The sequence below is a fragment of the Roseateles sp. DAIF2 genome, assembly GCF_015624425.1.
Classification (GTDB): Bacteria; Pseudomonadota; Gammaproteobacteria; order Burkholderiales; family Burkholderiaceae_C; genus Kinneretia.
In genome coordinates this window covers 3026062-3137472 of the sequence record NZ_CP049919.1, presented here as the reverse complement: position 1 = coordinate 3137472, position 111411 = coordinate 3026062, and the positions used below count along the sequence as shown (strand labels likewise).

110 protein-coding genes and 2 pseudogenes (2 of these 112 cut by a window edge) are annotated in these 111411 nt (G+C 68.8%); 65 read left to right on the top strand and 47 right to left on the bottom strand.

Translation table 11 applies throughout. The features are described from left to right. Positions 1-616: the start of a pentapeptide repeat-containing protein gene (locus G8A07_RS14370; protein WP_195792732.1), read on the bottom strand. 1541 nt of this gene lie to the left of the window's left edge; only the first 616 of its 2157 coding nucleotides appear in the window; the start codon lies at positions 614-616; its stop codon lies off the left edge, out of view. Between the two features lie 131 nt (positions 617-747). Next, the gene (locus G8A07_RS14365; protein WP_195792731.1) at positions 748-1587 is read right to left on the bottom strand and encodes a hypothetical protein; all 840 of its coding nucleotides are present in this window, start codon (positions 1585-1587) and stop codon (positions 748-750) included. 1095 nt (positions 1588-2682) lie between these two features. Here G8A07_RS14365 and G8A07_RS14360 point away from each other — a divergent pair. The 7 genes from G8A07_RS14360 to fusA all read left to right on the top strand — a co-directional run bounded on the left by G8A07_RS14360 (position 2683) and on the right by fusA (position 13027). After that, complete coding sequence (locus tag G8A07_RS14360) at positions 2683-3402, top strand: hypothetical protein (protein WP_195792730.1); 720 nt, start codon at positions 2683-2685, stop codon at positions 3400-3402. Beyond that, positions 3399-5345, top strand: a complete 1947-nt coding sequence (locus G8A07_RS14355; RefSeq protein ID WP_195792729.1) for a hypothetical protein — start codon at positions 3399-3401, stop codon at positions 5343-5345. Before G8A07_RS14360 ends, G8A07_RS14355 begins: the two co-directional genes overlap by 4 nt. A gap of 14 nt (positions 5346-5359) precedes the next feature. After that, complete coding sequence (locus tag G8A07_RS14350; RefSeq protein WP_195792728.1) at positions 5360-6478, top strand: ATP-binding protein; 1119 nt, start codon at positions 5360-5362, stop codon at positions 6476-6478. Continuing rightward, positions 6478-7905 (top strand): hypothetical protein, encoded by a 1428-nt coding sequence (locus G8A07_RS14345; RefSeq protein ID WP_195792727.1) that lies wholly within the window; start codon positions 6478-6480, stop codon positions 7903-7905. Before G8A07_RS14350 ends, G8A07_RS14345 begins: the two co-directional genes overlap by 1 nt. Beyond that, positions 7883-9187, top strand: a complete 1305-nt coding sequence (locus G8A07_RS14340; protein WP_195792726.1) for a hypothetical protein — start codon at positions 7883-7885, stop codon at positions 9185-9187. Before G8A07_RS14345 ends, G8A07_RS14340 begins: the two co-directional genes overlap by 23 nt. A 52-nt stretch (positions 9188-9239) precedes the next feature. Then, a complete protein-coding gene (locus G8A07_RS14335; protein WP_195792725.1) occupies positions 9240-10028 on the top strand; it encodes a hypothetical protein in 789 nt (262 codons plus the stop codon). 896 nt (positions 10029-10924) lie between these two features. Then, positions 10925-13027 (top strand): elongation factor G, encoded by a 2103-nt coding sequence (fusA, locus tag G8A07_RS14330; RefSeq protein WP_195792724.1) that lies wholly within the window; start codon positions 10925-10927, stop codon positions 13025-13027. Between the two features lie 69 nt (positions 13028-13096). Here fusA and G8A07_RS14325 read toward each other — a convergent pair whose 3' ends face one another. Further along, entirely contained in the window at positions 13097-14080 is a 984-nt protein-coding gene (locus G8A07_RS14325; RefSeq protein ID WP_195792723.1) for a tripartite tricarboxylate transporter substrate binding protein, read from the bottom strand. Between the two features lie 184 nt (positions 14081-14264). On the opposite strand from G8A07_RS14325, the pseudogene G8A07_RS14320 reads away from it, so the two are divergent. From G8A07_RS14320 to G8A07_RS14300, 5 genes and pseudogenes are all read left to right on the top strand, one after another. Next, positions 14265-15568 (top strand): annotated as a pseudogene (locus G8A07_RS14320) (cbb3-type cytochrome c oxidase subunit I). Positions 15569-15572: 4 nt separating this feature from the next. Next, positions 15573-16181 carry a cbb3-type cytochrome c oxidase subunit II gene (locus G8A07_RS14315; RefSeq protein ID WP_195792722.1) on the top strand — a complete coding sequence of 203 codons (609 nt, stop codon included), beginning with the start codon at positions 15573-15575 and terminating at the stop codon, positions 16179-16181. Between the two features lie 10 nt (positions 16182-16191). Beyond that, the gene (locus G8A07_RS14310) at positions 16192-16785 is read left to right on the top strand and encodes a cytochrome c (RefSeq protein ID WP_195792721.1); all 594 of its coding nucleotides are present in this window, start codon (positions 16192-16194) and stop codon (positions 16783-16785) included. Then, positions 16782-17429 carry an SCO family protein gene (locus G8A07_RS14305; RefSeq protein ID WP_195792720.1) on the top strand — a complete coding sequence of 216 codons (648 nt, stop codon included), beginning with the start codon at positions 16782-16784 and terminating at the stop codon, positions 17427-17429. The genes G8A07_RS14310 and G8A07_RS14305 overlap by 4 nt, the downstream gene beginning before the upstream one ends. After that, a complete protein-coding gene (locus tag G8A07_RS14300) occupies positions 17426-18016 on the top strand; it encodes a hypothetical protein (protein ID WP_195792719.1) in 591 nt (196 codons plus the stop codon). The genes G8A07_RS14305 and G8A07_RS14300 overlap by 4 nt, the downstream gene beginning before the upstream one ends. On the opposite strand, the gene G8A07_RS14295 is transcribed toward G8A07_RS14300, so the two are convergent. From G8A07_RS14295 to msuE, 4 genes are all read right to left on the bottom strand, one after another. Beyond that, a complete protein-coding gene (locus tag G8A07_RS14295; RefSeq protein WP_371816372.1) occupies positions 17968-18105 on the bottom strand; it encodes a hypothetical protein in 138 nt (45 codons plus the stop codon). The two genes, G8A07_RS14300 and G8A07_RS14295, sit on opposite strands and share 49 nt — an antisense overlap. Positions 18106-18791: 686 nt before the next feature. After that, complete coding sequence (locus tag G8A07_RS14290) at positions 18792-19817, bottom strand: methionine synthase (RefSeq protein ID WP_195792718.1); 1026 nt, start codon at positions 19815-19817, stop codon at positions 18792-18794. A gap of 47 nt (positions 19818-19864) precedes the next feature. Then, positions 19865-20848 carry a DUF1852 domain-containing protein gene (locus tag G8A07_RS14285; protein WP_195797776.1) on the bottom strand — a complete coding sequence of 328 codons (984 nt, stop codon included), beginning with the start codon at positions 20846-20848 and terminating at the stop codon, positions 19865-19867. Positions 20849-20901: 53 nt separating this feature from the next. After that, a complete protein-coding gene (gene msuE, locus G8A07_RS14280) occupies positions 20902-21483 on the bottom strand; it encodes an FMN reductase (protein ID WP_195797775.1) in 582 nt (193 codons plus the stop codon). Positions 21484-21590: 107 nt separating this feature from the next. On the opposite strand from msuE, the gene G8A07_RS14275 reads away from it, so the two are divergent. Then, the gene (locus tag G8A07_RS14275) at positions 21591-22493 is read left to right on the top strand and encodes a LysR family transcriptional regulator (protein WP_195792717.1); all 903 of its coding nucleotides are present in this window, start codon (positions 21591-21593) and stop codon (positions 22491-22493) included. Positions 22494-22698: 205 nt separating this feature from the next. Here G8A07_RS14275 and G8A07_RS14270 read toward each other — a convergent pair whose 3' ends face one another. Continuing rightward, entirely contained in the window at positions 22699-23952 is a 1254-nt protein-coding gene (locus G8A07_RS14270) for an IS256 family transposase (RefSeq protein WP_195792716.1), read from the bottom strand. A 58-nt stretch (positions 23953-24010) separates the two neighbouring features. Between G8A07_RS14270 and G8A07_RS14265 the strand changes: the two are divergent. Then, positions 24011-24118, top strand: a pseudogene (locus tag G8A07_RS14265) (epoxyqueuosine reductase QueH); the annotation flags it as partial. Here the strand turns inward: G8A07_RS14265 and G8A07_RS14260 are convergent. Both G8A07_RS14260 and G8A07_RS14255 read right to left on the bottom strand, forming a co-directional pair. Continuing rightward, positions 24111-24782 carry a glutathione S-transferase family protein gene (locus G8A07_RS14260; protein ID WP_195792715.1) on the bottom strand — a complete coding sequence of 224 codons (672 nt, stop codon included), beginning with the start codon at positions 24780-24782 and terminating at the stop codon, positions 24111-24113. The pseudogene G8A07_RS14265 and the gene G8A07_RS14260 overlap by 8 nt on opposite strands. Positions 24783-25047: 265 nt before the next feature. After that, entirely contained in the window at positions 25048-25431 is a 384-nt protein-coding gene (locus G8A07_RS14255; protein WP_195792714.1) for a DUF1428 domain-containing protein, read from the bottom strand. Between the two features lie 177 nt (positions 25432-25608). Here G8A07_RS14255 and G8A07_RS14250 point away from each other — a divergent pair, with 177 nt between their 5' ends. After that, the gene (locus tag G8A07_RS14250; RefSeq protein WP_195792713.1) at positions 25609-26130 is read left to right on the top strand and encodes an AAA family ATPase; all 522 of its coding nucleotides are present in this window, start codon (positions 25609-25611) and stop codon (positions 26128-26130) included. 26 nt (positions 26131-26156) lie between these two features. Here the strand turns inward: G8A07_RS14250 and G8A07_RS14245 are convergent, their stop codons facing one another. Then, complete coding sequence (locus G8A07_RS14245) at positions 26157-26339, bottom strand: hypothetical protein (RefSeq protein ID WP_195792712.1); 183 nt, start codon at positions 26337-26339, stop codon at positions 26157-26159. 167 nt (positions 26340-26506) lie between these two features. Between G8A07_RS14245 and G8A07_RS14240 the strand changes: the two genes are divergently transcribed. Further along, the gene (locus G8A07_RS14240) at positions 26507-27226 is read left to right on the top strand and encodes a class I SAM-dependent methyltransferase (protein WP_195792711.1); all 720 of its coding nucleotides are present in this window, start codon (positions 26507-26509) and stop codon (positions 27224-27226) included. Between the two features lie 157 nt (positions 27227-27383). Further along, complete coding sequence (locus tag G8A07_RS14235; protein ID WP_195792710.1) at positions 27384-27797, top strand: hypothetical protein; 414 nt, start codon at positions 27384-27386, stop codon at positions 27795-27797. A gap of 17 nt (positions 27798-27814) precedes the next feature. On the opposite strand, the gene G8A07_RS14230 is transcribed toward G8A07_RS14235, so the two are convergent. From G8A07_RS14230 to mltG, 11 genes are all read right to left on the bottom strand, one after another. After that, complete coding sequence (locus tag G8A07_RS14230) at positions 27815-28018, bottom strand: YbdD/YjiX family protein (RefSeq protein WP_371816371.1); 204 nt, start codon at positions 28016-28018, stop codon at positions 27815-27817. Between the two features lie 13 nt (positions 28019-28031). Continuing rightward, a complete protein-coding gene (locus tag G8A07_RS14225; protein WP_195792709.1) occupies positions 28032-30101 on the bottom strand; it encodes a carbon starvation CstA family protein in 2070 nt (689 codons plus the stop codon). 127 nt (positions 30102-30228) lie between these two features. Next, the gene (locus G8A07_RS14220) at positions 30229-30882 is read right to left on the bottom strand and encodes a response regulator transcription factor (protein WP_195792708.1); all 654 of its coding nucleotides are present in this window, start codon (positions 30880-30882) and stop codon (positions 30229-30231) included. Next, entirely contained in the window at positions 30879-32231 is a 1353-nt protein-coding gene (locus G8A07_RS14215) for a cache domain-containing protein (protein WP_195792707.1), read from the bottom strand. The genes G8A07_RS14220 and G8A07_RS14215 overlap by 4 nt, the downstream gene beginning before the upstream one ends. A 36-nt stretch (positions 32232-32267) precedes the next feature. Beyond that, positions 32268-32492, bottom strand: coding sequence for a hypothetical protein (locus G8A07_RS14210; RefSeq protein WP_195792706.1), 225 nt, complete (start codon positions 32490-32492; stop codon positions 32268-32270). Positions 32493-32585: 93 nt separating this feature from the next. Beyond that, on the bottom strand, positions 32586-33236 hold the full coding sequence (locus G8A07_RS14205; protein ID WP_195792705.1) for an ankyrin repeat domain-containing protein: 651 nt from the start codon (positions 33234-33236) through the stop codon (positions 32586-32588). 1 nt (position 33237) lies between these two features. After that, on the bottom strand, positions 33238-34017 hold the full coding sequence (locus G8A07_RS14200; protein ID WP_195792704.1) for a TatD family hydrolase: 780 nt from the start codon (positions 34015-34017) through the stop codon (positions 33238-33240). A 32-nt stretch (positions 34018-34049) separates the two neighbouring features. Further along, positions 34050-34436 carry a PilZ domain-containing protein gene (locus G8A07_RS14195; protein ID WP_195797773.1) on the bottom strand — a complete coding sequence of 129 codons (387 nt, stop codon included), beginning with the start codon at positions 34434-34436 and terminating at the stop codon, positions 34050-34052. Positions 34437-34501: 65 nt separating this feature from the next. Next, positions 34502-35521 carry a DNA polymerase III subunit delta' gene (gene holB, locus G8A07_RS14190; RefSeq protein ID WP_195792703.1) on the bottom strand — a complete coding sequence of 340 codons (1020 nt, stop codon included), beginning with the start codon at positions 35519-35521 and terminating at the stop codon, positions 34502-34504. Then, a complete protein-coding gene (gene tmk, locus G8A07_RS14185) occupies positions 35515-36129 on the bottom strand; it encodes a dTMP kinase (protein ID WP_195792702.1) in 615 nt (204 codons plus the stop codon). Before tmk ends, holB begins: the two co-directional genes overlap by 7 nt. A 17-nt stretch (positions 36130-36146) precedes the next feature. Further along, positions 36147-37142 carry an endolytic transglycosylase MltG gene (mltG, locus tag G8A07_RS14180; RefSeq protein ID WP_249937360.1) on the bottom strand — a complete coding sequence of 332 codons (996 nt, stop codon included), beginning with the start codon at positions 37140-37142 and terminating at the stop codon, positions 36147-36149. Positions 37143-37233: 91 nt separating this feature from the next. On the opposite strand from mltG, the gene G8A07_RS14175 reads away from it, so the two are divergent. The 5 genes from G8A07_RS14175 to G8A07_RS14155 all read left to right on the top strand — a co-directional run bounded on the left by G8A07_RS14175 (position 37234) and on the right by G8A07_RS14155 (position 40334). Continuing rightward, complete coding sequence (locus G8A07_RS14175; protein WP_195792700.1) at positions 37234-38196, top strand: folate-binding protein YgfZ; 963 nt, start codon at positions 37234-37236, stop codon at positions 38194-38196. Further along, positions 38193-38453, top strand: coding sequence for a DUF4936 family protein (locus G8A07_RS14170; RefSeq protein ID WP_195792699.1), 261 nt, complete (start codon positions 38193-38195; stop codon positions 38451-38453). The genes G8A07_RS14175 and G8A07_RS14170 overlap by 4 nt, the downstream gene beginning before the upstream one ends. Positions 38454-38553: 100 nt before the next feature. Continuing rightward, positions 38554-38781 (top strand): hypothetical protein, encoded by a 228-nt coding sequence (locus G8A07_RS14165; protein ID WP_195792698.1) that lies wholly within the window; start codon positions 38554-38556, stop codon positions 38779-38781. Then, positions 38778-39011: a hypothetical protein gene (locus tag G8A07_RS14160; protein ID WP_195792697.1), complete on the top strand. Its 234-nt coding sequence runs from the start codon at positions 38778-38780 to the stop codon at positions 39009-39011. The genes G8A07_RS14165 and G8A07_RS14160 overlap by 4 nt, the downstream gene beginning before the upstream one ends. A gap of 123 nt (positions 39012-39134) precedes the next feature. Next, positions 39135-40334, top strand: coding sequence for a CaiB/BaiF CoA transferase family protein (locus tag G8A07_RS14155; protein WP_371816370.1), 1200 nt, complete (start codon positions 39135-39137; stop codon positions 40332-40334). Here G8A07_RS14155 and G8A07_RS14150 read toward each other — a convergent pair. Next, positions 40331-41398: an AraC family transcriptional regulator gene (locus tag G8A07_RS14150; RefSeq protein ID WP_195792695.1), complete on the bottom strand. Its 1068-nt coding sequence runs from the start codon at positions 41396-41398 to the stop codon at positions 40331-40333. The genes G8A07_RS14155 and G8A07_RS14150 overlap by 4 nt on opposite strands. Positions 41399-41477: 79 nt before the next feature. Between G8A07_RS14150 and G8A07_RS14145 the strand changes: the two genes are divergently transcribed. From G8A07_RS14145 to G8A07_RS14135, 3 genes are all read left to right on the top strand, one after another. Beyond that, positions 41478-42725, top strand: a complete 1248-nt coding sequence (locus G8A07_RS14145; protein ID WP_195792694.1) for an MFS transporter — start codon at positions 41478-41480, stop codon at positions 42723-42725. Between the two features lie 15 nt (positions 42726-42740). Beyond that, positions 42741-43790: an NADP-dependent oxidoreductase gene (locus G8A07_RS14140; RefSeq protein ID WP_195792693.1), complete on the top strand. Its 1050-nt coding sequence runs from the start codon at positions 42741-42743 to the stop codon at positions 43788-43790. A 252-nt stretch (positions 43791-44042) separates the two neighbouring features. After that, positions 44043-44519, top strand: coding sequence for a GNAT family N-acetyltransferase (locus G8A07_RS14135; protein WP_195792692.1), 477 nt, complete (start codon positions 44043-44045; stop codon positions 44517-44519). Positions 44520-44531: 12 nt separating this feature from the next. Here the strand turns inward: G8A07_RS14135 and G8A07_RS14130 are convergent, their stop codons facing one another. Further along, positions 44532-45416, bottom strand: coding sequence for a YbgC/FadM family acyl-CoA thioesterase (locus G8A07_RS14130; RefSeq protein ID WP_195792691.1), 885 nt, complete (start codon positions 45414-45416; stop codon positions 44532-44534). Further along, positions 45413-46339, bottom strand: coding sequence for an alpha/beta hydrolase (locus G8A07_RS14125; RefSeq protein WP_195797772.1), 927 nt, complete (start codon positions 46337-46339; stop codon positions 45413-45415). The genes G8A07_RS14130 and G8A07_RS14125 overlap by 4 nt, the downstream gene beginning before the upstream one ends. A gap of 215 nt (positions 46340-46554) precedes the next feature. Between G8A07_RS14125 and G8A07_RS14120 the strand changes: the two genes are divergently transcribed. Next, entirely contained in the window at positions 46555-47709 is a 1155-nt protein-coding gene (locus tag G8A07_RS14120) for an iron-containing alcohol dehydrogenase (RefSeq protein WP_195792690.1), read from the top strand. 164 nt (positions 47710-47873) lie between these two features. Beyond that, on the top strand, positions 47874-48437 hold the full coding sequence (locus G8A07_RS14115; RefSeq protein WP_195792689.1) for an NADPH-dependent FMN reductase: 564 nt from the start codon (positions 47874-47876) through the stop codon (positions 48435-48437). A gap of 454 nt (positions 48438-48891) precedes the next feature. Here G8A07_RS14115 and aceA read toward each other — a convergent pair whose 3' ends face one another. Further along, entirely contained in the window at positions 48892-50196 is a 1305-nt protein-coding gene (aceA, locus tag G8A07_RS14110) for an isocitrate lyase (protein ID WP_195792688.1), read from the bottom strand. 305 nt (positions 50197-50501) lie between these two features. Here aceA and G8A07_RS14105 point away from each other — a divergent pair, with 305 nt between their 5' ends. Continuing rightward, entirely contained in the window at positions 50502-51056 is a 555-nt protein-coding gene (locus G8A07_RS14105) for a GNAT family N-acetyltransferase (RefSeq protein ID WP_195792687.1), read from the top strand. Here the strand turns inward: G8A07_RS14105 and G8A07_RS14100 are convergent. Then, complete coding sequence (locus G8A07_RS14100) at positions 51035-51637, bottom strand: MarC family protein (RefSeq protein ID WP_195792686.1); 603 nt, start codon at positions 51635-51637, stop codon at positions 51035-51037. The genes G8A07_RS14105 and G8A07_RS14100 overlap by 22 nt on opposite strands. 160 nt (positions 51638-51797) lie before the next feature. On the opposite strand from G8A07_RS14100, the gene G8A07_RS14095 reads away from it, so the two are divergent. Together G8A07_RS14095 and G8A07_RS14090 are read left to right on the top strand one after the other, a co-directional pair. Then, positions 51798-54020 (top strand): TonB-dependent siderophore receptor, encoded by a 2223-nt coding sequence (locus tag G8A07_RS14095; protein ID WP_195792685.1) that lies wholly within the window; start codon positions 51798-51800, stop codon positions 54018-54020. Positions 54021-54069: 49 nt separating this feature from the next. Continuing rightward, on the top strand, positions 54070-54552 hold the full coding sequence (locus G8A07_RS14090; RefSeq protein ID WP_195792684.1) for an Lrp/AsnC family transcriptional regulator: 483 nt from the start codon (positions 54070-54072) through the stop codon (positions 54550-54552). Between the two features lie 86 nt (positions 54553-54638). Here G8A07_RS14090 and xerD read toward each other — a convergent pair whose 3' ends face one another. The 3 genes from xerD to G8A07_RS14075 form a co-directional block, all read right to left on the bottom strand. Continuing rightward, on the bottom strand, positions 54639-55550 hold the full coding sequence (gene xerD, locus G8A07_RS14085; RefSeq protein ID WP_195792683.1) for a site-specific tyrosine recombinase XerD: 912 nt from the start codon (positions 55548-55550) through the stop codon (positions 54639-54641). 73 nt (positions 55551-55623) lie between these two features. Further along, positions 55624-56604 (bottom strand): tripartite tricarboxylate transporter substrate binding protein BugE, encoded by a 981-nt coding sequence (locus G8A07_RS14080; RefSeq protein ID WP_195792682.1) that lies wholly within the window; start codon positions 56602-56604, stop codon positions 55624-55626. 110 nt (positions 56605-56714) lie between these two features. Next, on the bottom strand, positions 56715-57356 hold the full coding sequence (locus tag G8A07_RS14075; protein WP_249936994.1) for a chalcone isomerase family protein: 642 nt from the start codon (positions 57354-57356) through the stop codon (positions 56715-56717). Between the two features lie 83 nt (positions 57357-57439). On the opposite strand from G8A07_RS14075, the gene G8A07_RS14070 reads away from it, so the two are divergent. Beyond that, entirely contained in the window at positions 57440-58330 is an 891-nt protein-coding gene (locus G8A07_RS14070) for an AEC family transporter (RefSeq protein WP_195792681.1), read from the top strand. On the opposite strand, the gene queG is transcribed toward G8A07_RS14070, so the two are convergent. Beyond that, complete coding sequence (queG, locus tag G8A07_RS14065) at positions 58277-59422, bottom strand: tRNA epoxyqueuosine(34) reductase QueG (RefSeq protein WP_195792680.1); 1146 nt, start codon at positions 59420-59422, stop codon at positions 58277-58279. The genes G8A07_RS14070 and queG overlap by 54 nt on opposite strands. On the opposite strand from queG, the gene tsaE reads away from it, so the two are divergent. Together tsaE and G8A07_RS14055 are read left to right on the top strand one after the other, a co-directional pair. Continuing rightward, on the top strand, positions 59423-59911 hold the full coding sequence (gene tsaE, locus G8A07_RS14060) for a tRNA (adenosine(37)-N6)-threonylcarbamoyltransferase complex ATPase subunit type 1 TsaE (protein ID WP_249936993.1): 489 nt from the start codon (positions 59423-59425) through the stop codon (positions 59909-59911). Beyond that, positions 59908-61278 (top strand): N-acetylmuramoyl-L-alanine amidase, encoded by a 1371-nt coding sequence (locus G8A07_RS14055; protein ID WP_195792679.1) that lies wholly within the window; start codon positions 59908-59910, stop codon positions 61276-61278. Before tsaE ends, G8A07_RS14055 begins: the two co-directional genes overlap by 4 nt. A 7-nt stretch (positions 61279-61285) precedes the next feature. On the opposite strand, the gene G8A07_RS14050 is transcribed toward G8A07_RS14055, so the two are convergent. Next, complete coding sequence (locus G8A07_RS14050) at positions 61286-62182, bottom strand: LysR family transcriptional regulator (RefSeq protein WP_195792678.1); 897 nt, start codon at positions 62180-62182, stop codon at positions 61286-61288. Between the two features lie 96 nt (positions 62183-62278). On the opposite strand from G8A07_RS14050, the gene G8A07_RS14045 reads away from it, so the two are divergent. From G8A07_RS14045 to G8A07_RS14025, 5 genes are all read left to right on the top strand, one after another. Further along, complete coding sequence (locus G8A07_RS14045) at positions 62279-62656, top strand: VOC family protein (protein WP_195792677.1); 378 nt, start codon at positions 62279-62281, stop codon at positions 62654-62656. Then, positions 62643-63455, top strand: coding sequence for an SDR family NAD(P)-dependent oxidoreductase (locus G8A07_RS14040; RefSeq protein ID WP_195792676.1), 813 nt, complete (start codon positions 62643-62645; stop codon positions 63453-63455). The genes G8A07_RS14045 and G8A07_RS14040 overlap by 14 nt, the downstream gene beginning before the upstream one ends. Before the next feature lie 68 nt (positions 63456-63523). Further along, positions 63524-64465 carry a diacylglycerol kinase family protein gene (locus tag G8A07_RS14035; RefSeq protein WP_195792675.1) on the top strand — a complete coding sequence of 314 codons (942 nt, stop codon included), beginning with the start codon at positions 63524-63526 and terminating at the stop codon, positions 64463-64465. After that, positions 64462-65262 carry a metallophosphoesterase gene (locus G8A07_RS14030; protein WP_195792674.1) on the top strand — a complete coding sequence of 267 codons (801 nt, stop codon included), beginning with the start codon at positions 64462-64464 and terminating at the stop codon, positions 65260-65262. The genes G8A07_RS14035 and G8A07_RS14030 overlap by 4 nt, the downstream gene beginning before the upstream one ends. 20 nt (positions 65263-65282) lie before the next feature. Continuing rightward, positions 65283-66131 (top strand): phosphatase PAP2 family protein, encoded by an 849-nt coding sequence (locus G8A07_RS14025; protein WP_195792673.1) that lies wholly within the window; start codon positions 65283-65285, stop codon positions 66129-66131. Here G8A07_RS14025 and G8A07_RS14020 read toward each other — a convergent pair. Continuing rightward, the gene (locus G8A07_RS14020; RefSeq protein ID WP_195792672.1) at positions 66049-66714 is read right to left on the bottom strand and encodes a DedA family protein; all 666 of its coding nucleotides are present in this window, start codon (positions 66712-66714) and stop codon (positions 66049-66051) included. The genes G8A07_RS14025 and G8A07_RS14020 overlap by 83 nt on opposite strands. A 61-nt stretch (positions 66715-66775) precedes the next feature. On the opposite strand from G8A07_RS14020, the gene mutL reads away from it, so the two are divergent. From mutL to G8A07_RS13980, 8 genes are all read left to right on the top strand, one after another. Then, a complete protein-coding gene (mutL, locus tag G8A07_RS14015) occupies positions 66776-68674 on the top strand; it encodes a DNA mismatch repair endonuclease MutL (RefSeq protein ID WP_195792671.1) in 1899 nt (632 codons plus the stop codon). A 19-nt stretch (positions 68675-68693) separates the two neighbouring features. Further along, complete coding sequence (locus G8A07_RS14010) at positions 68694-70007, top strand: pseudouridine synthase (protein ID WP_195792670.1); 1314 nt, start codon at positions 68694-68696, stop codon at positions 70005-70007. Further along, the gene (locus G8A07_RS14005) at positions 70004-71245 is read left to right on the top strand and encodes a multidrug effflux MFS transporter (RefSeq protein WP_195792669.1); all 1242 of its coding nucleotides are present in this window, start codon (positions 70004-70006) and stop codon (positions 71243-71245) included. Before G8A07_RS14010 ends, G8A07_RS14005 begins: the two co-directional genes overlap by 4 nt. Further along, the gene (gene miaA / locus G8A07_RS14000; protein WP_195792668.1) at positions 71242-72186 is read left to right on the top strand and encodes a tRNA (adenosine(37)-N6)-dimethylallyltransferase MiaA; all 945 of its coding nucleotides are present in this window, start codon (positions 71242-71244) and stop codon (positions 72184-72186) included. Before G8A07_RS14005 ends, miaA begins: the two co-directional genes overlap by 4 nt. Then, a complete protein-coding gene (locus G8A07_RS13995; protein WP_195792667.1) occupies positions 72173-72847 on the top strand; it encodes an ABC transporter ATP-binding protein in 675 nt (224 codons plus the stop codon). Before miaA ends, G8A07_RS13995 begins: the two co-directional genes overlap by 14 nt. Further along, on the top strand, positions 72820-75363 hold the full coding sequence (locus G8A07_RS13990; protein ID WP_195792666.1) for an FtsX-like permease family protein: 2544 nt from the start codon (positions 72820-72822) through the stop codon (positions 75361-75363). Before G8A07_RS13995 ends, G8A07_RS13990 begins: the two co-directional genes overlap by 28 nt. Positions 75364-75491: 128 nt before the next feature. Further along, entirely contained in the window at positions 75492-76358 is an 867-nt protein-coding gene (locus G8A07_RS13985) for a CPBP family intramembrane glutamic endopeptidase (RefSeq protein ID WP_195792665.1), read from the top strand. A 2-nt stretch (positions 76359-76360) separates the two neighbouring features. Continuing rightward, a complete protein-coding gene (locus G8A07_RS13980) occupies positions 76361-77461 on the top strand; it encodes a lipocalin-like domain-containing protein (protein ID WP_195792664.1) in 1101 nt (366 codons plus the stop codon). A gap of 10 nt (positions 77462-77471) precedes the next feature. Here G8A07_RS13980 and G8A07_RS13975 read toward each other — a convergent pair whose 3' ends face one another. From G8A07_RS13975 to G8A07_RS13955, 5 genes are all read right to left on the bottom strand, one after another. Then, positions 77472-78287, bottom strand: coding sequence for a GGDEF domain-containing protein (locus tag G8A07_RS13975; RefSeq protein WP_195792663.1), 816 nt, complete (start codon positions 78285-78287; stop codon positions 77472-77474). 100 nt (positions 78288-78387) lie between these two features. Next, positions 78388-80043 carry a DHA2 family efflux MFS transporter permease subunit gene (locus tag G8A07_RS13970; RefSeq protein WP_195792662.1) on the bottom strand — a complete coding sequence of 552 codons (1656 nt, stop codon included), beginning with the start codon at positions 80041-80043 and terminating at the stop codon, positions 78388-78390. Next, on the bottom strand, positions 80040-81272 hold the full coding sequence (locus G8A07_RS13965; RefSeq protein ID WP_195792661.1) for an efflux RND transporter periplasmic adaptor subunit: 1233 nt from the start codon (positions 81270-81272) through the stop codon (positions 80040-80042). The genes G8A07_RS13970 and G8A07_RS13965 overlap by 4 nt, the downstream gene beginning before the upstream one ends. A gap of 49 nt (positions 81273-81321) precedes the next feature. Beyond that, a complete protein-coding gene (locus G8A07_RS13960) occupies positions 81322-82764 on the bottom strand; it encodes an efflux transporter outer membrane subunit (protein WP_195792660.1) in 1443 nt (480 codons plus the stop codon). A gap of 22 nt (positions 82765-82786) precedes the next feature. Further along, positions 82787-83305 carry a MarR family winged helix-turn-helix transcriptional regulator gene (locus G8A07_RS13955; protein ID WP_195792659.1) on the bottom strand — a complete coding sequence of 173 codons (519 nt, stop codon included), beginning with the start codon at positions 83303-83305 and terminating at the stop codon, positions 82787-82789. Between the two features lie 59 nt (positions 83306-83364). Here G8A07_RS13955 and G8A07_RS13950 point away from each other — a divergent pair, with 59 nt between their 5' ends. Beyond that, positions 83365-85191, top strand: a complete 1827-nt coding sequence (locus tag G8A07_RS13950; RefSeq protein ID WP_195792658.1) for an ABC transporter transmembrane domain-containing protein — start codon at positions 83365-83367, stop codon at positions 85189-85191. 79 nt (positions 85192-85270) lie between these two features. Here the strand turns inward: G8A07_RS13950 and G8A07_RS13945 are convergent, their stop codons facing one another. The 3 genes from G8A07_RS13945 to G8A07_RS13935 form a co-directional block, all read right to left on the bottom strand. Beyond that, a complete protein-coding gene (locus G8A07_RS13945; protein WP_195792657.1) occupies positions 85271-85627 on the bottom strand; it encodes an H-NS family nucleoid-associated regulatory protein in 357 nt (118 codons plus the stop codon). Between the two features lie 221 nt (positions 85628-85848). Beyond that, a complete protein-coding gene (locus tag G8A07_RS13940; protein ID WP_195792656.1) occupies positions 85849-86289 on the bottom strand; it encodes a hypothetical protein in 441 nt (146 codons plus the stop codon). Between the two features lie 641 nt (positions 86290-86930). Beyond that, the gene (locus G8A07_RS13935; RefSeq protein ID WP_195792655.1) at positions 86931-87575 is read right to left on the bottom strand and encodes a TetR/AcrR family transcriptional regulator; all 645 of its coding nucleotides are present in this window, start codon (positions 87573-87575) and stop codon (positions 86931-86933) included. A gap of 149 nt (positions 87576-87724) precedes the next feature. On the opposite strand from G8A07_RS13935, the gene G8A07_RS13930 reads away from it, so the two are divergent. The 12 genes from G8A07_RS13930 to G8A07_RS13875 all read left to right on the top strand — a co-directional run bounded on the left by G8A07_RS13930 (position 87725) and on the right by G8A07_RS13875 (position 99363). Continuing rightward, positions 87725-88774, top strand: a complete 1050-nt coding sequence (locus tag G8A07_RS13930; protein WP_195792654.1) for an SDR family oxidoreductase — start codon at positions 87725-87727, stop codon at positions 88772-88774. A gap of 347 nt (positions 88775-89121) precedes the next feature. Next, entirely contained in the window at positions 89122-90150 is a 1029-nt protein-coding gene (truD, locus tag G8A07_RS13925) for a tRNA pseudouridine(13) synthase TruD (protein ID WP_195792653.1), read from the top strand. A gap of 132 nt (positions 90151-90282) precedes the next feature. Then, positions 90283-91104, top strand: coding sequence for a thymidylate synthase (locus G8A07_RS13920; RefSeq protein ID WP_195792652.1), 822 nt, complete (start codon positions 90283-90285; stop codon positions 91102-91104). An 8-nt stretch (positions 91105-91112) separates the two neighbouring features. Continuing rightward, positions 91113-91625 (top strand): dihydrofolate reductase, encoded by a 513-nt coding sequence (locus G8A07_RS13915; protein WP_195797769.1) that lies wholly within the window; start codon positions 91113-91115, stop codon positions 91623-91625. Between the two features lie 151 nt (positions 91626-91776). Beyond that, entirely contained in the window at positions 91777-92547 is a 771-nt protein-coding gene (locus G8A07_RS13910) for a hypothetical protein (protein WP_195792651.1), read from the top strand. Between the two features lie 101 nt (positions 92548-92648). Further along, complete coding sequence (locus G8A07_RS13905; RefSeq protein ID WP_195792650.1) at positions 92649-95558, top strand: monovalent cation/H+ antiporter subunit A; 2910 nt, start codon at positions 92649-92651, stop codon at positions 95556-95558. After that, positions 95558-95920: a Na+/H+ antiporter subunit C gene (locus G8A07_RS13900; RefSeq protein ID WP_195792649.1), complete on the top strand. Its 363-nt coding sequence runs from the start codon at positions 95558-95560 to the stop codon at positions 95918-95920. Before G8A07_RS13905 ends, G8A07_RS13900 begins: the two co-directional genes overlap by 1 nt. Further along, the gene (locus G8A07_RS13895) at positions 95917-97638 is read left to right on the top strand and encodes a monovalent cation/H+ antiporter subunit D (protein ID WP_249936992.1); all 1722 of its coding nucleotides are present in this window, start codon (positions 95917-95919) and stop codon (positions 97636-97638) included. The genes G8A07_RS13900 and G8A07_RS13895 overlap by 4 nt, the downstream gene beginning before the upstream one ends. Further along, positions 97635-98129, top strand: coding sequence for a Na+/H+ antiporter subunit E (locus G8A07_RS13890; protein WP_249936991.1), 495 nt, complete (start codon positions 97635-97637; stop codon positions 98127-98129). Before G8A07_RS13895 ends, G8A07_RS13890 begins: the two co-directional genes overlap by 4 nt. Then, on the top strand, positions 98126-98419 hold the full coding sequence (locus tag G8A07_RS13885) for a K+/H+ antiporter subunit F (protein ID WP_195792648.1): 294 nt from the start codon (positions 98126-98128) through the stop codon (positions 98417-98419). Before G8A07_RS13890 ends, G8A07_RS13885 begins: the two co-directional genes overlap by 4 nt. Continuing rightward, positions 98416-98754 (top strand): monovalent cation/H(+) antiporter subunit G, encoded by a 339-nt coding sequence (mnhG, locus tag G8A07_RS13880; protein ID WP_195792647.1) that lies wholly within the window; start codon positions 98416-98418, stop codon positions 98752-98754. Before G8A07_RS13885 ends, mnhG begins: the two co-directional genes overlap by 4 nt. A 33-nt stretch (positions 98755-98787) precedes the next feature. After that, positions 98788-99363, top strand: a complete 576-nt coding sequence (locus tag G8A07_RS13875) for a DUF4337 domain-containing protein (RefSeq protein ID WP_195792646.1) — start codon at positions 98788-98790, stop codon at positions 99361-99363. Here G8A07_RS13875 and G8A07_RS13870 read toward each other — a convergent pair whose 3' ends face one another. Then, positions 99364-100269 carry a helix-turn-helix transcriptional regulator gene (locus G8A07_RS13870; RefSeq protein ID WP_195792645.1) on the bottom strand — a complete coding sequence of 302 codons (906 nt, stop codon included), beginning with the start codon at positions 100267-100269 and terminating at the stop codon, positions 99364-99366. Between the two features lie 106 nt (positions 100270-100375). On the opposite strand from G8A07_RS13870, the gene G8A07_RS13865 reads away from it, so the two are divergent. Then, positions 100376-101293, top strand: a complete 918-nt coding sequence (locus G8A07_RS13865) for a DMT family transporter (protein WP_195792644.1) — start codon at positions 100376-100378, stop codon at positions 101291-101293. Between the two features lie 81 nt (positions 101294-101374). On the opposite strand, the gene G8A07_RS13860 is transcribed toward G8A07_RS13865, so the two are convergent. Genes G8A07_RS13860 through G8A07_RS13850 form a run of 3 tightly spaced genes read right to left on the bottom strand, consistent with a single transcriptional unit; the run spans position 101375 to position 104073 of the window. Further along, positions 101375-102184, bottom strand: coding sequence for an ABC transporter ATP-binding protein (locus G8A07_RS13860; protein WP_195792643.1), 810 nt, complete (start codon positions 102182-102184; stop codon positions 101375-101377). 7 nt (positions 102185-102191) lie between these two features. Beyond that, positions 102192-103064 (bottom strand): ABC transporter permease, encoded by an 873-nt coding sequence (locus tag G8A07_RS13855; protein WP_195792642.1) that lies wholly within the window; start codon positions 103062-103064, stop codon positions 102192-102194. Next, positions 103036-104073, bottom strand: coding sequence for an ABC transporter substrate-binding protein (locus tag G8A07_RS13850; RefSeq protein WP_195792641.1), 1038 nt, complete (start codon positions 104071-104073; stop codon positions 103036-103038). The genes G8A07_RS13855 and G8A07_RS13850 overlap by 29 nt, the downstream gene beginning before the upstream one ends. 183 nt (positions 104074-104256) lie before the next feature. Here G8A07_RS13850 and G8A07_RS13845 point away from each other — a divergent pair, with 183 nt between their 5' ends. Then, positions 104257-104829 (top strand): hypothetical protein, encoded by a 573-nt coding sequence (locus G8A07_RS13845; protein WP_195792640.1) that lies wholly within the window; start codon positions 104257-104259, stop codon positions 104827-104829. A gap of 303 nt (positions 104830-105132) precedes the next feature. Here G8A07_RS13845 and groL read toward each other — a convergent pair whose 3' ends face one another. Next, complete coding sequence (groL, locus tag G8A07_RS13840; RefSeq protein ID WP_195792639.1) at positions 105133-106773, bottom strand: chaperonin GroEL; 1641 nt, start codon at positions 106771-106773, stop codon at positions 105133-105135. Between the two features lie 37 nt (positions 106774-106810). Continuing rightward, positions 106811-107107: a co-chaperone GroES gene (locus G8A07_RS13835; protein WP_195792638.1), complete on the bottom strand. Its 297-nt coding sequence runs from the start codon at positions 107105-107107 to the stop codon at positions 106811-106813. Between the two features lie 233 nt (positions 107108-107340). Between G8A07_RS13835 and G8A07_RS13830 the strand changes: the two genes are divergently transcribed. The 4 genes in view from G8A07_RS13830 to G8A07_RS13815 are tightly spaced (at most 52 nt apart) and all read left to right on the top strand, a layout consistent with a single transcriptional unit that may run on beyond the window. Beyond that, a complete protein-coding gene (locus G8A07_RS13830) occupies positions 107341-107862 on the top strand; it encodes a rhodanese-like domain-containing protein (RefSeq protein ID WP_195792637.1) in 522 nt (173 codons plus the stop codon). Between the two features lie 5 nt (positions 107863-107867). Continuing rightward, entirely contained in the window at positions 107868-108815 is a 948-nt protein-coding gene (gene epsC / locus G8A07_RS13825) for a serine O-acetyltransferase EpsC (protein WP_195792636.1), read from the top strand. Positions 108816-108867: 52 nt separating this feature from the next. After that, positions 108868-109797 (top strand): family 2A encapsulin nanocompartment shell protein, encoded by a 930-nt coding sequence (locus G8A07_RS13820; protein ID WP_195792635.1) that lies wholly within the window; start codon positions 108868-108870, stop codon positions 109795-109797. Further along, positions 109772-111411, top strand: partial view of a family 2A encapsulin nanocompartment cargo protein cysteine desulfurase gene (locus G8A07_RS13815; RefSeq protein WP_195792634.1) — the 5' portion only. It continues 124 nt past the right edge of the window; 1640 of the gene's 1764 nt are visible here — the first part of the coding sequence; its start codon is at positions 109772-109774; its stop codon lies off the right edge, out of view. The genes G8A07_RS13820 and G8A07_RS13815 overlap by 26 nt, the downstream gene beginning before the upstream one ends.

The following is a 111411-nucleotide window of genomic DNA, read 5'->3' as shown; positions in this document are numbered from 1 at the left end:
CGAAATCTGTCCTCGCGTCCACCTTCACCTTTCTCAGCAGCGCGTTGCCGCCGAACACCGCGTGCCGTAGCGTCAGCTGTCCATTGAACGTGCTCCCGTCAAAGATCACCGGATTTCGAAACCTTACCCTTGAGAGGTCAACATCCCCACAGACCCTTGTGTTGCGCAGTGCAAATGTGGAGAGGAAGACGACGGGCGTGTTGGCTGGCCCGATGTTGATGCGCCCGTAGATCTCACTGTTTTCGATCGCTATCGCGGCGCGCACGAGCAAGACGTTGCGCACGTTGGTAGCCAGTTCGCGCTCAAGCTGGGCCAGCTTCAAGTCGTCCTTTAGTGAAGGCAGGCCGGGCAGTTTCGACTCACCCTTCGGGACAACTGATTCCAAAGGTAGAAGTGATAAGTCCAGGTCTCCCATGATTGACACCCCGTCAAGAGATACCGGTTTCCCACTTCGAATGTCTTTGAGAACATCGGCTGCCTGAACAGGTTTGCGAGTACCAGGTGATGCAGGGCAGGGCCGTGTTTCGCCTTGGAGTGCAGCAGGAGTTGCGGCCCAAAGTGTTGGTGCAGCGAAGAGATTCACCGCAACCAGATACCTTGCGATCAGCCCTTCCATGCAGCCTCCGGATCCACCGCGGAGTACCTTTGCCCGGGCGCCATTCGATCACCTCCAGTCAGTTTTTAGCAGTGGAAGCCGTCTCTACCTGAGGCGACCAAAAAAGCCTCCTTAAACGGGACCATCCAGTGTTACGGCGGCAGCGTGCCGCGCCAGGCCTTGACCTGCTTGCGCCAGCCGGCAGGGTTCGGGTGGATTTCGTTGATCCAGTCGCCGCTATCCGCCGTCGAGGTTGGGTCTGCTGCCGTGAGTAGCCCGGTGGTGGCCACCAGATGCAGGTCGGTGCCGTTGGCCGCCCAGCCGTCAACGGTCTTCTCGATCTCGGCAAACAGCAGGGCCGTTAGGTTGGCCCAGTGCTGGGTTGGGATACCATTCTTGACGTAAGCGGCGTACAGCCATGGCCCCGAGAGGCCGCGGATGGCGGGCGCGTCGCGTGCGGTTGGCGTGTCGTAACAGTTCAAGTAGATCTTCGTTGCCGCATTTCGCGAACTGGTGCGGATAGCGTTGTAGATCGCGGCGAAGTTGATGTTCAGGTATCTGACCAAGGCCGCAAGCGCTGCTGGGCGGATGCAGCTTTTGGCATCTGACGGGGGCGCTATTGACCGGCAGTCAACGAGTAAGCCCTCGCCCGGCCTTGGATCCCTGGCCGCATCGATGAAGTCGTTGCCTCCGGCGCTGAAGAGGATGCCATCGTAGGTCTGCTGCCGGAGCCACCAAACTAGGTCGCTGTTCATCATGTCCACGATCCGGGTCAACGTATGGCCGGCCGTGGCGATCTTGATGATTAGGTTGCTTCTCCCGTCCCGATTGAAGTCTCTGGCTAGGTACTCCGGTAGGGAGCCCTGATCCCAGGCGCTCATGTCCATCCACGAGTCACCTTCTGCCAAGTAGGTGCGCTGAAAAGGACCGTAGCGCTGCACCTCTCGGTCGTTGACGAGTAGGCGAGCTCCCGAAACTGAGATGGATGCCATGGCTGCTCCTGGATCGGAGGGAGTGCCCCACGAAACTCGCAGCATGATGGATCGGACGCTGCGACGGCAGGCGGTCGGTTCCGGTTCATCCTCAAAAGTATGTAGAGCTGGAGGCAGTTGACGAACTCTCTTCGCTGTGACGAGCGTCGTTGTAGGAGGTGCGATATGGGCTTTGGGGGCTTGCTACCTGGTGCGTGTTGCACTGCAGTGCATCTCGCGCTTTGTTCCGACTTGAGACCCGCCCTCACCGGAAGTCCCGGCTTCCCATCCGGAGTTTCCCCAACATTAGTGCGAGGTCCATCAGGAAGCCCGCGATCAGATTCATGACCTCCCCGTCACGCTGCCAGACGCCTTCACGCCTAGCAGTCGCGCGGTGAGCATCACCTGGCGCTGTCGCTCCCATATCGCGCGATGCACGATCACCTGAACATCACCGGTCCCCGACCTTGGGGCCGAGCCTCATCCTCAGCGACGAGCGCATCGCGATCAGCGCCGGCAGCGATCCCCAGAAACGCATAAAGCTGCCAATGCTGCAACTTTATGGTTCGGGGCACAGTTGTTTGCGCAGGTAGACGACCAACAGCTGCCAACTCAGGTAGAAGTCAGATGCAGTCGACGCACTGCATACAGGTGAGCCCGCATCTTGCACCGAGTCCAAGCGGCAGCTCCAAACGCTAGCGTTGAACTGAACGCGAATAGCCTGTGCGCACGCGCCTTCTGCGGCGTCTGTTCGGCCGAAAAACGCTTGATCATTATTTGGCCAACGCCTATCAATGCAGTTCCGTCACTTCGGAAGGCGCACGCGTATGCCAGAAAGACGAAAGGCCTGCTTGTTCGCGCAAGCAGGCCTTTCCTGAACTCAATATTCACCGCCGCACTCTTCAAATTGCATCGGCCCTGACAGGGTAGGCGCCACGCCTACGGCTGTCAAGGGTTGGCTGAACTCGTGCCTTGATCTTTTGCTCTTGTGTTCGCCGCGGCAGTGACTGATGGCCTTTCGTAGGCCGGCCGACCTGGCACCGCGTGGAGCCTCCATCGCTGGAGGTCCCGCATGAACGACATCTGCACCCACTCACCTCGACCGGGACGCCTGCCATGAGTGGGACCAGGAAGCCGCTCAAGAAAGCGACTGGCCGACTGGGGACGCAGCTGCGCGGCAAGCTGCAAGATGACTATGCCGGCCGTGGTAAGAGCAAATACCGCCTCTGGTATGCATACAGCTCCAAGGCACAGGCGGACGTGCTGCTGCACGGCGATCCGCGGTACTTCCACTTCTTGCTGGTCGAGTCCGATCCGGATGTGAAGACGGCGAACTACAACGTGCAGGCACGGGCCATGCAAATCGCCGGAGAGGAGCTCGGGCAGATCGTTGACGCGGAGTTGCACATGGCTGACAACAGCGTGGTGTGGAGGTGCGTACGAGCCGAGGAGACGTCTTCGGTGGCCACGAAGGTAGATCATCTGCATTTGCTCGTCGGCCAGCGCGTGCACAGGGATTTACCGTCGCGGGTGGAGGTACTCACAGCAGCGGAGATCACCAGCAACCCCATGCGCATCCAGAACTGGAACCGCCTGTTGCCCTATCTCGGCCAAGCGCGGGCGTGGCCGCTGAACGAGTTCGGCAACGAGGTGGCCACACTGATCCACACACGTGATGAGGTGGCCCTGTGCGATGTCGTGGCGCTAGCTGAACCCGGTCGGGAGGCTCTGTATGTCGCGGCGTTGCTGCAAGGCGTCCAGGTCGGGCGCTACCTCAGCAATCTCAACGAGAAACCGTGGGGATTGGGCTCACGATTTTGGGGAGCGCGGAGATGACTTTTTACCGGTTCAAGACCGTGCCGCAGGAATGGCGCAACTGCGATAACTGGCCGCGGGCGTCTATAGAACTTATGAACGAGAGTGAACGCAACCGTTTCGACCGGATGGAACTGGCAATACGGACCTACATGGCGAACGGTGCCCTGGGCGCAGCTGCCAAGGTTGGCCAGTGCAGCAAGCAGACAGTTCTCGACAAGCTCAATCGCTGCCTGACGATCGACGACGAAGGCCGCATCGCAGGATGGCGTGGCCTGTTGCCCTATGTGAGACTTTCGGAAGCTAAGTATCAACGCCGCGAGCTACCTTCTGGCGCAAGAGCGGCGGAGCAGGGCGCTTCAGGTGCGTTCGAAGCATTTCTTTGCGCCAATCCATCAATCCGCAGGCGGCTACACGAAGCCATCCGCAACGGCGGTTCGATCAAGCCCAAGGTCAAATCGCGCCATCCAACCGTTCGCAGCGTTTTTTCGGCATTCCGTTCCGCCTGCGATGCCGCAGGGCTGACGGCCAATGACTATCCGCTGAACTCCCGCAGCAAGGGCCGGCGGTCGGTGGAGCGCTACGCACGGGCCTTCATCCCGACAGATGCTACTTCAGTAGAAACCTGGTACGGCATCGACGCGCGCGATCAGATGAAGCTGGGGACAGGCAGGAAGCGCTTTCCCTTGGCGATGGCGCCACTCGACATGTGTGGCGCGGATGCCCACAAGATCCACTGCCACGGCGTAGTCATCGTGTCCGGGCCGGCCGGCCCGCAGCCGGTCGCAATTGAGCGTATATGGATCTTCCCGATCACCGACAACGCGTCCCGCTGCGCGCTGCGTTACTCGGTATCCATTCAGACCGAGATCAGTGCGGAGACCATCGAGGAGGCCCTCGTCGCCTGCGAGGTGCCCTGGAAACCCCGCGAGCTCGTCGTGAAAGGACACAGCTACAAGCCTGGTGCGGGTTTTCCGGTGGGATCCATCGAGGGGCTGATGTTTTGCCGCCCCTGCGTGCTGCAGGTCGACAACGCGGCTCAACACTTTTCGAACAAGCTGATCCAGGTGGCTCGGCGGGCTTTGAGATGCAGCGTGACGTTCGGCCCGGTCGGCGGGTGGTGGAGCAACGGCTTAACGGAGCGGCTCTTCAAGACGCTGGAGATGTACGGTTTTCAGTGCGAGCCCTCGTCGACAGGCTCAAACCCGATGGACGTCCACAAAAGCGATCCCGTGAAGAATGCGATTCGCCATTCGATCACTTGGGAGGAGTTGCTCGACTTGATCGACGTGCTGATCGCCAACTACAACGCGACGGGACACTCCGCCTTGGGCGGCCAAACCCCGCTGGCCGTTATGCGCCGCGGCCTCGACGTGCATAGCGCCACCTACCTGCCACGGGCATCGGTGCCCGCGACGGCACATACGCCGGCACTCGGCGTCGCGGTGGATCGGCGCACGATCCAAGGGCGTGCCCGGCCGGGCGCGATGACGCCCCCCTACGTGTTGGTCGATGAAGCTCGCTACACCTGCGACGCACTGTCCTCTCGCTACGACCTCCTCGGCCATGAAGTCATCCTGCACATCTGCGAGCGCGACATGACGGTGTGTGCTTTTCTGCCGGACGGGCATGCGTTCGGACAACTGAAATGCCTGCATGCCGGTTGGGCAGCCCACTCGCACTCGCGCGCCATGCGCAAGACGATCAACGCGCTGATCCGCAACGGGCGGCTGGCGGGCGATGACCCAATCAACGAGTACCTGGCCTACCTAACACGGCAGACCCTCTCCGAGGTCAAGGCGGCTCCGGGTCGGGTGTCACATGCGGCCACGCAGCTTGCCGAGGCCTCTCGCATCACCGGCCTCGATGTGCCAGTGCTCAATGCCGAACCGGAAGCGCTCGTGCCGCTTCTGATACGTCCCGTGCCCGGACACATCAAACGTCCCACCTGGCGCCAAACCTGATTGATGGAGTAGTCATGCTGAATCAAGCCATTACCAATGTCGAGCAACCTCGCACAGCCCATCCGCGGCGACGCGGAGCGCAATCGTCAGCGCAGGTAAGCTCGACGCAGCAGCAGCCCGCTGACAAGGCCGCTGCACAAGCAGCGACCAACCGTGAGATCCGCCGGGCTGCGCTGGAGCAGGGCGAGGCCCGGGACAAGCTGTACATGGAGCACCCGGTCACCAAGAATGAGGTGGCGGTCGCTACGCCACCGTTGAAGGAGGCCTACAGCATCATCGAGAGCGTCGTGGTTCACCGTGATCCCGGCACTTGCTTGTTAGGCGACTTTCGGTCCGGAAAGACGACCACCATCAAGCGCACGGTGTGCGCGCTGAATGAAACCTTCCGCAATCTGCCCGTCGGAAAAGCACTGGCGAAGGATCACGACAAATTCACCCAGGGCACGTTCTTCTCCGACTTGCTGCAAGACGCAGCCCACTCCGGAGCGCAGCGCGGCACTGCCCAGGAGAAGCGCACCCGCTACCTCAACATGCTGATTGGCCAAGCGCGTGAGCTCGCCAGTGACCGCTATTTGGTGTTGGTCGACGAAGGGCAGAACTGGGGCGAAAGCCAATGGACCTGGCTGCGAGACGTAGCCAACGACCTGAATGAGAAAAGCATCCGGCTGATCACCGTCACCTTCGGGCAGACATCCGAGCTCAAAAAATTGCGGAGCAACCTGCTGTCGCGTGGTCGCACCGACCTGATTGGCCGTTTCCTGCTTACGCCCCGAGAGTTCCGGGGGCTGCGCGATGTCGAGGAACTCAGGGAGACGCTAAAGGCTTATGACGATCCCGAGCAAAGCGCCCACCCGATCGGGACCGACATCAGCTATGCCGAGTTCTTCATGCCCAAATCGTGGAAGAGTGGCTGGCGGCTTGCCGACGAAGCGGACCGCATGTGGAATGAGTTCAAGGCCATTGCCGTCAGCGGCAACAAAGTAGCCGGCAACATCGGCATGAACTGGATCGGTGGCGCGGTGCGCAACTTCCTGTTCGCTCAGATGGAGTTGGACGGCCCTGGTTACGCCGGCACGCCGGGCGCCTGGAAGGCGGCGGTGCAATTCAGCGGCTACGGGGACACGTTGTTCTGATGGGCAGCCTGCCTCGGTTTCAGAGCGTCGACGGCGGCCTGATGGGCTGCCTGCCGTGGATGTCTCCCCTGGAGGGTGCCTACACGCGCACCGCAAAGATCGCTCTTGTGAACGCGCTGGACCCTCGATCGCTCTGTGAACTGCTCTTTGGCAGCAGACTGCTACAAGCCAGTTTTTCACCCGTGCACGGCCGCAGTTTCCTCAGTGGCCTCTGGGCGGCGCCCAAGGCCCAAGGCGCGACAGGTCAATCGGCGCTACCTGGCTTCTTGACCAGCCTGTGCGGCGGTTGGGCCACTGTCATCGCAGGCGATACCCGGCTGCGACTCTGTCGAGCCTGCGCGGACGTCGGCTTCCAGTCCGCGCTGCACCAGATCGATGCACTGTCGACCTGCCCATTGCATGGCGAGCCACTACGAGACACCTGCCCGCACTGCGACGCACCAACACCACGGTACGCGCTGACCCAAGAGGCGTTCCAGTCGCCAATGCAGTGCACCGAGTGTGGCCGAGGCTATGGACGCGCCTGGAACGGAACAGCAAACTTTGAGCAATGGTGCGGGCCAGGCGACACACGCGCTTTGCAGCAGTTGGGGCGACGGTTGCAGGCATGGCAATCGCTCGATGTGGATTGGTCGACTGTGTCCAACTGGGTCGATATCCCATCCTCAGACCCTTCGCCGCGCCGGCGTGCGCACGTGTTTCATGCCCTGTCGACGCTGGCTAGCACCGGTAGCGATCCAGATGCAGGCGTAACGGTCATGGGCACGGCATGCCTGCCATCCAGGAAGCAACCGCCCCGGCGAGAACCGCGCACCGCAATCTACGAGTCGATACGTCGCCACGTCATCGAGCATCTTGACCTGTCCCGTTGCGTAGATCGCTTCGATTTTCACGATGCCTTTTACCTGCATCGGGTCAACGAGGCCATCGTGCCCAAGTACTCAAGCTGCTTGGCCCATCTTCACGCCCTGGTGCTGTGGATCTCGCGCTGCGAAGGCAGTTTCCCTTTCTCGGATGAGATTGGAAAGCCGACCTTCGACTCGGAGGGCGACGCAGAGCGAACTCGGCTGGGTACATCACTGCTGCTGTGGCCCACAGAGGTCCAAGTGAGCGACGAGGCCTGGGGACATTTCGTATGGCGCAGTTTCCTGGAGGATCTTTGGACGGCGCGACAGTGGCAGGCAGCCGTGCGTCCCCTAGGAGACCCATTCGAGAAAGACAGTGACGCCCCCGACGTCAAGGCCAACCGTGCAACCTACTTGGAGCTGCTTGCAATCTGGGCACCAAGGATGAGTCCGCGGCTGGAGGTCGTCTCCAGCGGGCTAAGCCACTTCACGTGGCGGGAAGGCGTCAACCAGCGACAACTGTGCTTGGTCTCAACCCGACGCTTCGAAGGAGCATGGTATGACGAACCGAGAGTCTCTTGACGCTGGTGATGAATGGGACGAGGAAGCAGCGGGAGAGGGCGGTTCGCAGCAGCTACTGCCTCCTGACATTGCGCCGCTGGAACGCTTCGTAGCGCCGGCCGGCCTGGACGGCAGCAATGGCACCCATCGATGCGGCGCGGCGTGCCGCATCGATGCCAATGATGATCGCGCCGCGATCGAATGGTGGATCACCAAAACATCCATTCGTCAGGGATCCGCAGTATGCCGTCGCGCAATGGCGGATAAGCTGCTTAACTGGGCTTGCTTCGTCCGAGGTAAGGCAGTGTCATCGCTGGACGAAGAGGACTTCGTCGCATTCGCAAGGTTCCTGGCAAACCCACAGCCGTTGCACCGCTGGGTTGGCGCGCGCGTGCCGCGCACTTCAGCGAAGTGGCGACCATTTACTCAGTCGCAGATGGGCTCTTCACGCGACGCCACACTGAGGCATCTCGTTGTGCTCACCCACTGGCTGTCCAAGCAACGCTACGCTGAACTGCGGTTCGTCTATGGAAAGAAGGACATGGACATGGGCTTAGCGACCGTCGCCGTTCAAGGTACCACGCGGACTCGCAGACCCATGGACATGCTGACATCCGATGAGTGGCACTGGATCCGCCGCGCGCTGGATCTGAACTTCCCGGCGGAAGATCTAGCACCACACCGATTGATCGTAGAGCTGCTGTACTACGGCAATCTATACACTGAAGAAGTAGCGAGATTGACGATCCAGGATCTTGAACCACCAAATCGAATGGCCTCGGACTGGTCCGCCCACATCGACAAGCGCGTCGTTTGGCGCGGCGGTGAAACATTGATTTGCCCACCGCCCTTGTCGGACACGATCAGCCGCTGGGTCAGGCGACTAGAGTCGCCTCGCACAGAGTATGTCGTGCCCCGAAGCTGCAACTCGCCCGAGACGCTGCTCGCGCTCGATGCCAACAGCGCTTCCCGGTACGGACGCCGAGTGGTACAGATGGCTGCAAGCCTCGCGATGGAGCGCGGCGACACGAAGAGCGCAATGCGTTTGCGTGAACGCTCATTGATGGCCCTCCGCAACGCCTTTGATGCGCATCGATCTGGGCGAGAGATCAATCAAGAGGCGATTGATCTGACTGGCAGAAACATCCAATTTGGTCTTGGCATGAGCTTTCGAATGCCGAAACCTGGCGATTGGCGTAGCGCCGAACACCTGTGGACCGAAGGCGACGTCTCTGGACGGCGCGCAGAAGAAAGGGGTATACCGATATGGCCGCTTGTCGAGCTGTCGACGTCCTGGGTGTGAGGCCGCCCGGACATCGAAGCCCCTTTTCAATTCTTTCCGTACGAACTCCGACATGAATGGTTCAACGGTCCGCGCTGCCGATCAGTGCATCTACTGCGGTGCGAAGGGCTGCTATCTTTCAAAGGAGCACGTGCTTGCCCTCGCTCTGGGCGGGAAGCAGGTACTGCACCGGGCGAGTTGCCCAGAACACGCGCAGATCACGTCAGAACTGGAGCGTCGGGTCGCCCGTGGTACCTACGGATTCCAGCGCGCCATAGATGGTGTGGCAACGCGACGCTCGAAGCAGCGCGCTGACTTTCTCGCAGAGCGCGTCAGGGCTTGCGGTGTGAATCACGCCGGGGAAGAGGTGTCCACCCAGGTGCCAAGGTCGCAGACGCCGCGTATGCCGATTGCTTCTACGTTCCCTGTGCCGGGCTTGCTGGCAGGCCGTTCGCCAGAAGAGGAAGCAACGGTCGGCATGGAAACCAACCTGGACACCGACCAGAGTTCGCGTGTCATGAGGTCGCTTGGTTGGAAGGAGATCTTGTGGCACTCGCCTGGCATGAATGCGCGCGATGTGGCACGCGTGCTCGCCAAGACTGCCCATGCGTTCGCCTGGTACGAGCTGGGTGGTGCTGAGTTCGTGCCTTTGCTGTTACCGCTGATCGTCAGGGACGAGGGAAGTTGCACGTACTGGGTCGGCGGTTTTGAACCCAGGCGTAGCCAGCTGAAGACACCCGTTGCGCTTCGTGAGATCGACGTCTCGGGCACCACTTACCTGATTGCCGACATCTCCATGATGGCCCTCCCACACCTGCCGCTATACCAGGTGGTTGTCGGGCTGCCCGGCAAAGCCACGTGAGACGCTGCCAGCTGGAGCGCCTGCAGGAGCCCAACCCTGGACAGCGCCAGGCCGCTGTAGTGCAACAGCGCTGCATGGCCTGGAGCGAGGATCTCATGGACATCTGCCGCTGCTACTCTACTCATACGGCAGGCGGGTTGCGCCGCAAGACCAATCCGCGCTGTCGGCGCGGCGCTAAAATCATTTGCAGTTCCGTCTTCGGTGCCGTGTCGGCCACGGCAGTGTTCGGAGACTTCCTCACTGGCTGTCTAGTGACGCTTGCCTCCTTGTTCGTGCTTTTCGATATCTCCCTGGAGATATCGAATCACAGGAAGGGGGGGAAGTGAAATTGACTTTCAAGCTGAAAAGCAATCAAAAAAAAGGCGCGAGGTTCCTGGGGGTATGCGCACTGGACGGCTGCAGGGAAGTCACGAGACCTGTCTAGGTTGGCTTAGGTCCAAAGAGGGCCTCAGCCCCCGCCAATTCCGAGAAGCGCCCCGTAGGGCGCTTTTTCTTTTTTTGCAGTGCCGCTGCCGGGTTCGTTTCAAGATCTGGCATCGGCTTTAAGCCGTTCTAGGTTGAACAGTTCCGTCAACGAAGACCACCAACTCTTGTCGTACGACGGAAATCAATAACTTGCCGGATTTCTCGCCGGTTGCACATTTGCGTCGCAGCTTTCCTATGAAATGGCACAGACATTCTTGTCGCCGGACTGCAGGGCTAACGCGGCCATCGCACGCCGAATCAACCTCCCAATTGAAGTTTTACATAATACACATTGTCGATTAAATATTGATTCCTGCCGAGCCCTTGCTTCCGCCACCAATGGCCCCATGTCCGCCTACTGTCTCATTACGGCCTTATGCTGGCCGGTGGCCCGGAGATCTGGGCGTTCAAATTTACGGAGTGACGACATCATGTCTCGCAAGACCCCCATCGAGCGTTATCGCAATATCGGCATCTCGGCGCATATCGACGCCGGCAAGACGACGACGACCGAGCGCATCCTGTTCTACACCGGCGTGAATCACAAGATCGGTGAAGTGCACGACGGTGCCGCGACGATGGACTGGATGGAGCAGGAACAGGAGCGCGGCATCACGATCACCTCGGCCGCCACGACCTGTTTCTGGAAAGGCATGGACCTGTCGCTGCCGGAACATCGCATCAACATCATCGACACGCCTGGGCACGTCGACTTCACGATCGAGGTCGAGCGCTCGATGCGCGTGCTGGACGGCGCCGTGATGGTCTACGACTCGGTCGGCGGCGTGCAGCCCCAATCCGAAACCGTCTGGCGCCAGGCCAACAAGTACAAGGTGCCACGTCTTGCCTTCGTCAACAAGATGGACCGCGTCGGCGCGGACTTCTTCCGCGTGCGCCAGATGATGGTGGACCGCCTGAAGGCCAACCCGGTGCCCATCGTGCTGCCGATCGGCGCCGAGGAACATTTCAAGGGCGTGATCGACCTGCTGAAGATGAAGGCGATCATCTGGGACGAGGCCTCCCAGGGCATGAAGTTCAGCTACGAGGACATCCCGGCCGAGCTGCAGGCCAGCGCGACCGAATGGCGCGAGAAGATGGTCGAGGCGGCGGCCGAGGCCACCGAGGAGCTGATGAACAAGTACCTCGAGACCGGCGACCTGGACGAGGCCGAGATCAAGCGGGCGATCCGCCAGCGCACGATCGCCGGCGAGATCCAGCCGATGCTGTGCGGCACCGCCTTCAAGAACAAGGGCGTGCAGCGCATGCTGGACGCGGTGATCGACTTCATGCCCTCGCCGATCGACATTCCGCCGGTCAGCGGCACCGACGAGGACGAGCAGGAGGTCACGCGCCGCCCGGCCGACGACGAGAAGTTCGCCGCCCTCGCCTTCAAGCTGATGACCGACCCCTATGTCGGCCAACTGACCTTCGTGCGCGTCTACTCGGGCATCCTGAAGTCCGGCGACTCGGTCTACAACCCGATCCGCGGCAAGAAGGAGCGCATCGGCCGCATCCTGCAGATGCATGCCAACCAGCGCGAGGAGATCAAGGAGATCCTGGCCGGCGACATCGCCGCCTGCGTGGGCCTGAAGGACGTCACCACCGGGGAGACCCTGTGCGACCCCGAGGCCATCATCACGCTCGAGAAGATGATCTTCCCCGAGCCGGTGATCTCGCAGGCCGTCGAGCCCAAGACCAAGGCCGACCAGGAAAAGATGGGCATCGCGCTGGGCCGCCTGGCGGCCGAGGATCCCTCGTTCCGCCTGCGCACCGACGAGGAATCCGGCCAGACCATCATCTCCGGCATGGGCGAGCTGCACCTGGAAATCATCGTCGACCGCATGAAGCGCGAGTTCGGCGTGGAAGCCAACGTCGGCAAGCCGCAGGTGGCCTATCGCGAGACGATCCGCAAGACCGCGACCGATGTCGAGGGCAAGTTCGTGCGCCAGTCGGGCGGCAAGGGCCAGTACGGCCATGTGGTGCTGACCGTGGAGCCGCAGGAACCTGGCAAGGGCTTCGAGTTCGTCGACGCGATCAAGGGCGGTGTGGTGCCGCGCGAGTACATCCCGGCAGTGGAAAAGGGCGTGATCGACACCCTGCCGAACGGCGTGCTGGCCGGCTATCCGGTGGTGGACGTCAAGGTCACCCTGACCTTCGGTTCCTACCATGACGTGGACTCGAACGAGAACGCCTTCAAGATGGCCGCCTCGATGGGCTTCAAGGAAGCCTGCCGCCGCGCCGGCCCGGTGATCCTGGAGCCGATGATGGCGGTCGAGGTCGAGACGCCCGAGGACTATGCCGGCACGGTGATGGGTGATCTGTCCAGCCGTCGCGGCATGGTGCAGGGCATGGACGACATGGTCGGTGGTGGCAAGATCATCAAGGCCGAGGTGCCGCTGAGCGAAATGTTCGGCTACTCCACCTCGCTGCGCTCGGCCACCCAAGGCCGTGCCACCTACACGATGGAGTTCAAGCACTACAGCGAGGCCCCGAAGAACGTCGCCGACGCGATCATCACCGCGCGCGCCAAGTAAGACGGAGTAGCAAGACAGGGCGGCGCCGGGAGGCGACCGCCCTTCCCTTTGGCGGCTTGAGCGCCTGGCTCAGTCCAGCTTGATGCCGCGCTTCTTGATCAGGGTCGACCACTTCTCGTTGTCGGCCTTGACGAAGGCGGCGAAGGCCTCGGGCCCGCGCGACTGCACCTCCGAGCCGGCCGCGGCGAACTTGGCGCGGATCTCGGGCTGGGCCAGCACCTTGGCCAGCTCGGTGGACAGGCGGTCCAGCACCGGCTTGGGCAGGCCGACCGGCGCCACCAGGCCCTGGAAGCCGACCGCCTCCATGCCGTTGAAGCCCAGCTCGCGCGCGGTCGGCACCTCGGGCAGGTTCGGGTCGCGGGCGGCGCCGGTGACGGCCAGCGCCTTCAGCCGGCCGCTCTTCACCTGCGGCAGCAGCACCGTGCCGGCATCGATCAGCAGCTGCACCTGGCCGCCCAGCAGGTCCTGCACGGCCGGCGCGCTGCCCTTGTAGGGCACATGCATCATGTCGATGCCGGCCACCTGGTTCAGCAGCTCGCCGTTCATGTGGGTCGACGAGCCATTGCCGCCGGAGGCGTAGTTGGCCTGGCCCGGATTCGCCTTGACCCAGGCGACGAACTGCTTCAGGTCCTTGGCCGAATGGTCGGGTCGCGTCACCGCGATATAGCCGCCCTCGGCGATCTGGCCGATATAGCTGAACTGCTTCAGCGGCTGGTAGGGCATCTTGGGCTGCAGATAGGGCGCGATCGCGAACGGCCCGGTGTTGGCCAGCAGCACCGTGTAGCCGTCCGGCGCCTGGCGCGACAGCTCGGTGGCGGCCAGCACGCCGCCGACGCCGGGCTTGTTCTCGATCACCACCGGCTGGCCCAGCGCCTTCTCCAGCGCGGGCTGGATGGTGCGGGCCGCGAAGTCGATGCCGCCACCGGGCGGGAAGCCGACCAGCAGCTTGATCGGCTTGTTGGGATAGCTGCCCTCCTGGGCCTGCAGGGCGGGCGCCAGCAGCAGCGCGGGGGCGGCCAGCAGCGGCAGGACGAATTGTCGGCGTTGGACCATCGGTCGAATCTCCTCGTTGTTTCTTATGGCTGTCACGATTTTTTGCTGGGCACTCGGGAGTGCCCGCGCATTGTGCGGCAGCGGCCCCGCCCCGCGGGCGAATCTCGGCGCCGCGTTGACAGCAGGCGGCCGCCGTGGTTCCAATCGGACACCCCGCCCGCGCCGGCGGCATGAGGAGGCACCGATGGATCCCGTCACGATCCTGTTGTCCGCGTTCATCCTGTCGGTGGTGGCCCTGGCCTTTTTCATCTGGTCGATGCGCCAGGGGCTGTTCGAGCGCGAGGCCGAGGGCGCCGAGGTGATCTTCGAGCCCGCCGAGCTGGGCCGGGTCGACGACCCGGCGGCCAGCGGCGCGGCGCAACAGGCCCTGCAGGCCAGCGCCGGCGAGGCAGCAGCGATACCACCCGAGCCCGACGAGCTGAGCGCGCGCGGCGCGGCCGACCGTTCCAGCGCCGTCGTCGTGTTCGTGTTCTTGCTCAGCGCGGTCGTGTGGCTGCTGGTGGCCTCGGCCGCCGGCCTGACCGCCTCGATCAAGCTGCACGAGCCGGACTGGCTGACCCAGTACGAATGGCTCAGGTCTGGTACATGGGCGCGGCGCTGTTCTGGTTCCCGGTGCTCTACCTGGTGGCCAAGGTGCCGAACCTGCATTTCGGCGTCGAGCAGGCGACGATGAACTGGTGGTACGGCCACAACGCGCTGGGCCTGTTCTACACCCCGCTGGCGCTGGCGACCATCTACTACTTCATGCCCAAGGTGCTGGGCCGGCCGATCCAGTCCTACAACCTCTCGCTCTTGGGCTTCTGGACCCTGGCCTTCTTCTACGGCCAGGTCGGCGGCCACCACCTGATCGGCGGGCCGGTGCCGCATTGGCTGATCACCCTGTCGATCGTGCAGAGCATGATGATGCTGGTGCCGGTGATCGCCTTCGGCGTCAACGGCGCGCTGACCCTGCAGGGGCGCTACCGGGCGCTGATCCACTCGCCCACCCTGCGCTTCGTGGCCTTCGCCGGCGCGATGTATGTGGCCTCCTCGGCCCAGGGCTCCTTCGAGGCGCTGCGCAGCGTCAACACCGTCACCCATTTCACCCACTACACGGTGGGCCATGCGCATCTGGGCCTCTACGGCTTCGTCAGCATGGCCTTCTTCGGCGGCATCTACTTCGTGATGCCGCGCGTGGTCGAGCGCGAATGGCCCTACCCCCGCCTGATCCTGGTGCATTTCTGGCTGGCCGCCATCGGCATCTCGATCTACTTCATCACGATGACGATCGGCGGCTGGCTGCAGGGCGTCGCGATGCTGGACGCGGCGCGCCCCTTCATGGACTCGGTGACCCTGACGCTCCCCTGGCTGAAGGGCCGCAGCGTGGGCGGCGCGCTGATGACCCTGGCCCATCTCGTGTTCGCCTTTCATTTCGCCGCGCTGATCCTGAACCTGGGGCCGACGCGGCACCGCCCCGCCCTCTTCCACCTCGCCACCCAGGAGAAATGAGCGCATGGACAGCGAAGTCAAGCTCGTCGCCGGCGGCATGGTGATGCTGGGCGTGGCCACCAGCGCGCTGGTCGTGCTGCCCTATCTGCAGCTGAAGGATGTCAAACCGGCGCCCGGCCTCAAGCCCTACAGCTCGGCCGAGCTGCGCGGGCGCGCCGAGTACATCCGCCAGGGCTGCGTCTACTGCCACACCCAGCAGCCGCGCGACCGCGCCCAGACCCCCGCCGATGCCGAGCGCGGCTGGGGCCGCGCCACCGTCGCGGCCGACTACTACTACGACCGCCCGCATCTGCTGGGCAGCATGCGCACCGGCCCGGACCTGATGAACATCGGCGTGCGCCAGCCCAGCGCCGACTGGCATTTCGGCCATCTCTACCAGCCGCGCGCCTATGTGCCGGGCAGCATCATGCCGGCCTACCCCTTCCTGTTCGAGATCAAGGACAAGGCCGATCCCGGCGAGCGCATGATCAACCTGCCGCCGCCCTACGAGCCGCGCGGCGGCAAGGTCGTCGTCGCGCGGCCGGCGGCCGAGGACCTGGTCAAGTACCTGCTGGCGTTGAACCGCAGCTACCCGGTGCTGCCGGCCAAGGCCGCCAGCGGCGCCGCCCCCTGAGGAGCATGGGATGAACCGACGCAGCGATCCCCAGGGCCGCGAGCACCCAGACCCGCATGAGCTCGGCCGGCCGATCCCGCTGTGGGTGCTGGCCATCGCCGGCCTGCTGGCGCTCTGGGGCGTCTGGTACATCCTGGACGCCGGGCCGCTGACCGACGCGCGCCACGGCGATGTGCGCACGCTCGACGACCTGCGCGCCAAGCCCGGCCCCGCGGCCGGCGCGGCCGCCGACGGCGCCGCGATCTATGCGGCGCGCTGCGTGGCCTGCCACCAGGCCAGCGGCGCCGGCCTGCCCGGCGTGTTCCCGCCGCTGGCCGGCTCCGAATGGGTGCTGGGCGCGGAGCGGGCGCTGCTGCAGATCCTGCTGCATGGCGCCGAGGGCGAACTGACCGTCAAGGGCCAGGTCTACAAGGGCGCGATGCCGGCCTTCGGCGCGCAGCTGGCCGACGCCGAGCTGGCCGCGGTGGCCAGCCATATCCGCAAGCAATGGGGCAACGAGGCAGCGGCGATCGAGACCGCCGCGGTGGCGCGCGAACGCGCGGCCAGCAAGGACCGCCAGGCCCCGTGGAAGGGCGACGCGGAGCTGAAGGCGCTGCTGCAGTGAAGGGCGAAGCAGCCGCGGACCGCGGCCTGGCCGGCACGCTACTGCTCTGCGCCCTGCTGGCCGCGAGCTTCCTCGCCGCGACGGCCGCGCTGACCGAGGGCTTCGGCGCCTGGACCTTCGAGGAGCTGCGCCGCGCCCGCGCCGCGCGCGGCGAGCTCGCGGTGCCGGCCGGGCTGGCGCTGCGCGACGAGCGGGGCCAGGTCTTGCGGCCCTGGCCGGCCGAGGCTGCGGGGCCGGTCCGCATCGTCGACTTCATCTACACCCGCTGCCCCGGCGTCTGCCGCGCACTGGGCGCCGAGTACCAGCGGATGCAGGCCCTGCTCGACGGGCCGGCGATGCCGGAGCTGCTGTCGATCTCCTTTGACATCGAGCATGACGACCGCGCCGCGCTGGCGGCCCATGGCGCGCTCTACCGCGCCGATCCGGCGCGCTGGCGCATCGCCGCGCCGCGCACCCCGGCCGAGCGCGATGCCTTGCTGCGGGCCCTGGGCGTGATCGCGATCCCGGACGGCCGAGGCGGCTTCGTGCACAACGCCGCGCTGCACCTGATCGACGGCCGGGGCCGGCTGCGCGCGATCTATGACTACGAGGCCTGGCCGCAGGCGCTGGCCCATGCCCGCGCGCTGGCGGAGGTGCGCCGATGAGCGCCCGGCGGCTGATGGCCCTGTGCCCGCTGCTGCTGCTGTGGCCGGCGCTGCGCCAAGGGCTGGAGAGCTCGATGGCGCTGCACATGCTGCTGGAGTTCCCGCTGCTGTTCGCGGCCGGCTGGGCGGCGCGCGGCCTGAGCGGGCCACATCGGGCCGCGGCCTGGGACTGGCACGGCCTGACGGGCGCCTGCCTGCTGCTGTTGGTCTCGGCCTTCTGGATGATTCCGGCGGCGCTGGACCTGGCCCTGCTGGACGGCCGGGTCGCGGCGGCCAAGTACCTGGGCTGGTGGATCGCCGGCTGGGCCATGGCCGGCGGCTGGCGCCGGCTGGAGCCACGAGTGGCGCTGTTCGTCGGCGGCAATCTGGCCTGGATGATGGCCACCGCCGGCCTGCTCTACCAGTCCAGCCCGCAGCGCCTGTGCGTCAACTACCTGCAGAACGAGCAGGTCTGGACCGGCGCCGGCCTGGTGGCCGGCGCGTGCGTGCTCGGGGCGCTGCTGCTGTGGCGTGTACTCTCAGAGGCTGCGCGACGGCCTCAGGCGGCCGGCGCGGTCAAGGCCTCGGCCGGGCCGAAGAACTCGTAGTGCAGCTGCCCCGGCGGCACGCCCAACGCCAGGCCGCTGGCATAGACCGCACGCATGAAGGGCTTGGGGCCGAGCAGGTACAGGTCCATATCGCGATCCTCCGGCGGCTCGCGCGCCAGCAGCAGAGCGGCGAGCTGCAGCGCCCGGGCAGCGACCGGCTGCTGCGCGTCGACGTGCGGGTGCTGGCCGCAACGAATCGCGAGCTGCGCCAGGAGGGGCGCGCGGACGCTTCCGCGCCGATCTGTACCACCGCCCGTCGGTCTATCCGCTGCAGGTGCCGGCGCTGCGCGAGCGCGGCCGCGATATGCGGAGCCTGGCCTGCAGCTTCCTGGAGGAGAACCAGCACCGCCTGGGCGCGTGCAATCTGCGCCTCTCGCCGGCCGCCTCGGCCGCGCTGCTGGCGCAGGCCTGGCCCGGCAATGTGCGCGAGCTGGGGCACCTGATCAGCCGCGCGGCCCTGCGCGCGCTGGCGGAGCAGGGCCGCGGCGGACGCTGGATCGCGATCGAGCCGCGCCACCTGGCGCTGCAGGACGCGGCCCCGGCAGCCCCGCCCGAAATCGGCGCCGCCGCCATGCCGGATGAGGTGCCCGCGCCGGGCCTGCCCCTGCGCGAGGCCACCGACGCCTTCCAGCGGCGCTGGATCGAGGCCGCGCTGGCGCGCCACGACGGCAGCATGGCCGCGGTCGCGCGCGAGGCGGGCTCAGGCGGTAGTCGTCTCGGCGCGCAGCTTGAGCGCAGCCTCCACCATCAGGCGCCGCGCTACCTGATTCCTCTGTCACACCGTGGTGAGCCGCTCCTTTGCCAGCTTCGTACCCGCCGCCAGCGCCTCCAGCTTGCGCAAGGCCACGTCCCGCGCCATCGGCGCCAGGCCGCAGTTCGTGCACGGGAACAGCCTCTCCTTCGGCACGAACTGCAACGCCCGGCCGATGGTATCGGCCACTTCCTCGGGGGTCTCGACCACGTCGCTGGCCACGTCGATCACGCCGACCATCACGTCCTTGCCGGCCAGCAGCTTCATCAGGTCGGGTGGCACATGGGAGTGGATGCATTCCAGGCTCACCTGGTCAATGCGGCTCTTGGCCAGCGCGGGGAACACCGCCTCGTACTGGCGCCACTCGTCGCCCAGGGTGCTCTTCCAGTCGGTGTTGGCCTTGATGCCATAGCCATAGCAGATGTGCACCGCCGTCGTGCAGGTCAGCCCCTGCGCCGCGCGCTCCAGCGCCTGCACGCCCCAGTCGGCAGCGTCCTTCATGTAGACATTGAAGGACGGTTCGTCGAACTGGATGATGTCCACGCCATCCGCCTGCAGCGCCAGCGCCTCCTGGTTCAGCAGCTCGGCGAAGGCGAAGGCCAGCTTCACCTTGTCGCCGTAAAAGCGGTCCGCCACGGTGTCGACGATGGTCATCGGGCCGGGCAAGGTGAACTTCAGTTTCTTCTTCGTGTGCGCACGGGCGAGCTGCGCCTCGAAGGCGTGCACGCGGCCCTTCAGGCGCAGTGCGGCCACCACCTGCGGCACCATCGCGTCGTAGCGGTTGTCGCGGATGCCCATCTTCACCTTGTTCTCGAAGTCGATGCCCTCGACCTGCTCAAGGAAGCCGTGCACGAAGTGCTGGCGCGACTGCTCACCATCGCACACGATGTCCAGGCCGGCATCTTCCTGGGCCTTGATCCACAGCAGGGTCGCGTCGGCCTTGGCCTGAAGCAGCGCATCGCCTTCTGCTCGCCACTGCGGCCAGAGCTTGTTGGTTTCAGCCAGCCAGGCGGGTTTCGGCAGGCTGCCGGCGATGGAGGTCTCGAACATCAAAAGAATCCTTTCATACGGAAACGGGATGGCGGGTGGGCGCTGGGTCAGGCCGCGAAACTGGCGGCCCAGTGATCGAGCACGGCCTTGTGGGGCTTGATGAAGTGCTCTTCGGTGAACTGCCCTTGCTTGATGGCCAGCTGGCTGCGCTCTTCCCGGTCGTAGACGATGCGGGTCAAGGAGTAGTCCGGATGCTTCAGGCTCGGCCGATAGATCGTCCCGGCCGCGGAGTTGGCGTTGTAGATCTCGGGACGATAGATCTTCTGGAAGGTTTCCATCGTGCTGATGGTGCCGATCAGCTCGAGGTTGCCATAGTCGGCCAGCAGGTCGCCCTGGAAGTAGAAGGCCAAGGGCGCCACGCTGTTCGGCGGCATGAAGAAGCGGACCTTCAAGCCCATCTTCTCGAAGTATTGATCGGTCGAAGAGAACTCGCTCTGCTGGTACTCGTGGCCCAGGACGGGATGCTGATTGCCGGTCCGTCGGTAGGTCTGGCTGCTCGACACGCTGATGCAGATGACCGGCGGCTTGCCGAAGCGTTCCTTGTAGGCGCTGGAGTTCAGGAAATGCTTGAACAGCTTGCCGTGCAGGTCGCCGAAATGCTCCGGCGTGCTGAAGGCGGGCTTGTCCTTGTTGTGCCCCAGCAGCAGAACGCTGAAGTCGTAGTCGCGCACATAGGAGGAGAAATTATTGCCCGCGATGCCGACGATGCGTTCGCCGGTCCGCTTGTCGACGATGGTCGGGCACAGGATCTCGATCAGCGGAAACGACTCGCCGCCGCCGCCAAGGCCCAGGTCGAGCTCGGCGGTGATGATGTCGAGCTCGACCGTGTAGCGGTCACCGCCCGGGTTGTCCCACTGAGCCAGGTCGTTGAAGCGGTTGTCGATCATCCGCAGCGTGTTGCGAAGATTCTCCTGGCGGCTCTCGCCCCGGGCCAGATTGGCGAAGTTGGTCGTGATCCGGGTGTTGTCCGCCGGACGATAGTTCTCATCAAAGCGCTGGCTCTTGATGCTGAAGGCAAACTCGTTGTTCATGGGGATTCGGCGCAAAGAAGGTGTTGAACAGCTGAAAACAGTCGGTGCGCGCTTCAGGCGGCGATCCGTTCGGCGGCCACGGCGGGCCTTGCATGACACGTCATCTCGATCAGAGGCAGGGCGCGCTGGACCGCCAGAGCAGCCCGCTGGATCAGGGCCGCGTTCTGAAGACGGTAGTCGACGAAATCCTTGTCGGTCGCATAGACGCCCAGCGGCAATGTGCGTGCTTGGAAGAAGCTGAACAGCGGCCGCAGCTGATGGTCGATCATCAGGGCATGGCGTTCGCTGCCGCCGGTGGCCGCCAGCAGGATCGGCTTGTCGATCAGGGCGTCCTGGTCGATGAAGTCGAAGAAGTGCTTGAACAATCCCGTATAGGAGCCGCGGAAGACCGGCGTGGCCACCACCAGGATGTCGGCTTGCTCGACCGCTGCAAGTTCCCGTTCCACCGTAACGGGCAACTGGGGACGCCAGACCGCGCCAGCGAGCTGCGGTGCGAGCTGTCCCAGTTCGACCAGGCGTTGCTCGCACGGGACTTCCTCGGCGATCAGCTCCAGCAGGTGTTCCGACAGAGCTGCGCACTTGGAGGGGCGTTGCATCCCACCGGAAACCGCTACCAGGCGGAGTGGAGGTGTCATTTTTGCTTTCATATGGACTGCTTCGACGGCCGGATTGGGTACGAATGCTAGTGAAGGGGTGGTATGAAGTAAAATGGTTGTTTTTCAATAATCAATCAATTTCATTCATGCTTGAGCGCAGCCATCTGGCCATCATCCGGGAGGTCGACCGCCAGGGTTCGCTGACCGCGGCTGCTGGCGTGTTGTGCCTGACGCAGTCGGCGCTGAGCCACGCGATGAAGAAGCTGGAGGATCAGCTGGGTACGCCGATCTGGTTGCGCGAGGGCCGCTCGCTGCGCCTGACGCAGGCCGGCGAGTACCTGCTCGCGGTGGCCAACCGCATGCTGCCGCAGCTGGACCTGGCCGAGGCGCGCGTGCGCCAGTTCGCGCAGGGCGAGCGCGGCACGCTGAGCATCGGCATGGAATGCCATCCCTGCTATCAGTGGCTGCTGAAGATCGTCTCGCCCTATCTGGCGCGCTGGCCGGACGTGGATGTCGACGTCAAGCAGAAGTTCCAGTTCGGCGGCATCGGCGCGTTGTTCGGCTACGAGATCGACCTGCTGGTCACGCCGGATCCGCTGTTCAAACCGGGCCTGCACTTCGAGCCGGTGTTCGACTACGAGCAGGTGCTGGTGGTGAGCCGCCGCCATGCGCTGGCCGGCGCGGCCTATGCCAAGCCCGAGCACCTGGTCGGCGAGACGCTGATCACCTACCCGGTGGCGGTGGAGCGCCTGGACGTCTACACGCAGTTTCTGATGCCGGCCGGCATCACGCCGAAGCGACACAAGAGCATCGAGACCACGGACATCATGTTGCAGATGGTCGCCAGCGATCGCGGCGTCGCGGCGCTGCCGCGCTGGCTGGTCGAGGAGTACGCGGCCAAGATGGACCTACTGCCGGTCCAGCTCGGCAGGAAGGGCGTGGCCAAGCAGATCTATCTCGGCGCCCGCGACAGCGAGCTGCACATCGACTACCTCAAGGCTTTCATCGAACTGGCGCGTCGAGGCGCCGCCACCGGGCCCAAGCCATGACCGACGGCACCGACTTCAAGCGCGAGCATCTGCTCAAGGAATACGAGCTGCGCTAGAACGAGAACATCCGCTTCGCGGAGCAGTTCGGGGTGCCCTTCGTCGATGCCGACTACGACCGCGACGGGGCTGTCTGAATTTCTGTGTTCGAGGCTCGGTGTAGGGCTCGCCGATTCAGACGAGCCCGCGCCGCATATTACGCGGCAGGTCAGGTAAATCGCTCGCCGTAGGCGATGGCGAATTGGTTCATGGCCTCCTTCCATTCCTTGGCCGCGCGGCCCCAGTCGGCCGTGATATTGCGCAGCGCCAGCCACAGGAGCTTGGTAGCGGCATCGTCACTGGGGAAGTGGCCGCGCGTCTTGATGATCTTGCGCAGCCGACTGTGGATGCTCTCGATGGCGTTGGTCGTGTAGATCACGCGCCGCACGGCTGGGCTGAAGGCGAAGAACGGGATGACCCGATCCCAGGCCCGGCGCCAGGTGGCCGTCACGGTCGGGAACTTCTGGCCCCAGGCGCTCGCCTCGAAGGCATCGAGTTCGGCCTGGGCCGCGTCAGCACTGGACGCCGTGTAGATTGGCTTCAAGGCCGCCGCCAGGGCCTTGCGGTCCTTCCAGCTCGCGAAGTCCAGGCTGTTGCGGATCAGGTGCACGATGCAGGTCTGCAGCGTCGTGGCTGGGAACACGGCAGCGAGCGCCTCGGGGATGCCCTTGAGCCCATCGGTGACGGCAATCAGGATGTCGGCGACTCCTCGGGTCTTCAGATCGTTGAAGACCTTCATCCAGAACTTCGCGCCCTCGGTGTTCTCGATCCACAGGCCCAGGATGTCGCGCGTGCCATCGGGCAGCACGCCCAGGGCCAGGTAGATAGCCTTGTTGCGCACCACCGCATCCTCGCGAATCTTCACGCGCAGAGCGTCGAAGAACACCACCGGATACATCGGCTCCAGCGGCCGGCTCTGCCAGGCCGAGACCTCGGTCATCACGGCATCCGTCACGGAGCTGATGAACTCGGGGCTGACCTCGGTGCCGTACTGCTCGGCCAGGAAGCCCTGAATCTCGCGCACCGTCATGCCACGCGCGTACATGGCCACGATCTTGTCGTCGAAGCCGGTGAAGCGCCGCTCGTGCTTGGGGATAAGGATGGGTTCGAACGAGCCGGCGCGGTCGCGCGGCACCTCGATGCGCAACGGACCGTCCTCGGTCAAGACCGTCTTGGCGGACTTGCCGTTGCGCTGGTTGCCGGCCTCCTCCGGCTTGGCCGTGCCGGGCGGATAGCCCAAGTGGTGCGACAGCTCCGCGCCCAACGCGCGCTCGATCAGCGCCTTCTTCAGCGCCATGGTCGTGGCGTTGATCTGCTCGGCCGTCATCGGCGTCGAGCCGCCGGTCAGCTGCTCAATGAGTTCCTTGGGGATCGACGGCAGCGCCGTCATGCCGGCTCCCGCCGGCTTCTTCTTGGTTGGCATAGATGCTCCTGGTCGTCATGCTATGCCTCGCACACAAAAATCCTGACAGGCTCACCGCGACAACTGGTTCGAACGCGCCAAGGGCATGGAGAACGAGCCCGAGCGCGGCATCCGTTGCACCATGTGCTTCGACATGCGCTTCGAACGCTCGGCGCTGGCTAGCCATCCGGAAAGCGTCGCTGCCACAGCGCCTTGAGCCGCGGCTCCTCGTCGACGCGCCGGATCACCGGCGTCATGGCCGGCGCCTCGGCATAAAAACGCTCGCGCCAGGGCCCGAAGCGCGAGATCACGGCCACATACAGGTCAAGCACCGTCAACTCGTCGCCCAGCAAGTACCTCGACGGCCGCAGCTGCGCATCCATGCTGCGCCAGCAGAAGGCAATGCGCTCATGGACCGCCTGGACCACCGCCTCCCGGGCGCCGGCCGGCGCGCCGATCCGGCCCACATCGGGCTTGATCCAATGCAGCGAATAGATCGCCGAAGAGACATAGAACATCCAGCGCAGGAACTGCCCGCGCGCCGGATCGCCCAGGCCGGGCGACAGGCTGGCCTCGGGGTGGGCATCGGCCAGATGGATCAGGATTGCGGCGCTCTCGGTCAGGACCTCGCCACCGGGCAGCACCAGGGTCGGGATCTGCCGCAGCGCGTTCTGCGCAGCGACCCGCTCGCGCGCCGTCTCCGACACCCAGGTCTCGCCCTCGACCAGCCGGAACGGCCGACCCAGCAGGGTCAGCGCGGCCTCGACCGCGACGGAGCCGGACCCGGCGGCGCCGTAGAGGAGGAGTTGTTGTTGTTCTTGTTCTTGTTCGTCTTGCTGCGGGTTCTTCACGGTGGGGGTCTCCGGTGGCCGACTAGGCTTGGGTCTTGAGCAGAACTGCAATGCTGCACATGACGAGACGAGCGCCGAGACGGATCATGATGCCCAGGCCCTGCTCCTCTCTAGACCAAGTATTGAGGAGTCCGCATGATCGCTCCGGACCTGGCTGATGCGAATGACAAAGTGGGTTATGCCCGGCACCGAGCGCGCAGGCCATAGCGAGAGCCGTTCGTCAGCGCGAGCAGAACCCCGGCCGTGCCCTGTTAGCAGCCCCACCTCACGCACTGAACATCACCTCAAACCCGCCAAAAATCATCCGCGGCCCGTCGAAGGGCATCGGGTTCGCCTTGGGATCCAGGCGTGGGTCGGCCATCGCGCTTTTCATGCCGGCGTCGCGCACCGCGCGCGAGGGCCAGAGGATCCAGGAGAACACCACGCTCTCCTCGGACTTGCGCTGCACGGCCATCGTGAACGAGGTCAGCTTGCCCTCGGGCACGTCGTCGCCCCAGCATTCGACGACGCTCAGGGCGCCGTATTCCTTGAACACCGCGGCGGCGGCGGCCGCATGGCGGCGGTAGACCTCGCGCTGGGCGGTCGGGACGGGGACGACAAAGCCGTCGATGTATGGCTGCTGCTGTTGATCCTGCTGCTGTTGCGTCATGATGCATGCTCCTCGCTGCGGTTGTGGCTGCCCCATGGGGCGTGACGGAGCCCGCCGCTTGCGGGCTCCTGATGCACGACGAACGGGGGGCGGCGGAATCGACATAGCATCACCATCATCATGATGACGACGATCACCGGAAGCTATAAGGCCGACTTCAGGGAGAGGGTGAGCGGCATGCGGATCGCGATATTCGGCCGTCCGGGCGGCGGCAAATCCACCTTGGCGCAGCAGATCGCTGCGGAGCTGGGGCTGCCGCTGCATCTGCTGGACGCGTTGCAGTTCGCCAGCGGCGGCGCCCGCCAGGCGGACGAGCCGTTCGAGCGGCTGCATGCGGCGCTGCTGGAGGCGCCGCATTGGGTGATCGAGGGCTTCGGCACCCTGCGCGCCTTCGAGCGCCTGGTGGCGGCGGCCGAGCTGCTGATCTGGGTGGAGCGGCCGCTGGCCCTGCACTACTGGTGGGTCACCAAGCGACTGCTGAAGAGCCCCTGGGCCCCGCCGGTGGGCTGGCCGCGCCGCAGCCCGATGCTGCGTTCGACCTGGAGCAGCTACCGCTACCTGCTGCGCGGCGAGCGCTTCTGGACCCCGGCCCTGAAGGCCCGGCTGCAGGCCCTGGAGCCGGCGCAGCGCTTCCGCCTGATCCGGCACCAGGCCGATGTGCGGGCCCTGCTGCGCGAGCTGGCGCCGGTGGCGGCTTGAGGCCTTCCTGCTTGCTTGCTAGCTCGTCAGACCAGCGCCGCGATGCCGGCGCCCAGGCCGCTGAGCGCCGCCGAGGTGCCCAGCAGCACCACATCGCGCCGGTCATTGCCGAGACGGCGTGCCTGCCAGGTCACCCAGGCCAGGGTGAGCGCGCCGGCCAGGCCCATGAAGAAGGCGCTGTTGTTCAGGAGGTCGTTGCTGCTGTCCATGGATGAGGGTTTGTGCTTATTCGCCGCGAGGCCGGCTGGCTGAGGAAAGAGCCGGCATGCTCGGCGAAACGGCGCGGCGCGACAAGCAGGTATAACGGGCGGATCGCTGCGTTTTTTTCGAAACGCCGCCGAGAGAAGATCAACATCATGAGTAGGGGGATGAGCCCATGAACAAGCACGACGACACCGTCACGGCACCGACCGAGCAGGACCTGGCCGCCCTCGATGCCCGCCTCGCGGCCAGCGAGCATCCGAAATGGCAGAACTTCTACCTGGACCGCGCCCGGCCCTGCCCCTTCTTCGGCCTGGCGCCGGATGAGAACCTGAGCGAGTGGCTGGCGGCCGGGCGGCTGCCGGGGCGTCGCGCCGTCGACCTGGGTTGCGGCAATGCGCGCAACGCGCTATGCCTGGCCGGCCGGGGTTTCGACGAGGTGCTGGGCATCGACTTCTCGGCCTCGGCGGTCGCCTGGGCGCGGGAGGAGATCGCCAGATCCGGCCTGCCGGTGCGGATCGAACAGCGTTCTGTGTTCGATCAGTCACTGCCGGCCGGCGCGGCCGATCTGGTCTATGACTCCGGCTGCTTTCACCACATCGCGCCGCACCGGCGCGCCGACTATGTGCGCCTGGTGCGCGAGGCGCTGCGCCCCGGCGGCGCCTTCGGCCTGGTGTGCTTCGCGCCGGAGGGCGGCAGCGGCCTGAGCGATGCGGCGGTCTACGAGCAGGACTCGCTGGGCGGCGGCCTCGGCTACGAGGCGGAGCGCCTGCGCGAGATCTGGTCGCCCGGCTTCGAGATCGCCGAGCTGCGCCGCATGCGCGACCAAGAGGCCGGCAGCGGCCTGTTCGGCCGCGACTTCCTCTGGGTCATGCTGGCCTACAAGAAGGTCTGAGCCTTCCTGGGATGGGCGCCTCAACCGGTCGTCATCGCACCACTGGGGGATGCCGGGCCCGGCTTCCGGTGCGATACCGGCACAGTTGTCGACACCGCCTTGGCAGGGGCTCCCACGCGGCGGTGTTGTGTGTCAACGGGAGCCAGAGAAGACCAAGATGACAAATCGCAAGGCAAGGGACAGCGGGATAGCCGCGCATGGCTTCAAGGCTCTAGCAACACTTCTATGCTTGGGCGCGACCCTGACCGGGAACGCACAAGCTCAGACCCAGAGCTTCAGTTTCATCGGCGGTACCAGCGGCATGTGGGTGTTCAACAATGCCAGCGGCCGGGCCTCTTTCTGCATCGGGGTGAAGTCAGGCACCACTGGCAACCCGATGGGCAAGTGCAATGTCATCGGCAGCGTTGGCACCAGCACCGCCGGCTTCACGCTGACTCAGTATGCCAACAACGAGCTGTTCATCGTCTCAAAGACCAATGGCGCGATCTTCCAATGCTCGGTGGTCTTTCAGTCCGGTACGAATCCGGTTGGCGGCTGCGCCCAAATCGCATCCACCACCAATCTCTTGTAGGGCGTTTGCCTTTGATCTCAGCAGCAGCGCCCCATCCGCGACCCATAGCGCGCCGCCTGGCGCTCGCGGAAGAAATCCTCGTAGCTCATCGGCGCCTGGTCCGGATGGGTGGCCTGCATATGGGCCACATAGCTGCCGTAGTCCGGCACGCCGACCATCAGCCGGAAGCTCTGCGCCATGTAGCGCCCCGCGCGGCCGAGATCGGCCGCCAGGGCGCTCAAGCCTTGGCGGGTCTCAGTCACCCCCGGCTCCGGCCGGCAGCGCCTGGAACGGCGTCTCCTGCACGCTGGGCTTGGCCGCGACGCGGGCGGCCAGCACCGACTTGATGCTGTAGACCAGCACGCTGATCACGACGAACATGAACAGCGCGCATAGCGCGGCGTCCAGGCGGTCGTTGAAGATCACGCGCTGCATCGCGTCCAGGCTCTTGGCCGGGGCCAGCACCTGGCCGGCGGCCACCGCATCGCTGTACTTCTGGGCATGGGCCAGGAATCCGACCTTGGGGTCGCTGGAGAAGATCTTCAGATAGCCAGCCGTCATCGTGCAGGCCAGCAGCCAGGCCGCGGGCACGATCGTGACCCAGGCGTAGCGGTCCTTCTTCATCTTGAACAGCACCACGGTGCCCAGCATCAGCGCGACGGCGGCCAGCATCTGATTGGCGATGCCGAACAGCGGCCACAGGGTGTTGATGCCGCCCAGCGGATCGACCACGCCCTGGTAGAGGAAGTAGCCCCAGGCCGCCACGCACAGCGCGGTGGCGATCAGGTTGGCGGGCAGCGATTCGGTGCGCTTCAGGGCCGGCACGAAGGTGCCCAGCAGGTCCTGCAGCATGAAGCGGCCGGCGCGGGTGCCCGCGTCGACGGCGGTCAGGATGAACAGCGCCTCGAACAGGATCGCGAAGTGATACCAGAAGGCCATCATCGCCTTGCCGCCCACCACCTGGTGCAGGATGTGCGCCATGCCCACGGCCAGGGTCGGTGCACCGCCGGCGCGGGCCAGGATGGTGTTCTCGCCGACGTCCTTGGCGGTCTGGATCAGCATCTCGGGCGTGATCACGAAGCCCCAGGTCGAGAGCGTCGCGGCCACGGTCTCGGGCGTCTTGCCGACCAGGGCGGCCGGGCTGTTCATCGCGAAGTAGATGCCCGGCTCGATGCAGGAAGCCGCGACCAGGGCCATCACCGCGACGAAGCTCTCGGCCAGCATGCCGCCGTAGCCGATGAAGCGGGCGTTGACCTCGTTGTCCAGCATCTTGGGCGTGGTGCCCGAGCTGATCAGCGCGTGGAAGCCCGAGACGGCACCACAGGCGATCGTGATGAACAGGAAGGGGAACAGATTGCCGGCCCAGACCGGGCCATTGCCGGCGGCGAACTGCGTGAAGGCCGGCATCTGCAGCGGCGGGGCCACGACGACGATGCCGATCGCCAGCGCGACGATGGTGCCGATCTTCAGGAAGGTCGAGAGGTAGTCGCGCGGCGCCAGCAGCAGCCACACGGGGATCGAGGCGGCGACAAAGCCGTAGCCGATCAGCATCCAGGTCAGGGCCTTGCCGTCATAGGTGAACAGCGGCGCCCAGGTCGGGCTCTCGTGCACCCATTGGCCGCCGATGATGGCCAGCATCAGCAGCACGAAGCCGATGATCGACACCTCGCCAATGCGGCCCGGGCGGATGTAGCGGGTGTAGATGCCCATGAACAGCGCGACCGGAATCGTCGCGGCCACCGTGAAGGTGCCCCAGGGCGATTCGGCCAAGGCCTTCACCACGATCAGCGCCAGCACCGCCAGGATGATGATCATGATCATGAAGGCGCCGAACAGCGCGATCACGCCCGGCACCGTGCCCAGCTCCTGCTTGACCAGGTCGCCCAGCGAGCGGCCATCGCGGCGCGTCGAGATGAACAGCACGATGAAGTCCTGCACCGCGCCGGCGAACACCACGCCGGCCAGGATCCACAAGAGGCCCGGCAGATAGCCCATCTGCGCGGCCAGCACCGGGCCGACCAGCGGGCCGGCGCCGGCGATCGCGGCGAAATGGTGGCCGTAGAGCACGTACTTGTTGGTCGGCACATAGTCCAGACCGTCGTTGTGCTTCCAGGCCGGCGTCATGCGCTTGCCGTCCAGGCCGAATACCTTCGTGGCCAGGAACAGGCTGTAGTAGCGGTAGGCGATCAGGTAGACGCAGACGGCCGCGACGACCACCCACAGCGCGCTGACGGCTTCGCCCCGCCCCAGCGCCACGGCCGCCAGCGCAAAGGCGCCGAGCAAGGCCACGAAGAACCACGCGAGGTGGCGACCCAGTCCAGACATAGCTTGTCTCCTATCCTGCCGCGAGCCGTCAACCTGCGGTCCGCTGTGCGACCGGCAGTTTCGACCGGGCGGTCGGATGGGCGCATCTGTGACACCGCGCGATGAAACACGCGGGAACACCTAAGGGTCAACCCGGGGTCTGGCCGCCCATCTCCTGGGCATGCTCCACCGCGTACTTGATCAGCTCGGCCTGGCCCTCCAGGCCCAGCTTGCGCTTGATGTTCTGGCGGTGCGCCTCGACGGTGCGCACGCTCAGGGAGAAGGTCTTGGCGATCTGCTTGCTCGATTCGCCGCGGCCCAGGGCCGACAGGATCTCGCTCTCGCGCGCCGACAGCAGCGGCTTGGGCGCCTGGTTGCGGAACAGGCGCTTGGACACAGCCGGGCTCAGGAAGGTGCCGCCGGCCGCGACCGCCTCGATCGCCGCGACGATCTCGCTGGCCGGCGCATCCTTCAGCACATAACCGCGCGCGCCGGCCTGCAGCGCGCGCTGCACATACTCGGGGTTGTCGTACATGCTGAACATCAGCACCCGCAGGCCCGGGTTCTGCGCCAGCAGCGAGACCGCCAGGTCGATGCCGTTGCTGCCCTTCAGGCCCACATCCAGCAGGGCCACATCGGGCGCGGTCTCCAGCAGCCTCAGGCGGGCCTCGTCGGCATCGCCGGCCTCGCCGACCACCCGCAGCCCGGCGACGCTGGACAGGCGCGCGGCCAGCCCCTCGCGCACCATCGGGTGGTCGTCCACCAGCAGGATCCGGATTTCTTGCGCCGCGTTCGTCGTCATGCCTGCTCCAGCCTGGCCTCGATGCGCGAGCCCTGCCCCGGCCGCGCCTGGATCTCGAGTCGGCCGCCGATCGCGGCCAGGCGCTCGCGCATATTGCGCAGGCCGATGCCCTGCTCCGGATGCTGCTGCACCGCCTCGGTGTCGAAACCGCGGCCATCGTCGACCAGGCGCATGACCAAGCGCCGATCGTCACCATCGCAGAAGTCCAGCAGCAGTTCGACCTGGCGCGCCCGCGCATGCTTGGCGATATTCGTCAGCCCCTCCTGCGCGACGCGGAACAGCGCGGTCTTGACCTCGGCCGGCAGCTCGCGCTCGGCCCCCTCGATGCGCACCCGCACCGCGGGCGCATCGGCGCCGGCCTCCTCGAACTCCTGGCCCAGGTGCTGCAGCGCCGCCGCCAGACCCAAGGTATCCAGCAGCGCCGGGCGCAGCCGGTGCGAGATGCGGCGGATCTCGCTCAGGCTGGTGTTGAGCCGCGCCAGCGCCTGCTGCAGCGGCGCCGCCTGGCTGGTCTCGGCCGCGGTCTCGACCAGCAGCTTGGTCGAGACCAGGGTCTGGCTGATGCCGTCGTGCAGCTCGCGCGCCAGATGGGCGCGCTCGTCCTCCTGCGACTGCTGCACCTGGCGCGCCAGCAGGCGCAGCTTCGTTTCGGCGACGCGGTGCTCGCTGAGGTTCAGCGCCAGGCCCGAGGCGCTGATCAGCGCGATGCCGAACACCGCGATGCCGGCGATCCACAGCAGGGTGGCGGCGATATTGCGGTTCGCCTCATGCTCGAGCTGGCTCATCGTGGCCTGGATGCCGTCCAGGTAGAGCCCGGTGCCCAGCATCCAGTTCCAGCGCTCCAGCGCGATCACATAGCCGAGCTTGGGCGCGATCTGGCCGCTGGAGGGCTTGCGCCACAGATAGTCGACGAAGCCGCCCCCGGCCTTGGCCTGGGCCACCAGCTGCTGGATGGTCGGCCGGCCCTTGGGGTCGCGCAGCTCCCACAGGTTCTTGCCCATCAGCTCGGGCTGGCGCGAATGCATCAGCACCCGGCCCTGCAGGTCGTAGACGAAGAAATAGCCGTCCGGCCCGTAGTCCTGCGCCGCCAGCAGGTTCAGCGCCTGGGCCTGCGCCGCGCTGGCATCCTTGCCGGCGCTGCCGTCGTAGAGCGGCTTGATGGTGCTGGCCGCCAGGGCCACATAGTTGTGCAGCTCGCTGCGCCGCGCCTCCATATAGGCGCGCTCGACCAGCGCATGTTCGCGCCGGGCCAGATCCGCCTCCTGCTGTCGCACCGCCAACGCGATCAGCGCGAGCGAGGCCAGCAAGGGCAGGATGGCGAGCAGCAGGATCTTGGTTCGAAGGCGCATGGCGGGCAGGGCAGCCCGTCATTGTCGCCGAGGCGCTCAGTCCTCTTCGCTGTCCGGCGCGTCGTCGACCAGGCGGTCGAAGTCGGCGGTGCCGGCGATCGCCTTCGGGATCAGCGGCTTGTCCAGCGGGCGGTAGACCCGGCTGTGCAGGCGGTTCAGGCGCTCGGAGCGCTCGACCGCGCGGCTGACGCGCTCGGGATCCAGCAGCATCGCGAAGGGGTCGGCGACGAAGGCATTGCCAGCAGAAGAGATCAGACGCATGGTGGGCACTCCCGTGATGATGGGCTCCACTGTAGGGACGCCGGCCCGGGCCGCCCAGTCGGCCGCGCCCCAAAGCGCTTGTAGGTTTTTTTCCTAGGGCTTGTCCGCCATCGCTTGGCGCAACTGCCGCACCAGTTTGTCCCGCCCGGCGCGCTCGGCGAAGTCCGCCGCGCTCAGGCCCTGCTCGTTGCGCAGCGTGGCGTCGGCCCCGGCCTTCAGCAGGCGCTCGGCGCTGCTGATGCCGCCATAGCCGGCCGCCAGCATCAGCGGCGTGCTGCCATTGGGCGAGCGCGCGTCCAGCTCGGCGCCCTGGGCGATCAGCCAGGCCACCATGCCATCGTCGGGGCCGCTGCAGGCGTAATGCAGCGGGGTCCAGCCCTCGCGGTTGATGGCGGCGCCGCGCTTGGCCAGTTCCTGCGCCCAGTCCAGCCGGCCGCGCAGCGCGGCCAGCATCAGCGGCGTCTCACCGGCCGGGTTGGCCGCGTTGACGTCCAGCCCCGGGTGTGTCAGCAGGCTCTTGACGGCCTTCTCACCCTCGTCCTTCAGCGCGATGTGCAGCGGCGTTTGGCCATGTGCGTCGCGCGCATTCGGGTCGGCGCCGCGCAGCAGCAGCACGCCGATGCGGTAGCCGTTGTCGAGCCGCGCCGCATGCAGCAGCGCCTCCTCGTCCGGGCCGGCGCCGGCCAGCAGTGGCAGCAAGCACAGCGCAGCCAGCAGCGCGCGAGCAAAGCGTCGCGGCCGCATCTCAGTTCAGGCCAAACAGGCGCCGGCTGTTGTCGGAGGTGACGGCCGCGACCTCCTCCACCGGCAGGCCGCGCAGCTCGGCCAGTTGCTGGGCCACATGGGGCACATAGGCCGGCTGGTTGGTCTTGCCGCGGTAGGGCACCGGCGCCAGATAGGGGCTGTCGGTCTCGATCAGGATGCGGTCCAGCGGCAGGGCCTTGGCCACGTCGCGCAGGTCCTGCGCGTTCTTGAAGGTCAGGATGCCGGAGAAGGAGATGTGGAAGCCCATCTCCACCGCGGCCCTGGCCACCTCGGCCGTCTCGGTGAAGCAGTGGAACACGCCGGCGCGCTCGCCGCCGGCCCGCTCCTCGCGCAGCAGGCGCAAGGTGTCGGCGCTGCTGCTGCGGGTGTGGATCACCAATGGCTTGCCACAGGCCTTGGAGGCGCGGATATGGGTGCGAAAGCGCTCGCGCTGCCATTCCATCTCGTCGACGCTGCGGCCGTTCAGGCGGTAATAGTCCAGGCCGGTCTCGCCGATCGCCACCACCCGCGGGTCCTGCGCGCCGCCCAGCAGCTCCTGCAGGCTGGGCTCGTGCACATCCTCGTTGTCCGGATGCACGCCCACCGTGGCCCACAGCTCGGGATGCGCGGCCGCCAGCGCCCGCACCTGCGGGAACTCCTCCATCGTGGTGCAGATGCAGATGGCTTGCTCGACCCGGGCCGCGCGCATCGCGGCCAGCAGCTCGGGCAGCTGGGCGCTGAGCTCGGGGAAGCTCAGGTGGCAATGGGAATCAATGAACATCGAACTGCAAGGGGGAAAAGGAAGCCGGGCGCTCAGAGGGTCTGGGTCGGCTTGGACGAGGAGATCAGCGTGCCGAGCTGCTCCTCGATCTTGAGCTTGATCAGGCGGTGCTTCTCGTCCGGCGGGAAGCGCACGCCGACGCCCTGGGTGCGGCCGCCCGAGGCATTGGCCGGGGTGATCCAGCCCACCTTGCCGGCCACCGGATAGCGCTGCGTGTCATCGGGCAGCGACAGCAGCAGGTAGATGTCCTCGCCGAGCTTGTATTCGCGATTCGTCGGCACGAACAGGCCTCCGTCCGCGAACATCGGGATATAGGCCGCGTAGAGCGCGCCCTTTTCGCGGAACACCAGCTGGATCACGCTCGGGCGTGCGCCGGCGGCGGCCGTGGCCAGCGCGGCGGCTTGCGGTTTGGCGGGCATGTCACTCATAGGGCTGCCAGTGTACCGAATGGCGCCGCCCGGCCTGCGGCAAAAGCCGCGGGTTCCTAGCCCTTGTTTGCGCGCACCTGCTGCAGCGCCGGCTGCCCCTGCAGCAGCAGCGACTCCAGCAGCAGGCCGGCGTTCAGCGGATGCTCGGCATGGCGCGCGGCCTGCTGCAGCACCCGGCTCCACTGGTGCAGCGGCGCCGCCTGCACGCTCTTGGGCAGGCTGGCCGCCGGGAAGAAGCGCGGCGCGGCGCCATGGGCCAGGCACAGCAGGTCGTGGCACAGGCGCTGCATCGCGTCGATCGCGCGCGGCACCGGCCAGTCCGAGATCGCGCTGACCTCGCCGCGCGCCAGCCGGCCGGGCAGCTGCAGCCAGCTGGCCGCCTTCAGCCCCTCCTGGGCCCACAGCAGCGCCTCTTGCGGCCTGCCGCCGGCCGCGGCCAGCAGTACCTCGGGCTGCTCGATGCCCTGCGCGGCCAGCCAGGCCAGGGCCAGGTCTTGCGCCGGCAGGGCCAGCGGCACCGGTTGGCAGCGGCTGCGTATCGTCGGCAGCAGGGCCTCGGGCGCCATGCTGGCCAGCGCGAAGCGCAGCTGGCCGGCGGGCTCCTCCAGGGTCTTCAGCAGCGCATTCGCCGCCACCGTGTTCAGCGCCTCGGCCGGATAGACCACCACCACCTTGGCGCGCCCGCGCGCCGGCGTGGTCTGGGCGAAGGACAGCATCGCGCGCACCGCGTCGATCTTGATCTCGCGGCTCGGCTTGCTCTTGCTTTCCTTGGTGCTCGCGCCCTCGCCCTCCTCGGCCGCCCAGCCCAGCGGCTCGCGCAGCGCATCGGGCAGGAGGATCTGGAAGTCTGGGTGGGTGCGCGAATGGAACAGCTTGCAAGCGCCGCAATGGCCGCAGGCCCAGCGCGTGTCCGGCTGCGGGTCCTCGCACAGCCAGGCCTGGGCCAGCAGCAGGGCCAGGTCGAACTGGCCGACGCCGGCCGGCCCCTGCACCAGCAGCGCATGCGAGCGGGCATGGGCCAGGGCTTGGTTCAGCGGCTCCGCCAACCAGGGCAGATCCAGGCTTGGCGTCACCATCCGCGCGCCTCCAGCGCGGCCGCCACCTGGGCCGCCACGGCCTCGATGCTGCCGCTGGCGTCGATGCGCACGAAGCGCTGCGGCGCCTGCGCGGCGCGCGCGGCATAGCCGGCGCGTACGCGCTCGAAGAAGCCCAGGTCCTGCTGCTCGAAGCGGTCCGCCTCGCGCGCGGCGGCGCGGCGTTGTGCGGCCTGCTCGGCCGGCAGGTCGAACCACAGGGTCAGGTCGGGCTGGCGGCCCTCGAGCACCCATTGCTCCAGGGTGCCCAGCACGGCCAGGTCCATGCCGCGGCCATGGCCCTGGTAGGCGAAGCTGGCATCGGCAAAACGGTCGCAGACCACGGTCTTGCCGGCGGCCAGCGCCGGCTCGATGACCTTGACCAGATGGTCGCGCCGGCCGGCGAACACCAGCAGGGCCTCGGTCAGATGGTCCATGCCGCTGTGCAGGAACAGGCCGCGCAGGGTCTCGGCCAGCGGCGTGCCGCCGGGTTCGCGGGTGGTGACGAGGTCGGCACCGCGCGCGCGCAGGCGGGCGCAGACGGCCTCGATATGGGTCGACTTGCCGGCACCGTCGATGCCTTCAAAGGTGATGAAACGGGCGCTGCTCACGGGAGGGGATGCCACGGCTACTTCTGGCCGCGCTGGTATTTGTTGACCGCGCGATTATGCGCGGCCAGGTCTTCGCTGAACTCGCTGCTGCCGTCGCCGCGGGCGACGAAGTACAGGGCGCGACTGGTCGCCGGATGCACGGTGGCCTGCAGCGAGGCCATGCCGGGCATCGCGATCGGCGTCGGCGGCAGGCCGGCGCGGGTGTAGGTGTTGTGCGGCGTGTCGGTCTGCAGGTCGCGCTTGCGCAGATTGCCGTCGAAGGCCTCGCCCAGGCCGTAGATCACCGTCGGGTCGGTCTGCAGCGGCATGCCGATCTTCAGCCGGTTGACGAAGACCGCGGCGACCAGGCCGCGGTCGGCCGCGGTGCCGGTCTCCTTTTCGACGATCGAGGCCAGCACCAGGGCCTCGGCCGCGCTCTTCAGCGGCAGGCCCTCGGCGCGGCCGGCCCAGGCCGCGTCCAGGCGCCGCTGCATCGCCGCGTGGGCGCGCTTCATCACGGTCAGGTCGCTGACGCCGCGGCTGAAGGCATAGGTGTCGGGAAAGAAGGCGCCCTCGGCCGGCTGGCCCGGTGCGCCCAGCGCGCTCATGATCTCGGCCTCGCTGAGGCCGGCCGTCGTGGCCTTCAGACTCGGCGCCTTGGCCAGCGCGGCGCGGAACTGGCGGAAGGTCCAGCCCTCGATCAGGCGCACCGCCTCCAGCACCTCGTCGCCCCTGACCATCTTGTCCAGCAGCTCGCGCGGCGTCGCGCCCTGGTGGATCTCGTAGCTGCCGGCGCGGATCTGGCGCGCCTGACCGGACCAGCGAAACCATTGGTAGAGCAGGCGCGCGTCGGTGTCCACGCCGGCCGCGACCCAGGCCAGCGCCACCTGCTGCGGCGCGGTGCCGGGTTCGATCGACAGCTCGACCGAGGGCTTGTGCAGGCTCAGCGGCTGGCCCAGCCACCACCAGGCCCCGCCCGCGGCGGCGCCGGCCGCCAGCAGGCCGAGCGCCAGCAGCCAGGCCAGCGCGCCCAGCAGGCTTCCCGACTGTTTCTTTCCGTTCTTTCTGCTGCGACCCAAGACCCGATGCCCCCAAGGTGATGCGGGCGCTGATGATAATCGGCCCATGAGCACCGATTCCCATCCGCTTTCTTCGTCTTCCACCCTCGTCCCGGGCGGCGCGCTGCGCCTGGCCGATTGGGGCGTGATCAGCGCCCGCGGCGAGGAAGCCGCCAAGTTCCTGCATGGCCAGCTGACCCAGGACCTGGTGCTGCAGAGCACCGAGCAGGCCCGGCTGGCCGGCTACTGCTCGGCCAAGGGCCGCCTGCTCGCGACCCTGCTGGCCGTCAAGACCGGTGCCGACGAACTGCTGCTGGCCCTGCCGGCCGAGCTGCTGGCGCCGACCCTGAAGCGCCTGTCGATGTTCGTGCTGCGTGCCAAGTGCAAGCTGGCCGATGCCAGCGCCGAATTGGCCGTCTGGGGCCTGGCCGGCGAGGCCGCACGCGCCTGGCTCGGCGAAGCCGCACCGGCCGCGGTCTGGGGCGTGACGCAGCGCGACGGTGCCCGCGTCGTGCGCCTGCCCGATGGCGCGAACGCCCTGCCCCGCTACCTGCTGCTGCAGGGCACCGCGGCCGCGGCACCGGACCTGCCCGCGCTGGACGCGGCCGACTGGTCCTGGGCCGAGGTCGAGGCCGGCCTGGCCTGGGTGCGCCAGCCCACCGTCGAGCAGTTCGTGCCGCAGATGCTGAACCTGGAGCTGCTGGGCGGCGTCAACTTCCAGAAGGGCTGCTACCCCGGCCAGGAGGTCGTCGCGCGCAGCCAGTACCGCGGCACGATCAAGCGCCGCACCTTCCTGTTCGCCACCGAGGACGCGCCGGCGCCGCAGGTCGGCCAGGAGCTGTTCCACAGCGCCGACCCCGGCCAGCCGGCCGGCCTGGTCGCCGCGGCGGCGCAACGCGGCGGGCGCGGCCTGCTGCTGGCCGAGGTCAAGCTGGCGGCGCTGGACGAGGGCAGCCTGCACCTGGGCGCCGCCGACGGCCCGCGCCTGGCGCCGCAGCCCATGCCCTACCTGGTCGGCGAGCCGCAGTGAGCAAGGTGGAGCTGTTCGTCTACTACCGCCTGCGCGCCGTCGATGTCGACGCCGCGCGCAGTGCCTTCGAGGACGCCCGCGCCGGCCGCCCGTTGCGCCTGCTGCAGCGTCAGGACGCCGATCCCAGCCTGCTGACCTGGATGGAGATCTATCCCGCCGCGCAGGTCGATGCCGAGCCGGCCGTCGCCGCGGCGATGTCCGCCTTCGTGCAAGGCCTGCGGCACCGCGAGGTCTTCGAGCCCCTGCTGCCAGGCTGAACAGCAGCAGCATCGAGGAAAGAGGGACCAAAGTCACTGGAAGGTGTGAGACCAAGCGGATCAACTGCTGGCTCTTCGCACTTCTGAACTGGTGACTGCAATGTTCCCCAAAGAGTTCTATATCGTGCCCGAGGAGGTCTTCCGCCTCGGCAATGCCCACAGCGCAAGGCTGTCGCATGTGCGCCCGGTCGATGTCAACACCGACAAGCCGGGCCATTTCTGCATCGCGCCCACCGTTAATATGCCTCTCGACAAATACAAAGGGCTACTTGAGGAGTTGGCATTGAAGGCGACACGGGTCTTTCAAAAGCCAGGAAAGCAGGCATGAAGAAACTCACTGTAGAACTTCTGGAATGGGAAGCGCGGCTTCTTCTTGAGTCATTAGCCGAACTCGATGCGAAATGGGCCAAGATCTGCGAGACCTCGGATGATCCCGACGAGGTTGCCGACTATGGCAATGACTTGATCCAGCTGCGTCTGACCAGGGACGCGCTGCAAGAACAAGCCATCGCCGCCTTTGGCCCCGGCGTCACCAATTTCGACCGCACCCCGCTCTGACGCTGGCCTTCGCAGCTCCTTGTCGGTGGCCGATGAGGCCCGGTCCCCTTTCCTCCTCAAGACTTCGTGCCTTCCCACTCTTAAGAAAACAGCGGAGACCAAGCAACGATGCAACAAGCCGCGATGCCTAGTCCGGATGCACTCGCCGGCCTGCGCGTGATCGAGATGGGCCAGCTGATCGCCGGCCCCTTCGCCGGCAAGACCTTGGGCGACTTCGGTGCCGAGGTGATCAAGATCGAGGCTCCTAGCGGCGGCGATCCGCTGCGCAGCTGGCGCATGCTGGACGCCGGCGGCACCTCGGTCTGGTGGCAGGTGCAGTCGCGCAACAAGCGCTCGCTGGCGCTAGATCTGCGCGAGGCCGAGGGCCAGGCCATCGCACGGCGCCTGATCGCCGAGGCCGATGTGCTGATCGAGAACTTCCGCCCCGGCACCCTGGAGGGCTGGGGCCTGGGCTACGAGGAGCTCGCCAAGCTCAACCCCGGCCTGGTGATGCTGCGCATCTCGGGCTATGGCCAGAGCGGGCCCTACCGCGACCGGCCCGGCTTCGGCGTGATCGGCGAGGCGATGGGCGGGCTGCGGCATCTGACCGGCGAGCCGGGCAAGGTGCCGGTGCGCTGCGGCGTCTCGATCGGCGACACGCTGGCCGCGCTGCATGGGGTGATCGGCGTGCTGACCGCGCTCTACCACCGCAAGGTCAACGGCGGGCGCGGTCAGGTGATCGACGTCGCGCTGCACGAGGCGGTGTTCAATGTGATGGAGAGCCTGATCCCCGAGTACGGCGCCTTCGGCGCGGTGCGCGAGGCGGCCGGCAGCGCCCTGCCCGGCATCGCACCGAGCAATGCCTACCGCTGCCGCGACGGCTATGTGCTGGTGGCCGGCAATGGCGACAGCATCTTCAAGCGCCTGATGACGGCGATCGGCCGCGCCGACCTGGCCGCCGATGCGCAGCTGGCCAACAACGTCGGCCGCGTCGCGCGCGTGGCCGAGATCGATGCCGCGATCCAGGCCTGGACCGAGCCGCTGAGCGTTGCCGAGGTGCTGGAGCGCCTGGCCCCGGTGGGCGTGCCGGCCGGCAAGGTCTACACCGCGCGCGACATCGCCGAGGACCCGCATTACCGCGCCCGCGACATGCTGCTGACGCAGCGCACCCAGAGCGGCGAGGAGCTGCTGGTGCCGGGCATCGTGCCCAAGCTGCTGGGCACGCCCGGCGGCCTGCACCGCGCCGCGCCAACCCTGGGCGGCGACACCGATGCGGTGCTGCGCGAGGTCGGCCTCAGCGAGGCGCAGATCGCGGCGCTGCGCGAGCGCGGCGTCGTGGCCTAGGCCGCCCCGCGCAGCAGCAGCGCGCCATCGCCGCGCGCCGCGCTGGGCGGGTGGCCGATGATGCGCTTGAAGGCGCGGCTGAACGAGGCCTCGGAGTCGTAGCCCAGGCGGTCGGCCGCGACCGCGACGCGCATGCCCTCCTGCGCGATCCAGTGGCGCGCCTGGAACATCTTGATCTTGGCCACATACTTGGCCGGGCTCTCGCCCATGGTGCGGGTGAAGGCCTCGGCGAAGCGCGAGCGCGAGGCGCCCATCACGTCGGCCAGCATCGGCACGTCCCAGTCGCGCTCCGGATCGGCATGGATGGCCGCGATCACCTTGCCGATCTTGGGGCAGCGCACCGCGGCGATCCAGCCGGTGGCGTCGCTGCAGCCGCATTCGACCCAGGCGCGGATGATGCTGGCCGCCAGCGCGTCGGCCAGGCGCGCCAGGATGCCGCAGGCGCCGATACGGTCCAGCGCCACCTCGCGCTCCATCGCCTCCAGCAGGGCCGGCACCGTCGGGTCGCGCCGCGCCAGGTTCCCGGCCACCAGCACCTCCGGCATCATCGTCATCAGCGGATGCAGCGGATCCAGGTTGAAGCGCAGCGCGCCGCAGAACATCATGTCCGGCGCCAGCGCGAGCGTCGGCTCTGCGCCGGTCACGGCCAGCGGCTGGCCGATATGGCTGTCGCGCGCCTCGGCGCCGACCAGGTAGATGTTCTCCGACACCGCGACCTTCGCCAGCGAATCGATGTCCACCGCCGGCACCTCGGGCGAGCTGGCCATGATGTGGAAGCTGCCGCGCGGCAGCAGCACCGCATCGCCGGGCTTCAGATGCACCCAGTCGTCGGTCTGGGTGCGCAGCCAGCAGCCGCCGCTGCCGACGAAATGAAAGCGCGCCGAGCGCTGCGCCGGAAAGGCCACCGCCCAGGGCGCGCGCATCTCGCAGCGCCCGTACTCGACCCCGTCCAGGCGCAGGCCCAGCAGGATCTGCGTCAGCATGTCGCGCCGGTCCTTGTTGGGCTCGCGCGCGGCGGGCGTGGGAGAGGCAGGGATCGATGCGTCGGACAAAAAGTCAAGCATTTCGGCTTTTTCGGCATTGGAGCGCCGGGATCTTATCCATAAGCTGAGACCCAAGTTCATCACCCGGTTTATTAACAACGTGTCCTCACCTTCCAGTTCCTGCTGCGCCGACCGTCTCGAGGCCGGCGCCCCGCCCGCTGCCGCGGCATCCCAACCCGCAGCTCCCGCCACCACCGACAAGGCCCTGTGGCCCGCCGTCTTCTCGCTGACCCTGGGCGTGTTCGGCCTGGTGACGGCCGAGTTCCTGCCGGCCAGCCTGCTGACCGCGATGGCCAGCGACCTGCAGATCAGCGACGGCGCGGCCGGCCAGGCGGTCACCGCCACCGCCCTGGTCGGCGCGGTGGCCGCGCCCTCGATCCCGCTGTTGACCCGGCGCCTGGACCGCCGGCTGGTGATGCTGGCGCTGACCCTGCTGCTGGTGATCTCCAACGCGCTGGCGGCCACCGCCAGCAACCTAACGGTGCTGCTGGTGGCGCGCGTGCTGCTGGGCATCGCGCTGGGCGGCTTCTGGTCGATGTCGGCCGCGCTGGCGATGCGCCTGGTGCCCGAGGCGCTGTTCGCCCGCGCCATGTCCTTCATCCTGACCGGGGTCTCGGTGGCCACGGTGGGCGCCGCGCCGATCGGCGCCTGGATGGGCGATCTATGGGGCTGGCGCAGCGCCTTCATCGCGGCCGGCGTGGTCAGCGTCCTGACCCTCTTGGTGCAGTTCCTGGCGCTGCCGCCCCTGCCGCCGCGCGACAAGCCGAACCTGCGCGTGCTGGGCGAGCTGCTGACGCGGCCGCCGGTGCGCGTCGCGCTGCTGGCCGTGCTGCTGGTGATCTCCGGGCATTTCGCCGGCTTCACCTACATCCGGCCGCTGATGGAGCAGATCACCCAGCTCTCGGTCGGCGCGATCACCGCGGTGCTGCTGGGCTATGGCATCGGCGGCTTCTTCGGCAACTTCGCCGGCGGCTGGATTGCCGGGCGCAGCGAGCGCCATGCGATCGTCGCCGGCGGCGCCTTGATCGCGCTGCTGGCCGCCACCCTGCTGCTGGCCGGCAGCTCGCTGCTGGTGACCGCGATCGCGGTGCCGCTGTGGGGCTTTGCCTTCGGCGCCTTCCCGGTCGGCTTCCAGACCTGGATCGTGCGCGCCGCGCCGGACCAGGCCGAGGGCGCCGGCGGCCTGCTGGTCGCGGCCTTCCAGATCGCGATCGCCAGCGGTGCGATCGGCGGCGGCCTGCTGGTCGACCATATGGGCGCCCTGGGCGGCCCCGCCTTCGCGGTGGTCGCGATCACCCTGGGCAGCCTGCTGACCCTGCGCCATGGCCCGCGACCCCTGCGTGCCTGAAACCCGGAGACCCTCATGAACATCACTCAGCTGCCAACCGTCAACCGCCGCATCACCCTGGCCGAACGCCCGCAGGGCCTGCCCGAGGCGCAGCGCCATTTCCGCCTCGACGAGCAGCCGCGCCCCGAGCCGGCCGAGGGCCAGGTCTTGCTGCGCACCCTGTACCTCTCGCTCGATCCCTATATGCGCAACCTGATGGATGAGGTCGGCCCCGGCTATGCGCCGGTGGTCGAACTCGGCGCGACGATGGTGGGCGGCACGGTCAGCCGGGTCGTCGCCTCGCGCCACCCGCGCTTTGCGGTCGGCGAGCTGGTGCTGGCCAATGCCGGCTGGCAGGACTATGCGCTCTCCGACGGCGCGGACCTGCAGCCGCTGGGCGACCTGCCCCAGCCCTCGCGGGCGCTGGGCGGCCTGGGCATGCCGGGCTTCACCGCCTATGTGGGCCTGCTGGACATCGGTCAGCCCAAGCCGGGCGAGACCGTGGTGGTGGCCGCGGCCACCGGCGCGGTCGGCGCCGTGGTGGGCCAGCTGGCCAGGCTCAAGGGCGCGCGCGTGGTCGGCATCGTCGGCGGGGCCGACAAGCAGCGCTATGCGCTGGAGGAGCTGGGCTTCGACGCCTGCCTGGACCGCCGCGACCCGCGCTTCGCCGAGCAACTGGCCGCGGCCTGCCCACAGGGCATCGACGTCTATTTCGAGAACGTCGGCGGCGCGGTGTTCGACGCGGTGCTGCCGCTGCTGAACATCGGCGCGCGGGTGCCGGTCTGCGGCTTCATCGCCCATTACAACGAGGGTGACGATGAAGCGGCCGCCGGCCCGGACCGCCTGCCGCGCCTGGTGGCCACCCTGCTGCAAAAGCGCATCCGCATGCAGGGCTTCATCATCCTCGACCATTACGGCGCGCGCTTCGAGGACTTCCGCCGCGAGATGAGCCAATGGCTGGCCGAGGGCCGCATCAAGCTGCGCGAGGATCTGGTCGAGGGTCTGGAGAACGCCCCCGCCGCCTTCCGCGGCCTGCTGGAGGGCCGCAACTTCGGCAAGCTGGTGGTGCGGGTGGCGCAGGACTGATCGCGGGCATGACCTGCCTCCCCAAGCGTGAGACTCCCTTGCCGCTGCACCGCGCCCTGCCCCGCTGATCCTGGCCCTGCTCGGCATCGCCGCCGGGGCGCGGGATCCGGCGCCACCCGGGCGGGTCGAGCGCCGGCTGTTCCTGTTCAGCGACGAGCAGCGCGAGTCGCTGAACATCGGTGGCGTGGCCTATAGGGTGGCCAAGAAACCGTGATCCAATCGCGGCCCTTTTAAATTCACTCGACCGCTTGCATGTCCGACGCCTCTTCCCTGCGCATCCGCCGCGCCACCCTGCAAGACCTGACCCCGGTCGCCGCGCTGTTCGACGCCTACCGGCAGTTCTACGAGCAGCCGGCTGACCTCGCGCTGGCCACGGCCTTCATCGAGGCGCGGCTGCGCCATGACGAGTCGGTGATCCTGGTTGCCGAGGCTTTGGAAGGCGGCCCGCTGCTGGGCTTCTGCCAGCTCTACCCGACCTTCTGCTCGGTGGAGGCGCGGCCGATCTACAGCCTCTACGACCTGTTCGTTGCACCGGCGGGGCGCCGCGGCGGCGTGGGGCGCTCGCTGCTACTGGCCGCCGAGGATCAAGCCCGCGCCGCCGGCATGGCCCGCATGGACCTGACCACGGCCAAGACCAATCGGCCGGCGCAGTCGCTGTACGAATCGCTAGCCTGGCAGCGCGACGAGGTGTTCTACGCCTACAACCGCCGCATCGACGCGGCGGCATAGGTGACGGGCGCGCTACAGCGCCCGCACCATCTCCACATGCTGGATGCCGGCCTCCTCGAAGACCGGGCCGCGGCGCTGGAAGCCGGCGCGGGTATAAAAAACCTCGGCCGACAGTTGCGCATGCAGCAGCACCTCGCGGTAGCCATGGTCGCGGCCCGCCTGCATCAGCGCCTCCAGCACCTCGCGGCCGACCCGGCTTCCGCGCATCGGTGCCAGCACGGCCATGCGGCCGATCTTGGCCACGCCGGGCACATGCTCCAGCAGCCGCCCGGTGGCCAGCGGCCGGCCCAGGCGGTTGCAGGCCAGCGCATGCAGGCAGCCGGCATCGGCGCTGTCCCATTCCATCTCGGCCGGGATCTTCTGCTCGTCGATGAACACCGCCTGGCGGATGCGCCCGGCCTGCTCGCCCAGCTCGGCCCAGGCCCCGACCCGCACCTGGGCCATCGCCTCGCCGCGCTCGAAGGCCTGCAGCAGCTCGCGCAGCCCGGTGGGCACCGGCTTGGGCTGGCGCGTCGTCGCGTCGGCGAACACATAGACCAGCTCGCCGAACACCAGGCAATCCTCGCCGCGGAACACCGCGCAGCGCAGGCTCATCGAGCTGTTGCCGATGCGCTCGCAGCGCACGCCGACCTCCAGCAGCTCGTCATAGCGCGCGGCGTCCAGGTACTCCAGGGTGGCCTTGCGCACGAACAGATCGCCGCCCAGGTCCTGCATGGTCTGGGCATAAGGCAGGGCCAGCGCGCGCCAGTAGCCGCCCACCGCGGTGTCGAAATAGGTCAGGTAATGGCCGTTGAAGACGATCTGCTGCGCATCGATCTCGGCCCAGCGCACGCGCAGGCGCTCGAAGAAGCGGAAATCGGCGCGGCGCGGCTGGGCGGTGGGGCTGGGGTGGGTCATGGCTTGTCGAACAGCGCTTGTTTGAGGGCCAGGCCGCAGGCCTCCAGCGCCTGCAGCGCCTCGGGGATCTGACGGCCCATCTTGATGAAGTCGTGGGTGACGCCGCGGTACAGCTCCAGCTGCACCGCGTTGCCGGCGGCGCGCAGCGCGTCGGCATAGGCCACACCCTCGTCGACCAGCGGATCGCATTCGGCCAGCACCAGGCAGGTGGGCGCCAGCTCGTCGAAGCTCTCGGCCTCCAGCGGGGCGAAGCGCCAGTCGCGTTTGTGGTGGTGCTCGATGTAATGGTCGAAGAACCAGGCGATATTGGCCGCGTCGAGCAGAAAGCCGTTGGCGAACAGCTTGTGCGAGGGCGTGTCGGCATGGGCGGTGGTGCCGGGCGTGATCAGCAGCTGCAGCGCCAGCGGTAGCCCGATGTCGCGCGCATGCAGCGCGGCCACCGCGGCCAGGGTGCCGCCGGCGCTGTCGCCGCCGACCGCCAGGCGCCGGCGGTCCAGCCCCAGACCCTCGGCCGCCTCGGCCAGCCAGCTCAGCGCGGCCCAGCTGTCGTCTACCGCGGCCGGGAAGCGGTGGTCCGGCGCCAGCCGGTAGTCCAGCGCGACCACCGCCGCGCCGCTGCGCAGCGCCAGCTGGCGGCACAGGCTGTCATGCGTCTCCAGGCTGCCGATCGTGAAACCGCCGCCATGGAAATACAGCAGCGCCGGCAGCAGCGGTGCTTCCTCACGGGTCTGCGGCGCATACAGGCGCGCCGCCAGCTCGCCGCCCGGGCCGGGCAGGCGCAGGTTCTCGACCCGCGGCAGCGCTGCGCGCGGCAGGTCCAGGATCTCGGCCCCCATCAGATAGGCGATGCGCGCCTGCTTGGGCGTCAGGCTGTGGAACGGGGGGCGGTGGGCGCGGTGGATGCGCTCCAGGACACCGGCCATGCGCGGTGTCAACAAGGTGCTACTCAACGGGAACTCCAGCGGGTTACGCTCGGGAACATAACGGCGCGCAGTGTGCCAGATTGCTCACCCCCTACGCGCTTCGCGCGCCCCCTCGAGGGGGCACGCCCATCGGACCGGCCGAGCCGGATCCCCGGGCGTCGCCTCCATCGAGACCGGTTGCTGCGAGCGTAACGGTAGATAAGGAGACCCTCGACATGGCCCTGATCCAGTACCTGACCCAGATCCAGCTCGACTTCGGCGCCGTGGCGCTGCTGCCGCAGGAATGCGAGCGGGTCGGCATCCGCAAGCCCCTGGTGGTCAGCGATGCCGGGGTGCGCGCCGCCGGCGTGCTGGATCAGGCGCTGGCCGCCTTTGGCAGCGCGGGCGCTCTGCCAGTTTTCGACGCCACGCCGCCGAACCCGACCGAGGCGGCGGTGCGCGAGGCCACCGCCCTGTGCCGCCGGCTCGGCTGCGACGGGCTGATCGCGGTCGGCGGCGGCTCCAGCATGGACCTGGCCAAGGGCGTCGCGATCGCCGCGACGCATGAGGGCCCGCTGAAGACCTACGCGACGATCGAGGGCGGCAGCCCGAAGATCGGCACATCGGTGCTGCCGCTGATCGCCGTGCCGACCACGGCCGGCACCGGCTCCGAGGTGGCGCGCGGCGCGATCATCATCGTCGACGACGGCCGCAAGCTGGGCTTCCACAGCTGGGAGTTGCTGCCCAAGGCGGCGATCTGCGACCCGGAGCTGACGCTGGCCCTGCCGCCGCTGCTGACCGCGGCCACCGGCATGGACGCGATCGCGCATTGCATGGAAACCTTCATGTCGGCGGCGGTCAACCCACCGGCCGACGGCATCGCCTGGGAGGGCTTGCGCCGCGGCTGGGCCCACATCGAGCGCGCCACCCGCGACGGCGCCAGCGACCGCGAAGCGCGCTGGCAGATGATGAGCGCCAGCATGCAGGGCGCGATGGCCTTCCAGAAGGGCCTGGGCTGCGTGCATTCGCTGAGCCACAGCCTGGGCGGGCTGAACCCGCGCCTGCACCATGGCACCCTGAACGCGCTGTTCCTGCCGGCGGTGGTGCGCTTCAACGCCGGCCATGAGAGCCTGCAGCGCGATGCCCGCCTGACCCGCATGGCCCAGGCGATGGGCCTGCCTGGCTGCGACGCCGCCGGCAACGAGATCGCCGAGGCGATCCGGGCCATGAATGCGCGCCTGGGCCTGCCCGTGGGCCTGGCGGCCCTGGGCGTCACGCGCGAGCTGTTCGAGCCGGTGATCGAGCATGCGCTGCTGGATCATTGCCACAAGACCAACCCGCGCCCGGCCAGCGCCGCGGACTACCGCGAGATGCTGGAGGCCTCGCTCTAGCGTATCCAGGGGCAGGTCTTGCCCTCGGCGCTGCCTTATGCAAGCGCGGCACTCGGGTGTTCACAAATCGTTGATGCAGGGATGGCCCAAAGCGGCTACAAGGTTGTCTGCTGTTCCCTTGTAGTTCCCCCTTCATCAACGATAACGACAGGAGTCCCACAATCATGAGTCAACAGGTCCATCGCGTCGCCGTGCTGGTCGGCAGCCTGCGCAAGGATTCGCTGAACCGCAAGCTGGCGCTGGCGCTGAAGGCGCTGGCGCCGCCGAGCCTGCTGCTGGAGATCGCCGAGATCGGCGAGCTGCCGCTCTATAACCAGGACGACGACGCCAACCCGCCGGCGGCCTCGGTGGCCTTCAAGCAGCGGATCAAGGACGCGGACGCGGTGCTGTTCGTCACGCCCGAGTACAACCGCTCGGTGCCGGGCGTGCTGAAGAACGCGATCGACATCGCTTCGCGCCCCTATGGCCAGAGCGCCTGGGACGGCAAGCCGGGCGCCATCGTCAGCCTCTCGCCCGGCGCGATCGGCGCCTTCGGCGCCAACCACCATCTGCGCCAGTCGCTGGTGTTCCTGAACGTGCCGCTGCTGCAGCAGCCCGAGGCCTATGTCGGCGGCGCCGGTGAGCTGTTCGACGCCAACGGCGCGATCGCCAAGCCCGAGAGCAAGGCCTTCCTGGAGAAGTTCATCAACGCCTTCGCCGCCTGGGTGGAGCGCAACCGCAAGGTCTGACCCTTTCCTGCGGTTAAAAAAATCTCTTATTCATTGACTTGTGATATTCCCGGCGTGGTCTTGATGGCCTCTGCAAAGAGCCGGGTGGCGCCGGGACGCGGGCATGCGCAATTGCTCCGTGTCCCCCGGGCCGCTTTGCGCGGCCCTCCTCCTTGACCTGTGCAATTGCGCACACCCGCATCCCGGCTCCTCCACCGCAAGTGGTTCGCGGAGAAAGCCAAACGCAGCGCCAAGCAGGAGGGTGGGCGGGCCTGATGCGGAGGTCAAGGAGGAGGCCGCGAAGCGGCCGGGGGACACGTAGCAGCAGGTCTGCCCGCCCTCCTGCGCCCAGATCTTCGCCATCACAGCATCATCAATCAACGCGCAAAGAGCCGAAAAAAAGCCCGCGGCTTTTGGCCGCGGGCCCGTCGACCTCACCGTCTTGTGCCCGGTGGGGTCGAGATCCTTTTCAGCATCAACCGTGCTTGGCGTCGAAGAACTGCTCGTCCTCGGTCGAGCCCTTCAGCGCCGCGGTGGAAGCCTCGGCCTCGATGGTCGTGGTGACCGCGTCGAAATAGCCGGTGCCGACCTCGCGCTGGTGCTTGACCGCGGTGAAGCCGCGCTCGGCGGCGGCGAACTCGGCCTCCTGCAGCTCGACGAAGGCGCTCATATTGTTGCGGGCGTAGCCGTAAGCCAGGTTGAACATCGAGTAGTTCAGGCTGTGGAAGCCGGCCAGGGTGATGAACTGGAACTTGTAGCCCATCGCGCCCAGCTCGCGCTGGAACTTGGCGATGGTCGCGTCGTCCAGGTTCTTCTTCCAGTTGAAGCTGGGCGAGCAGTTGTAGGCCAGCAGCTTGCCGGGGAACTTGGCATGGATCGCGTCGGCGAACTGCTTGGCGAAGGCCAGGTCGGGCTTGCCGGTCTCGCACCAGATCATGTCGGCATAGGGCGCATAGGCCAGGCCGCGGCTGATCGCCTGGTCGATGCCATTGCGGGTGCGGAAGAAGCCCTCGACGGTGCGCTCGCCGGTGCAGAAAGGCTTGTCGTTGTCGTCGATGTCGCTGGTCACCAGATCGCCGGCTTCGGCGTCGGTGCGGGCCAGCAGCACGGTTGGCGTGCCCATCACATCGGCCGCCAGGCGGGCCGCGACCAGCTTGGCCACCGCCTCGCGGCTGGGCACCAGCACCTTGCCACCCATGTGGCCGCATTTCTTGGCGGCGGCCAGCTGGTCCTCGAAATGCACGCCGGCGGCGCCCGCCTCGATCATGGCCTTCATCAGCTCGAAGGCGTTCAGCACGCCGCCGAAGCCGGCCTCGGCGTCGGCCACGATCGGCGCGAAGTAGTCGACCTCGTTCTTGCCCTCGCTCCATTGGATCTCGTCGGCGCGCTTGAAGGTGGCGTTGATCTTCTTGACCACCTTGGGCACCGAGTCCACCGAGTACAGCGACTGGTCGGGGTACATCTCGCCATTGCTGTTGGCGTCGCCGGCGACCTGCCAGCCGGAGAGGTAGATCGCCTTCAGGCCAGCCTTGACCTGCTGCATCGCCTGGTTGCCGGTCAGCGCGCCCAGCGCGTTGATGAAGGGCTCGGTGTTGACCAGGCCCCACAGCTTCTCGGCGCCGCGCTTGGCCAGCGTGTGCTCGATCGCCAGCGAGCCGCGCAGGCGCACCACGTCGGCGGCGCTGTAGCCGCGCTTGATGCCCTTCCAGCGCGGGTTCTCGGCCCAGTCCTTCTCGAGGGCGGCGATCTGCTGTTCACGGGTTTGGGTGCTGCTGCTCATGGTCATGCTCCTGCGGGGTGGTTGGTGGAGGTACAAAAAAACGGCTTGGAATGGCTTCAAGCGTAGTCCTCGTACCGCCCTCGCGGAACTGTTATGTCTTATATAAGACTAAAAATTTTCTCATTTCAAATCAATGGCTTGAAAAGCGAATGCCGGATCATGAAACGATCTTCACCATAATGAGAAAAAATGGCGCGGTGCAGCAAGCGCTGTTTTCACGATTCGCAAGCCTCTTTCCGCATTGCGGAATTGAGGCTGGTAGCTAGACTGGCGCCTGCTTGCCTGCCCGACCGGACCGAATGCCGATGACGATCCTGCTGACCCCGCGCCTGCGCCTGGAACCCTTTGTCGACGAACATCTGCAGGGCTTGAACCGGATGAACAGCGACCCTGAGGTGATGCGCTACCTGGGCGGCAAGCCGGAAACGCCGGAAGAAACCCGGGCGGTGATCGAGCGCGTCAAGGCGCGCTGGGCCGAATGGGGCTACTCCTGGTGGGCTTTCATTGAGCGCGATGGCGGTGAGTTGGTCGGCGCCGGCTGCGTGCAGCACCTGGGGCGCGAGCGCGCCAATCCATTGGAGCTCGGTTGGCGGCTGCGGTGCGAGCATTGGGGCCGCGGCCTGGCCTCGGAGGCGGCAGGCGCCATGGCCGACCATGCCTTCGGGCCGCTGGCCGCGCCGGAGCTGCTGGCGGTCTGCCATCCCGACAATGCCGCCTCGGCCACGGTGATGCGGCGCCTGGGCATGAGCTACCGCGGCGTCGAGCGCTGGTACGAGATGGACTGCAGCGTCTACGGCCTGACGGCCGCCGACTGGGCAAACAAGGCGAACAAGGCGGACTACAGCCCGCCGACGAAATAGCGCTTCAGGCCGGCCAGCACCATCTCGACCGCGATCGCGGTCAGCACCAGGCCCATCAGCTTCTCGATCGCCGAAACCACCGAATCGCCCAGCAGCTTGCGGATGCGGTCCGCCAGCAGCAGGGTCAAGGCCGAAACCACCATCGCTGCGGTCAGCGCGGCGATCCAGTCCCAGATGCGCTCCGGCTGGCGCGAGGCCAGCAGCAGCACGGTGGCCATCGCCGAGGGGCCGGCCAGCAGCGGCACCGCCAGCGGGAAGATGAAGGGCTCCTTGCCCGGCTCTAGGCCATAGGCCGATTCGCTGCTGCTGCCGAAGATCATGCGGATCGCGATGATCAGGAGGATCACGCCGCCGGCCACCTCCAGCGAGCGCTCGGACAGGTGCATCAGGCGCAGGAAGGCATCGCCCAGGAACATGAAGGCGAGCAGCACCGCAAACGCGATGCCGATCTCGCGCGCCGCCACCAGCTTGCGTCGCTCCTTGGGCACCGCCCGCATGATCGAAATAAAGATCGGCAGGCTGCCCAGCGGGTCCAGCACCAGGAGCAGCAGGATGAAGGCAGAAAGAAAGCTGTGGTCCATGCGCCGAATTGTCGACCGCCGCCGCTTGCAACTTATTCGGCGCGCTGTGGCTTTTCTGGCACGGTGCCGTCATTTGGCACTGTAATAATATCGATTCGCATTTGCAAAAACCGGATCCGAGCCACAGCGGCATCCGAGGTCCTCACAAACCCAGGTTCACATGACTCGTCCACATTCGGCGCCGCGGCGCCCTGCCCGCGCACGCCGCGCGACCCCATCCTTCGTCGCCGCTGCACCCAAGGTCGCCCCGCTGGCGGCCCTGCTGGCCGGCCTGCTGAGCGGCCAGGCCCTGGCCCAGACCGCGGCACAGCCCGGCAGCACCGAAGCCGACGCCGCCGTGCTGCCGGTGGTGCGGGTCAAGGTCAGCACCAAGGTCGACAGCACCGAAGGCACCGGCTCCTACACCAGCGGCGCCAGCCAGTCCGCCACCGGCCTGAGCCTGTCGCTGCGCGACACGCCGCAGTCGGTCACGATGATCACGCGCGAGCGCATGCAGGACCAGGCAATGGCCAGCGTCAGCGACGCGATCCTCTACACCACCGGCTTGTCGCTGAAGGCCACCGATCGTGGCCGCGTCGGTCTGTCGTCGCGCGGCTTCGACATCACCAACTTCCAGTTCGACGGCGTGCCGGTCACCACCAGCAATATCGGCGGCGAGATCAGCAGCATGGTGATCTATGACCGCATCGAGGTCGTGCGCGGTGCCACCGGCCTGCTGGCCGGTGCCGGCAACCCCTCGGCCGCAATCAATCTGGTGCGCAAGCGCGCCAGCAGCAAGATCTTCACCGGCACGCTCGAGGCCACCCTGGGCTCCGACCAGCATCGCGGCCTGAGCGCCGATCTCAGCACCCCACTGACCGAAGACGGCCGCGTGCGCGCCCGCGTCGCAGTCGGCACGCATCGCCAGGACGCCCATATCGACCTGGAGAACACCAAGCGCAACGTCTTCTACGGCGTGATCGACGCCGACCTCGGCCCGCAGACCCAGCTGCGCGTCGGCGCCAGCAGCCAGACCGACAAGCGCAACGGCGTCTACTGGGGCGGCCTGACCTATTGGTACTCGGATGGCACCCGCACCGACTGGGATCGCAGCAAGACCACCGCGACCCGCTGGAACCAATGGGACACGACGCAGCAGACCGCCTTCGCCGGCCTGAGCCACCGCCTGGACAATGGCTGGCGCCTGCGCGCCGACCTGAATCACTACAAGCAGAAGGAAGAATCGCTGCTGCTGTGGGCCACCGGTTTCCCGGACCGCGTCACCGGCCAGGGCATGAATGCCCAGACCTACCATTACCGCTCCCGCCCTACGCAGGATCAGGTCTCGCTCAGCGCCAGCGGGCCGTTCAGCCTGTGGGGCCGCGAGCATGAGCTGCTGCTGGGGCTGAGCCACAGCCGTGCCCGCGCCGGCTGGGACAGCGCCAAGCCCTCGCCCTCCACATCGATGGGTGACTTCTCCCGCTGGGACGGCAGCTTCGCGAAGCCTGTGATGGAAGCGCCGAAGGTAGCCAGCCGGGAAACCACGGTGCAGAGCGGCGCCTATGCTGCCGCGCGTCTGCAACTCAACGACGCAGCCAAGTTGATCGTCGGCGCGCGCCTGAGCCGCTGGGAGAAGGACATCCAGGGCAGCCCCACGATCCTGCACGAGGATGTGGTCACACCCTACCTGGGCCTGGTCTACGATCTCAGCGAACAACTGTCCGCCTACGCCAGCTACACCGACATCTTCAACCCGCAGGACAGCCGCGACCGCAACGGCAAGTACCTCGACCCGTTAGTTGGCAAGAGCTACGAGGCCGGCATCAAGGGCGAGTTCCTGGACCGGCGCCTGAATGCCTCGGCCGCGCTGTTCCGCACCAACCAGGACAACTTCGCGGTCTCTGACCCCGGCTTCTTCGTGCCCGGCACCGACAGCCAGACCCCGGCGATGCGGGCCGCGCGCGGTGTGCGTGCGCAGGGCTACGAGCTGGAGCTGCAGGGCGAGCTGGGCGGTGGCTGGAGCATTGGTGCCGGCTGGACCCAGTACTCGGCCCGAGACGCACAGGATCAGGACGTCGCCCGCGAGTATTCGCGCCGGCTGCTGAAGCTGTTCGGCAAGCACAAGTTCGTGCAGCTGCCGGGCCTGAGCCTGGGCGCCGGCCTGACCTGGCAGAGCCGGCCGCCGGCGCAGTCCGAGCATCCCGTCACCAAGCAGCAGACCGACATTGGCCAGCCCGCCTATGCGCTGCTGGACCTGATGGCGCGCTATGAGCTGAGCCCGCAGCTCGCGCTGCAGCTCAATATCGACAACCTGCTGGACAAGAAGTACTACGACAGCAGCTGGAGCGGCTACACCTACGGCAAGCCGCGCCAGTTCAAGCTGACCGCGTCCTACAAGTTCTGACCCGCGCCGCTCGGCGGTGGCGCCATTTGCCCGCACAATGCGCGCCACCATGAGCGAAGCCGCCAGCAGCAAGGTCCTCGACGCCATCGACCGCAAGATCGTCGAGGTCCTGCAGCGCAACGGCCGCCTGTCCAATGTGGACCTGGCGGCCGAAATCCATCTCTCGCCGCCGCAGACCCTGCGGCGCGTCAAGCTGCTGGAGGAGCGCGGCGTGCTGCGCGGCTATCGTGCGCTGGTCGATCCGGCGCCGCTGGGCCTGGGCGTCACCGCCTTCGTCAGCCTCAGCATCGAGGCCGGCGCCTTCGGCCGGGTGCGCGAGATCGAGGCCCTGATCCGCGACTTCCCCGAGATCCTGGAATGCCACACGGTCTCGGGCGACAGCGACTACCTGCTGAAGGTGGTCGGCAGCGACCTGAAGACCCTGTCCCAGTTCCTGGCCGACAAGCTGATGCAGGTGCCCGGTGTGGCCGACATCCGCACGATGATCTGCCTCGAGGAAATCAAGCCTCCTGCCCCACTGCCGGTCCGTTGAGGCCACCACCCGGCCAGTCCGCGCGAGACGCGTCCCGGCCTTCGTCGGGCGTCGGATCAGCCGCAGGGCTGATCCTCGGTCCCGACTCAGCCACGTGGGTGATGCGCCGCGTGGATCGCCTTCAGCCGCTCGCGCGCCACATGGGTGTAGATCTGCGTGGTCGACAGGTCGGCATGGCCCAGCAGCAGTTGCACCGCGCGCAGGTCCGCGCCATGGTTCAGCAGATGGGTCGCGAAGGCGTGGCGCAGGGTATGCGGCGACAGCGGTGCGGTGATGCCGGCCGCCAGCGCATGCTTCTTCACCAGGGTCCAGAACATCTGGCGCGTCATGCCCTCGCCGCGGATCGTGACGAACAGCGCGTCGCTGCGCTGGCCCTTCAGCAGGGGCGCGCGCGCCTCCTGCAGATAGCGCATCAGCCAGGCATGGGCCTCCTCGCCGAAGGGCACCAGGCGTTCCTTGCCGCCCTTGCCGGTGATGCGCAGCACCGCCTCCTTGAAGCCCACATGCACGCTCTTCAGGGTGACCAGCTCGCTGACGCGCAGCCCGCTGGCATACATCAGCTCCAGCATCGCGCGGTCGCGCAGGCCCAGCGGCTCGTCCACCGCCGGCGCGTTCAGGAGCGCCTCGACCTGCCCCTGGCTCAGGGTCTTGGGCACGCGCAGCGGCTGCTTGGCCGCGGCCAGGCGCAGGGTCGGGTCTTGCGTGATGCGCTGCTCGCGCAGGGCCCAGCGGTAGTAGCGCTTGAACACCGACAGGCGCCGGTTCGCCGTCGTCGCCCGGCTGCCGGCATGGCGCGCCGCCGCATAGGCCAGCAGCTGCACCTCGTCGGCTTGGTCCAGGCTCAGATGCGGCCCGGCGGCCAGCCAGTCGGCCAGCAGGTCCAGGTCGCGCCGGTAGGCCGCCAGGGTGTTGGCGGACAGGCCGTCCTCCAGCCACAGGGCCTCGGCAAAACGCTCGATGGCCTGGCGGCTGTGCTGGCGATGGGCTTCGGAAGACATCCTGTTTTTCTGCCAGTAAGAACAGGAAAGGGCGCCGCGGCGCCCCTCCTTCTTTTCTTCTATTACTTCTCGATCAGTCCAGCTTCAGCTTCTGCTGCACGACCACCTGCTTGTAGATCTCGAACTCCGCCTTGGTCTGGGCAGCGAACTGCTCGGGCGTGTTGGCCACGACCAGCGAGCCGGTGTCCTCGATGCGCTTCTTCACATCGGGCAGCTCGACCGTCTTCTTGACCGCCGCATTGATCTTGTCGACCACGTCCTTGGGCAGGTTCTTCGGGCCGTGGATGCCGTAGTAGGCCATGCGGTTGACCGGCTCCAGGCCGACTTCCTTGAAGGTCGGCACATTCGGCAGCACCGCCAGGCGGCTCGGTGCGGCAACGACGATCGGAATCAGGCGGCCGTCCTTGATGAAGGGCAGCGCCGAGGGCAGGTTGTCGAACATGATCGGCACCTGGCCGGCCACCGTGTCGTTCAGCGCCGGGCCGGCGCCGCGATACGGGATGTGCAGCACGAACACGCCGGCCAGGCTCTTGTAGAGCTCCATCTGCATATGGCCGATGCCGCCGGTGCCGGAGCTGGCGAAGCTGTACTTGCCGGGGCTCTTCTTCAGCTCGGCAACGAAGCCCTTGTAGTCGCGCGCCGGGAACGACGGGTGGACCGCGATCACATTCGGCGTGGCCGCCACATTGATGATCGAGGTGAAGTCGGTCAGCGGGTTGTAGGGCGTCTTCGGGTTGATCGCCGGGTTCGACGCGGTGGTCGAGACGGTGGCCACGCCCAGGGTGTAGCCGTCCGGCGTCGCGCGCACGATCTCGTTGGCACCGATGATGCCGCCGCCGCCGGCCTTGTTGTCGACGATCATCTGCTGGCCCAGCGCGAGGTTGACCTTCTCGGCCAGCACGCGGGCGATGATGTCGGTAGTCCCGCCCGGCGCGAAGGGCACGACCAGGCGCACCGGCTTGTTCGGATAGCTGCTCTGGGCGATGGCCATCGGGGCCAGCAGCGAGACGGCCGCGAGGGCCCCACAACGACGCATCCAGTTTCGACGGCTCATGGCCTTTCTCCTCTTGTAGCTAGGTGGATTCTTCGATTTCGCGCGATGCTAGCCATGCCCGCAACGCCGCATGCTAGCGGAACTACGTACATGCCCGGCCCGCACGCGTTTCAGTCCGGCGAGCCGCCGAGCAGGCCGCTCTTCAGCCGCTTGTCCACCGGGCGCTCGCCCAGAAAGACCTTCAGCAGCGCCTGGTAGAGCTCGGGCCCCGGGATCGCGTTGCCGGCCGGCTTGCCGTTGATGCTCAGGAGGGTACCGCGCTCGGGCAGGTAATCCATGTCGATCAGGTCCTTCTTGTAGACCTTGTTGACGGCGCGCAACTGGGCGATGAAGGCCGGCTGCGCCTCGCTCAGCGCGGCCTTCTCGGCCTCGCTGCAGTTGCGCTGCACGCCCTTGTTGACCGCCTTGACGAACTCCTCGGCGCCCACGTCCAGCAGCATGTAGATCTGGATGCGCTTCGGCCCCGGCGTCGCATAGGCCTGCTCCGGCGTGCTGGCGCTTTTGCCGAGGTACAGCGCCGCCAGATAGCCCTTGATGATGGCCACCGCGCGCTTGCCGACGCCGTTGAGCTGCAGCGATGCGCCACCCAGCTGCAGCTTGTCGGGGAAATCGTAGCCTTCGTAGCGCCGCGCCAGCGCTGGTCCGCCCAGGCCCAGCCATAGGCCGGAAGCCAGCAGGCCGCGTCTCAGGGTCGAGGTCCGCGCCGCGGGTTCGCTGTTCGCACGCTTCTTCATCGGGGTCCACATCGTCATGATGGACAGCCTAACGCATTGCGCGCCGACCCGGCCGACCGCGCTGACATTTGGATGCGGATCGCGATGGCACACTGCCCGCCATGCCCGATGTTCTGCTCCTGCTGCCGGATGCGCTGCTGATCCTGTGCGGCTTCCTGGTCTGCCGCTACACCGCCCTGGACCGCCCGGTCTGGGAGGCCGCCGAGAAACTGGTCTATTACCTGCTGTTCCCGGTGCTGCTGTTCAACTCCATCGTGCGCACGCCGCTGCAGCCCAGCGAGACCCTGAGCCTGGCCGGCGCCGGCATCACGGTGGTGCTGGCGGGCATCGCGCTGGCCTATGCGCTGAAGCTCTGGCCCGGCGTCGACGCGCGCGCCCATGCCTCGGGCGCGCAGGTCGCCTTCCGCTTCAATTCCTATGTGGCGCTGGCCCTGGCCGAGCGGCTGCAGGGCGCGCAGGGCGTGGCCTGGGTCGCGCTGCTGGTGGCGCTGTGCGTGCCGCTGTGCAATGTCGGCGCGGTGTTCCCGCTGGCCCGCCATGGCGGCCAGGGCCTGGCCCGCGAGCTGGCGCGCAACCCGCTGATCCTCAGCACCGTGGCCGGGCTGATCGCCAACCTGGCCGGGCTGAAGCTGCCCGAGCCGGCCGCCGTCACCCTGCACCGCATCGGCCTGGCCGCGCTGCCGCTGGGGTTGATGGCGGTTGGCGCCGGCCTGCGCTTCGGCGCGCTGAAGGATGCGCCGGTGCTAGCGGGCGCGCTGATCGCGATCCGCCATGCCGCCCTGCCCCTGCTGTCGCTGGGCCTGGGTCGCTGGCTGGGCTTGCCCGCCGGTCAGCAGATGGTACTGACCATGTTCGCCGCCCTGCCCACCGCCTCCAGCTGCTATGTGCTGGCCGCGCGCATGGGCGGCCATGCGGCCTTCGTCGCCGGCCTGGTGACCCTATCCACCCTGGTGGGCATGCTCAGCCTGCCGTTCTGGCTGGCCCTGCTCTAGCGCCCACTCGATATGCTCGGCCAGCAGCTCGCTGGCCTGGGGCAGCGCCTCGGCCAGGGCCTGGGCGACCGCCGGATCGCCGGTCTCGCGCAGCGCATTGCCCAGCGCCACCGCGATATTGCGGCGCCAGCGCGCATGGCCGATGCGGCGGATCGCCGAGCCCTCGGTACGGCGCAGGAACTCGGCCTCGTCCCAGACCCAGAGGTCCAGCAGCCGCGGCGCGCGCAGCGGCGCGCGGGCATCGAAGTCCGGCAGCTCGCTCTTGCCCGCGAACTTGTTCCAGGGGCAGATCAGCTGGCAGTCGTCGCAGCCGTAGATGCGGTTGCCGATCGCGGCGCGCAGCTCGAGCGGGATCGGCCCGTCCTGTTCGATCGTCAGGTAGGAGATGCAGCGCCGCGCATCGACCCGGTAGGGCGCGACGATGGCCCGGGTCGGGCAGATGTCCAGGCAGGCCTGGCATTGACCGCAATGCGCGGTGACCGGCTCGGACAAGGGCAGCGGCAGGTCCAGGTAGATCTCGCCGAGGAAGAACATCGAGCCATGCTCGCGGTGCAGGGTCAGAGTGTGCTTGCCGCGCCAGCCGATGCCCGAACGGGCCGCCAGCTCCACCTCCAGCACCGGCGCCGAGTCGGTGAACACGCGGTGGCCGAAGGGGCCGATCGCCGCCTCGATGCGGGTGGCCAGCTGCTGCAGCCGCGCGCGCAGCACCTTGTGATAGTCGCGGCCGCGGGCATAGAGCGAAACCTGGGCCTGCAGCGGTGTGCGCAGGCCGCGCCATTCGATCGCCTGCCAGTCGTCGGCGCTGTCTTGGGGGCGGTAGTCCATGCGCGCGGTCAGCACCCGCAGGGTGCCCGGCACCAGCTCGGCCGGCCGCGCCCGCTTCAGCCCATGGGCGGCCATGTAATGCATCTCGCCGTGGAATCCGGCCTCCAGCCAGGCCAGCAGACCCGGTTCGGCGCTGGCCAGGTCGATATCCGCGACGCCAATCTGTGAGAATCCGAGCTCGAGCGCCCAGGCGCGCAGCTGCGGCAGCAGCGCCGCCGCATCGAGCGTCGATGTTGTTGAATCTTCCTGTCGCGGAGCCCCGTTCATTTGAGCATTCTAGAAACCCGCCACCTGGTCTGGCCTGATGAGGCCGCCACCGAGGCCTTCGCCGCGCGCCTGGCGCGTGCGCCGGGGCTGATGAATGCCGCGATCGAACTGCATGGCAGCCTGGGCGCCGGCAAGACCAGCCTGGTGCGGCACCTGCTGCGCGCCCTGGGCGTCGGCGGGCGCATCAAGAGCCCGAGCTATGCGGTGCTGGAGAGCTACGACCTGGCGGACTGGGGCGGGGCCGGCGAGGTCAGCCATTTCGACTTCTACCGCTTCGACGATCCGCGCGAATGGGAGGACGCGGGCTTTCGCGACATCTTCGCCCGCCCCGGCCTGAAGCTCTGCGAATGGCCGGAGAAGGCCGGCACGATGCTGCCGCTGCCGGACCTGCGCATCCGCCTGGAGGCCCAGGCCGACGACAGCCGCAGCGTCACCCTGGAGGCCTACACCCCGCGGGGTCAGGACTTGCTGGGGAGCCTCGCGCCATGAGCGCGCGCCGCCATGCCCTGCGCCGCATGGGCGCGCTGGCCCTGCTGCTGCAGGCTCCGACCCTGGTGCGCGCGGCCAGCGCCGCCAGCATCGTCGCGGTGCGCGTCTGGCCGGCGCCCGAGTACACCCGGGTCACGCTGGAATCGGACCGCCCGCTGGCCGCCAAGCATTTCCTGGTCGACAGCCCGAACCGGCTGGTGATCGACATCGACGGCCTGGAGCTCAGCACCGGCCTGCGCGAGCTGCTGGGCAAGGTCAAGCCCGACGACCCCTATATCGCCGCGGTGCGGGTCGGCCAGAACCAGCCGCGCGTGGTGCGCATCGTGCTGGACCTGAAGCAGGCGGTGGCGCCGCAGATCTTCACCCTGGAGCCGGTCGCGGCCTACCAGAACCGCCTGGTGTTCGACCTCTATCCGGTCAAGGAGGAGGACCCGCTGCTGGCCCTGATCCGCGACAAGGAACAGGCCGAGCAGCAGGCCGCACAGGCGGTGCAGGACGCTTTGGGCGAGCTGATCGGGCGCATCGACCGCCCCGCCCTGCCCCCGGTCGCCGCGGCCTCCGTGCCACAAACGCCCGCGCCGCGCCCCACGACCCCGCCGCCGGTCGGTGCGCCCGTCGCCCCGCCGCCCGCGCCGATGACGCAGGCCAAGCTGGACCGGCTGATCGTGATCGCGCTGGACCCCGGCCACGGCGGCGAGGACCCCGGCGCGATCGGCCCGAGCGGCCTGCGCGAGAAGGATGTGGTGCTGGCGGTGGCGCTGAAGCTGCGCGACCGGCTCAACAGCAACCCGAACATCCGCGTGATGATGACGCGCGACGCCGATTTCTTCGTGCCCCTGCACGAACGGGTGCGCAAGGCGCGGCGCGTGCAGGCCGACCTGTTCGTCTCCATCCATGCCGATGCCTTCATCACGCCCAAGGCGCGCGGCGCCTCGGTGTTCGCGCTGAGCCAGGGCAGCGCCAGCAGCTCGGCCGCGCGCTGGATCGCCGACAAGGAAAACCGCGCCGACCTGGTCGGCGGCATCAACACGGTGGCGGTGAAGGACAGCACGGTGATGCGCGCGATGCTGGACATGAGCACCGCGGCGCAGATCAAGGACAGCCTCAAGCTCGGCTCCGAGGTGCTGGGCCAGATCGGCAAGGTCGGGCGCCTGCACAAGAAGGCGGTCGAGCAGGCCGGCTTCGCGGTGCTGAAGGCGCCGGACATGCCCTCGATCCTGGTCGAGACCGCCTTCATCTCGAACCCCGAGGAGGAGGCCAAGCTGCGCGACCCGGACTACCAGGCCCAGCTGGTCGAAGCCCTGGCCACCGGCATCGCACGCTACTTCGCGAAGAACCCGCCGCTGGCGCGCCACCGGGCGCTGTAGCTACGGCTCAGGGCGCCGGGTTCAGCTGCGGCCGCAGCGCCTCGAAGCCGGCCACGGCGAAGTCCAGCAGCGCGCGGATGCGAGGCGTGTCTCGCATGCCCGCGTGCAGGCCCACCCGCACCGCGCGCACCGGCATCGCCACGCCGTCCAGCGCCAGCCGCTGCAGCCCGGGCTCGCGGTCGCCCAGCAGGCGCGGCAGCACCGCCAGCGCCGCGCCGGCGCGCACCGCGGCCAGATGCCCGCGCAGGCCGTTGCAGCGCAGCGCGATCTGCGCGCGCGGCGCCAGCGCCAGCAGCCATTCCTCATGCGGCACCGCACCGGCCGCACGGTCCAGCAGCACCAGCGCCTGGCCGGCGAAGCCATGCGCCGGATCGGGCCGGCCGCGGCGGTGCAGATAGTCGGTCGAGGCATAGAGCGCATAGGCCACCTCGCCGACCCTGCGCTCGATCAGGTTCTCCTGCTCGAAGGCGCCGAAGCGGAAGGCCAGGTCGGCCTCGCGGCGCGCCAGGTTGAAGACCTTGGTGTCGTTGCACAGCTCGATCTGCAGGCCCGGATGCTGCTGCCCGAACTCGGCCAGCAGCGGCGCCAGCACCTCGTCGCCCAGCCAGTCCAGGCTGGTGACGACGATCTCGCCCTGCAGCCCGGTGTCGCGCGCGGCGATGCGCTGCTGCAGCGCCAGCGCACCTTCGTCCATGCGCTCCAGATCGGCCACCAGCGAGCGCCCCAGCGCGCTCAGGCGCAGCCCGCCGGCCTCGCGCTCGAACAACCGCGCGCCCAGGTGCTGCTCCAGCGCCTCCAGGCGCCGGCTCACGGTCGGCTGGGTGCTGCCCAACGCCCGCGCCGCCGCGCTCAGCGAGCCGGCCCGCACCACCGCCAGCGCAATTCTCAGATCGTCCCAGTCCATGCGGCCATTGTGACCGGCCGTATCGACTCAAAAACGTATGCCCGGCATACCGCCGCGAGGCTTCCCGCATCAGGTCCGAACGCCAACACTGGCGCCATGCTTGAACTCGACCACCTGATCCTGCGTGTCTCCGACGCCCTGGCCTCCGCGCGCTTCTACGAAGAGGTGCTGGGCCTGCGGCATGAGGGCCATGCCGAGCCCTTCGAGCTGCTGCGCATCAATGCCGGCAGCACCCTGGACCTGCTGGCCGCGCCGCCGCGCGACCCGGCCCATCTGGCCTTCCGCCTGGACCGCCCCGCCTTCGAGCAGGCGCGGACGCGGCTGCAAGCCCTGGGCATCGCCTACGGCGGCGGCCCCTTCGAACGCGACGGCCGCAGTGCGCCGCAGCTGGGCGCGCGCGGCTGGGCCGAATCGATCTACTTCCACGACCCCGATCAACACAATATCGAGCTGCGCTGCGATGAACCACGCTGAGACACCAACCCCCATTCCGGCCCGTGCGGCCATACCCGGCCATTACGAGGACCTGCGTGGCAAGCTCGCGCTCATCACCGGCGGTTCGCGCGGCCTGGGTGCCGCCACCGCGCTGGCCCTGGCGCGCCAGGGCGTGCGCCTGGCCCTGGTCGGGCGCGACGAGGCGGCTCTCGCGGCCAGTCTGGCGGCGGTGCGGGCCTGCGGCATCGAGGCGATCGCGCAGCGCGCCGACTGCTCGCGGCCGGAGGAGCTGCAGCGCCTGCGCGAGGTGGTCGAGGCGCGCCTGGGCGTGCCGGACTTCCTGCTGCCCTTTGCCGGCGGCGGCAGCGGGCGACCGATGCCGGCCGAGGCGATCACGGCCGACGACTGGCGCTCCAGCGTCGAGCACAACCTGCATGCCAGCTTCTTCACCCTGCAGGCCTTCCTGCCGGGCATGCTGGCGCGCGGCAGCGGCAACCTGCTGACCATGGCCTCGGCCGGCGCTCGGGTCGCGGCCGGCGCGCCGGCGGCCTATGGCGCGGCCAAGGCCGGCGTGATCATGCTGACCCGGCATCTGGCCCAGGAGCTCGGCCCACGCGGGCTGCGGGTCAACTGCCTGTCGCCCTCGGCGGTGCTGACCGAGCGCACCCGGGCCACGCTGACGCCGGAGCGCCGCGCCGGCATGCTGGCCGGCTTCCCGCTCGGCCGCCTCGGCGAACCGGAAGACGTGGCGGCGGCCGCGCTGTTCCTGCTCAGCGATGCCTCGGCCTGGATTAGCGGCGTGGTGCTGGACGTGGCCGGCGGCCGCGTGATGGTCTGAGAGGAAGAAAGGGAGAAAGCGGTCCCGTCCTACGCGCGGCGCCCGTGCGGGCTGGCTAAGCTGCGGCCATGTCCTGCGAGCCCTTGATCGTCGTCTTCAACCCTGCCTCCGGCCATGGCGATGCCGAGGCCGCGCGCGCCGCGATCGAGGCCGCCTGCCGCGCGGCCGGCCGGCCGCTGGTGCTGCTGCCGGTCGAGACGCCGCAGCGCCTGCAGGCGCTGGCGCGCGAGGCGGTGCGCTGCGCGCAGGAGGAAGCCGGCGTCGTCGTCGCGGCCGGCGGCGACGGCACGATCAATGCGGTGGCCGCCGCCTGCCTGGGCAGCGGTCGGCCCTTCGGCGTGCTGCCGCAGGGCACCTTCAACTATTTTGGGCGCAGCCATGGCATCCCGGCCGATACCGCCGAGGCGATGCGCCTGCTGCTGCAGGAGCGGCCGCGGCCGGTCCAGGTCGGGCTGGTCAACGAGCGGCCCTTCCTGGTCAATGCCAGCCTGGGCCTGTATCCGCAGCTCTTGCAGGAGCGCGAGTCCTGGAAGCGCCAGCTCGGCCGCAGCCGCCTGGTGGCCTTCGGCGCGGCGCTGGCCACCCTGCTGCGCGGTCACCGCAATCTGCGCCTGCGCCTGGAGCTGGACGGGCAGGCCCGCGAGCTGCGCACGCCGACCCTGTTCGTCGGCAACAACTCGCTGCAGCTGGAACAGCTGGGCCTGGCCGAGGCCCGGGCGGTCGAGCGCGGCGGCGCGCTGGCCGGCATCGCGCTGCGGCCGCTGTCGCGCTGGGGGCTGCTGGGCCTCCTGGGGCGCGCAGCCCTGGGCCGGCTGGGCGAGGCGCAAGCGGTGCAGGACTTCTCCTTCGGCGAGCTGACGGTGCAGCGCGCCCTGCCCTTCGGCGCACGGCGCATCAAGGTGGCGACCGATGGCGAGATCGCCTGGCTGAGCCTGCCGCTGCGCTTTCGCGTCGCGCCCGAACCGCTGCTGCTGATCCGGCCGGCGGACGATGCGAAGGCCACCCCATGAGCCCGCTGCTGCTGCAGCTGTCCGATCCGCATTTCGGCACCGAGCGGCCCGAGGTGATGGCGGCGCTGGCCGCCCTGGTGGCCGAGCAGCGGCCCTCGCTGCTGCTGCTCAGCGGCGACATCACGCAGCGTGCCACCGCCGCCCAGTTCGCCGCGGCGCGCGCCTATGTCGAGCGTCTGGCGGTGCCGCGGCTGCTGGCCCTGCCGGGCAACCATGACCTGCCGCTGCTGAACCTGCCGCTGCGCTGCGCGGCGCCCTACCGCCGCTATGCCCGGGCCTTTGGCGCGCCGCATGACGCCGTGCATGAGGAGGCGGACCTGCTGCTGCTGACCCTGAACAGCAGCCGCTGGTATCGCCACAAGAACGGCGAGCTGTCCGAGGCCCAGGTCGAGGCCGCGGCCGAGCGGCTGCGGCGGGCGCGGCCGGGCCAGCTGCGGGTGCTGGCCCTGCACCATCCGCTGGCCGCGATCACCGAGCGGGACCGGCGCGAGAACCTGCTGCGCGGCCATGCCGAGGTGCTGGCGCGCTGGGCCGATGCCGGCGCCGATCTGGTGCTGGGCGGCCATATCCATCTGCCCTATCTGCTACCGCTGCGGCCTGGCGCCGCGGCCCGGCCGCTGTGGGTGCTGCAGGCCGGCACCGCGCTGAGCCGGCGCCTGCGCGGCGGCCTGCCGAACTCGGTCAACCTGCTGCGCATCGCGCCGGGCCGTCGCGCGCTGGCGGAGCGCTGGGACCATGACGAGGCGGCCGGCCGCTTCAACCGCGTTCTCGCGCAAGAATTGCAACCCCTGGCCTGAAGAGACGCTTACTGTTACTGATGAATGATCCGCTGATCGCCGCCGCCGACTGGGTCGGCCGGCATGCTCCCTTGCTGTACCTGGCCGGCCTCGGCCTGCTCCTGCCGGGCGTGGCCGCGCTGGCCCTGCCGCTGCGGCGGCTGCTCGGCCCGCCGCTGCCCGAGGGCGCGGCCCGGCCCCTGTGGCCGATGATCCTGGCCGGCGCGGCGGGCTTTCTGCTGCTCCTGGGCGCGGCGGGGCTTTTTGCCGAGATCGCCGAGCGCCTGGGTCCGAGCGGCCGGCTGGCCCGCATTGACGAGGCGCTGACCCGGGCCATCGCCGCCCATACCGAGCTGGCCTGGCTGCGCGCCTTCGCGCTGCTGACCCATCTGGGCGATGTCCTGACCCTGAGCCTGCTGGGCGTCGGCATGACCCTGCTGCTGTGCTGGCGCGGCGAGCGCGCGCTGGCCTTCGCCTGGGTGCTGGCAATGGGCGGCAATGCGCTCTTGAACCCGGCGCTGAAGCAGGTGTTCCAGCGCGTGCGGCCGCTGCACGAGCATGGCCTGGTCAGCGAATCGGGCTGGAGCTTCCCCAGCGGGCACAGCTCCAGCGCCACCGTGGCCTACGGCATGCTGGCCTATCTGGCGCTGCGCCTGCTGCCGCGGCGCTGGCATCTGCCGGCCCTGCTGGCGGCGGCCGCGGCGATCTTCACCGTCGGCTGCAGCCGCGTGTTTCTGCAGGTGCATTTCGCCAGCGATGTGCTGGCGGGCTTCGCCTCCGGCCTGGCCTGGCTGTGCGTCAGCCTGCTCAGTGTTGCGCTGGCGCGGCGGGCTTGGCGCCACCGCGGCTGGCTTTCCAGCCGCCGTACAGCGCGATCAGGCCCGGGATGATGATCATGGCCCAGATGATCTTGCTCAGATGGGTCTGCACGAAGGGGATGTTGCCGAACAGATAGCCGGCCAGGCACAGGCCGACCACCCAGATCACCGCGCCGACCACGTTGTAGAGGGTGAACTTGCTGCGGCTCATCTCGGCCACGCCGGCCACGAAGGGAGCGAAGGTGCGGATGAAGGGCATGAAGCGGGCGATGATGATGGTCACGCCGCCATGCTTCTCGTAGAACTGGTGTGCCGCGTCGAAGGCGCGCCGGTTGAAGAAGCGCGACTGCTCCCACTGGAACACCTTGGGCCCGAAGTAGCGGCCGATCGTGTAGTTGGTCTGGTCGCCCAGGATGGCCGCGACCAGCAGGATCGCAATCGCCAGCGGCAGGCTCATCATGCCCGCGCCGCACAGCGCGCCGACCACGAACAGCAGCGAGTCGCCCGGCAGGAAGGGCATCACGACCAGTCCCGTCTCGACAAACACGATCAGGAACAGCAGGGCATAGACCCAGGCGCCATAGGCCTGCACGAACTCGGCCAGGTGCCGGTCCACATGCAGGATGAAGTCGATCAGAAAGTGGGCGAATTCCATGGGCGCGCATGATAAGGGTTGACCCGGGCGAACCGGTGTCGGACTTCTTACAATCACACCCATGGATTTGTCTTCCCCGCCGGTCGAGCCCTCGTCCGCCCCCGCCCGAGAGCGCCGCCCGATCCGCGAGCTCCCCGATGAACTGATCAGCCAGATCGCCGCCGGCGAGGTGGTGGAGCGCCCCGCCTCGGTGGTGCGCGAGCTGGTGGACAACGCGCTGGACGCCGGCGCCAGCCAGATCAACGTCAAGCTGATGGCCGGCGGCGTGCGCGCCATCGTGGTCGAGGACGACGGTCTGGGCATCCCGGCCGAGGAGCTGCCGCTGGCGCTGAAGCGCCACGCGACCAGCAAGATCCGCAGCCTGGACGAGCTGGAATCGGTCGCGACCATGGGCTTTCGCGGCGAGGCCCTGGCCGCGATCTCCTCGGTGGCCGAGATGTCGGTGGCCAGCCGCTGCGAGGGCGCCCAGCATGCCTACCGCCTGGACGCCCGCAGCGGCGAACTGGTGCCGGCGGCGCGTGCACGCGGCACCAGCGTCGAGGTGCGCGAGTTGTTCTTCAGCACGCCGGCGCGCCGCAAGTTCCTGAAGACCGATGCCACCGAGCTGGCCCATTGCCTGGAGGCGGTGCGCCGCCATGCGCTGGCCCGGCCGGACGTCGGCTTCTCAGTCTGGCACGAGGGCAAGCTGGTCGAGCAGCTGCGTATCGCCAAGGCCGAGCAGCGCCTGGCCGATGTGCTGGGCGCCGACTTCATCAACGACAGCCGCCCGGTGTTCGCCGAGGCCGGCCCCCTGCGCGTTTACGGCCGGGCCGGCCTGCCCGAGGCGGCGCGCGGCCGCGCCGACATGCAGTATGTCTATGTCAACGGCCGCTATGTGCGCGACAAGCTGATCGCCCATGGCGTGCGCTCGGCCTACGAGGACGTGCTGCACGGCCACCGCCAGCCCTGCTATGTGCTGTTCATCGACATCGCGCCGGACCGGGTCGATGTCAACGTGCATCCGACCAAGATCGAGGTGCGCTTCCGCGACGGCCGCGAGCTGCACCAGCAGGCCCGCTATGCGGTGCAGGACGCGCTGGCGGTGTCGCGCAGCGCCGAGGCCGGCGCCGCGCCCGTGGCCCCGCAGGACGCGCTGCCGGTGGCGATGCCGGCCGCCGCCCGCCCCACCGGCACGCCGGCCTGGTACCGGCCGGATGCGGTGGCGCAGGAGGCGCCCGCCCCGGCCTATGCCGGCACCCCGAGCTGGCGCAGCAACACCCAGACCTCGCTGGGCCTGGCCGAGGTCGCCACCCTCTACGGCCGCCCCGCCCCGGCGCCGCTGCCCGCGCCCACCCCGGTCACCGAGGCCGCGCCGCGCCAGGAGCTGCCCGCGCATGACTGGCCGCTGGGCCGCGCGGTGGCGCAGATCCAGGGCGTCTATGTGCTGGCCGAGAACGCCCAGGGCCTGATCATCGTCGACATGCATGCGGCCCATGAGCGCGTGGTCTACGAGCGGCTGAAGGCCAGCCTGGGCCTGGCCGCGATCGAGTCGCAGCCGCTGCTGATCCCGGTCACCTTCGCCGCGACGCCGCAGGAGATCGCCACCGCCGAGGCCCAGACCGAGACCCTGACCAAGCTGGGCCTCGACATCGCGCCGCTCTCGGCCAAGGTGCTGGCGGTGCGCGCGCGGCCCGCGGCCCTGGCCGGCGGCGATGTCGTGGAGCTGGCGCGCAGCGTGCTGGCCGAGCTGGCGCAGTACGACGCCAGCCACGCGATCGAGCGGGCCCAGCATGAGATCCTGGCCACGATGGCCTGCCATGGCGCGGTGCGCGCGAACCGCCAGCTGACCCTGGACGAGATGAACGCGCTGCTGCGCGACATGGAGCGCACCGAGCGCGCCGACCAATGCAACCATGGCCGCCCCACCTGGCGCCAGCTGACGATGCGCGAGCTGGACGCCCTCTTCCTGCGCGGACGCTGAACCCCTGACGAAAGCCTCTATGGCCACCCTGAAACTGAAACCGAAGACCGCCGCCCCCGCCAAGAGCGCCAGCGGCGAGCGCCGCACCCCGCTGCGTGGCAAGGGCGTGTCGCGCCCGCGCCAGACCCTGGAGCAGGCCCAGACCGACCGCGCCGAACGCCAGGCCGCCTTCGAGCAGCGCCGCGCCGAGGACGAACAGCGCCAGCGCCCGCGGCGCGACGAGGCCCCGCCGCCGCGCGGCCAGCGGCCCGCCGCGGCCAAGAGCGGTGGCGGCAGCTTCCGGCGCGAGGAGCCGGGCGGCGGACGCGGTGGCGATGCCCGTCGCCCGCCGCGCAGCGGTGGCGACGAGCGCCGGCCGCTGCAGCGTGGCGATGCCGCCGCGCCGCCGGCCCGGCCCCGGCGCGCCGAGCCGCCGCAGGGTCACCAGGAACCGCGCCGCGACCAGCGCCGCGCCACCGGCCCACAGGCCGGCCGTCCCTATCCCGAGGCGCGCCCCGCGCCCAAGCCGCGGCCCCAGCCGCGCGCGCGCGACCACGACGATGATGACGACGACGACGCGCATTGGCATGACCCCAGCAGCGAGGGCGAGCGCCTGTCCAAGCGCATGGGCCAGCTGGGCATGGCCTCGCGCCGCGAGGCCGACGAATGGATCGCCGCCGGCTGGGTGCGGGTGGACGGCAAGATGGCGCAGCTGGGCCAGCGCGTCGGCCCCGACGCCAAGATCGAGATCGACCCGGCCGCCCACAAGGAGCAGGCCAAGCAGATCACCATCCTGCTGCACAAGCCGATCGGCTATGTCTCCGGCCAGGCCGAGGACGGCTACGAGCCCGCCGCGGTGCTGATCAAGAGTGCCAGCCACTGGAAGGACGATGCCTCGGGCATCAAGTACCACATCGCCCATGCCCGCAACCTGGCCCCGGCCGGCCGGCTCGACATCGACTCGACCGGCCTCTTGGTCCTGACCCAGGACGGCCGCATCGCCAAGCAGCTGATCGGCGAGGACTCGAAGATCGAGAAGGAGTACCTGGTCCGGGTGGAATACCAGGGCAAGCCCGCGCCGATGCAGGAGTTCCCCGCGCAAGACCTGGCCCTGCTGAACCATGGCCTGGAGCTGGACGGCGTGCAGCTCAAGCCCGCCAAGGTCAGCTGGATCAACGACGACCAGCTGCGCTTCGTGCTGCGCGAGGGCCGCAAGCGCCAGATCCGCCGCATGTGCGAGCTGGTCGGGCTGAAGGTGGTCGGCCTGAAGCGGGTGCGCATCGGCCGCATCAACCTGGGCCATCTGCCGCCCGGTCAGTGGCGCTATCTGTCGCCCTGGGAGCGCTTTGATTGAGCGCCGCCGCTGAGCGCGGAGGCGACGAAGCCAAGCTCGGCGGCGCGGCGGCCCATGCCGCGCTGGCGGTGCCGGCCCTGGCCCTGCTGCTGGGCCTGCAGCCGGTCACCACCGACCTCTACCTGCCGGCCCTGCCCGCGCTGCGCGCCGATCTCGGTGCCGGCATGGGCGCGGCCCAGCTGACCCTGTCGGCGCTGATGATGGCCTTCGGCCTGGGCCAGCTGCTGCTGGGCCCGGTGGCGGACCGCGTCGGGCGCCGGCCGGTGCTGCTGGCCGGCCTGACTCTCTATGTGCTGGCGGCGCTGGGCGGCGCGCTGGCGCAGCGGATCGAGCCGCTGATCGTCTGGCGCGCGCTGCAGGGCCTGGGCCTGGCGGCCGCGGTGGTCTGCGGCCGCGCGATGCTGCGCGACTGGTTCGAGCCCCAGCAGGGCGCGCAGGTGATGGCGCGCGCGCTGACCGGCCTGGGCCTGATCGCGATGCTGAGCCCCAGCCTGGGCGGTCTGCTGGCCGGTTGGCTGGGCTGGCGCGCCGCGCTGCTGGCGACTGGCCTGGCCGGCGCGGCCACCCTGGCCCTGATCGCGCTGCGCGTGCCGGAAAGCCTGGCCCGGCCGAACCCGCGCGCCCTGCATCCGGGGCCGCTGCTGCACAACTGGTGGACCGTCGCGCGGCATCCGGTCTTCGTCGCCTATGCGCTGCTGACCGCCTTCGCCTATGCGACGCTCTACAGCTTCCTGGCCGGCTCCTCCTTCGTCTTCATCGGCCTGCTGGGCGTCTCGCGCGAGGCCTATGGCCTGGTGCTCGGCTCCAGCGCCGCGGTCTATATCGGCGGCACCTTCGCCTGTCGGCATTGGCTGCCGCGCCTGGGCCTGGCCGCCACCGTCAAGCGCGGCGCGGTCTTCACGCTGTGCGGCAGCCTGCTGATGGGTGGCCTGGCGCTGGCCGGCTTCGCCCAGGTGGCGACGGTGCTGCTGCCGCACTGGATCATCATCTTCGGCCACGGCGTGCTGCAGCCCTGCGGCCAGGCCGGCGCGGTCGGCCCCTTCCCGCGCCAGGCCGGCGCGGCCTCGGCGCTGTCGGGCTTCCTGATCGCGCTGATGGCCTTCGGCGTCGGCGCCTGGCTGAGCTGGGTGCTGGACGGCCGCACGGTGCTGCCGCTGGCCCTGAGCATCGCCGGCTTCGGCCTCCTGACCGTCGCGATCGCCTGGACCCTGGTGCAGCGCAAACCCCCTCTCCCATGACTCTTCAGCTGCGCCCCCTGTGCATCGCTGGCCCGACCGGCTGCGGCAAGACCGCCGGCGCCCTCGCGCTGGCCGAGGTGCTGCCGATCGAGATCATCAGCGTCGATTCGGCCCTGGTCTATCGCGGCATGGACATCGGCACCGCCAAGCCCTCGGCCGCCGAGATGGCCGCGGTGCCGCATCACCTGATCGACATCCTGGACCCGCTGGACAGCTACAGCGCCGCCCAGTTCGCCAAGGACGCGCAGGCCCTGGCCGCCGAGATCCTGGCGCGCGGCCGGCTGCCGCTGCTGGTCGGCGGCACCATGCTCTATTTCAAGGCCCTGTTCGACGGCCTGTCGCCGCTGCCGCAGGGCGACGAGGCCCTGCGCGCGGAACTGGACGCCGAGGCCGAGCGCATCGGCTGGCCCGCGATGCATGCCAGGCTGGCCGAGGTCGACCCCATCACCGCGGCGCGCCTGGCGCCGGGCGATTCGCAGCGTATCCAGCGCGCGCTGGAGGTCTGGCGGCTGGCCGGCCGGCCGCTCTCGGCCCTGCATGCCGAGCAGGAGAAAAGCCCCGGCGTCGACTGGCCGCTGCTGTCGCTGGAACCGCAGGACCGCGCTTGGCTGCATCAGCGCCTGGCGCAGCGCTTTCACCAGATGCTGGACGCCGGCCTGGTGGCCGAGGTCGAGCGCCTGCGCGCGCGCGGCGACCTGAGCCCGGACCTGCCCTCGATGCGCTGCGTCGGCTACCGCCAGGCCTGGGAATGCCTGGATGAGGGCAATCTGCGCCCGCTGGCCGAGCGCGGCATCGCCGCCACCCGCCAGCTGGCCAAACGCCAGATCACCTGGCTGCGCAGCATGCCGCGGCGCCAGGTGATCGACTGCCAGTCGCCCGAGGCCTCGCTGCACCTGCTGGCCGCCGTGCACCGGCTGCTGCATCACCATGGCGCTGCTTGAGGCCCGTGGCCTGCGCAAGCGCTTTGGCGACACGCCGGTGTTCGCCGGCATCGACCTGAGCCTGGAGGCCGGCGAACTGGTCGCGCTGCTGGGTGAATCCGGCTGCGGCAAATCAACCCTGCTGAACTGCCTGGCCGGGCTGGACCGCCCCGACGCGGGTCAGGTCTTGCTGGACGGCCGCGACATCGTGCCGCTGGCCGAGGGCGAGCAGGCCGCGCTGCGCCGCGAGCGCCTGGGCTTTGTGTTCCAGGCCTTCCATGTGCTGCCGCACCTGACGGTGGCCGACAACGTCGGCCTGCCGCTGCTGCTCCTGCAGCGCCCGGATCCGCCGCGCGTGCAGCGGCTGCTGGAGGCGGTCGGCCTGCAGGAGCTGGGCGCGCGGCTGCCGTGCCAGCTCTCGGGCGGGCAGCTGCAGCGCGTCGCGATCGCGCGCGCCCTGGTGCACCGACCCGCCCTGGTGCTGGCCGACGAGCCGACCGGCAATCTCGACCCGCGCCATGCCGCCCAGGTGCTGGCGCTGCTGCGCGCGCAATGCCGGCAGGAGGGCGCGGCCTGCCTGCTGGTGACCCATTCGGAGCGCGCCGCGGCCGCGGCCGACCGCTGCGTGCTGATGGACGACCAGGGCCTGCGGCCATGGCAAGCGCAGCCGCAGGCGCATTGACCCTGCTGCCCGCGCTGCTGCGGGCCCTCTCCTGGCCCGCGCTACGCGCCCAGGGCCTGCGCCAGTTGCTGGCCCTGCTGGCGGTGGCGCTGGGCGTGGCCCTGGCCTATGGCGTGCACCTGATGAATGCCTCGGCCCTGGCCGAGTTCGGCGCGGCCCAGCGCCAGCTGGCCGGCACGCCGGACCTGCTGCTCTCGGGCCGCGGCGCGCCGCTGCCCGAGACCGCGCTGGACGCGCTGGCCCTGCAGCCGGCCGTGGCCCTGGCCCAGCCGCTGATCGAGGCGAGAGCCCAGTTGCTGCTGCCCGGCGAGCGGCGCGCCGGCCTGCGCCTGCTCGGGCTGGATGCGCTGCTGGTGGCGTCCTTCAACCCGGCCCTGCTGCCCCACCCCTTCCCGCAGCCGGCGACCGCGCCGCTGCGGCTGCTGGCGCCGGATGCGCTGTACCTGAACGAGGCCGCGCTGCGCTTGCTGGGCGAGCCCCGGCCGAGCCATCTGCGCCTGCGCCTGCAGCCCGAGGGCCAGGCGCCACAGACCCTGGCGCTGCGCCTGGCCGGCCAGGTCGCGGCGCCGGGCGAGCCGCTGGCGGTGCTGGACATCGCCGCGGCCCAGGCCCTGCTGGGGCGGCTCGGCAGGCTGGACCGGATCGAACTGCGCCTGCGGCCGGGCGCGAGCCCGCAAGACCTGACCCTGCCGTCCGGCGTCTCGGCGGCCCCGCCCGCCGACGAGGGCGCCGAGATGGCGCGGCTGACGCGCGCCTACCGGGTCAATCTGGGCGTGCTGGCCCTGATGGCCCTGTTCACCGGCAGCTTCCTGGTGTTCGCGGTGCAGTCGCTGTCGGTCGCGCAGCGCCTGCCGCAGCTGGCCCTGCTGGGCGTGCTGGGCCTGAGCGCCCGCCAGCGCGCCGCGCTGGTGCTGTCCGAGGCGGCGCTGCTGGGCCTGCTGGGCAGCCTGCTTGGCCTGGCGCTGGGCGCGGGCCTGGCGCAGCTGGGCCTGCGTCTGCTGGGGGGCGACCTGGGCAGCGGCCTGCTGGGTGGGCCGTCGCCGGCTCTGCGCATCGAGGCCACAGGGCTGCTGCTGTTCGGCGGCCTGGGCCTGGCGATCTGCATGGCCAGCGCGCTGCTGCCGGCGCTGGCGGTGCGGCGCATGGCGCCGGCCCAGGTGCTGAAGGGCCTGGGCGGCCTGGCGCCGCCGCGCGCGCCGCGCTGGCTGGGCCCGGCCCTGCTGCTGGCCGGCGCCGCCCTGGCCGCGCTGCCGCCCGTGCTCGGCCTGCCGCTCGGCGCTTACCTTGGCATGCTGTGCCTGCTGCTGGGCGGCCTGCTGTGCGTGCCGGGCCTGGTGATGGGTCTCGCGGCCCTGCCGCCGCCGGGGCGCGCCGGCGCCCTGCTGCTGCGCGAGCGCTCGCGCCGGCAATCGGGCGAGGCGACCCAGATGCTGGCCGGCGTGCTGGTCGCGCTGGCCCTGTCGGTCGCGATGCTGGTGATGGTCAGCAGCTTCCGCGATTCGCTGTCGAGCTGGCTGCGCCAGATGCTGCCGGCCGATCTCTATGTGCGCAGCAGCCTGCGCGCACCGGACCAGCAGAGCGCGCCGCTGCCGGCGGCCTTCGTCGCAGCGGTGCGAGATAGCAGGCTGGCCGCCGAGCTCGGCACGCAGCGCAGCCGGCGCGCCTGGCTGATGGAGCAGCCGGTGCAGTTGCTGGCGCGACCGCTGCCGGACGAGCGCCGCCTGCCCCTGGTCGGCGACCTGGCCGAACCGCCGGCGTCGGGTCTGCTGCCGCTCTATCTCAACGAGGCGCTGCGCGATCAGCTGGACCTGAAGCTAGGCCAGCGCCTGAGCCTGGCGCTGGAGCCAGGGGGCGCGACGTCCAACGGCTACCTGCGTGGCGTCTGGCGCGACTACAGTCGCCAGAGCGGCGCGCTGCTGATGGCCGAGGCCGACTACCGGCGCTGGAGCGGCGACGCCACCGTCACCGAGCTGTTCCTCTGGCTGCGCCCGGGCCAGGAGGTCGAGGCGCTGCAGGCCGCGCTGCGCGCGCTGGCGGCCGAGCCGCAGGACCTGGACATCGCCGCCAGCGGCGAGCTGCTGGCGCTGTCGATGCATCTGTTCGACCGCAGCTTCGCGGTCACCTACTGGCTGCAGGCGGTGGCGCTGGGCCTGGGCCTGTTCGGCATCGCCGCCAGCCTGTCGGCCCAGGTGCTGGCGCGGCGGCGCGAGTTCGGCCTGCTGCTGCATCTGGGCTTCACCCGCGCGCGCCTGCTGGCCCTGCTGGTGGCCGAGACCGCGCTGTTCAGCGCCGCCGGCGCGCTGGCCGGCCTGCTGCTGGGGCTGGCGATCAGCGCGGTGCTGGTCTTCGTCGTCAACCCGCAGAGCTTCCACTGGAGCATGGACATGAGCTGGCCCTGGCAACACCTGACCCTGCTGCTGCTCGCGGTGCTGGCCGCGGCGCTCGCCACCTCCTGGCTCAGCGGCCGCCAGTTGGGCCGCGCCGACGCGGTGCAGGCGGTAAGGGAGGATTGGTGAGCGCCGCCGCGACCGTCGGGCTTGGCTGCGGCTGGGCGGTGCGCCGCTGCGGTTCGTCGCCCGGGGCATGCGGGCGCAGGGGGCGCTGGGAATACTGCCGCCCAGACCCACAAGAAGGAACCCCGCGCATGTCCTCCCTCTCCCCCAACTTCCGCCCGCTGCCGACCCGCCCCTCGATGCTGCAGCGGCATGCGCTGCTGCGCGTGCTGCTCGGTGCCTTGCTGATGGTGGCCGCGATGCCGGTCGTGATGGCCCTGGTCGGCCCCCTGCCCAAGCCGATGCGGCTGCTGTGGCCGAATCTGCTGTCGATCGCGCTGATGGGGCTGGCCTATCGCTTCTATGCGCTGCGGATCGACCGCCGGGACCCGGCCGAGTTCGCGCTGGCCGGTGCCGGGCGCGAGCTGGGCCTGGGCCTGCTGGGCGGCCTGGCGCTGGTCTGCCTGGTGTTCGGCGCGCTGGCGGCGCTCGATGTGTTCCGGCTGCAGGGCATGCATGGACTGGGGCTCGCCAGCCTGCGTTTTGCCGGCGAGATGGCGATGGTCGCGGTCTTCGAGGACATCCTGGTGCGCGGCATCGTGTTCAAGGCCATGGAGCGCTGGCTCGGCAGCCTGCCGGCGCTGTTCGGCTCGGCCCTGCTGTTCGGCCTGGCCCATCTGCCCAACGAGGGCGCCAACCCGCTGTCAACCTTGAACGTCACGCTGGCCGGCCTGTTCTTCGCCGCGGCCTATCTGGCCAGCGGGCGCCTGTGGCTGGGCGTGGGCCTGCATTTCGCGTGGAACTTCAGCGCCGGCCATCTGTTCTCCGCCGTCGTGTCCGGCCACAAGGCCCAGCCCGGCCTGCTCTACGGCGAGCTGGTCGGCCCGACCTGGCTCAGCGGCGGCGCCTTCGGCATCGAGGCCTCGGCCGTGACCCTGCTGCTGCTGATCGCCGCGACCGCGCCGCTGCTGTTGATCGCCCAGCGCCGCGGCCGCCTGCTGCCGCGCCAGGGACGCTGAGCATGAGGCGACGCCGCGCCTTGATGCTGCTGCTGCCCCTGGCCGCGGGATCCGGCGCGGCCCGGGCCGCGGTGCAGCCGCGCGCGCTGCAGTTCCCGCGCGACTTCGGCGCGCATCCGCAGACCGGCGTCGAGTGGTGGTACCTGACCGGCCTGCTGGGTCCGGACGAGGCGCCGCGCTACGGCTACCAACTGACCTTCTTCCGGGTGCGCAACCCGGATCCGGCGGTGCAGGCCCATGCCAGCGCGCTGGCGCCGCGCCAGCTGCTGATCGCCCATGTGGCGCTCAGCGACCTGCAAAGCAGCGGCGGCCGGCTGCGGCACGACCAGCGCGTCGCGCGCCTGGGACCGGGCGGCGTGGCCGCCGCCGAACAGGACTGCGCGCTGCGCCTGCGCGACTGGCGCCTGTGGCGCGACGAGGGTGGCGGCTACCGCGCGGCCTTCGAGGGCCGGGCCGGTGCGGCGGATGCCTTCGCGCTGGAGCTGCGCCTGCAGACCACGGAGGCGCCGCTGCTGCAGGGCGAGGCCGGCTTTTCGCCCAAGAGCCCCGGGGCGCACCATGCCACCCATTACTACAGCCGCCCGCAGCTGCAGACCCGGGCCGAGCTGCGCCTGCCGGGCCGGGCGCCGCAGGCGCTGACCGGCCGCTCCTGGCTGGACCATGAATGGGGCGACGAGCTGCTGGCACCCGAGGCCCAGGGCTGGGACTGGCTGGGCATCAACCTGCTGGACGGCCGCGCGCTGACCGCCTTCCGGCTGCGGCATACCGGCGGCGGCCAGGACCTGTGGAGCGGCGGCAGCCTGCGCGCGGCGGACGGGACCAGCCGCAGCTTCGCCAACGGCGAGCTGCGCTTCAAGGCGCTGCGCCATTGGCGCAGCCCGGCCAGCGGCGCGAGCTATCCGGTGGCCTGGCGGCTGTCGGGCCGCGACTTCGAGGGCTGGACCTTGACTGCCCTACTCGATGCCCAGGAGATCGATGCGCGCGCCAGCACCGGGCTGCTGTACTGGGAAGGCGCCGCGGCGCTGCGCGATGCGCAGGGCCGCCTGCTGGGCCATGGCTATCTGGAGCTGACCGGCTACGCCGAACGCATGCGCCTGCTGTGAGGCCCCGTGCTCAACGGCTGCTGGTGACGCCGGAGGATCGCCCCGGCAGCAGCCCGGCCCCGGCACGCACGCAGTTGCGCCCGGCGGACTTGGCGCTGTAGAGCGCCTCGTCGGCGTCGGAGATCAGCTGGTCCAGCGTGACATGGTTGTCGTGCAGCGCCGCGACGCCCAGGCTGGCGCTGACCGGCACCGGCGTGCCGTTCCAGCCGAAGTCCAGCGCCTCGACCCGCTCACGGATGCGCTCCGCCACATCCAGCGCGCCCAGCGGATCGGTGTGCGGCAGGAAGATGATGAACTCCTCGCCGCCGAAGCGGGCCAGCACATCGGGCTGGCGCAGGGTCTCGGCCGCCGCGTCGGCGATGCGGCGCAGCAGCTGGTCGCCGCAGAGATGGCCGAAGCGGTCGTTGACCTGCTTGAAATGGTCCACGTCCATCAGCAGCAAGGCGCAGGACATCTCGTAGCGCTTGGCGCGCGACCATTCGCGCTCGACGATCTCGAGGAAATAGCGCCGGTTGTAGGTGCCGGTCAGCGCATCCTGGGTGGCGTGGCGCAGCATATTGCGATGCGCCTGGTCCAGGTGCCGGACCAGGCTCAGGAACATATAGCCGAACAAGCCGGTGAATCCGATCGCGCTGGCGCTGACCCAGGCCGCCACGATCATCCGGTTGCCCTCGCCGATCAGGCTGATCACCAGCTGCGAGATCAGCAGGGACAGCAGCCAGACCGCCGCCACCAGCAGCAAAAGCGTCCTGCGCAGGCCCATGCCCTGCACCCAGCGGTTCAGGGTCGGCAGCCAGGCCGGCTGTTCGAGATCGTGTTGCGGCATCCGGGGAGGAGGTCAGGTCGGGGCAGACCCTATTCGACCACAGCGCGGCGGCCTTCCATCCCCCATGGAAGCGGGATGGAAGATTGCCGCCGGCTGGTCGTCAGTGGGCGCCGCCGGCGTCCACCGGCGCGCCGACGCGCGGCGGGCGCCGCGTCAGCCAGATGCTGCCGATCAGCAGCAGGAACAGCACGGCCGAGGCCAGGAAGATGTCGTCGGCCGCGCGAGTGAAGGCCTGCTGGTCGATCAGGCGGTTGATCTGGGCCAGCGCCTGCTCCGGGCTCAGGCCGGCCGCGCCCAGCCGCGCCAGGCTTTCGCCGGCCACCGGGTCGCCCTGCGCCAGCCGCTCCGCCAGATGGTGGTGATGCAGGGTCGCGCGGTTCTCCCACAGGGTGGTCGAGATCGAGGTGCCCATCGCCCCGGCCGTGATGCGCACGAAGTTCGACAGCCCGGCCGCCGCCGCGATCCGGTCCGGCGTGATGCCCGAGAGGGTCAGGGTGGTCAGCGGGATGAAGAAGAAGGCCAGCGCGGCGCCCTGCAGCAGGGTCGGCACCATGATGGTGGCGAAGTCGGTCTGGGTCGTGAAGTTGGCCCGCATGCCCAGCACCACCGCGAACATCACAAAGGCGAAGGTGGCCATCACGCGCGGATCGAAACGCCCGACATTGCGCCCCACCACCGGCGACAGCAGGATCGCCAGCAGCCCCACCGGCGCCAGCGCCATACCCGCGCTGGTCGCGGTATAGCCCATCCACTGCTGCAGCCACAGCGGCAGCAGCACCACATTGCCGAAGAACAGGCCGTAGGCGATCGACAGGGTGATCGCGCCGAAGGCGAAATTGCGCCGCGCAAAGAGGCGCAGGTCCACCACCGGATGCTTGTCGGTCAGCTCCCAGATCACGAACACGACGAAGCCGATCAGCGCGGTCACGCCCAGCAGCTGGATCTCGCCGCTGGCGAACCAGTCCAGCTCCTTGCCCTTGTCCAGCATGATCTGCAGCGCGCCGACCCAGACCACCAGCAGGGCCAGGCCCACGCCGTCGATCGGCAGCTTCTTGATCTGCGTCTCGCGCTTGCGGTAGATGCTCCAGGTCAGGAAGGCGGCCAGCAGGCCCACCGGCACATTGATGTAGAAGATCCAGGGCCAGGACACGTTGTCGGTGATCCAGCCGCCCAAGAGCGGCCCCACCACCGGCGCCACCAGGGTCGTCATGCCCCACAGCGCCAGCGCGGTGCCGGCCTTCTCGCGCGGATAGCTGGCCAGCAGCAGGGTCTGCGACAGCGGGATCATCGGCCCCGCCACCAGGCCCTGCAGCACCCGGCAGGCCACCAGCATCTCCAGCGAATGGGCGAAGCCGCACAGCCAGGAGGCCAGCACGAACAGCAGCACGCTGGCCGTGAACAGCCGCACCGCGCCGAAGCGCTGGGTCAGCCAGCCGGTCAACGGCACCGAGATCGCATTGGCGACGCCGAAGCTGGTGATGACCCAGGTGCCCTGGGTCGTGCTGACGCCCAGGTCGCCCGAGATCGCCGGCAGCGAGACATTGGCGATCGAGCTGTCCAGCACGTTCATGAAGGTCGCGAGCGACAGCGCCAGCGTCCCCAGGATCAGCGCGCTGCCATGCAGCGGCGCCGGCGGCGTAATGTCTGCCCCTCGTCCGGCGGGTACGCCGGACGGTCCCCCTGGGGGACGCGGGCCGGCTTGGGAGCGGCCCGGCGCTCGGCCCTCCGCCGCGCCTGTGTCCAAGCTGTCGCTCATGACTTCAGCACGCCGCTGCCGTTACCACTATTGGCGCGGATGATGCGCTGCACCTCCTCGTCGGCGCGCTGCTCCTGCTGCTCGAACACCGCGGTCTGGGCCAGCGAGCGGCTGCTGGTCGCCGCGGCCAGCGCCGGGCCGTCCTGCTTCTGCACGTCGACCTTGACCTCCATCGACAGACCCACGCGCAGCGGGTGCTCGGCCAGCTCCTTGGCGTCCAGCTCGATGCGCACCGGCACGCGCTGCACCACCTTGATCCAGTTGCCGGTGGCGTTCTGCGCCGGCAGCAGCGCGAAGGCCGCGCCGGTGCCGGCCGACAGGCCCGCGACCCGGCCGTGGTATTCCTGCTTGTCGCCGTAGACATCGGCCACCAGGATCGCGGTCTGGCCGATGCGCAGCTTGGCCAGCTGGCTTTCCTTGAAGTTGGCGTCGACCCAGGCCTGCTTCAGGCCCACCACCGCCATCAGCGGCGTGCCGGCGTTGACGCGCTGGCCCAGCTGCACACTGCGCCGTGCCACCCAGCCGTCCACCGGCGCAGGCAGCTCGGCACGCTGCAGCGCCAGCCAGGTCTCGCGCAGGCGCGCGCCGGCGCGCTGCACCTGGGGATGTTCCTTCAGGGTCGTGCCGTCGGTCTGCACCTGGCTGGTGGCCAGCTGATCGCGCGCGGCCACCTGGGCGGCCTGGGCCGCGGCCAGCGCGCTCTGCGCCGCCTTGACCTGGGCCTGCGCATGCTCCAGCTCCTCGCGCCCGATCGCGCCGCTGGCCAGCAGCGGCTGGCGGCGCTTGACGTCGTCCTGGACCCGGACCAGCTCCGACTGCAGGCGCGCCACCTCGGCCTCGCGCTGCGTGATCTGCGCCTTCAGGGTGCTCTGGCCGGCGTAGAGGGCGCGCACCTCGCGCACCGTCTGCGCCAGCTGGGCCTGGGCCTGCTCGTAGGCCACCTTCGCGTCGGCGGGATCCAGGCTGATCAGCGGCTGGCCGGCCTTGACGAAGTCGGTGTCGTCGGCATGGATGGCGCGCACAGTGCCGCCCACCTGGGGCGTGATCTGCACCACATTGGCCTGCACATAGGCGTTGTCGGTGGTCTCGACCTTGCTGGCCACCAGGGCTTGGTAGGCGCCATAGGCGCCCAGCGCGATGAGGACCGCGACGGCGGTCAGGGTCAGCGCCTTCTTGCGCGGGTTGTTGTTCTTGCTGCCTTGCTCGGCATTGTTGTTGGCGGTGTTCATGTGAGGCTCTTGATGTCTTGTCGGTTTCTTTTTGTCGGAGGCGCTTGCGTCAGCGCGGCGGCTCGTCGTCGCTCCAGCCGCCGCCCAGGCTGCGGACCAGGGCCACCTGCGCGTCCAGGCTCAGGCCCTGCAGGTCCAGCAGCAGGCGGCGCTGGCTCAGCAGGTTCTGCTCGGCGCTCAGCACCGCGAGATAGTTGCCCAGGCCGGCCTCGAAGCGCTGGCGCGCCAGGTCGCGGCTGGCCTGCACATGGGCCAGGGCCTGGCCCTGCTGCTCGCCCTGCAGCTGCAGCGAGCGCAGGCTGCTGTACTGGTCGCCGGCATCGCGCAGCGCCTCCAGCAGCGCGCCGTTGTAGGCCGCCACCGCGGCGTCGCGTTCGGCGGCGCTGCCCTTGTACTGGGCGCGCAGCCGGCCGGTGTCGAAGATCGGCAGGCGCAGCGAGGGGCCGAAGCCCAGCTGCTGGCTGCCCGACTTGAGCAGTTGGTCCAAGCCCAGCGAGCTGAAGCCGGCGAAGGCGCTCAGGGTCACATTGGGATAGAACTGTGCGCGCGCCTCGGCGACGTTCTGCGTCGTCGCCTCGACGCGCCAGCGCGCCGCCGCCACATCGGGCCGGCGCCCCAGCAGGTCCACGCCCAGCTGCGCCTCGGCGTCCAGCGCCAGGGGCCGCGGCAGGCGCGGCCGCACGCTGGCCAGCGCCTCGGCCGGCTGGGCGCTCAGCGCGGCCAGTTGGTGGCGCAGCAGCTCGGCCTGGGCCTGCAGGGCCAGGTCTTGCCGGCGCAGCTCGGGCAGCGGGGTTTCGGCGCTGCGCAGCTGCGGCGCGCCGTCCAGGCCGGCCGCGACGCGCTGGCGCACCAGGGCCAGCGACTGCTCGCCCTGGCGCAGTTGCTCGGCCAGCAGCTCGCGCTGGGCCAGCGCGCGCGCCAGGTCCAGCCAGCCGCGCGCGATCGCGGCCGACAGGTTCAGCCGCGCGGCGGCCGCATCGGCGCGGGCCGCGCGCTCATTGCCCAGCGCGGCCTGCAGCGCGGCGGCATGGCGGCCGAAGAAGTCCCAGTCATAGCTGATGCCGGCCTGCAGGGTGGCATTGGTGCGCACGCTGCCGGCGATCGGCGGCGGCACCAGGCCATGCTCGGTATAGCGCTGGCGGGTGGCGTCGGCGCTGATGCCGAACACCGGGCGCTCGGCCGCCTCGGCGTTCTCGATCGCGGCGGCGGCGCGGGCGATGCGGGCCTGCGCCTGGGCCAGGCTCGGGTGCTGGGCCAGCGCGCGCTGCATCAGGGCGTCCAGCTCGGCGTCGCCATAGGCGCGCCACCAGTCGGCGGCCAGGGCCGGTGCGGCCGGTGCGGCCGGCGAGGGCTCGCGCAGGCCCAGCTCGGCGCCCTGCAGCGGCCGGGCCGGCTCGGCCAGCCTGGGGATCGGCGCGCAGGCGGCGAGCGCCAGAGCGGCCAGCAGGGCCAGCCAGGTCTTGCTGGCTTTTGGTTTCTTGTGGTCTTGCATGAATGTGAGGACGAAGGTCGGATCAGTCGTTGTTATTACTGCTGCTGTTCTCCGCGGCGCGCAGCGCCTCGCCATTGGCCAGCATGCGGCGCAGCAGGCTCATCAGGGTCTGCCATTCCTCGCGGCTGAAGCCGGCCAGATGGGCGTTGAAGATGTCGGACAGCACGGCCGGCAGGATGTCCGTCAGGCCCCGGCCGGCATCGGTCAGGGTGATCAGCACCACGCGTCGGTCGCTGCTGGAGCGATCGCGCTGCACCAGGCCCTTGGCCTCCAGCCGGTCCAGCAGCCGGGTCAACGCCCCGGCGTCCAGCCCCAGGTCGGCGGCCAGTTGCGCGGCCGGGCAGGCGCCCAGAAAGAACAGGCGGATCAGCGGGCCCCATTGCGCATGCGTCAGGCCATGCTCGCCCAGGCGCTTGTCGGCCTGATGGACGATGGACTGCTGCACCCGCTTGACCAGCCAGCCCAGGCTTTCGCCCGGGGCATAGCTGGCGGCGTTGTAGAAATCGGCCGGCGGCGGCGCGGCATCTTGTTTTGCGGACATGGCTTCAATTTATTTGCCTAGGCAATAATTGTCAAGGCAGTTATTGCTACACTGACCCGATGCCAGCCGCCGACACCCGCCCTTCCCCGTCGTCCAGCATTAGCAGTAGCAGCAGCAATGCCGCGCCTGTGGGGCGGCCCCGCTCCCTGTCCGGGCTGTGGCCCTTTCTGAAGCCCTATCGCGGGCGCATCGGTCTGGCCTTCGTGTTCCTGCTGCTGGCGGCGCTGGCCACCCTGGCCTTCCCGCTGGCGCTCAAGGGCCTGATCGACCAGGGCTTCATCGCCGCCGATCCGGGCCAGCGCGTGCTGGCGCTGCGCGGCCATTTCCTGGCGCTGTTCGCGGTCGGCGCGGCGCTGGGCCTGTTCTCGGCGGCGCGTTTCTATGCCGTCACCTGGCTGGGCGAGCGGGTCAGCGCGGACCTGCGCCAGGCGGTCTACGGCCATGTGCTGCGGCAGAGCCCCGAGTTCTTCGAGCACACCCAGACCGGCGAGGTGCTGAGCCGCATCACGACCGACACCACGGTGGTGCAGACGGTGGTCGGCTCCAGCCTGTCGATGGGCCTGCGCAACAGCGTGATGGGCCTGGGCGCGCTGCTGATGCTGATCGTCACCAACCCCTGGGTGATGGGCCAGGTGCTGGGCCTGCTGCTGCTGGTGGTGGCGCCGGCGATCTATTTCGGGCGGCGCGTGCGGCGCCTCTCGCGCGCCAGCCAGGACCGGGTCGCCGACACCAGCGCGATCGCGGCCGAGGTGTTGAACGCGGTGCCGGTGGTGCAGAGCTACACGCAGGAGCAGGCCGAGGACCGGCGCTTCGCGCGCGCCAGCGAGGCCGCCTTCGACACCGCGCGCAAGCGCACCCGGGTGCGCTCGGCCCTGGTGGCCTTCATCATCACCGCCACCTTCGGCGCCCTGCTGTGGGGCCTGTATCAGGGCACGCAGGCGGTGCTGGCCGGCAAGATCAGCGCCGGCCATCTGGGTCAGACCGTCGTCTATGTGACCCTGCTGGTCAGCAGCGTCGCGGTGCTGGCCGAGGTCTGGGGCGAGATCCTGCGCGCCGCCGGCGCCACCGAGCGCTTGATGGAGCTGCTGGCGACCCGCTCGCCGGTGGCCGAACCGGCCGCGCCGCTGGCCCTGCCGCCGGCCAGCGGCGGCTCGGCGCTGGCGTTGCAGGGCCTCAAGTTCCACTACCCCTCGCGGCCGCTGCAGGCGGCGCTGGACGACTTCTCGCTGCAGGTCCGCCCCGGCGAGACCGTGGCCCTGGTCGGCCCCAGCGGCGCCGGCAAGAGCACGGTGTTCCAGTTGCTGCTGCGCTTTTACGACGCGCAGCAGGGCGAGATCCGGCTCGACGGCGTGCCGGTGCGCCAGGCCTCGCTGCACGAGTTACGCCAACGCATCGCGCTGGTGCCGCAGGACAGCGTGATCTTCTCGGCCAATGCGCTGGAGAACATCCGTTACGGCCGGCCCGAGGCCAGCGACGCGGAAGTCTTCGCCGCCGCGCGCGCCGCCTTTGCGCATGACTTCATCGAAAAACTGCCCGAGGGCTACCGCACCTTCCTGGGTGAGCGCGGCGTGCGCCTCTCCGGCGGCCAGCGCCAGCGCATCAGCATCGCCCGCGCGATCCTGAAAAACCCGCCGCTGCTGCTGCTCGACGAGGCCACCAGCGCGCTCGATGCCGAGAGCGAACGCATGGTCCAGGCCGCGCTGGAGGCCGCGATGCGCGGCCGCACGACCCTGGTGATCGCCCACCGCCTGGCCACCGTGCAGCGCGCCGACCGCATCGTCGTGATGGAGCATGGCCGCATCGTTGAGAGCGGCACGCATGCGGAGCTACAGGCCAAGGGCGGGCTGTATGCGCGGCTGGCGGCGTTGCAGTTTGAGGGGGGCTGACGCCCATAAACAGCCGCGCCTGCTGATCGCCGGCGCCGCTGCTTACGGTGGCTGCCTGCAGGCAATCTGTCCGCCTCGATCAGGACTCGACCCGGAACTCTTCACGCTGTCGGCCGGCGGCCACGTACTGGCTCAGCCACCTGGCGGGCTGACCACGGCCGCTCCAGGTGTTCTCCGGGTTGGCAGGGTCACGATAGAGAACACGCGCCTGCGATGTCGATGCAGTGGTGCTGCCGCGTTGCTTCGCCTCGGTGTAAGGAAGCAAGGCCTTGATGCCCTCTTCGACGCTGAATCCAGCGGCTTGCAGCTTCTTGGCATAGCCGTCCGCCAGGATCTTCAGCTCCTCATCGCGCTTGCCCTCGATCTCCTGCTCAAGCCTGGTCCTCAGCGAGACCAGCTCGGCATACGACATCTTCCCAACATCAACGTCTGCCATGTTCTTCCACGTTAGTCCGCCACATGACGGCATGTGATCGTACGCCAGCGCGAGGGAGGTTCCCGGGGATGAGCCCATCAGTTGCATTCCATGCCGTGCACCCAGCGCCTGCCACCGTCGCGGGGCGGCCGGGAACGGCCAGACGTCAACGGCGGCTTTCGGATAGGGGGACCCCCAAGCCTGCGAGCCTGATCTCTGCGGGGGGGGGGGGAGGATGCCGCTCAGACCTTGGCGAGGAAGGCCGCCGCATCACCCGCTTCGCACTTCCAGTCTGCGAAGACCCCGACCAGATTGCATTCCACGCAGCGGCAGGCAATGTAGTACCAGCGCACGTCATGCGTGCCCTCGTAGACGGAGACGCCGGACATCAACTCGAACACCTCGTTCTCGCACACGCACTCGTGCGTCTCGGGCACGGCTTCTTCAACGTAGTCCGCGCTGTCGCCCATCGGGTGTTCCTGCCCACAGTCGGTGCAGGTGCGGATGGCCACGCCGGCTGCTTCATCGGTCCGCAGCGCGAAGGTCCGGCACCCGCAATCGCATTTGGACGCGGCAAACCGGACGGCCTCATGGCGATTCGCAATGCTGTAGCTGCGCAGCTCGGCCTGGGTGTCGCCTGACGTCGTCCCGTACCAGAACTCGCCCTTCTTCGTCAGTGCCATTGATGCTGCTCCATTCTTCAAGGTGGGCTTCCCGGCAGGCCTGACGCCAGGCTCGCCCCGATCATCCGGATTTTGCCTGGAGGCCCGGTGAATCGCCGTCAAGAGCCCGGTCGGGCGTGGTCGCCGATAAGAGCCGCGGACATCATCCTTCAATGCCAATCTTGGAGCCTGCTGCCACTCAGCCCCTACGATTCGAACGGCGCCCGTCATCCTAGAGAGGAATTACGGCTTCGCAGCGCCTACGGTCTCTCGCTTGCTCGAACTCGGTGCCCGAAAGCTGCCGTTCAACTTCAGAACAGCGCCGCCGGTGCACTCGTGGACTTGAAGATGACCGCTGGGCAGAGCCAACGAACACTCAACGACGTGATCGGCAGCGCGGTTCTGCAATTGCGGGGCCACATCGTGCAGTTCAACTTGCACCGGGAGCATGACCGCTCACAGCCTTCAACGGTCTACAGTCATCGCCAGCAGCTCGCGCCGCGCGGCCACTCGAGCGGGCAGCGTGCGGGCCGCAACGCCCGTGCACCCTGTAGCAAATCCATCGTATGGAGTGCCCAGCGGGCAGAGACCCGCTCCAGAGCGCCCGGGAGTCGTCGAGGGTCGAAGTACAGGTCTTGATGGAAATGCTGGCGGCTCCGGGGTCACTTTTTGATGGGATCAACACCCCGATCCTCTGCAGTTGCGATCAGTCCGCGGAGGAACGCCATGATCAGCCGCCCCGAGGCGGCTGGGCGGGTGCTTGTCCGCTGTAGTGCCAACCCATGCGACAGTGCCATGAAGGCCGCTGCCAGTTCATCGGGCGCGGCAGGGGGAGTTCGCCCGAGCTTGTTGAACAACTGGCCGATCACGCTGCCGAGCTCAGACCGGTGTTGGTCCCACACCTTCTGGAACTCCACAGCGAATGCCTGACTACGGTTGGCATGCAACTGCAGTTCGATGGAAAGCATGCACCAATCGGCATCGTGATTGAGCGTGGAAGCCCAGGCATCCAGTTCGGCAAGCATTTGCTCGGAGTCTTGCCCGTCATTGCCCATGACTCGGGACAGCTGCGTCGCTTCCGCTTCCATATGACGTCGCAGCAACTCCAGGAGCACGTCCTCCTTGCTCGAGAAGTTCGAGTAGAAGGCACCTTGGGAGTAGCCCGCCTTGTCCGCAATGTCGCGGATCGACGCGCCCCCATACCCGTTCGACACAAACAAGTGCTGCGCAGTGTCGATCAGGCGCTCGCGGGTCTGCGCCCGGCTTTCCTCGCGGGTCAGGCGCTTTCTTGCCGTGCTTGAACTCATGCCGGAAAGATATCACACGAATTCTGGATAGCAGTTGGCGGTCTCTTGCTTGCGAACGCAGGCTGAGCGCAGAACTATCGCATATCACTTGATATTTCAAATTTGCCGAGGTACATTGAATATCACTTGATCTTTAAAGTTCGATTGACATGAAAACATCCAGGGGCCTGAGGTCCGCGTTTGTCACCGGTGCCACCGGGCTTCTAGGCAACAACCTTGTGCGCGAGTTGGTCGCCCGAGGCGTCTCCGTCAAGGCGCTTGCCCGCTCGATGAGCAAAGGTCAGCAACAGTTTGCAGGGGTGGAAGACGTCGAATTGGTGTTGGGCGACATGGCGGATGTACCGGCCTTCTCTGACGCCCTCCAAGGATGTGACGCGGTGTTCCACACGGCCGCGTTCTTCCGGGACAACTTCAAGGGCGGCAGCCACTGGGAAGAACTCAAACGCATCAATGTGGACGGCACACAGCAACTCATCGAGCAGGCTTACCGCGCCGGTGTCCGACGCTTCATCCAGACATCGTCGATAGCGGTGCTGAACGGCGAGCCGGGCGCGCCCATTGACGAAACCTGTCTGCGCGACTTGGCCGATGCCGAAGACGACTACTACCGCAGCAAGATATTGGCCGATCAAGTCGTGCTGGACTTTCTTGCGACGCACCCGGACATGCACGCAAGCTTTGTCTTGCCAGGATGGATGTGGGGCCCAGCTGATATCGGCCCCACTTCATCAGGACAATTTGTCAACGATGTGGTGCTTGGAAAACTTCCTGGATTGCTGCCTGGCAGCTTTTCTGTTGTCGATGCTCGCGACGTGGCGAGGGCGCAGATTTCGGCTGCGGAGAACGGGCAGCGTGGCGAACGCTATCTGGCAGCCGGCCGCCACATGACGATGCAGGAACTGGTGCCCCTAGTGGGAAAGATCGCGGGCATCAAGACGCCGACACGCAATTTGCCCTTTCCGCTCTTGTATCTCTTGGCGGCGGCGCAGGAACTCTACGCGCGGATCAGCGGCAAGCCCATCTTGCTCAGCCTGGCTACTGTGCGGCTCATGCGCAAGGAAGCAGGGCGCAGCCATTTCAATCACGCAAAGAGCGAACAGCAACTTCAACTGAAGTTTCGGCCGATTGAGCAGACCATAGCCGATACGGTCGCTTGGTATCGCGGCAATGACTGGCTGCCGGGGGTGCCAACCCAATGACTTAAAGCAGTACCATAGACTCGCCGGCTGCTCGAGTCGCAACAACACTCCGGCCGGCATCAAGGCGGGCATTCGTGGCTGACTGCTTACAGCCTTAAACGGTCCTCGCACCAGAAGGATGCTAACTTCAGTACCGACCGGGCCTGCGAGTTGACAGCGCCATCCGGGAGCCGTCTGACCCAGCGCGCAACACGCCCCATCGAAGTCGCATTCATTCATTGACGCCACACCAAGGCTTGCGGGTAGGCAGGTAAGGGAGAATCGTCGACTGGACTGCCCCACTGATCGGCTCGACAGCCTGCCCCGATCCGCAGCCGGCGCCCTACGTAAGCCCCCTCATTCCGTTCATGACCGACGCTCCTTCTCCTCAATACACGACCCTGCCGCAGTGGCCCAATGCCTATCCGGCCAGCGGCGCCAGCGCCACCCTGAAATTCCTCAACGAGGATTTCATCGTGACCGAGCTACCGCTGCAGCTGCCCTCCGGTGAGGGCGAACACCTGTGGGTGGACATCGAGAAGAACGGGGCCAACACCGCCTACATTGCGCTGCAGCTGGCCGACGCCACCGGCGTGCAGGAACGGGACGTGGGCTTTGCCGGCCTCAAGGATCGCTACGCCATCACCCGTCAGTGGTTCAGCATCCACCTGCCCAAGGGCGAGACGCCCGACCTGACCCAGCTCCAGCATCCGGAATTCAAGGTGCTGAGCCAGGCCCGCCACCTGAAGAAGCTGCGCCGCGGCGATCTGCAGGGCAACCGATTCCGCATCGTGCTGCGGGACGTGGCAGGCGACCGCGACGCCATCGAGGCCAATCTCAAGCTCGTGGCGTCGCAGGGCGTTCCCAACTACTTCGGCGCCCAGCGTTTCGGCCATGACGGCGGCAACGTCGAGCAGGGTCGGGCCATGCTGGCGCGCGAGATCCGCGTGCGCAACCCGAAGAAGAAGGGCCTCTACCTGTCGGCAGTGCGCTCCCTGGTCTTCAATGAGGTGCTGGCGCTGCGGATCCAGCAGGGGCTCTGGGGCAAGACCCTGGCCGGTGACGTGATGGACGAGGCGGGCCGGCCCACCGGACCGCTCTGGGGACGGGGCCGCGTGAGCACCAGCGATCAGGCGCAGGCCCTGGAGAACAGCGTGGCCGAGCGTCACGCCATTCTGTGCGACGGCATGGAGCACGCAGGCCTGGATCAGGAGCGCCGCGCCCTGGTGGCGAGCCCGGTGGAGATGGCATGGGAATGGCCGCAGGCCGATCAACTGGTGCTCACCTTCTCCTTGCCCGCCGGGACCTACGCCACCTCCGTTCTGAAGGAAATCCTCCACACCACGGAGCCGGAGCGGCTCACGGAGGAGAACAACGAGCCTGCGGCCGTCGAATGACGGCGGCCTCACGTCGTCTGCCCGGCCTGAAGCCGACGTGACACCTGCGGCGGCCCAGCTGCATGCGGTAGCCGGAGCGTGCTCGGTGCGCCCCGCGCTGCCCGCCCGACAGACCGCCCTAGAGTCCCGCCCATGAGCAGCGCAGCCCCCGCCCCTTCCTCCTCCCAGTACGAAGATTTCATGCGCCATGTCTACGAGCATGGCGTCGGCAAGACCGACCGCACCGGCACCGGCACGCGCAGCGTGTTCGGCCACCAGATGCGCTTCGACCTGCGCCAGGGCTTCCCGTTGGTCACGACCAAGAAGGTGCACCTGAAGTCCATCATCCTGGAACTGCTGTGGTTCCTGCGCGGCGACTCCAATGTCAAATGGCTGCAGGAGCGCGGCTGCACGATCTGGGACGAGTGGGCGGGCGCGGACGGCGACCTGGGCCCGGTCTACGGCGTGCAATGGCGCAGCTGGCCGACACCCGACGGCGGCCATATCGACCAGATCGCCGAGGTCGTGAAGACTCTCAAGAGCAATCCCGATTCGCGCCGCATCATCGTCAGCGCCTGGAACGTGGCCGACCTGGGCAAGATGGCCCTGATGCCCTGCCATGCCTTCTTCCAGTTCTACGTGGCCGAGGGCCGGCTGTCCTGCCAGCTCTACCAGCGCAGCGCCGACATCTTCCTGGGTGTGCCCTTCAACATCGCCAGCTATGCGCTGCTGACCCAGATGCTGGCCCAGCAATGCGATCTGGAGCTGGGCGACTTTGTCTGGACCGGCGGCGACTGCCATATCTACAGCAACCATTTCGAGCAGGTGCAGACCCAGCTGGCGCGCCAGCCCTTCGCCTACCCGAAGATGCTGATCAAGCGTCGCCCGGCCTCGATCTTCGACTACGAGTTCGAGGACTTCGAGCTGCAGGACTACCAGCACCACGCGCCGATCAAGGCGCCGGTGGCGGTCTGAGCATGATGATGATGAAGGTGTCCCTGATCGCCGCCGTCGCGCGCGATGGCGGCATCGGCCGCGGCAACGAGCTGCTGGCCCGCATCCCCGAGGACATGGCGCGCTTCAAGGCGCTGACGCTGGGCCATCCGGTCATCATGGGGCGCAAGACCTGGGACTCGATCCCGGCCAAGTTCCGCCCCCTGGTCGGCCGCCGCAACCTGGTGCTGAGCCGCCAGAGCGGCCTGGTGCTGGACGGGGCCGAGGCCTTCACCTCGCTGGAGGCCGCGCTGGCGGCCTGCGCCGGCGACAAGGTGCCCGAGGTCTTCGTGATGGGCGGCGCCGAGATCTACGCGCTGGCCCTGCCCCGCGCCGACCGCCTGCTGCTGACCGAGCTGGATACCCGGTTCGACGGCGCCGACGCCTTCTTCCCCGCCTGGCCGCGGGCGGACTTTGTCGAAACCGCGCGCACGGTCCATCACAGCCCGGCCGAGCGCGGCCATGGCTGGGACTACGCCTTCGTCGATTACGAGCGCCGCTGAGCAGCCGCCGTCCACTCGCTCGCTTCCGCTTCAGCTTCATCCCGCCAGGCCCCGCTTCGTCGGCGGCCGCCCGAGTCCGTCGCATCGGGGCAGCCGGCCGGCGCGCCTTTGCCTACAGTCCGCCACCCCAGACACAACAAAAGGGCCGGACATGACGATGATGAACGACGGGATTAGCGACAGCTGGTCACGCCGGCGGCTGGTCCGGTTGCTGGCGGCCAGTTCCGCGGCGGCCAGCCCCTGGCCGGCGGCCCTGGCGAACAGCGGCCCGGCCGAGCTGTTCGTCATCTCCACGCTCTATTCGCGCCACAAGCTGGCGCCGAACTACGGCCTCCCCGCGCTGCGGCGGGTCGTCGAGGCGGTCAAGCCGGACGCGCTGGTGCTGGACGTCACGCCGACCGAGCTCAGGACCCGCAAGGTCTGGCCCGGCAAGATCGAATACCTCGAGCTGATCTTTCCCTATCTCGACGCCACCGGCGCCAAGGCCTACGCCTCCGAGCCCGACGAGCCGCTGTTCACCGAGCTGAGCGGCGGTGCCGGCCGCGCCTACAAGGCCTTCGGCGACGGCAACCCGGTCGGCGCCAAGGCGCTCGACGCATTGAAGGCCGCCGCCTACCAGGCGCTGGCCGCCGGCTGGGCCTCGGCCGCCGACGTCAACAGCGAGCGCACCGACCGCATGATCGCCGGGCTGCGCGAACTCGAGGAGGGCCTGGTCGGTGGCGAGGTCGGCCGCCTGCAGGAGCAATGGGACCGCCACCATGCCGAGCGCCTGCTCGAGGTGCTGCGAGAAGCGCAGCGCGGCCGGCGGGTGCTGATGCTGGTCGGCATCGAGAGCCGCTACCGCGTGCTGGAGGCGCTGAAGGCCGCCGGCGGCCCCGAGCCCGTACCGACGGAGCGCTGGCTGCGCGAGCGGGGGCTGTGAGCCGCGCGTTGCGCGACCGGGATCGAGTCGGGGCACGCCGCGGCGCATAGCGCAACGCCTCGCGGCGGGGGTGACAAAAGTGACCCTTAAACTCGGGGCCCATGTCCCTGTTCCTCCTGATCGCCCTGCCCCTGCTCGGCGCGGCTCTGGCCGTGCTGCTGCCGACCAATGCCCGCAACGCCGAATCGACCCTGGCCGGCCTGGTCGCGCTCGCCGGCCTGGTCGGCATGGCGATGCTGTGGCCCGAGGTCAGCGCCGGCGGCGTGATCCGCGAGGAGGCGGTCTGGCTGCTCAGCCTTGGCATCAACTGGGTGGCGCGCGTCGACGGCTTCGCCTGGATGTTCGCGATGCTGGTGCTGGGCATCGGCCTCTTGGTCGTGATCTATGCGCGCTATTACATGTCGCCCACCGACCCGATGGCGCGCTTTTACTCCGCCTTCCTCGCCTTCATGGGCGCGATGCTGGGCGTGGTGCTGTCGGGCAACCTGATCCAGCTGGTGTTCTTCTGGGAGCTGACCAGCCTGTTCTCCTTCCTGCTGATCGGCTACTGGCACCACCGGCGCGACGCGCGCCGCGGCGCCCGCATGGCGCTGACGGTGACCGGCACCGGCGGCCTGTGCCTGCTGGCCGGCGTGCTGCTGCTGGGCCATATCGTCGGCAGCTACGAGCTCGACGCGGTGCTGGCCGCCGGCGAGCAGATCCGCGCCCATGCGCTGTACACGCCGGCCCTGGTCCTGGTGCTGCTGGGCGCCTTGAGCAAGAGCGCGCAGTTCCCCTTTCACTTCTGGCTGCCACATGCGATGGCGGCGCCGACGCCGGTCTCGGCCTATCTGCATTCGGCCACGATGGTGAAGGCCGGCGTGTTCCTGCTGGCGCGGCTGTGGCCGGCACTCGCGGGTAGCGAGCAATGGTTCTGGATCGTCGGCGGTGCGGGCCTCGCGACCCTGCTGCTGGGCGCCTATGCGGCGATGTTCCAGAACGACCTGAAGGGCGTGCTGGCCTATTCCACCATCAGCCACCTGGGCCTGATCACCCTGCTGCTGGGCTTGAACAGCCCGCTGGCCGCGGTCGCGGCCGTGTTCCACATCATGAACCACGCGACCTTCAAGGCCTCGCTGTTCATGGCCGCCGGCATCGTTGACCACGAGACCGGCACGCGCGACATCCGCCGCCTGGACGGCCTGTTCCGCCTGATGCCGATCACCGGCACCCTGGCGATGGTGGCCAGCGCCGCGATGGCCGGCGTGCCGCTGCTGAACGGCTTCCTGTCCAAGGAGATGTTCTTCGCCGAGACGGTCTACATCAACTCCCTGCCCTGGGTCGAGCATGGCCTGCCGCTGGCCGCCACCCTGGCCGGCGTGTTCGCGGTGGTGTATTCGCTGCGCTTCAGTTTCGACATCTTCTGCGGCCCGACCCAGACCGACGAGCTGCCCCGCCAGCCGCATGACCCGACCCGCTGGATGATGCTGCCGGTGGCCCTGCTGGTGTTGGCCTGCCTGGTGGTGGGCATCGCGCCGGCGCAGTCGGTCGGCCCGCTGCTGGCGGCCGCGGCGCGGCCGGTGGTCGGTGGCAGTGCGCTGCCCGAGTACAGCCTGGCGCTGTGGCATGGCTTCAACCTGCCGCTGGTGATGAGCCTGGTGGCGCTGGCCGGCGGCATCGGCCTGTACCTGGCGCTGCGCCGCCAGCTGGAACAGGGCCGCTTCGAGCTGACGCCGCTGATCCACCATCTGGACGGCCAGCGCCAGTTCGAGCGCCTGATCGCCGCCTTGAGCGCCCTGGCGCGCGCGCTGCGCCGGCGCTTGAGCACGCGGCGCCTGCAGACCCAGCTGTTCTGGGTGCTGCTGGGCGCGTCCGCGGTGACGCTGCTGGCGCTGCGCGGGCCGGACGGCGCGGGCCTCACCTGGGGCGACCGGCCGCGCGTGCCGCTGTCGCCGGTGTTCGCGGTGCTGTGGCTGGTCGGCGGCGCCTGCGCGATCGGCGCGGCGGTGCAGGCCAAGTACCACCGCCTGGCGGCCCTGATGATGATGGGCGTGGCCGGCCTGGTGACCTGCCTGACCTTCATCTGGTTCTCCGCGCCCGACCTGGCGCTGACCCAGCTGGCGGTCGAGTTCGTCACCACGGTGCTGTTCCTGCTGGGCCTGCGCTGGCTGCCCAAGCGCATCGAGCGCTATGGCGACGACAGCCCGCGCAACCTCGGCCGGCGCGCGCGCGACCTGGGCCTGGCCCTGCTCAGCGGCACCGGCCTGGCGGTGCTGGCCTACGCGATGATGACCCGGCCCGCACCGCAGAGCATCTCGCCCTTCTTCATCGAGAAGGCCCTGCCCGAGGGCGGCGGCAGCAATATCGTCAACGTGATGCTGGTCGACTTCCGCGGCTTCGACACCCTGGGCGAGATCACCGTGCTGGGCGCGGTGGGCCTGACCATCTATGCGCTGCTGCGCCGCTTCCGGCCGCCGCGCGAGGCGGTGCAGGCGCCGCGCCAGCAACAGGCCGTGCCGGCCGATGCCCAGAGCGACCTGCTGAACCCGCGCACCGCGCGCGACACCGCCTACGGCTATCTGCTGGTGCCGGCGGTGCTGGTGCGCCTGCTGCTGCCGGTGGCCTGGGTGGTGGCGGTGCATCTGTTCCTGCGCGGCCACAACGAGCCGGGCGGCGGCTTCGTCGCCGGCCTGGTGGTGGCCACCGCCTTCATCGCCCAGTACATGGTCTCGGGCACGCATTGGGTGGAGGCGCGGCTGCGCGTCTACCCGGCGCGCTGGATCGCGCTGGGCCTGCTGTGCGCGCTCGCCACCGGCGTCGGCGCCTGGTTCCTCGGCTATCCCTTCCTGACCACCCATACCGTCCATATGAGCCTGCCGCTGATCGGGGAGATGCATTTCGCCAGCGCCACCTTCTTCGACATCGGCGTGTTCGCCGCGGTCGTCGGTGCCGTGCTGCTGATCCTGACCGCGCTGGCCCACCAGTCGCTGCGCCGGCCCAAGCCGGCCGCTCAGCCCGGAGGGGACGACTGATGGAGATCGTGCTCGCCCTGGCCATTGGCGTGCTCGGCGGCGCCGGCGTCTGGCTGCTGCTGCGCCCGCGCACCTTCCAGGTGCTGATGGGCCTGTCCCTGCTGTCCTATGCGGTCAACCTGTTCATCTTCGCCACCGGCAGCCTGTCGATCGGCGAGGAGCCGATCGTGCGACAAGGCCTGACCGCCAACCTGGAGAACTACACCGACCCGATGCCGCAGGCCCTGGTGCTGACCGCGATCGTGATCGGCTTCGCCACCACCGCGCTGTTCCTGGTCGTGCTGCTGGCCTCGCGCGGCCTGTCCGGCACCGACCATGTGGACGGCCGCGAGAATGACGAGCAGGAAGGTGGCGCGCGATGACGGCCTGGATCGACGCGGTGCTGATGCCGCATCTGGTGATCGCACCCATCCTGCTGCCGATGCTGACGGCGGCGCTGATGCTGCTGCTGGGCGAGAAGCGGCGCAAGTCCAAGGCGGCGCTGAACATCCTGTCCTGCCTGGCGGGCCTGGGCATCGCGCTGGCCCTGCTGCTGTGGGTCGATGCGCAGCCGGGGCCGCTGGCCTATGGCGTGTACCTGCCCTCGAACTGGCCGGTGCCCTATGGCATCGTGCTGGTGGCGGACCGGCTCTCCAGCCTCTTGCTGCTGCTGGCCGCCGGCGTGGGCCTGGCCGCGGCGCTGTTCGCGCTGGCGCGCTGGCACCGCGCCGGCGTGCATTTCCATCCGCTGTTCCAGATCCAGCTGATGGGCCTGAACGGCGCCTTCCTAACCGGCGACCTGTTCAATCTGTTCGTGTTCTTCGAGGTGATGCTGGTCGCCTCCTACGGCCTGCTGCTGCATGGCTCGGGCCGCGCGCGCGTCGGCGCCGGCCTGCACTACATCGCGATCAACCTGCTGGCCTCCTCGCTGTTCCTGCTCGGCACCGCGCTGCTGTACGGCGTCACCGGCACCCTGAACATGGCCGACATGGCGCATAAGCTGGCGCAGATCCCGAGCGCCGACCGCGGCCTGATGCATGCCGGCGCAGCCCTGCTGGGCATGGCCTTCCTGATCAAGGCCGCGATGTGGCCGCTGAGCTTCTGGCTGGTGCCGGCCTACTCGGCCGCCAGCGCGCCGGTGGCGGCGCTGTTCGCGATCATGACCAAGGTCGGGCTGTATGCGGTGCTGCGGTTGTGGACCCTGTTCTTTCCGGCCGGCCTCGGCCCCGATGGCGCGGCCCTGCTGCCCTTCGGCGGTCCGGTGCTGGTCTGGGGCGGCCTGGCGACCCTGGCCTTCGGCGCGATCGGCGCGCTGGCCAGCCAGCATCCGGGCCGGCTCGCGGCCTATTCGATCATCGTCTCGGCCGGCACCCTGCTGACCGCGGTCGGCATGCATCAGACCTCGGTGACCGGCGGCGCGCTGTTCTACCTGCTCAGCTCGACCCTGGCGGTGAGCGCACTGTTCCTGCTGGTCGAGCTGATCGAGCGCTCGCGCGAGGTCGAGGACGAGGCCATGCTGGCCCGCCCCGAGGACGATGATCTGCTGGACCTGCCGGGCGCCATGCCCGAGGGCGTGAACCTGGACGACGAGGAGCAGGCCCTGATCGGCCGCGCCATTCCCGCCGCGATGGCCTTCCTGGGCTTGTCCTTCATCGTCTGCACCCTACTGGTCACCGGGCTGCCGCCGCTGTCGGGCTTCGTCGCCAAGTTCGCGCTGCTGTCCGCGCTGCTGAACCCCGCCGGCCTGGGGGCCGCGTCCGCCGCGGCGCCGATCGGCGCCAGCGCCTGGACCCTGCTGGCGCTCCTGATCGGCTCGGGCCTGGCCGCGACGATCGCGCTGTCGCGCATCGGCATCCGCTATTTCTGGGCGCCGCAGCAGCGCCCGGCGCCCAAGTTGCGCGTGATCGAATGCCTGCCGATCCTGCTGCTGCTGGCCGGCTGCGCGGTGCTGGCCTGGCAGGCCGGCCCGGTGCTGCGTTACACCGATGCCGCCGCGGCCGCGCTGCACGGGCCGCGCGCCTATATCGAGGCGGTGCTGTCGACCCAGCCGGTGCCGCCGCCGCGCGCCCCGCAGCAACAGCAGCAAGGCCCGACCCCATGATGAAGCGCCTGTTCCCGAACCCGCTGCTGTCCGCCGCGCTGGCGGCCCTGTGGCTGCTGCTGAACCAGCCCTCGCCCGGCCATCTGCTGATCGCGCTGCTGCTGGCGATCCTGATGCCGCTCTTGAGCGCGCCGCTGCGGCCGCAGCGCGGCGCGGTGCGGCGCCCGTGGGTGCTGGCGCGGCTGATCCTGACGGTGGGCGGCGATGTGCAGAGCTCGGCCCTGCAGGTCGCGCGCGGCGTGCTGGCCGGGCGCCGGCGGCCGCCCAACGGACGCTTCGTGCGCATCCCGCTGGCGCTGCGCGACGCCCATGCGCTGGCGGCGCTGGCGGTGATCACGACCGCGGTGCCCGGCACCGTCTGGAGCGAGCTGGCGGCCGACCGCAGCTCGCTGCTGCTGCATGTGTTCGACCTGCAGGGCGAGGAGGCCGACTTCATCGCCCAGTACAAGCAGCGCTACGAGCAACCCCTGCTGGAGATCTTCGAAGCATGACGACGCTGAGCACGAGCCCGATCCTGGCCGGTGCGATCTTCGCCACCCTGGCCTGCTACACCCTGGCGATGGTGCTGACCGCCCTGCGCCTGCTGCGCGGACCCTCGGCCCAGGACCGGGTGCTGGCGCTGGACTTTCTCTACATCCTCGGCATGCTCCTGGTGCTGGTGCTGGGCATCCGCTACAGCAGCCAGATGTATTTCGAGGCGGCGCTGCTGATCGGCCTGTTCGGCTTCATCGGCTCGGCGGCGCTGGCCAAGTTCCTGCTGCGCGGCGAGGTGATCGAATGACGCCGCTGCCGCTGTGGGCCGAGATCCTGGTCGGCGCGCTGCTGCTGCTCAGCGGCGTGCTGGCACTGATCAGCGCCCTGGGCCTGCACCGCCTGCCCAACTTCTTCTCGCGCATGCATGCACCGGCGATCACCGCGGCGCTGGGCGTCTGGGCGGTCGCGCTGGCCTCCATCCTCTATTTCTCGCTGCACCATGGCCGGCTCGAGCTGCAGAGCTGGCTGATCATCCTGCTGCTGGCCGTCACCGCGCCGGTCACCACCACCCTGCTGGCGCGCGCCGCGCTGTTCCGCAAGCGCACCGAAACGGAACCGAAAGATCGCCCGGGCACAATGTGAGCCCCCGATCAAAGAGCAGCAAGGAGCGCACCGATGTCAGGTGGCGGTTTTCATGTCCACGGCCCGCATGACCATGAGCTGGAGCATGCGGCGCAGCACGAACCCAAGGGCCTGGCCGGCCAGCTGGCGGTGATCACCGCGGTGCTGGCCACGGTCGGCGCCTTCTTCGCCTATATGGGCGGCGCCACCCAGGCCAATGCCGGCCTGTTCAAGAACAACGCCGCGATCAAGAAGACCGAGGCCGCAAACCAATGGGCCTACTACCAGGCCAAGAGCGGCAAGCAGAACCTGGCCGAGCTGGCCCTGGTGCTGGTGGCCGAGGACAAGAAGCCGCGCTACCAGGACGAGATCGAGCGCTACAAGAAGGAAAAGGCCGAGATCAAGGGCAAGGCCGAGGCACTGGAGCAGGAGTCCAGCGCCTGGGACCAGCGCAGCGACGAGCAACTGCACCAGCACCACCGCTGGGCCCAGGCCACCACCGCGCTGCAGATCTCGATCGCGCTGGCCGCGATCACCCTCTTGACCAAGAAGCGCTGGATGGAAGGGGCGACCCTGCTGGCCGGCGGCGTCGGCGTTGCACTGGGCATCGCCGCCTGGCTGCACTTCTGATCAGCCGCTGACCGCCTGACGGTAACGCTGCGCCGAACCGAGCCCGGCGCGGCGCAGCGCCGCGTTCAGATGGCTCAGGTGCGCATAGCCGGTCCGCGCCGCCACCTCGGCCAGGCCCAGCCGGCCGCCGGCCAGCAGCGCCCGTGCCTGGGCCAGGCGCCGCCGCATCACCCAGGCATGCGGGCTCAGGCCGAAGCTGGCCTTGAACATGCGCACGAAGTGGAACTCCGACAGGCAGGCCGCCGCGGCCAGCTCGGGCAGGCCCGGCGCCGCGCCGGGGCCGGCCGCCTCGATGCGGTCCAGCACCCGCCGCCGTGCCGCCGGCGACAGGCCGCCGCGCAGCGGTGCTGTGGGCCGGCGCTGCGTCTCGCTGTAGTCCAGCAGCAGCCGCGCCTGCATCTGCAGCACCAGGTGCTGCACGCGCAGGCGCGCATCGGTCTCCTGCCAGTCAATTCGCACCAGCTCGCGGCCCCAGCCGGCCAGCAGCGGATCGTCGAAATAGATGCGGTCCTGCAGGGTGGCCAGGCGCGGGTCCAGATCGAACCAGCGCTCCGCCGCCTCGGCCAGCGGCAGGCGCGGCAGGTACAGGTGCAGCAGGTGCAGCTGGCCGTTGACCTCCCAGCTGGAGCGATGCCCGGCCGGCAGGCTGCACAGGCTGCCCGGCCCGCCGCGCGCGGCCAGCGCGTCGCGGCAGCGCACGTCCTCGCCGCCCTCCAGGTAGAGCGACAGGGTGTGATGCTCCGGGCTCAGGTACTCGGCCACGGTATCGGCATTGCGCCATTGCACCAGCCAGGCGCCGTCCATGCCCACCGGCAGCGCGCGCAGCGCGGTCGCGCGCGAGCGCTGCATCTCGCCATAGACCTCGAAATCGACCGGGGATGTTGTCGGACTGCTGCTGCTCATCATCGGGCCGCCAGCTTAGCGCTTCGCGCGCGGGCGTGCCGCTCCGGCGCGAGATAAGCGCAATTTCCTGCCACGCGGGCCACCGCCGCCGCGCGAGACTGCGGCCATCATGCCTCACACCACCGCCCTGCTCTATGTCTCGACCGTGCTGATCTGGGGCACGACCTGGATCGCGCTGAAGCTGCAGATCGGCGAGGTGCCGATCCCCTGGTCGATCGCCTACCGCTTCTGGCTGGCCGCCGCGGTCCTGATGGCCTGGCTGGCCTGGCGGCGCCAATGGCGCTTGCCGCCGCGCTCGGTCTGGCCGCATCTGCTGGCCCAGGGCGTGCTGCTGTTCTGCCTGAACTTCCTGTGCTTCTTCCACGCCAGCCGCTTCGTCGCCAGCGGCCTGGTGGCCGTGTGCTTCTCCACGGCGCCGCTGTGGAACGCGCTGAACGGCCGCCTGCTGCAGGGCAAGCCGCTGGCCGGCCGGGTGCTGCTGGGCGGCGCCCTGGGCCTGGCGGGCCTGCTGCTGCTGTTCGGCACCGAGGTGCTGAAGGACCTGGGCCGCACCGAGACCCTGTGGGGCCTGGGCCTGGCGCTGGCCGGCACCTACTGCTTCTCGCTCGGCAACCTGCTGTCCGGTGCGATGCAGCGCCAGGGCCAGACGCCGCTGCAGACCAATGCCTGGGCGATGAGCATCGGCGCCTGCGTGGTCGCGCTGGTCGCGCTGGCGACCGGCCAGCCGATGCGCTTCGACCTGTCGCCGACCTATGTCGGCGCCTGGCTCTACCTGGCCCTGCCCGGCTCGGTGATCGGCTTCACCGCCTACCTGACCCTGGTGGGCCGCCTGGGCGCCGACCGCGCCGCCTACTGCACCGTGCTGTTCCCGGTGGTCGCGCTGAACGTCTCGGCCTGGCTGGAGGGCTACCACTGGACCTGGCCGGCCCTGCTCGGCCTGGCCCTGGTGGCGCTGGGCAATGTGGTGGTGTTCTGGCGCGCCGGCCCGCCGCCACAAAAAGTGGCAGGCCAAGGTGCGACTTTATGAATCAATGAGTTAGGCCACTCATCTAAAGTGGACTCACAGTGTTATCCACAGAAACGATGAATAGCCCGGCCCCTGCACTCCTCAGTCCACCGCCACCGGCGCCGCCTGCTCCCGCAGCCGCTGCAGCACCCGGCGCTTGAGCTCGCCATAGCGCGGGTCGGCCACCAGATCCTCGAGGCGGCGCGGGCGTTCGAAGGGCAGCACCAGTTCCTCGATCACCCGGCCCGGCCGGGTCGACATCAGCAGCACCCGGTCGCCCAGGCTCAGCGCCTCGTCGACATCATGGGTGATGAACAGCACCGTGGTGCGCTGGGCCTGCCAGACCGAAATCAGCAGCTCCTGCATCATCAGCCGGGTCTGCGCATCCAGCGCGCCGAAGGGCTCGTCCATCAGCAGCACGCGCGGCTCGGGCAGCCAGGCGCGCGCCAGCGCGGCGCGCTGACGCATGCCGCCGGAGAGCTGGTAGGGGCGGTGCCGCTCGAAGCCTCGCAGCCCGACCCGCGCCAGCAGTTCGCGCGCCCGCTCCTGCACCGCCGCCAGCGGCTGGCCGGCCAGGCGCGGCCCGAGGCAGACATTGCCCAGCACGTCCAGCCAGGGGAAGAGCTGCGGCTGCTGGAACACCACGCCGCGCTCCGGGCCCGGCGCCGTCACCGGCCGGCCCTCGAAGCGCAGCAGGCCCGCGTCCGGCTGCTCGAAGCCGGCCAGCAGGTTCAGCACCGTGGACTTGCCGCAGCCCGAAGGCCCCAGCAGGCAGACGAACTCGCCCGGCGCGATGCTCAGCGAGAACTGCTGCAGCACCTCCTGGTGCCCGCCGCCCGGCGCGGCAAAGCGCTTGGCGACGCCGCGCAGCTCGATCTGCGGAAGGGTTGTTTCGTGGGTGACATTACTCATCGCGGCCTCACTCCTTGCCCGCCCAGGGCACGAAACGCCGCTGCAGGCGCAGCAGCAGCCAGTCGAAGGCCCAGCCGCTCAGGCCCAGCAGCAGGATGCCCAGCATCACGATGTCGGTGCGCAGATAGGAGCTGGCATTCAGCACCATCCAGCCCAGGCCCGAGGTTGCGGCCACCATTTCGGCCGCGATCAGCGAGGTCCAGCCGATGCCCACCGACAGGCGCACGCCGGTGAACAGTTCGGGCAGGCTGTGCGGCAGCACCACGTGGGAGAACAGCTGGCGCCGGCTCGCGCCCAGCACCTGGGCCGCGCGCAGCCGCGCCAGCGGCACCGCGGCGGCGGCCGCCGCTGCGCTGACCACGACGCTGAGCCCGGTCGAGATGAAGATCAGGAAGAACTTGGAGCCTTCGCCGATGCCCAGCCAGACCACCACCAGCGGGATCAGCGCGATCTTGGGCAGCGGGCGCAGGAACTGCACGAAGGGATTCAGCAGCGCCGACAGGGTCGGCGACAGGCCCATCGCCAGCCCCAACGGCACGCCGACCAGCACCGCCGCGACGAAGGCCAGCAGCGCCCGGCCGATGCTGGTCGCCACATGCTGCCACAGCGGCACCTGGCGGTAGCCGTCCTGCAGCAGCTCGGCCACGGTGCGCAGCACCTCGGCCGGCGGCGGCAGCAGCAGCGCGTCGACCCAGCCCAGGCTGCCACTGGCCTGCCACAGCAGCAGCACGGCCAGCACCGCGCCGACGCTCAGGGCGCGCTGGCGCCGCACCGGCGTGCCCAGCAGCAGGCTCGTCAATCGCGGTGAAGGTGATGATGAAGAAGAAGGCGCCGCGGCCGGCGCCACGGCCTCACTGGCCAGCGAGCGCGCGGACGACATAGCTGCTGTTGATCGCGGGGGCGTAGCTTTCGGGCACGTCGGCGCGGCGGATCTCGCCGATCTCGGCCAGGAACAGTGCCGTGTCCTTGGCCGCGCGGGCGATGCCGGCATTTGCCGCGCTGGCGCCCTGGCCCAGATAGGCCGGCGCCAGTTGGTCCTTCAGCGAGGCGTATTCCAGGCCGGTCAGCACCAGGCGCGCGGTCTCGACCGGGATGCTCAGATGCTCGGCAATCGCGCGGGTCGAGCCCTCGGGGTCGCGCTGGTACTGCTCCAGCTTCTGCTGGTAGACCGCCAGGAACTTGCTGACCAGCTGCGGATGCTTCTCGGCGAAGGCCTTGCGCACGACGAAGTTGTTGTAGACCAGATAGCCGTCCTTCTGCAGCGCCTTGGTCGCAAAGACCTCCTTGCCGCCGTCGGCCTCCAGCTGCTGGGTGAACGGGCCCCAGACATAGGCGGCGTCGATGTCGCCGCGCTTCCAGGCCGCGACGATCTCGGCCGGCTTCAGCGGCACCAGGCGGATCTTGCTCTTGTCGAGCTTGTGCACCTTGATCGCGGCCTCCAGCGCGTAATGCGCGGTCGAGTTCGGCGGGTAGGCGACCGTCTTGCCCTCGATGTCCCTCAGGCCCGCGATGCCCTTGGCGCTGCGGCCGATCAGGCGCTCGCTGGTGGCGATCACCTCGGGCACGCCGATGATCTCGATCGGCAGCTTGCGCGCGATGCCGGCCGCGGCCGGGCTGGAGCCGAAGCGGGCGATGTCGATCTCGTTGGCCGCGAACAGGCTCAGCACATCGGCGCCGGAGGCGAACGGAATCCAGCGCACCTTGGTGCCGAAGGCCTTGTCGAAGGACTGGTCGATCTTGCCCAGGATCCAGACGCGCGGCCCGCCGGCATAGGCGAAGCGCACCTCGGGGGGCAGGTCTTGCGCCTGGACGGGGCGCGGCAGCAGCAAGAGGCTGGCCAGGGCCAGCACGGCCAGCGACAGCTGGCGCAATAGTTTTTCTACGCTCATCGGGGACTCCGGATTGGGGATCCCCGATGCTCGCAGCGCGAGGCTGGCCGGTGAACGAATCAAATCGTCATTGCTTCTGCGCTGCCTGAGGAACAAGCCGGTCGAAGGGCTTGCTGCGCCAGCACATGTCGGTTCATCAAACGCTGGCAACATGCGGCCTGATCCCAGCCGCCCGAATCCCACATGAGCAGTATCAAACCCGTCGACGCCAACTACCGCTATATCGCGGTCGCCAACGAACTGAACGTGCGCATCGGCCTGCGCCAGCAGCTGCTGGCGCTCTACACCACCCTGGTGCTGGGCCTGCTGGCCGCACTGGTCGCGCTGCGGCCCGACGCCGGCGGCCCGCGCGTGCCGGTCGAATGGCTGGCGCTGGGTTTCCCGGTCGCCTCGCTGTGCCTGGTGATGCTGAACTACAAGACCGAGCGCTCGCTGACCCATCTACGCCGCTTCCTGGCCGAGCTGGAGCGGCTGGGCAACGAGCCGCAGGAGCTGCCCGGCTACAACGCCGACCCGGCCTGGGCGGCCGGCACCAACGACGCGCGACGCCTGCATGACTACAGCGCCGCGCTCTTGGTGGCCGCCGCCCATGCGGTGGCACTGGGCGCGCTGTGGCGCATCTATCCCGGCGAAACAGGCTGGCTCGCGCCGGCTCCCTGGATCTGTGGGCTCAGCGGCCTGGCGGCCGTCGTGGCCCTGCTGTGGCTGGCACGCTGGCGCTTCCGGCCGGTTGGCCGGAAGACGGCCGCGGCCTAGGCCTGCCATCTTCTTGGCAGACCGCGGTGCTGCCGGCAGACCCGGCCCCGCCAGTTGCCGGGCGACTTTGCGAGGCCGAGGAACGCAGCGGCGCGGGGCGCGCGCGTCAGCGCGCTTCATGGACTGACTGGGCGCTACTGTCTGCCCGCAGCGAGCCGCAGGCGAGCGTAGGGAGTTGAGCGCCCGCCCCGCGGCGCGAGTACCGCAGGGCAGTCTTGCCGGCCGCCAGGCCGGCAAGACCCTCGCATCGGAGCCCGGCGGCTGGTGGGGCCGGGTCGGCCCCGAGCCGCTTAGCGTAGCGCTTTAGAACTCCGGCCCGCCAAAGCCGCCGGCACCGCCGGGCAGGCCGGCCGGGGCCGGCTTGTCCTCGGCCAGTTCGGCGACGATGGCCTCGGTGGTCAGGATCAGGCTGGCGACCGAGGCGGCGTTCTGCAGCGCGGTGCGCGTGACCTTGGCCGGGTCCAGCACGCCCTGCTCGACCAGGTCGCCGTAGCTGCCCTGGGCGGCGTTGTAGCCGAAGTTGCCCTGGCCCTGCAGCACCTTGTCGACCACCACGCTGGGCTCGTCGCCGGCATTGGCGACGATCTGGCGCAGCGGCTCCTCGATCGCGCGCAGAACCAGGCGGATGCCGGCGTTCTGGTCGGCATTGTCGCCGCTCAGGGCGCCCAGCGCCTGGCGCGCACGCAGCAGGGCCACGCCGCCGCCGGGCACCACGCCCTCCTCCACCGCGGCGCGGGTCGCATGCAGCGCGTCCTCGACGCGGGCCTTCTTCTCCTTGAGCTCGACCTCGGTGGCCGCGCCGACCTTGATCACCGCGACGCCACCGGCCAGCTTGGCCACGCGCTCCTGCAGCTTCTCGCGGTCGTAGTCGCTGGTGGCCTCGTCGATCTGGGCGCGCAGCTGCTTGACGCGCGCCTGGATCTGCTCGACCGAGCCGGCGCCGTCGATCAGGGTGCTGTTCTCCTTGCCGACCTCGACCCGCTTGGCCTGGCCCAGGTCGGCCAGGGTGACCTTCTCCAGGGTCAGGCCGACCTCCTCGGCGATCACCTTGCCGCCGGTCAGGATCGCGATGTCCTCCAGGATGGCCTTGCGGCGGTCGCCGAAGCCCGGCGCCTTCACCGCCACCACCTTCAGGATGCCGCGGATCGAGTTGACCACCAGGGTGGCCAGGGCCTCACCCTCGATGTCCTCGGCAATGATCAGGAGCGGCCGGCCGGCCTTGGCCACGGCTTCGAGCGTCGGCAGCAGGTCGCGGATATTGCTGACCTTCTTGTCGACCAGCAGCACCAGCGGGTTGTCCAGCTGGGCCAGCTGGCGCTCGCTGTTGTTGATGAAATAGGGGCTCAGATAGCCGCGGTCGAACTGCAGACCCTCGACCACCGAGAGCTCGTTGGCCAGGCTCTTGCCGTCCTCGACCGTGATCACGCCCTCCTTGCCGACCTTGTCGATCGCGTCGGCGATGATCTGGCCGATGTCCCAGTCGGCATTGGCCGAGATCGCGCCGACCTGGGCGATCTCCTTGCTGGTGGTGGTCGGCTTGGCGATGTGCTTGACCTCGGCCACCAGGGCCACAACCGCCTTGTCGATGCCGCGCTTCAGGTCGGCCGGGTTCAGCCCCGCGGCCACATATTTGAAGCCCTCGCGCACGATGGCCTGCGCCAGCACGGTGGCGGTGGTGGTGCCGTCGCCGGCGTTGTCGCTGGTGCGGCTCGCCACCTCCTTGACCAGCTGGGCGCCGATGTTCTCGTAGCGGTCTTTCAGCTCGATCTCCTTGGCCACCGAGACCCCGTCCTTGGTCACGGTGGGCGCGCCGAAGCTGCGCTCCAGCACCACGTTGCGGCCCTTCGGGCCCAGGGTGACCTTGACCGCGTCGGCCAGGATGTTGACGCCGCGAACGATCTTGTGGCGGGCGTCGTCGCCGAAGATGACTTGCTTGGCTGCCATGGAAGGCTCTCTTTCTTTCTCTGTTCGTTCCGGATGTTCAGTTCTTGTCGACGATGACCGCGAACAGGTCTTCCTCGCGCACGACCAGCAGTTCGTCGCCGTCGAGCTTGACGGTCTGGCCGCTGTACTTGCCGAAGATCACCTTGTCGCCAACCTTGACCGAGGGCGCGAGATAGTCGCCGCGCTCGGTGCGCCGGCCGGGGCCGACGGCCAGCACCTCGCCCTGCTCGGGCTTCTCGCCGGCGGAGTCGGGGATCACGATGCCGCTGGCGGTCTTCAGTTCGGGTTCGCTGCGTTTGACGATGATGCGGTCATTCAAGGGGCGCAATGCCATGGCGCTTCTCCTGTGTAGGGGCTGAGCTTGGTTCGGCCCGCCGCCGCGGCGGGTCTTGTTGGCACTCTAGGCAGCACAGTGCTGACACCCAAGGAAGGCCTGCGCATGTGCTTATGCGGCCGCGCGATACCCGAATTGCGCATAAGCAAGCTCCAAAGCCGCAGTTCCTTGCATGCGCCGGGCTTCTTAAGCTGGGTCCACCCCATTCACCCCGGACCAGGATCGCCTCGCCGATGAGCCACAACGCCCCTGTATTGCCTACCGAAGAATCCAACCCAACAACCGAGGGCCAGGTCTTGCCCGCGCCGCTGCAGCAGGCGCTGGACGAGGCCCGCCAAGCCGCCCGCGACGCGGGCCTGGCCTATGCCGGCGGCCTGCCGCCGCCGCTGGCCTGGCAGCTGGTGTCGGCCGGCGCCCTGACCCTGGTCGATGTGCGCTCGCCCGAGGAATACCGCTTCGTCGGCCATGTGCCGGACAGCCTGCAGGTGCCCTGGGCCAGCGGCACCGGCCTGACCCGCAACCCGCGCTTCGTGCGCGAGCTGGAAGCCAAGCTGGGGGGCCGCAAGGACCGCCCGGTGCTGCTGCTGTGCCGCAGCGGCAGGCGCTCGGCACTGGCCGCCGAAGCGGCCGCCAAGGCCGGTTTCACCAAGGTCTATAACGTGCTCGAGGGCTTCGAGGGCGATCTCGATGCGCAGGGCCAGCGCGGCCATGGCAATGGCTGGCGTTTTCACCATCTGCCCTGGCAGCAGGACTGAAAACCATGAGCGGCCTTCCCCCGATTCCTGCCCCGACTTCCGCCCCGACTGCCGAAGACCTGCCGCTGGAGCAGGTCGTGGCCGGCCTGCGCCAGGCGCGGCGCGAATGGCGCGAGCGCCACCGCCTGCACGAGCCGCGCGGCCGCGAGCTGCCCTCGGCCGAGCTGCTGCAGGGCATCGTCGGCGGCCTGCGCGGCGCGCTGTTCCCGCTGCGCCTGGGGCCACCGGACCTGCGGCCCGAGGCTGAGGACTTCTACATCGGCCACCAGCTCGACACCCAGCTGCAGGCGCTGCGCCAGCAGGTGCTGCTGGAGCTGCGCTATGCGGCGCGCGGCCAGCAGGCCGAGGCTCAGCTGGCCGCGCGCGCTCAAGGCCTGGTGGCCGAGTTCGCGCTGGCCCTGCCGCAGATCCGCCGCCTGCTGGACAGCGATGTGCTGGCCGCCTTCGAGGGCGACCCGGCGGCACGCAGCGTCGACGAGGTGCTGCTCTGCTATCCCGGCATCGAGGCGATGATCCACCACCGCCTGGCGCACCAGCTCTATCTGCTGGGCGTGCCGCTCTTGGCGCGCATCGTCGCCGAGCTGGCCCATGCCAAGACCGGCATCGACATCCACCCCGGCGCGCAGATCGGCGCGGGCCTGTTCATCGACCATGGCACCGGCGTCGTGATCGGCGAGACCGCGGTGATCGGCGAGCGGGTGCGCATCTACCAGGCCGTGACCCTGGGCGCGCGCAGCTTCCCGACCGACGACCAGGGCCAGATCCGCAAAGGCGCGCCGCGCCATCCGGTGGTCGAGGACGAGGTCGTGATCTATGCCGGCGCCACCATCCTCGGCCGCATCACCCTGGGCCGCGGTTCGACCATCGGCGGCAATGTCTGGCTGACCCGCAGCGTCGCGCCGGGCAGCCAGATCAGCCAGGCCAATGCCGCGCCGGCGACCCAGCCGCTCTGAGTTCTCTTCCCTTTCCCGTCCTTTCTTTCACCACCACCAGGAGCTTTCATTCATGGCCGACAGCCAAGAGGCCCAGCAGGCGCTCAGCGACAATGCCGCGCGCCAGCTAGCCAACGCGACCAAGACCGTTCCGCAGTTGTCCGTCATCAGCCCGCGCTGGCTGACGCATCTGCTGCAATGGCAGCCGGTGGAGGCCGGCATCTACCGCCTCAACAAGGTCAAGAACGCGAAGGACATCCGCGTCGCCTGCGCCGCGCGCGACGAGAGCGAGCTGCCGCAGACCTTCGTCGACTACGAGGAGCAGCCGCGCGAGTATTTCCTCAACGCGGTCAGCACCGTGCTGGACGTGCACACCCGCGTCTCCGACCTCTACAGCAGCCCGCATGACCAGATCAAGGAGCAGCTGCGCCTGACGATCGAGATCATCAAGGAGCGCCAGGAAAGCGAGCTGATCAACAACCCCGACTACGGCCTGCTGGCCAATGTCGCGCCCGAGCAGATTGTCTACCCGCTGACCGGCGCGCCGACGCCGGACGATCTGGACGAACTGCTGAGCAAGGTCTGGAAGGAGCCCGCCTTCTTCCTGACCCACCCGCTGGTGATCGCCGCCTTCGGCCGCGAATGCACCCGCCGCGGCGTGCCGCCGCCGACCGTCAGCCTGTTCGGCTCGCAGTTCCTGACCTGGCGCGGCCTGCCGCTGATCCCCTCGGACAAGGTGCCGGTGGCGGACGGCAAGAGCAAGATCCTGCTGCTGCGTGTCGGCGACAAGCGCCAGGGCGTGGTCGGCCTGTATCAGCCCGGCCTCGCGGGCGAGCAGAGCCCGGGCCTGTCGGTGCGCTTCATGGGCATCAACCGCAACGCGATCGCCAGCTACCTGATCTCGCTGTACTGCTCGCTGGCGGTGCAGAGCGACGACGCGCTGGCGGTGCTGGAGGACGTGGAGATCGGCAAGTACCATGACTATCCAGACACCTACAAGTGAGGCGCTCAGCGCCGGCCCGCTGGATCTGGCGGCGCTGAACCGGCTGGCCGGCGAGTTCTTTGCGGAGGCGGCCGGCAAGCCGCCTTCATCGAGCTCGGAACTCTCACTGGCCGAAGCGCCAGCGCCGAGGCTGGAGGCCGCGCCGCCGCAGCAAGTCCATGCCGCGCAGGCGCCGCGCCAGGGCGGCCAGGCCCAGGGCGTGCCGCAGGCCTATGCGGCGGCCCTGCCCCTGCCGGCGACGGCGCCGAGCCGGCCCTCCGTCGGTGGTGGCGGCTACTACTTCGTCGACGAGGCCGCGCCCGCCTTGGCTTCGGGCACGGCGCCGCCGCCGGTCGCCGACTGGCTCTCGCCCCAGGCCTTCGGCCTGCCGGGGCAGGATGCTCTGCTCGCGCTGCTGGCCGAGCCCAAGCCCCCATCGCAGCCGCAGCCGGGCGCGGACTACTACTTCGTGCAGCCGGCCCAGGTCGAGGCGCATGAAGAGCGCGCCGGCAGCCCGCAGCTGCAGCCGCGCAGCGTGCCCGGCGGCTTCGATGTGGCGGCGGTGCGGCGCGACTTCCCGATCCTGGCCGAGCGGGTCAACGGCAAGCCCCTGGTCTGGCTGGACAACGCGGCGACGACCCACAAGCCGCGCCAGGTGATCGAGCGCCTCGCCTACTTCTACGCGCACGAGAACTCCAACATCCACCGCGCCGCGCATGAGCTGGCGGCCCGCGCCACCGATGCCTACGAGGGTGCGCGCCAGATCGTCGCGCGCTTTCTCGGCGCGGCCAGCACCGAGGAGATCATCTTCGTGCGCGGTGCCACCGAGGGCATCAACCTGGTGGCCAAGAGCTGGGGGGCGAAGCACATCGGCGCCGGCGACGAGATCATCGTCTCGCAGCTGGAGCATCACGCCAATATCGTGCCCTGGCAGCAGCTGGCGGCCGACAAGGGCGCGAAGCTGCGCGTGATCCTGGTCGACGACAGCGGGCAGCTCAGGCTCGACGAGTATCGCAAGCTGCTGAACCCGCGCACCAAGCTGGTCGCGGTGACGCAGGTGTCGAACGCGCTGGGCACGATCACGCCGGTGCAGGAAATCGTCGCGCTGGCCAAGGCCGCGGGCGTGACCACCCTGGTGGACGGCGCGCAATCGGTCTCGCATCTGCCGGTCCATCTGCAGACCCTGGGCGCGGACTTCTTCGTGTTCTCCGGCCACAAGGTGTTCGCGCCGACCGGCATCGGCGTGGTCTACGGCCGGCGCGAGGTGCTGGAGCAGACCCCGCCCTGGCAGGGTGGCGGCAACATGATCGCGGACGTCAGCTTCGAGCGCACGATCTACCAGCCACCGCCGGCGCGCTTCGAGGCCGGCACCGGCAATATCGCCGATGCGGTGGGCCTGGGCGCGGCGCTGGAATACCTGCAGGGCCTGGGCCTGCCACGCGTCGCGCAGTACGAGCATGACCTCTTGGACTACGCGACCGAGCGGCTGCGCCCCATCCCGGGTCTGCGCCTGATCGGCACCGCGGCGGCCAAGACCAGCGTCCTGTCCTTCGTGCTGAACGGCTACAGCACCGAGCAGGTCGGCCGCGCGCTGAACGAGGAAGGCATCGCGGTGCGCTCCGGCCACCATTGCGC

Coding starts and splice junctions, on each gene's coding strand:
- G8A07_RS14365 (WP_195792731.1), bottom strand. CDS start 1,587: ATGGCATCCATCTCAGTTTCGGGAGCTCGCCTACTCGTCAACGACCGA.
- G8A07_RS14360 (WP_195792730.1), top strand. CDS start 2,683: ATGAGTGGGACCAGGAAGCCGCTCAAGAAAGCGACTGGCCGACTGGGG.
- G8A07_RS14355 (WP_195792729.1), top strand. CDS start 3,399: ATGACTTTTTACCGGTTCAAGACCGTGCCGCAGGAATGGCGCAACTGC.
- G8A07_RS14350 (WP_195792728.1), top strand. CDS start 5,360: ATGCTGAATCAAGCCATTACCAATGTCGAGCAACCTCGCACAGCCCAT.
- G8A07_RS14345 (WP_195792727.1), top strand. CDS start 6,478: ATGGGCAGCCTGCCTCGGTTTCAGAGCGTCGACGGCGGCCTGATGGGC.
- G8A07_RS14340 (WP_195792726.1), top strand. CDS start 7,883: ATGACGAACCGAGAGTCTCTTGACGCTGGTGATGAATGGGACGAGGAA.
- G8A07_RS14335 (WP_195792725.1), top strand. CDS start 9,240: ATGAATGGTTCAACGGTCCGCGCTGCCGATCAGTGCATCTACTGCGGT.
- fusA (WP_195792724.1), top strand. CDS start 10,925: ATGTCTCGCAAGACCCCCATCGAGCGTTATCGCAATATCGGCATCTCG.
- G8A07_RS14325 (WP_195792723.1), bottom strand. CDS start 14,080: ATGGTCCAACGCCGACAATTCGTCCTGCCGCTGCTGGCCGCCCCCGCG.
- G8A07_RS14315 (WP_195792722.1), top strand. CDS start 15,573: ATGGACAGCGAAGTCAAGCTCGTCGCCGGCGGCATGGTGATGCTGGGC.
- G8A07_RS14310 (WP_195792721.1), top strand. CDS start 16,192: ATGAACCGACGCAGCGATCCCCAGGGCCGCGAGCACCCAGACCCGCAT.
- G8A07_RS14300 (WP_195792719.1), top strand. CDS start 17,426: ATGAGCGCCCGGCGGCTGATGGCCCTGTGCCCGCTGCTGCTGCTGTGG.
- G8A07_RS14295 (WP_371816372.1), bottom strand. CDS start 18,105: ATGGACCTGTACCTGCTCGGCCCCAAGCCCTTCATGCGTGCGGTCTAT.
- G8A07_RS14290 (WP_195792718.1), bottom strand. CDS start 19,817: ATGTTCGAGACCTCCATCGCCGGCAGCCTGCCGAAACCCGCCTGGCTG.
- G8A07_RS14285 (WP_195797776.1), bottom strand. CDS start 20,848: ATGAACAACGAGTTTGCCTTCAGCATCAAGAGCCAGCGCTTTGATGAG.
- msuE (WP_195797775.1), bottom strand. CDS start 21,483: ATGACACCTCCACTCCGCCTGGTAGCGGTTTCCGGTGGGATGCAACGC.
- G8A07_RS14275 (WP_195792717.1), top strand. CDS start 21,591: ATGCTTGAGCGCAGCCATCTGGCCATCATCCGGGAGGTCGACCGCCAG.
- G8A07_RS14270 (WP_195792716.1), bottom strand. CDS start 23,952: ATGCCAACCAAGAAGAAGCCGGCGGGAGCCGGCATGACGGCGCTGCCG.
- G8A07_RS14255 (WP_195792714.1), bottom strand. CDS start 25,431: ATGACGCAACAGCAGCAGGATCAACAGCAGCAGCCATACATCGACGGC.
- G8A07_RS14250 (WP_195792713.1), top strand. CDS start 25,609: ATGCGGATCGCGATATTCGGCCGTCCGGGCGGCGGCAAATCCACCTTG.
- G8A07_RS14245 (WP_195792712.1), bottom strand. CDS start 26,339: ATGGACAGCAGCAACGACCTCCTGAACAACAGCGCCTTCTTCATGGGC.
- G8A07_RS14240 (WP_195792711.1), top strand. CDS start 26,507: ATGAACAAGCACGACGACACCGTCACGGCACCGACCGAGCAGGACCTG.
- G8A07_RS14235 (WP_195792710.1), top strand. CDS start 27,384: ATGACAAATCGCAAGGCAAGGGACAGCGGGATAGCCGCGCATGGCTTC.
- G8A07_RS14225 (WP_195792709.1), bottom strand. CDS start 30,101: ATGTCTGGACTGGGTCGCCACCTCGCGTGGTTCTTCGTGGCCTTGCTC.
- G8A07_RS14220 (WP_195792708.1), bottom strand. CDS start 30,882: ATGACGACGAACGCGGCGCAAGAAATCCGGATCCTGCTGGTGGACGAC.
- G8A07_RS14215 (WP_195792707.1), bottom strand. CDS start 32,231: ATGCGCCTTCGAACCAAGATCCTGCTGCTCGCCATCCTGCCCTTGCTG.
- G8A07_RS14210 (WP_195792706.1), bottom strand. CDS start 32,492: ATGCGTCTGATCTCTTCTGCTGGCAATGCCTTCGTCGCCGACCCCTTC.
- G8A07_RS14205 (WP_195792705.1), bottom strand. CDS start 33,236: ATGCGGCCGCGACGCTTTGCTCGCGCGCTGCTGGCTGCGCTGTGCTTG.
- G8A07_RS14200 (WP_195792704.1), bottom strand. CDS start 34,017: ATGTTCATTGATTCCCATTGCCACCTGAGCTTCCCCGAGCTCAGCGCC.
- G8A07_RS14195 (WP_195797773.1), bottom strand. CDS start 34,436: ATGCCCGCCAAACCGCAAGCCGCCGCGCTGGCCACGGCCGCCGCCGGC.
- holB (WP_195792703.1), bottom strand. CDS start 35,521: ATGGTGACGCCAAGCCTGGATCTGCCCTGGTTGGCGGAGCCGCTGAAC.
- G8A07_RS14175 (WP_195792700.1), top strand. CDS start 37,234: ATGAGCACCGATTCCCATCCGCTTTCTTCGTCTTCCACCCTCGTCCCG.
- G8A07_RS14165 (WP_195792698.1), top strand. CDS start 38,554: ATGTTCCCCAAAGAGTTCTATATCGTGCCCGAGGAGGTCTTCCGCCTC.
- G8A07_RS14160 (WP_195792697.1), top strand. CDS start 38,778: ATGAAGAAACTCACTGTAGAACTTCTGGAATGGGAAGCGCGGCTTCTT.
- G8A07_RS14155 (WP_371816370.1), top strand. CDS start 39,135: ATGCCTAGTCCGGATGCACTCGCCGGCCTGCGCGTGATCGAGATGGGC.
- G8A07_RS14150 (WP_195792695.1), bottom strand. CDS start 41,398: ATGCTTGACTTTTTGTCCGACGCATCGATCCCTGCCTCTCCCACGCCC.
- G8A07_RS14140 (WP_195792693.1), top strand. CDS start 42,741: ATGAACATCACTCAGCTGCCAACCGTCAACCGCCGCATCACCCTGGCC.
- G8A07_RS14135 (WP_195792692.1), top strand. CDS start 44,043: ATGTCCGACGCCTCTTCCCTGCGCATCCGCCGCGCCACCCTGCAAGAC.
- G8A07_RS14130 (WP_195792691.1), bottom strand. CDS start 45,416: ATGACCCACCCCAGCCCCACCGCCCAGCCGCGCCGCGCCGATTTCCGC.
- G8A07_RS14125 (WP_195797772.1), bottom strand. CDS start 46,339: ATGGCCGGTGTCCTGGAGCGCATCCACCGCGCCCACCGCCCCCCGTTC.
- G8A07_RS14120 (WP_195792690.1), top strand. CDS start 46,555: ATGGCCCTGATCCAGTACCTGACCCAGATCCAGCTCGACTTCGGCGCC.
- G8A07_RS14115 (WP_195792689.1), top strand. CDS start 47,874: ATGAGTCAACAGGTCCATCGCGTCGCCGTGCTGGTCGGCAGCCTGCGC.
- aceA (WP_195792688.1), bottom strand. CDS start 50,196: ATGAGCAGCAGCACCCAAACCCGTGAACAGCAGATCGCCGCCCTCGAG.
- G8A07_RS14105 (WP_195792687.1), top strand. CDS start 50,502: ATGACGATCCTGCTGACCCCGCGCCTGCGCCTGGAACCCTTTGTCGAC.
- G8A07_RS14100 (WP_195792686.1), bottom strand. CDS start 51,637: ATGGACCACAGCTTTCTTTCTGCCTTCATCCTGCTGCTCCTGGTGCTG.
- G8A07_RS14095 (WP_195792685.1), top strand. CDS start 51,798: ATGACTCGTCCACATTCGGCGCCGCGGCGCCCTGCCCGCGCACGCCGC.
- G8A07_RS14090 (WP_195792684.1), top strand. CDS start 54,070: ATGAGCGAAGCCGCCAGCAGCAAGGTCCTCGACGCCATCGACCGCAAG.
- xerD (WP_195792683.1), bottom strand. CDS start 55,550: ATGTCTTCCGAAGCCCATCGCCAGCACAGCCGCCAGGCCATCGAGCGT.
- G8A07_RS14080 (WP_195792682.1), bottom strand. CDS start 56,604: ATGAGCCGTCGAAACTGGATGCGTCGTTGTGGGGCCCTCGCGGCCGTC.
- G8A07_RS14075 (WP_249936994.1), bottom strand. CDS start 57,356: ATGACGATGTGGACCCCGATGAAGAAGCGTGCGAACAGCGAACCCGCG.
- G8A07_RS14070 (WP_195792681.1), top strand. CDS start 57,440: ATGCCCGATGTTCTGCTCCTGCTGCCGGATGCGCTGCTGATCCTGTGC.
- queG (WP_195792680.1), bottom strand. CDS start 59,422: ATGAACGGGGCTCCGCGACAGGAAGATTCAACAACATCGACGCTCGAT.
- G8A07_RS14055 (WP_195792679.1), top strand. CDS start 59,908: ATGAGCGCGCGCCGCCATGCCCTGCGCCGCATGGGCGCGCTGGCCCTG.
- G8A07_RS14050 (WP_195792678.1), bottom strand. CDS start 62,182: ATGGACTGGGACGATCTGAGAATTGCGCTGGCGGTGGTGCGGGCCGGC.
- G8A07_RS14045 (WP_195792677.1), top strand. CDS start 62,279: ATGCTTGAACTCGACCACCTGATCCTGCGTGTCTCCGACGCCCTGGCC.
- G8A07_RS14040 (WP_195792676.1), top strand. CDS start 62,643: ATGAACCACGCTGAGACACCAACCCCCATTCCGGCCCGTGCGGCCATA.
- G8A07_RS14035 (WP_195792675.1), top strand. CDS start 63,524: ATGTCCTGCGAGCCCTTGATCGTCGTCTTCAACCCTGCCTCCGGCCAT.
- G8A07_RS14030 (WP_195792674.1), top strand. CDS start 64,462: ATGAGCCCGCTGCTGCTGCAGCTGTCCGATCCGCATTTCGGCACCGAG.
- G8A07_RS14025 (WP_195792673.1), top strand. CDS start 65,283: ATGAATGATCCGCTGATCGCCGCCGCCGACTGGGTCGGCCGGCATGCT.
- G8A07_RS14020 (WP_195792672.1), bottom strand. CDS start 66,714: ATGGAATTCGCCCACTTTCTGATCGACTTCATCCTGCATGTGGACCGG.
- mutL (WP_195792671.1), top strand. CDS start 66,776: ATGGATTTGTCTTCCCCGCCGGTCGAGCCCTCGTCCGCCCCCGCCCGA.
- G8A07_RS14010 (WP_195792670.1), top strand. CDS start 68,694: ATGGCCACCCTGAAACTGAAACCGAAGACCGCCGCCCCCGCCAAGAGC.
- miaA (WP_195792668.1), top strand. CDS start 71,242: ATGACTCTTCAGCTGCGCCCCCTGTGCATCGCTGGCCCGACCGGCTGC.
- G8A07_RS13995 (WP_195792667.1), top strand. CDS start 72,173: ATGGCGCTGCTTGAGGCCCGTGGCCTGCGCAAGCGCTTTGGCGACACG.
- G8A07_RS13990 (WP_195792666.1), top strand. CDS start 72,820: ATGGCAAGCGCAGCCGCAGGCGCATTGACCCTGCTGCCCGCGCTGCTG.
- G8A07_RS13985 (WP_195792665.1), top strand. CDS start 75,492: ATGTCCTCCCTCTCCCCCAACTTCCGCCCGCTGCCGACCCGCCCCTCG.
- G8A07_RS13980 (WP_195792664.1), top strand. CDS start 76,361: ATGAGGCGACGCCGCGCCTTGATGCTGCTGCTGCCCCTGGCCGCGGGA.
- G8A07_RS13975 (WP_195792663.1), bottom strand. CDS start 78,287: ATGCCGCAACACGATCTCGAACAGCCGGCCTGGCTGCCGACCCTGAAC.
- G8A07_RS13970 (WP_195792662.1), bottom strand. CDS start 80,043: ATGAGCGACAGCTTGGACACAGGCGCGGCGGAGGGCCGAGCGCCGGGC.
- G8A07_RS13965 (WP_195792661.1), bottom strand. CDS start 81,272: ATGAACACCGCCAACAACAATGCCGAGCAAGGCAGCAAGAACAACAAC.
- G8A07_RS13960 (WP_195792660.1), bottom strand. CDS start 82,764: ATGCAAGACCACAAGAAACCAAAAGCCAGCAAGACCTGGCTGGCCCTG.
- G8A07_RS13955 (WP_195792659.1), bottom strand. CDS start 83,305: ATGTCCGCAAAACAAGATGCCGCGCCGCCGCCGGCCGATTTCTACAAC.
- G8A07_RS13950 (WP_195792658.1), top strand. CDS start 83,365: ATGCCAGCCGCCGACACCCGCCCTTCCCCGTCGTCCAGCATTAGCAGT.
- G8A07_RS13945 (WP_195792657.1), bottom strand. CDS start 85,627: ATGGCAGACGTTGATGTTGGGAAGATGTCGTATGCCGAGCTGGTCTCG.
- G8A07_RS13940 (WP_195792656.1), bottom strand. CDS start 86,289: ATGGCACTGACGAAGAAGGGCGAGTTCTGGTACGGGACGACGTCAGGC.
- G8A07_RS13935 (WP_195792655.1), bottom strand. CDS start 87,575: ATGAGTTCAAGCACGGCAAGAAAGCGCCTGACCCGCGAGGAAAGCCGG.
- G8A07_RS13930 (WP_195792654.1), top strand. CDS start 87,725: ATGAAAACATCCAGGGGCCTGAGGTCCGCGTTTGTCACCGGTGCCACC.
- truD (WP_195792653.1), top strand. CDS start 89,122: ATGACCGACGCTCCTTCTCCTCAATACACGACCCTGCCGCAGTGGCCC.
- G8A07_RS13920 (WP_195792652.1), top strand. CDS start 90,283: ATGAGCAGCGCAGCCCCCGCCCCTTCCTCCTCCCAGTACGAAGATTTC.
- G8A07_RS13915 (WP_195797769.1), top strand. CDS start 91,113: ATGATGAAGGTGTCCCTGATCGCCGCCGTCGCGCGCGATGGCGGCATC.
- G8A07_RS13910 (WP_195792651.1), top strand. CDS start 91,777: ATGACGATGATGAACGACGGGATTAGCGACAGCTGGTCACGCCGGCGG.
- G8A07_RS13905 (WP_195792650.1), top strand. CDS start 92,649: ATGTCCCTGTTCCTCCTGATCGCCCTGCCCCTGCTCGGCGCGGCTCTG.
- G8A07_RS13900 (WP_195792649.1), top strand. CDS start 95,558: ATGGAGATCGTGCTCGCCCTGGCCATTGGCGTGCTCGGCGGCGCCGGC.
- G8A07_RS13895 (WP_249936992.1), top strand. CDS start 95,917: ATGACGGCCTGGATCGACGCGGTGCTGATGCCGCATCTGGTGATCGCA.
- G8A07_RS13890 (WP_249936991.1), top strand. CDS start 97,635: ATGATGAAGCGCCTGTTCCCGAACCCGCTGCTGTCCGCCGCGCTGGCG.
- G8A07_RS13885 (WP_195792648.1), top strand. CDS start 98,126: ATGACGACGCTGAGCACGAGCCCGATCCTGGCCGGTGCGATCTTCGCC.
- mnhG (WP_195792647.1), top strand. CDS start 98,416: ATGACGCCGCTGCCGCTGTGGGCCGAGATCCTGGTCGGCGCGCTGCTG.
- G8A07_RS13875 (WP_195792646.1), top strand. CDS start 98,788: ATGTCAGGTGGCGGTTTTCATGTCCACGGCCCGCATGACCATGAGCTG.
- G8A07_RS13870 (WP_195792645.1), bottom strand. CDS start 100,269: ATGATGAGCAGCAGCAGTCCGACAACATCCCCGGTCGATTTCGAGGTC.
- G8A07_RS13865 (WP_195792644.1), top strand. CDS start 100,376: ATGCCTCACACCACCGCCCTGCTCTATGTCTCGACCGTGCTGATCTGG.
- G8A07_RS13860 (WP_195792643.1), bottom strand. CDS start 102,184: ATGAGTAATGTCACCCACGAAACAACCCTTCCGCAGATCGAGCTGCGC.
- G8A07_RS13855 (WP_195792642.1), bottom strand. CDS start 103,064: ATGTCGTCCGCGCGCTCGCTGGCCAGTGAGGCCGTGGCGCCGGCCGCG.
- G8A07_RS13850 (WP_195792641.1), bottom strand. CDS start 104,073: ATGAGCGTAGAAAAACTATTGCGCCAGCTGTCGCTGGCCGTGCTGGCC.
- G8A07_RS13845 (WP_195792640.1), top strand. CDS start 104,257: ATGAGCAGTATCAAACCCGTCGACGCCAACTACCGCTATATCGCGGTC.
- groL (WP_195792639.1), bottom strand. CDS start 106,773: ATGGCAGCCAAGCAAGTCATCTTCGGCGACGACGCCCGCCACAAGATC.
- G8A07_RS13835 (WP_195792638.1), bottom strand. CDS start 107,107: ATGGCATTGCGCCCCTTGAATGACCGCATCATCGTCAAACGCAGCGAA.
- G8A07_RS13830 (WP_195792637.1), top strand. CDS start 107,341: ATGAGCCACAACGCCCCTGTATTGCCTACCGAAGAATCCAACCCAACA.
- epsC (WP_195792636.1), top strand. CDS start 107,868: ATGAGCGGCCTTCCCCCGATTCCTGCCCCGACTTCCGCCCCGACTGCC.
- G8A07_RS13820 (WP_195792635.1), top strand. CDS start 108,868: ATGGCCGACAGCCAAGAGGCCCAGCAGGCGCTCAGCGACAATGCCGCG.